This window comes from Arthrobacter sp. sptzw32, from assembly GCF_059089735.1.
The window spans coordinates 282152-395856 of record NZ_JBNHEZ010000002.1 but is presented as its reverse complement, the minus strand read 5'-3'; the positions used below and the strand labels follow the sequence as shown (position 1 = coordinate 395856).

At 65.1% G+C, this 113705-nt stretch carries 108 protein-coding genes (1 of these 108 cut by a window edge); 62 read left to right on the top strand and 46 right to left on the bottom strand.

Annotated elements, in window-relative coordinates; translation table 11 throughout:
* The first annotated feature begins 59 nt into the window (after nucleotides 1-59).
* From AC5RVN_RS05375 to AC5RVN_RS05360, 4 genes are all read left to right on the top strand, one after another.
* On the top strand, nucleotides 60-371 hold the full coding sequence (locus AC5RVN_RS05375; RefSeq protein ID WP_494137282.1) for a hypothetical protein: 312 nt from the start codon (nucleotides 60-62) through the stop codon (nucleotides 369-371).
* On the top strand, nucleotides 361-978 hold the full coding sequence (locus AC5RVN_RS05370; RefSeq protein WP_494137281.1) for a hypothetical protein: 618 nt from the start codon (nucleotides 361-363) through the stop codon (nucleotides 976-978). The genes AC5RVN_RS05375 and AC5RVN_RS05370 overlap by 11 nt, the downstream gene beginning before the upstream one ends.
* Nucleotides 979-1003: 25 nt before the next feature.
* Complete coding sequence (gene hrpB / locus AC5RVN_RS05365; RefSeq protein ID WP_494137280.1) at nucleotides 1004-3652, top strand: ATP-dependent helicase HrpB; 2649 nt, start codon at nucleotides 1004-1006, stop codon at nucleotides 3650-3652.
* Between the two features lie 151 nt (nucleotides 3653-3803).
* A complete protein-coding gene (locus AC5RVN_RS05360; RefSeq protein ID WP_494137279.1) occupies nucleotides 3804-3956 on the top strand; it encodes a hypothetical protein in 153 nt (50 codons plus the stop codon).
* Nucleotides 3957-3988: 32 nt separating this feature from the next.
* On the opposite strand, the gene AC5RVN_RS05355 is transcribed toward AC5RVN_RS05360, so the two are convergent.
* Nucleotides 3989-4666, bottom strand: a complete 678-nt coding sequence (locus AC5RVN_RS05355) for an alpha/beta hydrolase family protein (RefSeq protein ID WP_494137278.1) — start codon at nucleotides 4664-4666, stop codon at nucleotides 3989-3991.
* 69 nt (nucleotides 4667-4735) lie between these two features.
* On the opposite strand from AC5RVN_RS05355, the gene ligD reads away from it, so the two are divergent.
* Nucleotides 4736-5758, top strand: a complete 1023-nt coding sequence (gene ligD, locus AC5RVN_RS05350) for a non-homologous end-joining DNA ligase (protein WP_494137277.1) — start codon at nucleotides 4736-4738, stop codon at nucleotides 5756-5758.
* 49 nt (nucleotides 5759-5807) lie between these two features.
* Here ligD and AC5RVN_RS05345 read toward each other — a convergent pair whose 3' ends face one another.
* Nucleotides 5808-6428 (bottom strand): L-threonylcarbamoyladenylate synthase, encoded by a 621-nt coding sequence (locus tag AC5RVN_RS05345; RefSeq protein WP_494104747.1) that lies wholly within the window; start codon nucleotides 6426-6428, stop codon nucleotides 5808-5810.
* Nucleotides 6429-6591: 163 nt separating this feature from the next.
* On the opposite strand from AC5RVN_RS05345, the gene AC5RVN_RS05340 reads away from it, so the two are divergent.
* From AC5RVN_RS05340 to AC5RVN_RS05315, 6 genes are all read left to right on the top strand, one after another.
* A complete protein-coding gene (locus tag AC5RVN_RS05340; protein WP_494039589.1) occupies nucleotides 6592-7017 on the top strand; it encodes a VOC family protein in 426 nt (141 codons plus the stop codon).
* A gap of 92 nt (nucleotides 7018-7109) precedes the next feature.
* On the top strand, nucleotides 7110-7793 hold the full coding sequence (locus AC5RVN_RS05335; RefSeq protein WP_494137276.1) for a hypothetical protein: 684 nt from the start codon (nucleotides 7110-7112) through the stop codon (nucleotides 7791-7793).
* Nucleotides 7794-7809: 16 nt separating this feature from the next.
* A complete protein-coding gene (locus AC5RVN_RS05330) occupies nucleotides 7810-8319 on the top strand; it encodes an HAD domain-containing protein (RefSeq protein ID WP_494137275.1) in 510 nt (169 codons plus the stop codon).
* 152 nt (nucleotides 8320-8471) lie between these two features.
* Nucleotides 8472-9791 carry an inorganic phosphate transporter gene (locus AC5RVN_RS05325; RefSeq protein ID WP_494137431.1) on the top strand — a complete coding sequence of 440 codons (1320 nt, stop codon included), beginning with the start codon at nucleotides 8472-8474 and terminating at the stop codon, nucleotides 9789-9791.
* Nucleotides 9788-10009, top strand: coding sequence for a hypothetical protein (locus AC5RVN_RS05320; protein ID WP_494039592.1), 222 nt, complete (start codon nucleotides 9788-9790; stop codon nucleotides 10007-10009). The genes AC5RVN_RS05325 and AC5RVN_RS05320 overlap by 4 nt, the downstream gene beginning before the upstream one ends.
* A gap of 85 nt (nucleotides 10010-10094) precedes the next feature.
* Nucleotides 10095-10661, top strand: coding sequence for a dihydrofolate reductase family protein (locus AC5RVN_RS05315; protein WP_494137274.1), 567 nt, complete (start codon nucleotides 10095-10097; stop codon nucleotides 10659-10661).
* Nucleotides 10662-10803: 142 nt separating this feature from the next.
* Here AC5RVN_RS05315 and AC5RVN_RS05310 read toward each other — a convergent pair whose 3' ends face one another.
* The gene (locus AC5RVN_RS05310) at nucleotides 10804-12366 is read right to left on the bottom strand and encodes an HNH endonuclease signature motif containing protein (protein WP_494137273.1); all 1563 of its coding nucleotides are present in this window, start codon (nucleotides 12364-12366) and stop codon (nucleotides 10804-10806) included.
* Between the two features lie 56 nt (nucleotides 12367-12422).
* A complete protein-coding gene (locus AC5RVN_RS05305; protein ID WP_494137272.1) occupies nucleotides 12423-12899 on the bottom strand; it encodes a hotdog fold thioesterase in 477 nt (158 codons plus the stop codon).
* A 205-nt stretch (nucleotides 12900-13104) separates the two neighbouring features.
* Here AC5RVN_RS05305 and polA point away from each other — a divergent pair, with 205 nt between their 5' ends.
* The 3 genes from polA (at nucleotide 13105) to rpsA (ending at nucleotide 18829) form a co-directional block, all read left to right on the top strand.
* Complete coding sequence (gene polA / locus AC5RVN_RS05300) at nucleotides 13105-15747, top strand: DNA polymerase I (RefSeq protein ID WP_494137430.1); 2643 nt, start codon at nucleotides 13105-13107, stop codon at nucleotides 15745-15747.
* Nucleotides 15748-15845: 98 nt separating this feature from the next.
* Nucleotides 15846-17135: a GNAT family N-acetyltransferase gene (locus AC5RVN_RS05295; RefSeq protein WP_494137429.1), complete on the top strand. Its 1290-nt coding sequence runs from the start codon at nucleotides 15846-15848 to the stop codon at nucleotides 17133-17135.
* Between the two features lie 215 nt (nucleotides 17136-17350).
* Entirely contained in the window at nucleotides 17351-18829 is a 1479-nt protein-coding gene (rpsA, locus tag AC5RVN_RS05290) for a 30S ribosomal protein S1 (RefSeq protein ID WP_139029088.1), read from the top strand.
* Nucleotides 18830-18941: 112 nt separating this feature from the next.
* Here the strand turns inward: rpsA and AC5RVN_RS05285 are convergent, their stop codons facing one another.
* Both AC5RVN_RS05285 and AC5RVN_RS05280 read right to left on the bottom strand, forming a co-directional pair.
* Nucleotides 18942-19508: a GNAT family N-acetyltransferase gene (locus AC5RVN_RS05285; protein WP_494137271.1), complete on the bottom strand. Its 567-nt coding sequence runs from the start codon at nucleotides 19506-19508 to the stop codon at nucleotides 18942-18944.
* The gene (locus AC5RVN_RS05280) at nucleotides 19492-20181 is read right to left on the bottom strand and encodes an IMPACT family protein (protein ID WP_494137270.1); all 690 of its coding nucleotides are present in this window, start codon (nucleotides 20179-20181) and stop codon (nucleotides 19492-19494) included. Before AC5RVN_RS05280 ends, AC5RVN_RS05285 begins: the two co-directional genes overlap by 17 nt.
* 262 nt (nucleotides 20182-20443) lie before the next feature.
* On the opposite strand from AC5RVN_RS05280, the gene coaE reads away from it, so the two are divergent.
* The 4 genes from coaE to AC5RVN_RS05260 all read left to right on the top strand — a co-directional run bounded on the left by coaE (nucleotide 20444) and on the right by AC5RVN_RS05260 (nucleotide 26552).
* Entirely contained in the window at nucleotides 20444-21664 is a 1221-nt protein-coding gene (coaE, locus tag AC5RVN_RS05275; RefSeq protein ID WP_494137269.1) for a dephospho-CoA kinase, read from the top strand.
* Nucleotides 21665-21768: 104 nt separating this feature from the next.
* On the top strand, nucleotides 21769-23865 hold the full coding sequence (gene uvrB / locus AC5RVN_RS05270) for an excinuclease ABC subunit UvrB (protein ID WP_494039599.1): 2097 nt from the start codon (nucleotides 21769-21771) through the stop codon (nucleotides 23863-23865).
* A gap of 202 nt (nucleotides 23866-24067) precedes the next feature.
* Nucleotides 24068-25096, top strand: coding sequence for a TerC family protein (locus AC5RVN_RS05265; protein ID WP_494039600.1), 1029 nt, complete (start codon nucleotides 24068-24070; stop codon nucleotides 25094-25096).
* A 106-nt stretch (nucleotides 25097-25202) separates the two neighbouring features.
* Entirely contained in the window at nucleotides 25203-26552 is a 1350-nt protein-coding gene (locus AC5RVN_RS05260; protein ID WP_494137268.1) for an MFS transporter, read from the top strand.
* A 15-nt stretch (nucleotides 26553-26567) separates the two neighbouring features.
* On the opposite strand, the gene AC5RVN_RS05255 is transcribed toward AC5RVN_RS05260, so the two are convergent.
* The 3 genes from AC5RVN_RS05255 to AC5RVN_RS05245 all read right to left on the bottom strand — a co-directional run bounded on the left by AC5RVN_RS05255 (nucleotide 26568) and on the right by AC5RVN_RS05245 (nucleotide 31042).
* Nucleotides 26568-27905 carry an alpha/beta fold hydrolase gene (locus AC5RVN_RS05255; protein WP_494137267.1) on the bottom strand — a complete coding sequence of 446 codons (1338 nt, stop codon included), beginning with the start codon at nucleotides 27903-27905 and terminating at the stop codon, nucleotides 26568-26570.
* A complete protein-coding gene (locus AC5RVN_RS05250) occupies nucleotides 27898-28398 on the bottom strand; it encodes a GNAT family N-acetyltransferase (RefSeq protein WP_494039603.1) in 501 nt (166 codons plus the stop codon). The genes AC5RVN_RS05255 and AC5RVN_RS05250 overlap by 8 nt, the downstream gene beginning before the upstream one ends.
* Before the next feature lie 97 nt (nucleotides 28399-28495).
* Nucleotides 28496-31042 (bottom strand): DEAD/DEAH box helicase, encoded by a 2547-nt coding sequence (locus tag AC5RVN_RS05245; RefSeq protein ID WP_494137266.1) that lies wholly within the window; start codon nucleotides 31040-31042, stop codon nucleotides 28496-28498.
* 94 nt (nucleotides 31043-31136) lie between these two features.
* Here AC5RVN_RS05245 and AC5RVN_RS05240 point away from each other — a divergent pair, with 94 nt between their 5' ends.
* From AC5RVN_RS05240 to AC5RVN_RS05160, 17 genes are all read left to right on the top strand, one after another.
* Nucleotides 31137-31916 (top strand): trans-aconitate 2-methyltransferase, encoded by a 780-nt coding sequence (locus tag AC5RVN_RS05240; RefSeq protein WP_494137265.1) that lies wholly within the window; start codon nucleotides 31137-31139, stop codon nucleotides 31914-31916.
* Between the two features lie 161 nt (nucleotides 31917-32077).
* On the top strand, nucleotides 32078-33841 hold the full coding sequence (locus AC5RVN_RS05235) for an ABC transporter ATP-binding protein (protein ID WP_494137428.1): 1764 nt from the start codon (nucleotides 32078-32080) through the stop codon (nucleotides 33839-33841).
* The gene (locus tag AC5RVN_RS05230; RefSeq protein WP_494137264.1) at nucleotides 33838-35652 is read left to right on the top strand and encodes an ABC transporter ATP-binding protein; all 1815 of its coding nucleotides are present in this window, start codon (nucleotides 33838-33840) and stop codon (nucleotides 35650-35652) included. Before AC5RVN_RS05235 ends, AC5RVN_RS05230 begins: the two co-directional genes overlap by 4 nt.
* Entirely contained in the window at nucleotides 35649-36029 is a 381-nt protein-coding gene (locus tag AC5RVN_RS05225; protein WP_494104756.1) for a GntR family transcriptional regulator, read from the top strand. The genes AC5RVN_RS05230 and AC5RVN_RS05225 overlap by 4 nt, the downstream gene beginning before the upstream one ends.
* Nucleotides 36030-36077: 48 nt before the next feature.
* Nucleotides 36078-39002, top strand: coding sequence for an excinuclease ABC subunit UvrA (gene uvrA, locus AC5RVN_RS05220; RefSeq protein WP_494039608.1), 2925 nt, complete (start codon nucleotides 36078-36080; stop codon nucleotides 39000-39002).
* 78 nt (nucleotides 39003-39080) lie between these two features.
* Nucleotides 39081-39794 carry an HAD hydrolase-like protein gene (locus AC5RVN_RS05215; protein ID WP_494104757.1) on the top strand — a complete coding sequence of 238 codons (714 nt, stop codon included), beginning with the start codon at nucleotides 39081-39083 and terminating at the stop codon, nucleotides 39792-39794.
* A complete protein-coding gene (locus tag AC5RVN_RS05210; RefSeq protein ID WP_494137263.1) occupies nucleotides 39781-40449 on the top strand; it encodes a lysophospholipid acyltransferase family protein in 669 nt (222 codons plus the stop codon). Before AC5RVN_RS05215 ends, AC5RVN_RS05210 begins: the two co-directional genes overlap by 14 nt.
* Nucleotides 40450-40490: 41 nt before the next feature.
* On the top strand, nucleotides 40491-42521 hold the full coding sequence (uvrC, locus tag AC5RVN_RS05205) for an excinuclease ABC subunit UvrC (RefSeq protein WP_494137262.1): 2031 nt from the start codon (nucleotides 40491-40493) through the stop codon (nucleotides 42519-42521).
* Nucleotides 42522-42632: 111 nt separating this feature from the next.
* Nucleotides 42633-43556: an RNase adapter RapZ gene (rapZ, locus tag AC5RVN_RS05200; protein ID WP_494039612.1), complete on the top strand. Its 924-nt coding sequence runs from the start codon at nucleotides 42633-42635 to the stop codon at nucleotides 43554-43556.
* Complete coding sequence (locus AC5RVN_RS05195) at nucleotides 43556-44572, top strand: gluconeogenesis factor YvcK family protein (protein ID WP_494137261.1); 1017 nt, start codon at nucleotides 43556-43558, stop codon at nucleotides 44570-44572. Before rapZ ends, AC5RVN_RS05195 begins: the two co-directional genes overlap by 1 nt.
* Nucleotides 44573-44581: 9 nt before the next feature.
* Complete coding sequence (gene whiA / locus AC5RVN_RS05190) at nucleotides 44582-45562, top strand: DNA-binding protein WhiA (protein ID WP_015937022.1); 981 nt, start codon at nucleotides 44582-44584, stop codon at nucleotides 45560-45562.
* A gap of 99 nt (nucleotides 45563-45661) precedes the next feature.
* Entirely contained in the window at nucleotides 45662-46288 is a 627-nt protein-coding gene (locus AC5RVN_RS05185; protein ID WP_163163531.1) for a superoxide dismutase, read from the top strand.
* 260 nt (nucleotides 46289-46548) lie between these two features.
* On the top strand, nucleotides 46549-47559 hold the full coding sequence (gene gap / locus AC5RVN_RS05180; RefSeq protein WP_494039614.1) for a type I glyceraldehyde-3-phosphate dehydrogenase: 1011 nt from the start codon (nucleotides 46549-46551) through the stop codon (nucleotides 47557-47559).
* A 10-nt stretch (nucleotides 47560-47569) separates the two neighbouring features.
* Entirely contained in the window at nucleotides 47570-48796 is a 1227-nt protein-coding gene (locus AC5RVN_RS05175; RefSeq protein ID WP_494137260.1) for a phosphoglycerate kinase, read from the top strand.
* 113 nt (nucleotides 48797-48909) lie between these two features.
* Nucleotides 48910-49725 carry a triose-phosphate isomerase gene (gene tpiA, locus AC5RVN_RS05170; protein ID WP_494039616.1) on the top strand — a complete coding sequence of 272 codons (816 nt, stop codon included), beginning with the start codon at nucleotides 48910-48912 and terminating at the stop codon, nucleotides 49723-49725.
* Between the two features lie 49 nt (nucleotides 49726-49774).
* Complete coding sequence (gene secG / locus AC5RVN_RS05165) at nucleotides 49775-50032, top strand: preprotein translocase subunit SecG (protein ID WP_494039617.1); 258 nt, start codon at nucleotides 49775-49777, stop codon at nucleotides 50030-50032.
* A gap of 111 nt (nucleotides 50033-50143) precedes the next feature.
* Nucleotides 50144-50536 carry an RNA polymerase-binding protein RbpA gene (locus AC5RVN_RS05160; RefSeq protein WP_494039618.1) on the top strand — a complete coding sequence of 131 codons (393 nt, stop codon included), beginning with the start codon at nucleotides 50144-50146 and terminating at the stop codon, nucleotides 50534-50536.
* Here the strand turns inward: AC5RVN_RS05160 and pgl are convergent.
* Genes pgl through tkt form a run of 6 tightly spaced genes read right to left on the bottom strand, consistent with a single transcriptional unit; the run spans nucleotide 50489 to nucleotide 58721 of the window.
* Entirely contained in the window at nucleotides 50489-51259 is a 771-nt protein-coding gene (gene pgl, locus AC5RVN_RS05155) for a 6-phosphogluconolactonase (protein ID WP_494040129.1), read from the bottom strand. The two genes, AC5RVN_RS05160 and pgl, sit on opposite strands and share 48 nt — an antisense overlap.
* 37 nt (nucleotides 51260-51296) lie before the next feature.
* Nucleotides 51297-52238 (bottom strand): glucose-6-phosphate dehydrogenase assembly protein OpcA, encoded by a 942-nt coding sequence (locus AC5RVN_RS05150; RefSeq protein WP_494104764.1) that lies wholly within the window; start codon nucleotides 52236-52238, stop codon nucleotides 51297-51299.
* Nucleotides 52235-53806, bottom strand: a complete 1572-nt coding sequence (gene zwf, locus AC5RVN_RS05145) for a glucose-6-phosphate dehydrogenase (protein WP_494104765.1) — start codon at nucleotides 53804-53806, stop codon at nucleotides 52235-52237. The genes AC5RVN_RS05150 and zwf overlap by 4 nt, the downstream gene beginning before the upstream one ends.
* 14 nt (nucleotides 53807-53820) lie before the next feature.
* Nucleotides 53821-55455 (bottom strand): phosphoglucose isomerase-related protein, encoded by a 1635-nt coding sequence (locus AC5RVN_RS05140; protein ID WP_494137259.1) that lies wholly within the window; start codon nucleotides 55453-55455, stop codon nucleotides 53821-53823.
* 6 nt (nucleotides 55456-55461) lie between these two features.
* Nucleotides 55462-56577, bottom strand: a complete 1116-nt coding sequence (gene tal / locus AC5RVN_RS05135; protein ID WP_494137258.1) for a transaldolase — start codon at nucleotides 56575-56577, stop codon at nucleotides 55462-55464.
* 26 nt (nucleotides 56578-56603) lie between these two features.
* Nucleotides 56604-58721 carry a transketolase gene (gene tkt / locus AC5RVN_RS05130; RefSeq protein ID WP_494137427.1) on the bottom strand — a complete coding sequence of 706 codons (2118 nt, stop codon included), beginning with the start codon at nucleotides 58719-58721 and terminating at the stop codon, nucleotides 56604-56606.
* 513 nt (nucleotides 58722-59234) lie between these two features.
* Between tkt and AC5RVN_RS05125 the strand changes: the two genes are divergently transcribed.
* Entirely contained in the window at nucleotides 59235-60194 is a 960-nt protein-coding gene (locus AC5RVN_RS05125) for a heme o synthase (RefSeq protein ID WP_494104900.1), read from the top strand.
* A 417-nt stretch (nucleotides 60195-60611) separates the two neighbouring features.
* Here AC5RVN_RS05125 and AC5RVN_RS05120 read toward each other — a convergent pair whose 3' ends face one another.
* The 3 genes from AC5RVN_RS05120 to AC5RVN_RS05110 form a co-directional block, all read right to left on the bottom strand.
* Nucleotides 60612-61556, bottom strand: coding sequence for a COX15/CtaA family protein (locus tag AC5RVN_RS05120; RefSeq protein ID WP_494039623.1), 945 nt, complete (start codon nucleotides 61554-61556; stop codon nucleotides 60612-60614).
* 7 nt (nucleotides 61557-61563) lie between these two features.
* Nucleotides 61564-62307, bottom strand: a complete 744-nt coding sequence (locus AC5RVN_RS05115) for an ABC transporter permease (RefSeq protein ID WP_494039624.1) — start codon at nucleotides 62305-62307, stop codon at nucleotides 61564-61566.
* A gap of 65 nt (nucleotides 62308-62372) precedes the next feature.
* Entirely contained in the window at nucleotides 62373-63341 is a 969-nt protein-coding gene (locus AC5RVN_RS05110; RefSeq protein WP_494039625.1) for an ABC transporter ATP-binding protein, read from the bottom strand.
* A 114-nt stretch (nucleotides 63342-63455) separates the two neighbouring features.
* On the opposite strand from AC5RVN_RS05110, the gene AC5RVN_RS05105 reads away from it, so the two are divergent.
* From AC5RVN_RS05105 to AC5RVN_RS05080, 6 genes are all read left to right on the top strand, one after another.
* Nucleotides 63456-64289 carry a helix-turn-helix transcriptional regulator gene (locus AC5RVN_RS05105; RefSeq protein WP_494104767.1) on the top strand — a complete coding sequence of 278 codons (834 nt, stop codon included), beginning with the start codon at nucleotides 63456-63458 and terminating at the stop codon, nucleotides 64287-64289.
* Nucleotides 64289-65752: a Fe-S cluster assembly protein SufB gene (gene sufB / locus AC5RVN_RS05100; RefSeq protein ID WP_050055331.1), complete on the top strand. Its 1464-nt coding sequence runs from the start codon at nucleotides 64289-64291 to the stop codon at nucleotides 65750-65752. The genes AC5RVN_RS05105 and sufB overlap by 1 nt, the downstream gene beginning before the upstream one ends.
* A gap of 2 nt (nucleotides 65753-65754) precedes the next feature.
* Complete coding sequence (sufD, locus tag AC5RVN_RS05095; RefSeq protein WP_494137257.1) at nucleotides 65755-67038, top strand: Fe-S cluster assembly protein SufD; 1284 nt, start codon at nucleotides 65755-65757, stop codon at nucleotides 67036-67038.
* Nucleotides 67039-67060: 22 nt separating this feature from the next.
* A complete protein-coding gene (locus AC5RVN_RS05090) occupies nucleotides 67061-67420 on the top strand; it encodes a non-heme iron oxygenase ferredoxin subunit (protein ID WP_494039628.1) in 360 nt (119 codons plus the stop codon).
* Between the two features lie 80 nt (nucleotides 67421-67500).
* Nucleotides 67501-68292, top strand: a complete 792-nt coding sequence (sufC, locus tag AC5RVN_RS05085) for a Fe-S cluster assembly ATPase SufC (protein ID WP_494039629.1) — start codon at nucleotides 67501-67503, stop codon at nucleotides 68290-68292.
* A 9-nt stretch (nucleotides 68293-68301) separates the two neighbouring features.
* The gene (locus AC5RVN_RS05080) at nucleotides 68302-68634 is read left to right on the top strand and encodes a metal-sulfur cluster assembly factor (RefSeq protein WP_458778629.1); all 333 of its coding nucleotides are present in this window, start codon (nucleotides 68302-68304) and stop codon (nucleotides 68632-68634) included.
* Nucleotides 68635-68715: 81 nt separating this feature from the next.
* Here the strand turns inward: AC5RVN_RS05080 and ypfJ are convergent, their stop codons facing one another.
* The gene (ypfJ, locus tag AC5RVN_RS05075) at nucleotides 68716-69594 is read right to left on the bottom strand and encodes a KPN_02809 family neutral zinc metallopeptidase (protein WP_494039630.1); all 879 of its coding nucleotides are present in this window, start codon (nucleotides 69592-69594) and stop codon (nucleotides 68716-68718) included.
* 59 nt (nucleotides 69595-69653) lie between these two features.
* Between ypfJ and AC5RVN_RS05070 the strand changes: the two genes are divergently transcribed.
* Nucleotides 69654-71060: a class I adenylate-forming enzyme family protein gene (locus tag AC5RVN_RS05070; protein WP_494137256.1), complete on the top strand. Its 1407-nt coding sequence runs from the start codon at nucleotides 69654-69656 to the stop codon at nucleotides 71058-71060.
* On the top strand, nucleotides 71050-72228 hold the full coding sequence (locus tag AC5RVN_RS05065) for a thiolase family protein (protein WP_494137255.1): 1179 nt from the start codon (nucleotides 71050-71052) through the stop codon (nucleotides 72226-72228). Before AC5RVN_RS05070 ends, AC5RVN_RS05065 begins: the two co-directional genes overlap by 11 nt.
* An 11-nt stretch (nucleotides 72229-72239) precedes the next feature.
* On the opposite strand, the gene AC5RVN_RS05060 is transcribed toward AC5RVN_RS05065, so the two are convergent.
* The 4 genes from AC5RVN_RS05060 to AC5RVN_RS05045 all read right to left on the bottom strand — a co-directional run bounded on the left by AC5RVN_RS05060 (nucleotide 72240) and on the right by AC5RVN_RS05045 (nucleotide 75414).
* The gene (locus AC5RVN_RS05060; protein ID WP_494137254.1) at nucleotides 72240-72863 is read right to left on the bottom strand and encodes an energy-coupling factor transporter transmembrane component T family protein; all 624 of its coding nucleotides are present in this window, start codon (nucleotides 72861-72863) and stop codon (nucleotides 72240-72242) included.
* On the bottom strand, nucleotides 72860-73591 hold the full coding sequence (locus AC5RVN_RS05055; RefSeq protein ID WP_494137253.1) for an energy-coupling factor ABC transporter ATP-binding protein: 732 nt from the start codon (nucleotides 73589-73591) through the stop codon (nucleotides 72860-72862). The genes AC5RVN_RS05060 and AC5RVN_RS05055 overlap by 4 nt, the downstream gene beginning before the upstream one ends.
* Nucleotides 73592-73602: 11 nt before the next feature.
* Entirely contained in the window at nucleotides 73603-74247 is a 645-nt protein-coding gene (locus AC5RVN_RS05050; RefSeq protein ID WP_494137252.1) for a biotin transporter BioY, read from the bottom strand.
* Between the two features lie 141 nt (nucleotides 74248-74388).
* Nucleotides 74389-75414, bottom strand: a complete 1026-nt coding sequence (locus AC5RVN_RS05045) for a DUF808 domain-containing protein (protein WP_494039636.1) — start codon at nucleotides 75412-75414, stop codon at nucleotides 74389-74391.
* A gap of 144 nt (nucleotides 75415-75558) precedes the next feature.
* Here AC5RVN_RS05045 and AC5RVN_RS05040 point away from each other — a divergent pair, with 144 nt between their 5' ends.
* Nucleotides 75559-76494, top strand: coding sequence for a lipid kinase (locus AC5RVN_RS05040; protein ID WP_494137251.1), 936 nt, complete (start codon nucleotides 75559-75561; stop codon nucleotides 76492-76494).
* Between the two features lie 20 nt (nucleotides 76495-76514).
* A complete protein-coding gene (locus AC5RVN_RS05035) occupies nucleotides 76515-77216 on the top strand; it encodes an LmeA family phospholipid-binding protein (protein WP_494137250.1) in 702 nt (233 codons plus the stop codon).
* A gap of 48 nt (nucleotides 77217-77264) precedes the next feature.
* On the opposite strand, the gene AC5RVN_RS05030 is transcribed toward AC5RVN_RS05035, so the two are convergent.
* From AC5RVN_RS05030 to AC5RVN_RS04990, 9 genes are all read right to left on the bottom strand, one after another.
* Nucleotides 77265-77501, bottom strand: a complete 237-nt coding sequence (locus tag AC5RVN_RS05030; protein ID WP_494039639.1) for a helix-turn-helix domain-containing protein — start codon at nucleotides 77499-77501, stop codon at nucleotides 77265-77267.
* The gene (locus AC5RVN_RS05025) at nucleotides 77501-77947 is read right to left on the bottom strand and encodes a DUF2975 domain-containing protein (RefSeq protein WP_494137249.1); all 447 of its coding nucleotides are present in this window, start codon (nucleotides 77945-77947) and stop codon (nucleotides 77501-77503) included. The genes AC5RVN_RS05030 and AC5RVN_RS05025 overlap by 1 nt, the downstream gene beginning before the upstream one ends.
* Nucleotides 77948-78172: 225 nt before the next feature.
* On the bottom strand, nucleotides 78173-78709 hold the full coding sequence (locus AC5RVN_RS05020; protein ID WP_494137248.1) for a hypothetical protein: 537 nt from the start codon (nucleotides 78707-78709) through the stop codon (nucleotides 78173-78175).
* Between the two features lie 218 nt (nucleotides 78710-78927).
* On the bottom strand, nucleotides 78928-79734 hold the full coding sequence (locus AC5RVN_RS05015; RefSeq protein WP_494137247.1) for a hypothetical protein: 807 nt from the start codon (nucleotides 79732-79734) through the stop codon (nucleotides 78928-78930).
* A gap of 55 nt (nucleotides 79735-79789) precedes the next feature.
* Entirely contained in the window at nucleotides 79790-80854 is a 1065-nt protein-coding gene (locus AC5RVN_RS05010; RefSeq protein ID WP_494137246.1) for a spore photoproduct lyase family protein, read from the bottom strand.
* A 55-nt stretch (nucleotides 80855-80909) separates the two neighbouring features.
* Nucleotides 80910-82844 (bottom strand): bifunctional copper resistance protein CopD/cytochrome c oxidase assembly protein, encoded by a 1935-nt coding sequence (locus tag AC5RVN_RS05005; RefSeq protein ID WP_494104772.1) that lies wholly within the window; start codon nucleotides 82842-82844, stop codon nucleotides 80910-80912.
* Between the two features lie 138 nt (nucleotides 82845-82982).
* The gene (locus AC5RVN_RS05000) at nucleotides 82983-83264 is read right to left on the bottom strand and encodes a hypothetical protein (protein WP_494104773.1); all 282 of its coding nucleotides are present in this window, start codon (nucleotides 83262-83264) and stop codon (nucleotides 82983-82985) included.
* A gap of 252 nt (nucleotides 83265-83516) precedes the next feature.
* Entirely contained in the window at nucleotides 83517-84206 is a 690-nt protein-coding gene (locus tag AC5RVN_RS04995; protein ID WP_494137245.1) for a GAP family protein, read from the bottom strand.
* Nucleotides 84179-84688, bottom strand: coding sequence for a TetR/AcrR family transcriptional regulator (locus AC5RVN_RS04990; protein WP_494137244.1), 510 nt, complete (start codon nucleotides 84686-84688; stop codon nucleotides 84179-84181). Before AC5RVN_RS04990 ends, AC5RVN_RS04995 begins: the two co-directional genes overlap by 28 nt.
* A 314-nt stretch (nucleotides 84689-85002) precedes the next feature.
* Between AC5RVN_RS04990 and AC5RVN_RS04985 the strand changes: the two genes are divergently transcribed.
* The 4 genes from AC5RVN_RS04985 (at nucleotide 85003) to AC5RVN_RS04970 (ending at nucleotide 88186) form a co-directional block, all read left to right on the top strand.
* Entirely contained in the window at nucleotides 85003-85260 is a 258-nt protein-coding gene (locus AC5RVN_RS04985; protein ID WP_494137243.1) for a hypothetical protein, read from the top strand.
* 107 nt (nucleotides 85261-85367) lie between these two features.
* Nucleotides 85368-85796, top strand: coding sequence for an NAD(+)--rifampin ADP-ribosyltransferase (gene arr, locus AC5RVN_RS04980; protein WP_494039649.1), 429 nt, complete (start codon nucleotides 85368-85370; stop codon nucleotides 85794-85796).
* Between the two features lie 503 nt (nucleotides 85797-86299).
* Nucleotides 86300-87493: a phosphotransferase gene (locus AC5RVN_RS04975; protein WP_494137242.1), complete on the top strand. Its 1194-nt coding sequence runs from the start codon at nucleotides 86300-86302 to the stop codon at nucleotides 87491-87493.
* 123 nt (nucleotides 87494-87616) lie between these two features.
* A complete protein-coding gene (locus AC5RVN_RS04970; RefSeq protein WP_494137241.1) occupies nucleotides 87617-88186 on the top strand; it encodes a dihydrofolate reductase family protein in 570 nt (189 codons plus the stop codon).
* Nucleotides 88187-88376: 190 nt separating this feature from the next.
* Here the strand turns inward: AC5RVN_RS04970 and AC5RVN_RS04965 are convergent, their stop codons facing one another.
* The 4 genes from AC5RVN_RS04965 to AC5RVN_RS04950 all read right to left on the bottom strand — a co-directional run bounded on the left by AC5RVN_RS04965 (nucleotide 88377) and on the right by AC5RVN_RS04950 (nucleotide 91177).
* A complete protein-coding gene (locus tag AC5RVN_RS04965; protein ID WP_494137240.1) occupies nucleotides 88377-89036 on the bottom strand; it encodes a hypothetical protein in 660 nt (219 codons plus the stop codon).
* 49 nt (nucleotides 89037-89085) lie between these two features.
* Nucleotides 89086-89793 carry a class F sortase gene (locus tag AC5RVN_RS04960; RefSeq protein WP_494039653.1) on the bottom strand — a complete coding sequence of 236 codons (708 nt, stop codon included), beginning with the start codon at nucleotides 89791-89793 and terminating at the stop codon, nucleotides 89086-89088.
* A gap of 21 nt (nucleotides 89794-89814) precedes the next feature.
* Nucleotides 89815-90591 carry a hypothetical protein gene (locus tag AC5RVN_RS04955; protein WP_494137239.1) on the bottom strand — a complete coding sequence of 259 codons (777 nt, stop codon included), beginning with the start codon at nucleotides 90589-90591 and terminating at the stop codon, nucleotides 89815-89817.
* Between the two features lie 244 nt (nucleotides 90592-90835).
* On the bottom strand, nucleotides 90836-91177 hold the full coding sequence (locus AC5RVN_RS04950) for an SRPBCC family protein (protein WP_494039655.1): 342 nt from the start codon (nucleotides 91175-91177) through the stop codon (nucleotides 90836-90838).
* A gap of 214 nt (nucleotides 91178-91391) precedes the next feature.
* Between AC5RVN_RS04950 and AC5RVN_RS04945 the strand changes: the two genes are divergently transcribed.
* Nucleotides 91392-92990, top strand: coding sequence for an ABC-F family ATP-binding cassette domain-containing protein (locus AC5RVN_RS04945; protein WP_494039656.1), 1599 nt, complete (start codon nucleotides 91392-91394; stop codon nucleotides 92988-92990).
* Nucleotides 92991-93001: 11 nt separating this feature from the next.
* On the opposite strand, the gene AC5RVN_RS04940 is transcribed toward AC5RVN_RS04945, so the two are convergent.
* Genes AC5RVN_RS04940 through AC5RVN_RS04930 form a run of 3 tightly spaced genes read right to left on the bottom strand, consistent with a single transcriptional unit; the run spans nucleotide 93002 to nucleotide 94578 of the window.
* A complete protein-coding gene (locus tag AC5RVN_RS04940; RefSeq protein ID WP_494137238.1) occupies nucleotides 93002-93877 on the bottom strand; it encodes an SURF1 family cytochrome oxidase biogenesis protein in 876 nt (291 codons plus the stop codon).
* On the bottom strand, nucleotides 93878-94144 hold the full coding sequence (locus AC5RVN_RS04935) for a hypothetical protein (RefSeq protein WP_494039658.1): 267 nt from the start codon (nucleotides 94142-94144) through the stop codon (nucleotides 93878-93880).
* Complete coding sequence (locus AC5RVN_RS04930) at nucleotides 94141-94578, bottom strand: DUF3099 domain-containing protein (protein WP_494137426.1); 438 nt, start codon at nucleotides 94576-94578, stop codon at nucleotides 94141-94143. The genes AC5RVN_RS04935 and AC5RVN_RS04930 overlap by 4 nt, the downstream gene beginning before the upstream one ends.
* 151 nt (nucleotides 94579-94729) lie before the next feature.
* On the opposite strand from AC5RVN_RS04930, the gene AC5RVN_RS04925 reads away from it, so the two are divergent.
* The gene (locus AC5RVN_RS04925; RefSeq protein ID WP_494104782.1) at nucleotides 94730-95455 is read left to right on the top strand and encodes a beta-ketoacyl-ACP reductase; all 726 of its coding nucleotides are present in this window, start codon (nucleotides 94730-94732) and stop codon (nucleotides 95453-95455) included.
* Nucleotides 95456-95579: 124 nt separating this feature from the next.
* Nucleotides 95580-96344 (top strand): SDR family oxidoreductase, encoded by a 765-nt coding sequence (locus tag AC5RVN_RS04920; RefSeq protein WP_494137237.1) that lies wholly within the window; start codon nucleotides 95580-95582, stop codon nucleotides 96342-96344.
* Nucleotides 96345-96436: 92 nt separating this feature from the next.
* Here AC5RVN_RS04920 and serB read toward each other — a convergent pair whose 3' ends face one another.
* On the bottom strand, nucleotides 96437-97330 hold the full coding sequence (serB, locus tag AC5RVN_RS04915; RefSeq protein ID WP_494137236.1) for a phosphoserine phosphatase SerB: 894 nt from the start codon (nucleotides 97328-97330) through the stop codon (nucleotides 96437-96439).
* Nucleotides 97331-97477: 147 nt separating this feature from the next.
* Here serB and AC5RVN_RS04910 point away from each other — a divergent pair, with 147 nt between their 5' ends.
* The 5 genes from AC5RVN_RS04910 (at nucleotide 97478) to lplAB (ending at nucleotide 101485) form a co-directional block, all read left to right on the top strand.
* Nucleotides 97478-98263 carry an ABC transporter ATP-binding protein gene (locus tag AC5RVN_RS04910; RefSeq protein WP_494137235.1) on the top strand — a complete coding sequence of 262 codons (786 nt, stop codon included), beginning with the start codon at nucleotides 97478-97480 and terminating at the stop codon, nucleotides 98261-98263.
* Between the two features lie 16 nt (nucleotides 98264-98279).
* Nucleotides 98280-99065: a sulfite exporter TauE/SafE family protein gene (locus AC5RVN_RS04905; RefSeq protein WP_494039663.1), complete on the top strand. Its 786-nt coding sequence runs from the start codon at nucleotides 98280-98282 to the stop codon at nucleotides 99063-99065.
* A 7-nt stretch (nucleotides 99066-99072) separates the two neighbouring features.
* Complete coding sequence (locus AC5RVN_RS04900) at nucleotides 99073-99882, top strand: TrmH family RNA methyltransferase (RefSeq protein ID WP_494039664.1); 810 nt, start codon at nucleotides 99073-99075, stop codon at nucleotides 99880-99882.
* Nucleotides 99883-100021: 139 nt separating this feature from the next.
* Nucleotides 100022-100279, top strand: coding sequence for a type B 50S ribosomal protein L31 (locus tag AC5RVN_RS04895; protein WP_387552515.1), 258 nt, complete (start codon nucleotides 100022-100024; stop codon nucleotides 100277-100279).
* 114 nt (nucleotides 100280-100393) lie between these two features.
* Nucleotides 100394-101485: a lipoate-protein ligase LplAB gene (gene lplAB / locus AC5RVN_RS04890; protein WP_494137234.1), complete on the top strand. Its 1092-nt coding sequence runs from the start codon at nucleotides 100394-100396 to the stop codon at nucleotides 101483-101485.
* A gap of 33 nt (nucleotides 101486-101518) precedes the next feature.
* On the opposite strand, the gene pepN is transcribed toward lplAB, so the two are convergent.
* Both pepN and AC5RVN_RS04880 read right to left on the bottom strand, forming a co-directional pair.
* Nucleotides 101519-104170 carry an aminopeptidase N gene (gene pepN, locus AC5RVN_RS04885; RefSeq protein WP_494137233.1) on the bottom strand — a complete coding sequence of 884 codons (2652 nt, stop codon included), beginning with the start codon at nucleotides 104168-104170 and terminating at the stop codon, nucleotides 101519-101521.
* 31 nt (nucleotides 104171-104201) lie between these two features.
* Nucleotides 104202-105257: a YeiH family protein gene (locus tag AC5RVN_RS04880; protein WP_494137232.1), complete on the bottom strand. Its 1056-nt coding sequence runs from the start codon at nucleotides 105255-105257 to the stop codon at nucleotides 104202-104204.
* Between the two features lie 113 nt (nucleotides 105258-105370).
* Between AC5RVN_RS04880 and AC5RVN_RS04875 the strand changes: the two genes are divergently transcribed.
* From AC5RVN_RS04875 to AC5RVN_RS04865, 3 genes are read left to right on the top strand one after another with little or no spacing between them, the layout of a single operon-like run.
* Entirely contained in the window at nucleotides 105371-106927 is a 1557-nt protein-coding gene (locus tag AC5RVN_RS04875) for a circularly permuted type 2 ATP-grasp protein (RefSeq protein WP_494039668.1), read from the top strand.
* Nucleotides 106928-106987: 60 nt separating this feature from the next.
* Entirely contained in the window at nucleotides 106988-107914 is a 927-nt protein-coding gene (locus tag AC5RVN_RS04870; RefSeq protein WP_102975536.1) for an alpha-E domain-containing protein, read from the top strand.
* On the top strand, nucleotides 107911-108762 hold the full coding sequence (locus AC5RVN_RS04865; protein ID WP_494104789.1) for a transglutaminase family protein: 852 nt from the start codon (nucleotides 107911-107913) through the stop codon (nucleotides 108760-108762). Before AC5RVN_RS04870 ends, AC5RVN_RS04865 begins: the two co-directional genes overlap by 4 nt.
* A 64-nt stretch (nucleotides 108763-108826) precedes the next feature.
* On the opposite strand, the gene AC5RVN_RS04860 is transcribed toward AC5RVN_RS04865, so the two are convergent.
* The 3 genes from AC5RVN_RS04860 to glgC form a co-directional block, all read right to left on the bottom strand.
* The gene (locus tag AC5RVN_RS04860) at nucleotides 108827-109294 is read right to left on the bottom strand and encodes a pyridoxamine 5'-phosphate oxidase family protein (RefSeq protein WP_494137231.1); all 468 of its coding nucleotides are present in this window, start codon (nucleotides 109292-109294) and stop codon (nucleotides 108827-108829) included.
* Between the two features lie 16 nt (nucleotides 109295-109310).
* The gene (locus tag AC5RVN_RS04855) at nucleotides 109311-110762 is read right to left on the bottom strand and encodes an SDR family NAD(P)-dependent oxidoreductase (protein ID WP_494104790.1); all 1452 of its coding nucleotides are present in this window, start codon (nucleotides 110760-110762) and stop codon (nucleotides 109311-109313) included.
* A 109-nt stretch (nucleotides 110763-110871) separates the two neighbouring features.
* Nucleotides 110872-112281: a glucose-1-phosphate adenylyltransferase gene (gene glgC, locus AC5RVN_RS04850; RefSeq protein ID WP_494104791.1), complete on the bottom strand. Its 1410-nt coding sequence runs from the start codon at nucleotides 112279-112281 to the stop codon at nucleotides 110872-110874.
* Nucleotides 112282-112384: 103 nt separating this feature from the next.
* Between glgC and glgA the strand changes: the two genes are divergently transcribed.
* Nucleotides 112385-113590 (top strand): glycogen synthase, encoded by a 1206-nt coding sequence (glgA, locus tag AC5RVN_RS04845; protein ID WP_494137230.1) that lies wholly within the window; start codon nucleotides 112385-112387, stop codon nucleotides 113588-113590.
* 85 nt (nucleotides 113591-113675) lie between these two features.
* On the opposite strand, the gene AC5RVN_RS04840 is transcribed toward glgA, so the two are convergent.
* Nucleotides 113676-113705 carry the final stretch of an acyl-CoA dehydrogenase family protein gene (locus tag AC5RVN_RS04840; protein WP_494137229.1) on the bottom strand. 2079 nt of this gene lie beyond the right edge of the window, so 30 of the gene's 2109 nt are visible here — the last part of the coding sequence; its start codon lies beyond the right edge, outside the window; its stop codon occupies nucleotides 113676-113678.

The window sequence follows — 113705 nt, the reverse complement described above, 5'->3', positions numbered from 1 at the left end:
GTAAGCTTGCTGATCAATACTAGTAAGCCTGCTGATTAATTGAGGACAGGAGAAGCGCCATGGGCACAGTTATTGCTGCCGCCTCGGCTCTGGCCATTACCGTCGCCGGAGCAGCCGCGGCTCTCAGTGCCCCCTTTGGCGCTGCCGGGAACGGGGGCCAGTATCTCGCCGGCCATGTGCTGCTCGGGCTGGGCCTCGGCCACACCTTCGCCATCCTGCTGCGGATCGCCACCAGGCGTTTTGTAGCCGGACGTTCGGGCGGCAAGGGAACAGCGGGTGCCGTGCCAACTCCGGCACATATGGCCACGGTCACCGCATTGCCAGCCAGGCCCGCGGCGATGGTACCGCTGCGGGGCAGGCATGCCGCCTGAAACGCAGCCGCGGCATAACGGCAAAGACGGTATGCCGCGCCTGAAGCCTCTCCGCTCCTGGCGGGCAGCCGCGGCGCTGGCGGCAGCAGCAGGTCTTGCAGTGGCACTGTTCACTGCCACTCCGATCCTGCGGCCCGTTGATTCGGATCAGGGCACGCTCCGCGGGCTGCAGGTACGAGTCCTGACCATCAGCCAGGCTGCAGCGGAAAACCGGCTGGACGGGGCACTTGCCGCGCTGGACGCGCTCGAAAAAGACCTGAACGACGCCGCATCCCAGGGCCAGATTTCGTTATCCCGGTACCGCGGAATTGAGGCAGCCGTGGAGTCGGTCCGTACGGATATCACCACCCAGCTTGTGGCGGCGTCCGCTGCCGTGGCCCCTGCGGGAGGCATCGCGGAGACCACCTCCGCCACTCCCGGACCGGCGGAGGCCCAGCCGGCGGTCCAGGCTGAAGCCCAGCCGCCCGTCATGGTTCCGCCCCCCGTTCCTGCGCCGGCTCCCGCTCCTGCTCCCGCTCCGGCTGCCGCTCCTGCCCAGGAAGAACCTGTCCTGCCGGCACCGGCGAAGGAAGCCAAGGAAAAGGGCAAGGGGCCGGGAAAGCCCTAAGCCAACGACCGGGCACAATGGACTGATGACTTCCCGGGCCCGTCAGCAGCAGCCAACCGCCGGCGCACCCTTCGACATCGGGGCCATTGGCGCCGGCCTGGCGTTCGCCATCTCGGCGCGGCCACTGACGCACGCCCTCGCCGGCAGCGGCAGCGGCGAACCTCCACGCGCAGCCGTAGTGCAGGCACCGCCTGGAACCGGTAAGACCACACTCGTTCCGCCGCTGCTGGCAAACCTGCCCGGGCTGGCCGCCGGACGCGTCGTGGTTACCCAGCCGCGCCGGGTCGCTGCCCGTGCCGCCGCCCGCCGGCTCTCGGTTCTGGACCGCAGCCGCCTGGGCAGCCGGGTCGGATACACGGTGCGCGGAGAGCGGCAGGCCGGTCCGGAGACGCTCATCGAGTTCGTAACGCCCGGAATCCTGCTGCGCCGCCTGTTGTCCGATCCAGGGCTGGACGGGGTGGCAGCGGTGGTACTGGACGAGGTTCACGAACGGGGTCTGGAGACCGATCTGCTCATCGGCATGCTCGCGGAGGTGCGGGAATTGCGCGGTGACCTTACCGTCGTCGCCATGTCCGCAACGCTGGACGCGCCCCGGTTCGCCGCGCTGCTCGCCAACAACGAGGACGGAACTCTGGCCCCCGTTGTGGAGTGTCCCTCGGTGCTTCACCCGCTGCAGACGCAGTGGCGCCCTGCCGGCGGACCGCGCCTGGACGGCAGGGGAGTCACGCCCGCCTACCTCGAGTACCTTTCGGCGACAGCCGCGGCGGAGGTCACCAATGCCCTCCGTGAAGACAGCTCGGCAGATACCCTGGTTTTCGTTCCCGGAGCAAGGGAAGTATCCCGGGTGGCAGCGGGACTTCGCAGCCGGCTCGGCTCCGGCGTGGAGATCCTCGAGCTTCACGGCCAGGTGGGCCCGGCCGAACAGGACCGCGCAGTTTCGGGCCGCGCTGCCGGTGGCAGCGCCAGGGTCATCGTGTCCACCGATCTCGCCGAGTCCTCCCTCACCATTCCCGGTGTCCGGCTGGTGATCGATTCCGGCCTCACCCGGGAACCGCGGCGCGACGCCGGAAGGGGCATGAGCGGACTGGTCACCGTTTCCTGCTCCCGTGCCTCAGCCGATCAACGTGCCGGGCGGGCCGCCCGCCAGGGTCCGGGGCGTGTGGTCCGCTGCTATGACCAGCAAGCCTTTGGGGCTGCCCCGGCCCACGTGACCCCGGAGATAAGGGTGGCCGACTTGACCGGGGCCGCCCTGATCCTGTCATCCTGGGGCTCCCCGCGGGGAGCCGGACTCGCACTGCCCGACCAGCCACCCCGGCAGGCCATGGACGATGCGATGGAGGTCCTGCGTGAACTTGGCGCAGTGTCAGGCGATGGCCACATCACCGCCATGGGAAAACTGTTGGCCACCATTCCGGCTGATCCCCGCCTGGCCAGGGCCCTGCTTCACGGCGCAGCGTTTGCCGGACACCTGCCCGCCGCCGAAGCCGTGGCGCTGGTAACGGGGGATCTCCGGGCACCGGGCGCGGACCTCACCCGCCTGCTGTCCGGGTTGCGGAGCGAAACAGGGCCGGAAGCGCGCCGCTGGGCGGAGGAATCCCGCCGCCTGGCTGCCTTGGCAAAGCAGGCAGCGTTGCCTGCTTCCCCGACGCCGCCGGCGCACGCGGCGAGCGCCGCGGGCGCGGCGGTGGTGGGAGCCGTCGTCGCGCTTGCCTTCCCTGACCGGGTGGCACGCAGGGTGGATGGCGATACCCCAAACCGCTACCTCCTGTCCTCGGGGACCCGCGCAGGGCTGCCCGCCGGCAGCCCCCTTTCCGGCCAGGAATGGCTTGCGGTAGCCGAAGTAACCCGGGCGGACGGGCGGGACTCGGCCGGCACCGGAGCGGTGATCCGGTCCGCGGCACCCCTCTCTCCCGACCTGGCCGAGGCTGCCGCATCACACCTCCTGGCGGACACCGTCGAGGCGCAATTCACGGCCGGCCGCCTCTCTGCCCGCAGGGTGCGCCGCCTTGGGGCGATCGTTCTGGCATCGACGCCGGTCCGGCCCTCACCGGCTGAAGGGCGCGCGGCAGTAGCGCAAGCACTGCAGACTGAAGGCCTTGGCGTCCTTGACTGGTCGACGGCGGCCGATGCTTTGCGCCGCCGTCTGGCCTTCCTGTACCGCGGACTGGGCGTGCCGTGGCCGGACGTCTCGAACCAGGCGCTGCTGCTCCGATTGGAGGACTGGCTCGGACCGGAGCTGGAAGCACTCGCCGGCGGAGCGGCAGCGCGCGCCATTGACCTTGCCCATCCGTTGCGCCGGCTGCTGCCCTGGCCTGAAGCCGCCCGGCTCGATGACCTCGCCCCGGAGTGGCTCGAAGTTCCGAGCGGATCGCGGATCCGGATCGAGTACCCCGTCGTGTCAGACGACACCGCCCGGCCGGTGGTAGCCGTCAAGCTGCAGGAGTGCTTCGGATGGGCAGAAACGCCCCGGCTGCTGGACGGCCGGGTGCCGGTCCTCTTCCACCTGCTGTCGCCGGCGCGGCGCCCCCTGGCGGTAACGGACGATCTCACATCCTTCTGGTCCGGCCCCTATGCGCAGGTCCGGGCCGAAATGCGCGGCCGCTACCCCAAACATCCCTGGCCCGAGGACCCGTGGAGCGCCCCGGCAACCGCACACGTCAAACGCCGGAAATAGCGCTACGCGTTTGGCTCAGCTCCGGCGGGAAGGCGGCGTGAGATCTCCGATACACAGTTGAAACCCGGCGTCGATGCACTGAAACATCAGGTGGCTAGGCTCGTTCCCACCTGGACGCCGTTGTCCACACCTCAACCCGAAGGACGTGCAGATGTTTCTTATCACCAGCCTCAACCTCTTGCTCGACGGCCAGCGCAAAGACGACAACCGATCCGCCAGCGGTAGTGATGGAACGTCGGATTCCTCCCAGGGCCAGTTGCGCTCCGCCGCATGGGAAGGCTGGTGGCAGGACGACGCCGCCTAGCCGCTGTGCCCGCCAACTGGCGGACTGTTGAATCAGGGACGGCCGCGGATGAAGTCAGCCACCGGCGCGGCGAGGGAAGCACCCACCTCATCCGCAGTACGTTTCCGGCCGGCGACACCGAATGAGTGGTCGCCGCCCTCTACCCACTGCAGGAGGGCGTTGGGCCCGATCCGCGACACCACGCCCGCCAGGATCTCAGGTGTGGCGAAGGTGTCCCGGGTGCCCTGCAGAAACAACATGGGCGTCGTGAGCCCGTAGAGGTGCTCGTCCCGCAGCTTGTCCGGCTTGCCCGGCGGATGCAGGGGATAGCCCAGGTACACAAGCCCGGCGGCTTCCATTCCTTCGGCCACCGCCATGGAGGCCATCCGCCCGCCAAAGGACTTACCTGCCGCCCAGATAGGGCCGGCGTCGTTATTGGCCGCTGCCTGCTCCGCCGCCATGGCAAAGGCCGCATGCCATGCGGCGATGGCCACGGGCGGCCGGTCCGGGAATTTGCGGCCTGCTTCCCGGTAGGGAAAGTTGAACCGCAGCGTTGCTGTTCCCAGCGCATTCAGGGCTGCGGTGAACCCGCGGAGAAACGGGTGCTCCATGCCGGCCCCGGCACCGTGGGCCACCACAACGGTCGCGGACGTATTATCCGGGCGGGAGTAGGCAGCAGTGACACTAAGGCCTCCGACGGCGAGGGTCAGGGGCGTTTCTGAGACGGACATGCCTCCATCATGCCGGACCCGGGAGCCCAAATTCGTCCGCCGTCCGCGGCCGGGGTGTACGTTGTCCCCATGGCGAGCGAACAGACCACCATCACGGTTCAAGGCCCCCACGGCGAACGGGAGATGCGCATCTCCAGTCCCGGGAGGGTCCTCTGGCCAGACCTCGGAATCACGAAACTGGACCTCGCCCGCTACTTCGCGGACATCGGTGAGGCCTTTATCGCAGCGAACGGTGACAGACCGGTGGCGCTGCAGAGGTACAAGGACAACGTTGACGGCGACATGTTTTTCTCGAAAAACCCGCCCAAGGGAACGCCGGAGTTCATCCGGACCATGAAGGTGGTCTTTCCGAGCGCGCGTTCCCATCCCATGCTGGTGCTGGACGAACCCGCGGCGCCCATCTGGGCAGTACAAATGAACACCATCGTTTTCCACCCCTGGCCCTCCCGTACCGCCAACACCGACAACCCGGACCAGCTGCGCATCGACCTGGATCCCCAACCGGGCACTGATTTTGACGATGCCGTCCCGGCTGCGCTGGTCCTGAAGGAGGTCCTGGCTGAGGCAGGGCTCACCTGCTTCGTCAAGACCTCCGGCAACAGGGGACTGCACGTGTACGCGCCCATCGAGCCCACCTGCGAGTTCCTTGATGTCCGCCATGCCGTCATTGCCGCCGCCCGGGAAGTGGAACGCCGGATGCCGGAGAAGGTCACTACTGCATGGTGGAAGGAAGAACGGGGCCAAAAAATTTTCCTCGACTTCAACCAGGCCAACCGCGACCGCACCATTGCCGGCGCCTACAGCCCGCGGGCGCTGCCACACGCCTCGGTGTCATGCCCCATCACCTGGGCAGAGCTGGAGACGGCGGATCCGAAGAACTTCACCATCCTCACCGTTCCGGACCGGCTGAAAACCGTGGGTGACCCCTGGGCAGACATGCACAGCAACCCGGGAACCATCGACACGCTGCTGGAGTGGTGGGACCGCGACCTCAGGAACGGTCTCGGGGAAATGCCGTTTCCTCCGGACTACCCGAAGATGCCGGGGGAGCCGCCGCGGGTGCAGCCCAGCCGTGCCCGGAAGCAGGATTAGCAGGCGCGCCTGTCAGCAGGACGGGGAACGCGGCAGCAGGACCTAAGGCTTATTCGAAACGGGACGGGTCACCCATCCCGCGGCGGACCACCTCGGCCACGCCGCCGGAAAAGTCCACTACGGTGGTGGGCTCGGAACCGCAGTCGCCGGCGTCGATCACGGCATCCACTTGGTGGTCCAGCCGCTCCTTGATTTCCCAGCCCTGGGTCATCGGGTCCTCATCGTCCGGCATCAGCAGGGTGCTTGAAAGCAGCGGCTCGCCGAGTTCGGCGAGCAGCGCCTGCACCACCCGGTTGTCCGGGATCCTGACGCCGACGGTTTTCTTCTTGGGGTGCAGCAGGCGCCGGGGGACCTCCTTGGTGGCAGGCAGGATAAAGGTGTAGCTGCCGGGAGTTACGGATTTGATGCTGCGGAAAACGTCGTTGCTGATGTTCACGAATTGGCCCAGTTGGGCGAAATCCCTGCACACCAACGTGAAGTGGTGCTTGTCGTCCAGGCTGCGGATGGCCCTGATGCGGTCCAGGGCGTCTTTATTACCCAGCTGCGCGCCCAGCGCATAGCAGGAGTCCGTGGGGTAGGCGATCAGCCCGCCGTCGAGCACCATGCGTACTGCCTGCGTGATGGCACGTGGCTGGGGATCCTGCGGATGAACGTCAAAGTATCTGGCCATGCACCCGAGCCTACGTTTCCTGCCCTGACGCCGCACGCTTTGGCCGCCCGGGGCGTCCCCAACGCATTCAATAGGGGCAGCTGCCCCTACCCCGGGGGAGCCCCTTGGGGCAGGATGTTGTCTGGTTCCACCCTCTTTCGGTACAACTCAAGGAGATCCAGCCATGCCCACCACCCTTAATCCGTACCTCGGCTTCCGCGACAACGCCCGCGAGGCCATGAACTTCTACCAGTCGGTTTTTGGCGGGGAGCTGACACTCAGCACCTTCGGTGAGTTCCAGGCCAGCGAGGATCCGGCAGAGGCGGAGAAAATCATGCATGCCATGCTGACAACCACCCAGGGCCTGGTGCTGATGGGAGCGGACACGCCAAACGGCATGGAGTTCAGCGGAGGGTCGTCCATCTCCATTTCACTCAGCGGGGATGATGAAGCGGAACTGCGTGGCTACTTCGAAAAGCTGAGCGGCAACGGCGGTACGGTAACAGTGCCCATGGAGCAGGCGCCGTGGGGAGATGTCTTCGGCATGTGCACGGACCGTTATGGCGTGGCCTGGCTTGTCAACGTCAACAACCCGCAGGCAGCCGGCTGACCAACCTGCCCGGGCAGGGCAGCTGGAGAGCCGGCTGACCGGTCCGGCAGTGCTTCCTTGAGGAGGGCGCCACGCAGTGGGACGATGTACGCGTGGAGTCCCTCTTCGAGATCCTTGACGATAAATGGTGGCTCGTTTTCCCCACCTTGGCCTTTGCCGGCCACTGGGCGAATTCGTGGCGCAAAGCCAGCGACCGCAGGCACCAGCGGAAGGTGGAGCTGTACAAGCTCAAGAACCAGGCCCATGAGGCTGAGAAAGTCTCGGCCGCGGAGGTTGAGTCACTGCTGGCAGCCCATGATGCCACCAGCAGGCGCTGGCTGGATTATGAACTTGACGTGGGCAAGCTGATTGAATTCCCGCTTATGACAGACGTCCGGGAACCCCTCACGGTGGCCTTCCTTCGGGCCAAACGTGAGGCCGACGGACTCCGGCCGGGATCAGCGGCAGAGGTGACGTCGCCCTCCCGCCTCCAGGCGTACCGCAGGGCGGTGGATGGATTCAACGTGGCGCTGGAGGTGGCCGAGCGCGAAGCCAGGCGCATCAGGGACAGCAAGTTCACCGGGCCCGAACGGGAACGGCTTGCCACCGCGCGGCAGTTGCTGAGGATCGCGGAAAACCATGCAGCCACTCCGGCAGAACGCCAGGCAGCCTACAAGCGGGCCCGGCGCGAGTTGGACGGCCTTATCGTCCTGCCGGACGCGGCAATGGCGGCCCTCGAGGAGAAAATCGCACCCATGCTGGACGGGGGCGCGCGGCCCTCCGATTCCCGCCGCTGATTATCCGGGAGACACTGTGGCTGTCCGCACGCTCTACCTGGACGTTGACGGTGTCATCTGTCCGTTCGGACCCGACGGGCGCACCGGCTGGGGAACGCCGTGGCGGCGCGCTGCCGCGGGATTGTTGCCGGTGGCATTCGCCGCTGAGTTGGTGAAGGGACTTAACAGCCTTGCTGCAACGTCGGAGTTGCGGTGCGTCTGGCTGACCAGTTGGGAGGAACTGGCACCGCAGTACCTTTGCCCGGCCATCGGCCTGGAGGGCAGCCGGTGGCCCTTTCTAACGGCTTTCGGTTCCGGAAGCGGGCCGGATTGGTGGAAGCTCCGGGCCATTCAGGCCGATGTTGAGGAGACCGGACCCGTGGCTGTGGCCTGGGCAGATGACCAGCTCGCCTTCGAGGCCGAGGCGCAGGCCTGGGCGGCGGTCATGGGCCGGCGTTTGCTGGCACTGTCGCCGAACCCCAGGTGCGGGATTTCACCTGCCGAGCTGGACGCCGTCGCAGCCTTCCTCAAGGCGCCGATGTTTTGACCTCCTGCCGGGGGCGCGTACGATCGATAGGGTTTCACGCCGGTTGTGTTAACAGCGCAAGTCAATCCAAGCGAACAGCTGGTGAATTATGCTGTGCAAGGCAGCCGGGGGAAAGAAACTGCTTGACGTCGACTCTGCAGATTGGGCAACAGGTGGATATCACCTTCATGGTGGCGCTGGTCATCGCACTGGCACTATTTTTCGACTTCACGAACGGCTTCCACGACACAGCGAATGCCATGGCCACGCCCATCGCAACCGGTGCCATCAAGCCGAAGACTGCGGTCACCCTCGCAGCCATCCTTAACCTGGTGGGCGCCTTCCTGTCCACGGAAGTGGCTAAAACGGTCTCCGGCGGCATCATCCGTGAAGGGTCCGACGGTGTACAGATCACGCCGGAAATCATCTTCGCCGGCCTCATGGGAGCAATCCTGTGGAACATGATCACGTGGTTGAAGGGCCTGCCGTCGAGTTCCTCCCACGCCCTGTTTGGCGGGCTGATCGGTGCCGCCATCGCCGGCATCGGATTCAACTCCATCAATCTTGAGGGCCTGCTTCAGAAGGTCATCCTGCCCGCGATCTTTGCGCCGCTCATCGCCGGCATCGTGGCCTACATCTGCACGCGCCTGGCCTATGCCCTGACCTCCCGGCACGATCCCGAGACCGGCAGCAAGCTCACCCAGAAACGCGGCGGATTCCGTACCGGGCAGATCTTCACTTCCAGCCTGGTGGCACTGGCCCACGGCACCAACGACGCCCAAAAGACCATGGGCATCATCACGCTCGTGCTGATTGCCGCCGGCACCCAGACCCCGGGCTCCGGCCCGCAGTTCTGGGTGATCGCCGCCTGCGCCTTCGCCATTGCCATCGGTACCTACGCCGGCGGGTGGCGCATCATCCGCACCATGGGCGCCGGGCTCACAGAAGTAAAGCCCGCCCAGGGCTTCGCTGCCGAAACCAGCACCGCGTCGGCCATCCTTGCCTCGTCCCACCTCGGTTTTGCACTATCCACCACTCAGGTGGCTTCCGGTTCTGTTATCGGCTCCGGAATGGGCCGACGGGGAACCAGTGTCCGCTGGAGCATGGTGGGCAAGATCGCGCTGGGTTGGCTCTTCACCCTTCCCGCAGCCGGCATTGTGGGAGCGCTGACTGCACTGCTGGTCAAGACCGGCGTAATAGGCGTGCTGATCGCGGCCGTCGCCGGCACCGCCGCGGTGCTGTTCATGTTCTTCTATTCACGTAAGTCCGCCGTCGGCCACCACAACGCCATCGAAGTTGAAGAGGCAGGCCAGACAGTGCGTTTCGCAAAGAAGAAGGCAATGGCCCGTGCCCGTGCCAAGGCGAAGTCGCACGCGAAGGCTGACGCTGACGCCAAATCCGTTGCCGGAACCAGCACCAGCGTCCAAGCCAACACCAATACTGATGCCGAGACCGAAGCCGAAGCCGTTACAACGAAGGATGCCCAGCGATGAAGTGGTTGGAACTGCTGACCGTGGCCGGTGCCACCCTGGCGGCCGCAGTGACCGTAGTGGTTCTCTACTCGCTGGGAGTTCGGCTGACCGCCATTGCAGGTGACGCACGCCAAGCCTCGCCCGGCGTGAAGCGGTCCCTTGCGTATGTTTGCTTCGGGCTGTGCGGACTCGCCGTCCTCTTTGGCCTGTACCTGATCATCCCTTACTTCTCCGGCTAAATCCCCTCGCCAGGCCCCGAATGGGGCTGCTGACAGGGTAGCCATCGCCGTTGGACAGACCGAGTCCGATCACTAGGCTGGACCCATGTCACGGATCCAGTACTTTGTAGCCGCGTCCCTCGATGGTTTCATTGCTACGCCTACAGATGACCTCGGCTGGCTCCTGCAGTTCGACGGTTTCGAGGGCGGCAAGGAAAGCTACGAGACGTTCATGGCGGGTGTCGGCTGCATCGTGATGGGCGGCGGGACGTACGCCTGGCTGATGGAGCACGAGCCAGGGACATGGCCGTACCCCGAGACTCCCTGCTACGTCTTCACCCGGCATGAGTACCAGGCGCCTCCCGGGGCGGACCTCACCTTCGTTCGCGGCAGCGTCTCGGAATTCGTTGCAGACTTCAAGGCGGACGCGGGAGGAAAGAACGTCTGGGTGGTGGGCGGCGGGGACCTCGCCGCGCAGTTCGCTGACGCCGGGCTGCTGGATGAGCTGATCCTCTCCGTCATCCCCGTGGTCCTCGGCGACGGCAAGCGGCTTCTTCCATTGACGGGCCCGACGCCGCCACTTGAGTTGACTGCCTCGCGCGCCCTGGGCAGGGGCATAGTTGAGCTCCGGTACTCGCTGAACGGCGATTCAGGTTCAGGTTCTGGGGGCTAACCCTGCGTGGGCTGCGGGGTCCCCTCACTGACCTTGCGAAGTTGGGGAGCAAGACTCGGCAGTCCGGGTGACCCGGTGGTTTAGCCGCGCCAACACCCATCGCAGGGCTGAGCCCGCTTCTATGCCGCACCGGCTGAGCTCATCAGCCGCGGGCGTGGAGGAACCGTTCGATGCCGTCTTCTCCAAGGGAGTAGCCGGTGCGGACAAGGTCCACGTGGCCGGGCGGAAAACCGCCGGGCTCCTGCTGAGGCCAGCACCTGCTCGATGTGTGGCTCGGCTTAGTTTGCGCTGCCAGCTCCTGGGGCCAGTGTGGTGGTTCCGAGTGGTGGTGTTCGGGTTTGTAGTGCCTGCCGGTGGGGGAGGTCCAGCCGGGTGGTTCGGTTTTGGTGGCCGGGGTGGGTTTCCAGGCGGTGGCGTGTTTGAGTCGGTGGTGCTTGGGGCAGAGCTGGCCGAGGTTGCTGATTCCGGTGGTGCCGCCGTGGTGCCAGGCGGTGAGGTGGTCAGCTTCGTTGTCCAGGGAGTTGTTGCTGCACCCGGGGAAGGTGCATTTGCCGTCCCTGAGTTGCAGGGCTTTCTTCATGGCCGCCGTGATCCGGTAGCTGGTCCGGCCGATTTCCAGTGGTGCGCCGTCGCGGGGGTCAACGAGGACCCGGTGAAACGAGTTGGCGCCGTCCGCGACGAGTTTGCGTGCCATCGACGCCGGGATCGGGCCGTAGCCGTCCAGCATCCCAGGTTCCTCGGTCAGTCCCATCAACGCGAACACCGGGACGGTGACGAGCACGTCCGCCTTCGGGGCCGGAACCTTTCCCATGCCCGCAACGTAAGCAGTTTCACCGTCCCCCTTCCCGCCCCCGCTTGCAGCGCCCCCATCCCCACGGTCCGCGGTACCTGCGCCCGGGGCTGTGAGCAGCAGGCCGGCGGCGGTGTCGACCCGCAACTGTGTGAGGGTGCGGGGCTCGTCCGGGCCCTGGAGTCCACGGGCGAGGGCCGTGGTGCGGTTCCAGATCGCGCCTGCCTGGTCAGCGGGCAGGTAGGCCGAGAGCCATGCCATCCCGTCCTGGTCCGGACGGTATTCCACCCGCCGGTCGGCCACACCCCTGGCGTGCCGCTGTTCGATGGACCCGGCGTGGTGGCGTTCCAGCCACACCCGGGCTTTAGCTTTGAACCGGTACGCCGGAACGTCCCCGATCGGCGCGGCCGTGGATGGTATGGGTGTATCCGGGCCCAGGAAGTGGGCTTCGAGGGCGGCGGCGCCGGCAGAGTCCAGGGTGGCCGTTTCCTCCACCATGACCTGGGCGTGCCGCCACGAAACCGTCCCCGCGCGCAGGGCCGAGAGGGTCAGCGGCAGCGTGGCCACCAGGGCGTGGGAGGTGGCCAGGAAGGAACCCGCGGCCCGGCCGCCAAGGGCCAGGAGGGTACCGATTTCCGCCGCGACCGCCATCTCTCGCGCCTGCACCGGGGTTCCCGGCGCCGCGACAGTATGAACGGTGTCCGCGTACGTCACCGCCGCCCGGGCCTTCAGCCCCGCGACCCTGGCCTCCACGGCGGCCGCGCCGGAGAGGATGTCCAGGCAACCATCAGCCAGGGCAGCCAACGGATCAGCACCATCAACCGCCCCGGAACCCGTTCCATCCGCTTCGGCATAAAGCACGGCAAGGGCGGCATTGATGTCCTCAAACGCCCTCACCACCGCCGCTTTACCCATGAACCCATCATGGCAAGGGGGTCAGACAATTAAGGGAAGTGCCAGGGGAGGGGTCCCTACCCCTGCTGCGGAGCGGCGTTATCCCGGATCATGTTGGTGATGCGTGCTGTAGACAGCCTGCGCCCCTGCTCGTCCGTCATGACGATCTCGTGCGTCGCCAGGGTCCGGCCTAGGTGGATGGCGGAGCAGGTACCCGTCACCGTGCCCGCTGCGATGGACCGGTGATGCGTGGCGCTGACCTCGATACCCACGGCATGCCTGCCAGGCCCTGCGTGCATTCCTGATGCGAACGATCCGAGCGTTTCAGCCAGGACAACATGGGCGCCGCCGTGAAGGATTCCGGCTACCTGGGTGTTTCCTTCCACCGGCATGGTGGCTACGGTCCGTTCCGGGCTCATCTCCAGAAAACGTATCCCCATCTTCACTACCAGGGCCCCGATCCCGAACTGACCCAGCCAGGCATGCAGATGCTCCGGGACGCCGGCCGCAGTGAGCTCAGGGGAGAAGGGGCCGGGCGTGAAATTGTCCATCATGGCAACTAGGCTGGCACCTGTGAGTGAAACAACCAAACCGGCCCCTTTCCCGTCCAATGTCCTGGAGGAGGACAACGCTCCGCAAGGTGCAACTGCCCTTGCTGAGGCTGCTGTTAAGGACACGGCTGGATCGGTTTCGGCGACTGCCGCGCCCGTTGTTCCCCTGACGGGCCAGCCGCGGCTGCTGGTGCTGGACGGCCACTCGATGGCGTTCCGCGCCTTTTTCGCCCTCCCGGCAGACAAGTTCTCCACGGCAAACGGGCAGCATACCAACGCCATCCACGGTTTCACCTCCATGCTGATCAACCTCATCAAGGAACAGCAGCCCACCCACATCGCGGTGGCTTTCGACGTGTCGGACGAGTCCACCCACCGAAAGACCGAGTACAGCGAATACAAGGGGGGCCGCAACGAAACGCCCCGCGAAATGAACAACCAGATCGACCTCATCGGCCAGGTGATGGATGCCTGGGGGATCAAGACCATCAAAATGCCCGGCTACGAGGCGGATGACATTCTTGCCACTCTTGCATCCATGGGTGAGAAGGCCGGCTTCGAAGTCCTGCTGGTCTCCGGTGACCGTGACGCGTTCCAGCTGATCACGGACAACGTTTTCGTGCTCTACCCAAAGAAGGGCGTCAGCGATATCCCGCGGATGGATGCCGCCGCCATCGAGGCCAAGTATTTCGTGAGCCCCGCACGGTATTCAGACCTCGCCGCCTTGGTGGGGGAGACGGCCGATAACCTTCCGGGAGTTCCCGGCGTCGGCCCTAAAACGGCGGCCAAATGGATCAATCAGTACGGCGGTCTTGAGGGCGTCCTCGAACACCTGGATGCCATTGGCGGCAAGGTAGGGGACGCGCTTCGGGAGAACGTCGAAGCCGTCAAGCGTAACCGCCGCTTGAACCAGCTCCACACGGACCTGGAATTGCCCGTCACGCTCGATGACCTGTATGAGCCACGTCCTGACCAGGCAGCCCTTGAGGACCTGTTCGACCAGCTCGAATTCAAGGCCATCCGCGGCCGGCTTTTCGCGCTGTACGGCGACGACGACGCCCCCGCCCCTGAGCGTGCCAGCATCGAAACGCCTGACTTCATCGCGCCGTCGGGGGCTGCAGAGCTCGCAGGCTTCCTCAAGGCAGGTGCCGGCCAGCGCTCCGCCGTCGCGGTGGACCTGGTGCCGGGGCGGATCGGCGAGGATGCTGCCGGGCTGGCGATCGTCCGTGACGGCGCCGCGGCCTACGTCGATCTCTCCGGCCAGGACGCCGAGGCCGAAAACGTCCTGGCTGCGTGGTTGCGCGATCCCGCAGCGCCGAAGGTGATGCACGGGTTCAAGGCCGCGCTGAAAGCCCTGACCTCCCGGGGCCTGGAGCTTGATGGCGTGGTGGACGATACCTCGATTTCCGGGTACCTCATCCAGCCGGACCGGCGCACCTACGAACTCGCCGAACTTGCCCAGCACCACCTCAACGTGGGGATCCCGGCTGCCACCGCCAAGGCCGGCCAGCTGGAGCTTTCCTTTGACGGGGACGACGAAGCAGCCGCGGGCGCGCTGGTGCAGGCGGCCGCCGTCGTCCTTGAACTGAGCCGTTTCTTCGAGGCGGAACTGAAGGAGCGCCGCGCGGAGGAACTGCTGTCCAGCCTCGAGCTTCCGGTCAGCCGTGTCCTGGCCGACATGGAACTCGCCGGCATCGGGATCGACATGGCCCGCATGGACGAGCAGCTCGCCGACCTCGCCAGGGTCATCGACAACGCCCAGGAGCAGGCCTTCGCCGCGATCGGCCACGAGGTCAACCTTGGGTCGCCCAAACAGCTGCAGACAGTGCTGTTTGAGGAGCTTCAGCTGCCCAAGACCAAAAAGATCAAGTCCGGCTACACCACTGATGCCGCGTCCCTGAAGAACCTGCTGGACAAAACCGGCCACGAGTTCCTGGTGCAGCTCATGGCGCACCGGGAAGCTGCCAAGCTGCGGCAGATGCTCGAATCGCTGAAGAAGTCCGTTGCCGAAGACGGCCGGATCCACACCACCTACGCCCAGAACGTGGCGGCGACCGGCCGGATTTCCTCAAACAATCCCAACCTGCAGAACATCCCCATCCGCAGCGAGGAAGGCCGCCGCGTCCGCGGAATTTTCGTGGTCAGCGACGGCTACGAGTGCCTGCTGTCCGCGGACTACTCCCAGATCGAGATGCGGATCATGGCACACCTGTCCGGCGATGCCGGCCTGATCCAGGCGTATAAGGACGGCGAGGACCTGCACCGGTTTGTCGGCTCCAACATTTTCCATGTGCCCACCGAGGAAGTCACCAGTGCCATGCGCTCCAAGGTGAAGGCCATGTCCTACGGGCTGGCCTATGGACTCACTTCCTTCGGACTGTCCAAGCAGTTGGAGATTTCCGTGGACGAGGCCCGTACCCTCATGAAGGACTACTTCGACCGGTTCGGCGCTGTCCGCGACTACCTCCGCGGCGTGGTGGACCAGGCCCGGGTGGACGGCTACACGGCAACCATCGAAGGCCGCCGCCGTTACCTGCCCGACCTGACGAGCACCGACCGGCAGCTCCGGGAGAACGCGGAGCGCATCGCCCTGAACAGCCCCATTCAGGGGTCGGCCGCAGACATCATCAAGCGCGCCATGCTGGGCGTCCATGCAGAGCTCAAGTCACAGGGCCTGAAGTCACGGATGCTCCTGCAGGTCCACGACGAACTTGTCCTCGAGGTCGCGGCGGGGGAGCGGGACGCCGTGGAGAAGCTCGTCACCGAACAGATGGGAGCCGCGGCGGACCTCACCGTTCCGCTGGAGGTCCAGATCGGTGTTGGTCCCAGCTGGTACGACGCCGGGCACTAGGAGCAGACGGGGTACCAGGGTCCGGGCGCTTCCAGCAGAAGCGCGTTGTGCCTGGCCAGGCTCCGGAGTTATTGGCTAGGCTCAGGAGGGTGGCTGACCTGAACGGGAACTATGAGATCCGGCGCTTTGGCGCGGTGTCCAGGAACAGTGACGGCTATGCGGAGGCCGAGACCTGGGCCAGGGCCGTGGCGTTCGGGTTCCACGAATCAACGCGCACCCCGGAGCACGTGGCAAAGTCGCTTGCCACCTACGAAACGGATGGCCGGGTCCTGACCGGCGTGTACCAAACGGGCGGGGTGGCCCCGGGATCCCTTCCGGCGGAGGTGCCGGTGGCCACGTTCGCCACGTTCCGCAAGGGTCTCAACATCGGTTTTGGCCGCTCCCTTGAAAGCCAGCTGGTCACGTCTGTGACGGTGCGGACATCGCACCGCCGCCGCGGGCTGCTGCGCCGGATGATGAGCGAGGACCTGCACCTGGCCAAGGAGGACGGCATTGCCATGGCCGCCCTCACCGCTTCGGAGGGAACCATCTACGGGCGCTTCGGTTACGGCGTCGCAAGCTTCGAACGCTCCGTAAAGGTGGACACCACGTCGCGGTTCATTCTGGCGCACCAGCCCACGGGCAGCGTGGAAATCGCCGATCCCAAGATCCTGCTGCAGCTGGCACCGGAGGTCTTCGATCGCGTCCATCGCCTCACCCCCGGGTCCCTCGGGCGGCAGGACATGTACCGGCAGTTCGCTTCAGGGACCCTCGGCCGCGACGGCAAGGAGGATCCCGCCATCAAGGTGGCGCTCCACTACTCGGCGGACGGGGCCGTGGACGGCTACGTCTCGTACAAGTTCCTCGGCTGGGACACGGAACCCTACACCGTGGAGGTGGTGGATCTGGTGGCCGCCGGCAATGACGCCTACCTGGAACTTTGGCAGTTCCTCGGTGCCATCGACCTGGTGGAGCGCGTGTCCTGGGACGAAGCGCCGTTGGACGATCCCTTGACCTGGGCGCTGACGGACCCCCGCTGCATTGACTCGTCGGACAGCCGGGACATGCTGTGGCTCCGCGTCCTGGACGCCGCCAAGGCACTGGAGGCGAGGCACTACCCCGTGGACGGGCGGCTGGTTCTCGAAGTTCATGACCCCCTGGGCCTCACGCCCGGAACCTTCGCACTGCAGGTCGACGGCGGCGGGGCCGCCGTCGAACGCCTGCCGGAAACCGCGGAAGCGGACCTGGTGCTGGATGTCTCTGCCCTGTCCTCGATCTACCTGGGCGCAGTGTCCCCTGTGACCCTGGCTGCAGCCGGCAGGATCCGGGAAAACACGGCGGGTGCGGCCCTGAAGGCCAGGCAAATGTTCGCCGTGGAGCGGTCAACGCACTGCCTCACGCACTTCTAGGCGCACACCTTCACGCTTCACAGGCCGCTTTGACCCGTGTTGCGGGCAGCGACTAGACTAAACGGGCGTGTACCACGTGCACGATTTCTGAAATCCACAAATCAGGATGACCCGGAGGATCCGTTCGGATTCGCCGCACATCGCGCCTGCGTTCCATAACGCGGGCGCGCCGGTTTGCCTGACCGACTAACTATCCACAACGGAGCCCCTACTACATGACCATCACCTCCACCGAGAAGCCCGGTACCCCCGTAGTCGCCATTAACGACATCGGTACCGCTGAGGACTTCCTCGCAGCAGTCGACGCGACCATCAAGTACTTCAACGACGGAGATCTCGTCGAAGGTACCGTCGTCAAGGTCGACCGCGATGAAGTCCTGCTCGACATCGGTTACAAGACCGAAGGTGTCATCCCCTCCCGCGAGCTGTCCATCAAGCACGATGTTGATCCCGGAGACGTCGTCTCCGTTGGCGATCAGGTCGAAGCCCTGGTGCTCACCAAGGAAGACAAAGAAGGCCGTCTGATCCTCTCCAAGAAGCGCGCTCAGTACGAGCGTGCCTGGGGCGACATCGAGAAGGTCAAGGAAGAAGACGGTGTTGTCACCGGTACCGTCATCGAGGTTGTCAAGGGTGGTCTTATCCTCGACATCGGCCTGCGCGGCTTCCTGCCCGCATCCCTCGTCGAGATGCGCCGTGTGCGCGACCTTGCTCCGTACATCGGTCAGCAGATCGAAGCCAAAATCATCGAGCTGGACAAGAACCGCAACAACGTTGTGCTGTCCCGCCGTGCATGGCTCGAGCAGACCCAGTCCGAGGTCCGCTCCACGTTCCTCAACAAGCTGGAAAAGGGCCAGGTCCGTCCCGGCGTCGTTTCCTCCATCGTCAACTTCGGTGCATTCGTGGACCTGGGCGGCGTAGACGGCCTGGTTCACGTTTCCGAGCTGTCCTGGAAGCACATCGACCACCCGTCCGAGGTTGTCGAGGTTGGCCAGGAAGTCACTGTCGAGGTTCTCGAGGTGGACCTGGACCGCGAGCGCGTTTCCCTGTCGCTCAAGGCTACGCAGGAAGATCCGTGGCAGACCTTCGCCCGCACCCACGCCCTCGGCCAGGTTGTTCCGGGTAAGGTCACCAAGCTCGTTCCGTTCGGTGCGTTTGTTCGCGTCGAAGACGGCATCGAAGGCCTGGTCCACATCTCCGAGCTGGCCGTGCGCCACGTGGAGCTGGCAGAGCAGGTTGTCTCCGTTGGCGACGAGCTGTTCGTCAAGGTCATCGACATCGACCTCGAGCGCCGCCGCATCTCCCTCTCCCTCAAGCAGGCCAACGAGGGCGTCGACGCCGACAGCACCGAATTCGATCCGGCTCTGTACGGCATGGCCGCAGAGTACGACGAAGAGGGCAACTACAAGTACCCCGAGGGCTTCGATCCCGAGTCCAACGAGTGGCTTGAAGGCTACGAGAACCAGCGCGCCGCCTGGGAGCAGCAGTACGCTGACGCCCAGACCCGCTGGGAAGCCCACAAGAAGCAGGTTGCCCAGCACGCTGCCGACGACGCTGCAGCTGCAACGTCCGGTGAGAGCGATTCCGGCACCACCAGCTACTCCTCGGAGCCGGCTGCTGAGTCCAACGCCGGTGCAGGCACGCTTGCATCCGACGAAGCCCTCGCCGCACTGCGCGAGAAGCTCACCGGCAACTAATTGCCCCCGGTCCGGAAATTTTCCGGGCCGACACAACAGGCCCCCTGCCCGAGGCAGGGGGCCTGTTGCTTTAACGCTTTAATGGGCCTTCGCGCTGACGGCAAGGAGGCACTTAGAGCACGACGACGGCGCTGACCGTCCCGTCGTCGTCGGGCGTGAGTACCGCGCCCGCGGAGGCGAGGATACGCTGGGCGCCAAGGTTGCCGGTGAGGGTGCGGGCCGTCACCAGGGTGATGCCGGCCTTGCGGGCCTCGACGAGGACCAGGCGAAGTGCGGCGGTCCCGATGCCGCGGGACCGATAGCTCCTGCCCAGCCAGATGCCCGTCTCGGCAACAGCTGCATCATTGCCCGATTCAGCACACCCCGACTTCGCACTCCCTGGCCCGGCACTGCCGGCTTCCGCAGCCGAGGGCTCGACGATGCGGAGGCGGATGGAACCGGCGAGGCTGCCGTCCGCGACTATGCCCCACGCCTTCTCCCCGGCGTCCCCGGCGAGGCCCTGGGCAGCGGCGCGGTGGTAACTGAAGAACCACGCGGTGCGTTCCAGGTTCCAGCCCGGACCGCCGAGCGGGGGAGCCACCTCGTCCGGTGAGGCGTCGCGCTTGGCCAGTGCCAGGAGCTGGTCCACCACTGCTTCGTCCACGTCCACCAGGGACACCACCTCAGGGGAACGGGACATCCACCCACTCCGTTCCTTCGGGGATGAGGGCAGCGGCGCCCGAAGTCAACGACTGCAGGCGGTCCGCAGCATCCGCAATATCCTGCGCGTCGTCCGGTACCGCCACGCGCAGAACCGTATGCTGCGCCGCATAGCTTGTTTCTGCCATCACGAAGCCCGCTGCCCGCAGATCGTTCTCCAGCCTGCCGGCAGCAGCGTGCGGCACTTCCGCTGAGCAGATCCGCAACCGGCTCCGGCGCACCAACGGCACCAGGGAGAGCGCCGAAGACACGGACTCAGAGTACGCCCGCACGAGCCCGCACGCCCCCAGCAGGATGCCGCCAAAATAGCGGACGACGACGGCAGTGACATCGCTGAGGTCAGCCACACCAGGTGCCGTTTCCCTTTTGCTCAAGGCCTCGAGCATGGGGACGCCTGCGGTTCCTGAGGGCTCGCCGTCGTCGCTGGAGCGCTGGATGTCCCGGTCAGGACCGAGGATGAAAGCGGAGCAGTGGTGCCGGGCGTCGTGGAATTCGCGGCGAAGGCCTGCCACCAGGTCCCGCGCCGCTTCTTCGCTGTCAGCCCGGCGCAACACCGTGATGAACCTGGAGCGCTTGATCTCCAGCTCGTGGCGGAAGTCCGGCCCTGCCGCCAGCGTGGTGTAGCTGGTGGCCCGGCTCGCTTGCTCTTGCATCCGCCCCAGTCTAGTTGGGCCCACGCCGTGAGGGTTCCCCGGGCGAGCGAAGCGAGGTCAGGGTAGCGGTGGATGGGCCCACGCCGTGAGGGTTCCCCGGGCGAGCGAAGCGAGGTCAGGGTAGCGGCGGGTGGGCCCACGCCGTGAGGGTTCCCCGGGCGAGCGGAGCGAGGTCAGGGTAGCGGCGGGTGGGCCCACGCCGTGAGGGTTCCCCGGGCGAGCGGAGCGAGGTCAGGGTAGCGGCGGGGATTATTGTAGGGGAGTGCTGAAGATTGGTTTGACGGGCGGTATCGCTTCGGGAAAGTCAGTAGTTGCCTTGCGGCTGAAGGAACGCGGAGCAGTCCTGGTGGACGCTGACGTGCTGGCGCGGGAGGTGGTGGAACCCGGCACCGAAGGCCTGCAACGCGTCGTGGCCGAGTTCGGGGGTGGTGTCCTGGCTGCTGATGGCCGCCTGGACCGGCCGAAGCTCGGCGCGCTGGTGTTCGGAGATCCCGCGCGCCTCGCCGCACTGAACGACATTGTGCACCCGCTGGTCCGGTCCCGCGCTGCTGCCATGGTCGAAGCGGCTGCCCGGGACGCCGTGGTGGTGCAGGACATCCCGCTGCTGGTGGAGACGGGCCAAGGCAGCAATTTCCACCTGGTCCTGGTGGTGGACGCCCCGGACGGGGTGAGGCTGCAGCGCATGCTGGAGCACCGGGGTATGACTGCTGAGGCCGCCCGCTCCCGGATGGCAGCGCAGGCCACACGTGAGGAACGCCTTGCCCAGGCTGACGCTGTCCTCGATAACTCCGGCACCTTGGAGCAGCTGGTGGCGGAAGTGGATCACCTCTGGGATGACCGGCTGGCGCCGTTTGCCCGAAACCTCTCGACAGGAGACAGAGCCGCCAGGACCGGAGGACCGGTCCTGGTTCCGGCGAGGGCCGAGTGGGCGGACGACGCCCGGCGCTTGATGAACAGAATTGTCGAAGCTGTTCCTGCCGCGCAGCAGGACACGGTGGCAGTCGACCACGTCGGGTCCACCTCAGTCCCCGGCCTGGACGCCAAGGACGTCATCGACCTGCAGCTGACTGTCCCTGACCTCGGCGTTGCCGACGCCCTTGCACCGGCCCTTGCCGCCGCCGGGTTTCCGGCGGTCCCCGGTATTACCGCCGACACCCCCAAGCCCAGCCACCCCAGTCCGGATGATTGGGCCAAGCGCATCCACGCCAACGCCGATCCGGGCCGCCCCGTTAATCTGCACATCCGTGCCGCCGGCTCACCCGGCTGGCGCTTTGCCTTCTGCTTCCGTGACTGGCTGCGGGCCGAACCGGCAGCGGCGGCTGAGTACCTGGCCCTTAAGCGCAGACTCGCTGCCGCCCACGCCGGGGACACGTCCACCACGGCCTACGCGGAAGCCAAAGAAGACTGGTTCACAGCCGTTGAGGAACCCCTTGAACGGTGGGCCGCACATTCGGGCTGGCAGCCGCCGTCGTCCGGGTCTTGAGCGGTCCTGGCCCGGCAGCTCCGTGGTTCTGCCGGTACCGGCGGGGGTGTTCGCCCACAACGGACTCGCCCCGTGGTGTCGGTGCTCCACGGTAAGTTGGAACCATGAGCCTTGCGCAGGATATCAACCGTGTTGTAGCGCCCTTCGAGGTCATCAGCGAGTTCAAGCCCGCCGGCGACCAGCCCGCGGCCATCGCAGAGCTGACGGAGCGCATCAAGAACGGCGAAAAGGACGTGGTGCTGCTTGGTGCCACCGGCACGGGCAAAAGCGCCACCACGGCGTGGCTGATCGAGCAGGTCCAGCGGCCAACCCTGGTGATGGTCCAGAACAAGACCCTCGCGGCGCAGCTGGCCAATGAATTCCGTGAACTGCTGCCCAACAACGCGGTGGAGTACTTCGTCTCCTACTACGACTACTACCAGCCCGAAGCCTACGTCGCGCAGACGGACACCTTCATCGAGAAGGACTCCTCCATCAACGAGGAAGTGGAGAGGCTTCGCCACTCCGCCACCAACGCGCTGCTGACCCGCCGCGACGTCATTGTGGTGGCCACGGTGTCCTGCATCTATGGCCTGGGCACCCCTGAGGAATACATCGCCGGCATGGTGACCCTCCGCAAGGGGGCGGAAATGAACCGCGACCACCTGCTGCGGAAGTTCGTCTCCATGCAGTACACGCGCAATGACATGGACTTCCACCGCGGCACCTTCCGGGTCCGCGGCGACACCGTCGAGATCATACCCATGTACGAGGAACTGGCCATCCGGATCGAGTTTTTCGGCGACGAGATTGAAAACATCCACACGCTGCATCCGCTGACCGGCGAAGTGATCCGGGACGAAGAGGAGATGTACGTCTTCCCGGCCTCGCACTACGTAGCCGGGCCTGAGCGGATGGCCAGGGCCATCAAGCGGATCGAAGACGAACTCGCGGACCGCCTGAAGGTCCTGGAAAGCCAGAACAAACTCGTCGAGGCGCAGCGGCTGCGGATGCGCACCACGTACGATCTCGAGATGATGCAGCAGATGGGTTTCTGCAACGGCATCGAGAACTACTCCTCGCACATTGACGGCCGTGCCCCGGGGACCGCGCCGCACTGCCTCCTTGACTACTTTCCCGATGACTTCCTGCTGGTGGTGGACGAGTCCCATGTGACCATTCCCCAAATCGGTGCCATGTATGAAGGCGACATGTCCCGCAAACGGAACCTGGTGGACTTCGGCTTCCGGCTGCCGTCCGCCATGGACAACCGCCCCCTCAAGTGGGACGAATTCCTCGAACGCGTCGGCCAGACCGTCTACCTTTCCGCGACCCCCGGCAAATACGAACTCGGCAAGGCGGACGGCACGGTCCAGCAGATCATCCGGCCCACCGGCCTGATCGACCCCGAGGTGGTGGTCAAGCCCACCAAGGGCCAGATCGATGACCTGCTGGGCGAAATCAGGACGCGCACGGAGAAGAACGAGCGGGTCCTGGTCACCACGCTCACCAAGCGCATGGCGGAGGACCTGACCGATTACTTGATGGGCCACGGCGTGAAGGTGGAGTACCTGCACTCCGACGTGGACACCCTCCGGCGCGTGGAACTGCTCCGCGAGCTCCGGATGGGCACCTTCGACGTGCTGGTGGGCATCAACCTGCTTCGGGAAGGCCTGGACCTGCCCGAAGTCTCTCTCGTGAGCATCCTGGACGCTGACAAGGAAGGCTTCCTCCGGTCCGCCACGTCGCTCATCCAGACCATCGGCCGCGCCGCCCGCAACGTCTCCGGGCAGGTGCACATGTACGCTGACCGCATTACGGATTCGATGGCCCATGCCATCGACGAAACCAACCGTCGGCGCGCCATCCAGGTGGCGTACAACAAGGAAAAGGGCATCGATCCCCAGCCGCTGCGGAAGAAAATCGCCGACATCACCGACCAGCTGGCCAAGGAAGACGCCGACACCCAGGAGCTGCTCAACAACAACCGGCTCGCCAAGGGCGGCAAGCGCAAGGCCGCGGCCAAGGGTGCCGCCCAGGTCCGCTCCGACGGCCTCGCCGCGGCGCCGGCGGAGGACCTGGTGGGCTTGATCGAACAGCTGACGGAACAGATGCACGGGGCCGCCGCCGAGCTGCAGTTCGAGGTGGCAGCGCGGATCAGGGACGAGGTCAGCGAGCTGAAGAAGGAACTGCGCCAGATGCAGGCGGCAGGGCACGCCTGACGCAATCCTCAACGCTGGAAAGCCCGGGAACCGGCCTGGGGTACAGTTAATGGCACGTAGGGGAGTATCCCAAGCGCTACGATCGTCAACACGCAGGGCATGGTTGCCCCGCCGGGCGTAGCGGGCCGCCACATCAGCACCAAGTGCACAGGCAGGCCGGAGAGACTTACACTGCATCTCTGTACCTGCGAAAGGCTGCCCTGTGCTCGAATTACCCGTGTGGTTTGAGGTTGGCTCGTTTGTCGTCCTCGGCCTGATCCTCCTGATCGACCTTCTCCTGGTGGTCCGCCGCCCCCACGAACCCTCCATGAAGGAGGCAGGCCTGTGGGTGGCGTTCTACGTCAGCCTCGCCCTGGTGTTCGCCGGCGCCATGTTCGCCTTCACCGGTCCTGAATATGGCGGCCAGTTTGTCGCCGGCTGGGTAACTGAATACAGCCTTAGCATCGACAACCTGTTTGTCTTCATCATCATCATGGCCAGGTTCTCCGTGCCCCGGAAGTACCAGCAGGAAGTGCTGATGGTGGGCATCATCATCGCCCTGATCCTGCGCGGCATCTTCATCCTGCTCGGTGCCATCGTGATCGAGCAGTTCAGCTGGGTGTTCTACATCTTCGGCGCTTTCCTGCTGTGGACCGCCTGGAAGCAGGCCCAGGATGAGGGCGAAGACGAAGAAGACCGCGAGAACCCGCTGATCGCTAAGATCCGCAAGGTCATCCCTATGTCGGAGAAGTTCGACGGCGGCAAGCTCCGCACCACGGTGAACGGCAAGAAGGTCTTCACCCCCATGCTGATCGTGTTCATCACCATCGGCCTCACCGACCTGCTCTTCGCCGTCGACTCCATCCCCGCCATCTTCGGCCTGACCCAGAGCCCGTTCATCGTTTTCACGGCCAACCTGTTCGCCCTGATGGGCCTGCGGCAGCTGTACTTCCTGCTGGGCGGCCTCATGAACCGCCTGATCTACCTGAAGCACGCGCTGTCCTTCATCCTGGCGTTCATTGGTGTCAAGCTCGTGCTGCACGCCATGCACGTCAACGAACTGCCGTTCATCAATGGCGGCCAGCACATCGAATGGGCTCCCGAGATCCCCACGTTTGTGTCCCTGGCGGTCATCGTCGGCACCATCATCATCGCGGTGATTGCAAGCCTCCTCAGCTCCAAAGCCAAGGAAGCCCACCTGGATCCGCGCCTTGAGGAAGATGTCAAGAAGAGCCACAGCGACGTCGAGTAGCTCCTTCCCCTCCTGACAAACCTGCAATCCCGGCCGCCCTGCGGCCGGGATTGCCGGCTTTAACGCGGACCTTCAGGACCTGCACGCCAAGGACTATGCTCTGATCATGGCCGGCACTTTGATGACGGAAAGCGAAGTGCGCCAAGTCCAGCGGCGCACCGTGATGCTGCTCAGTGCAGCCCAGGTGTTCGGGGGAATCGGAACCGGCGCCACGGTTTCCATAGGTTCCATCCTCGCCGTCGAACTCTCCGGATCAAGCGCCTGGGCGGGCGCGGTGGCCACGGTGATGACGCTGGGCGCCGCGCTGGCTGCCCTGCCCCTCGCCGCCCTTGCCGACCACAGGGGGCGCCGCATTGGCCAGGTCGCAGGGCTGAGTGCTGCGCTGCTCGGCACGCTGCTGATGGTGCTTTCGGTGGTCTGGGGCCTTTTTGTGCTGCTCGTGCTTGGTGCGGCCGGTATCGGGGTTGGTACCGCTGCGAGCCTGCAGGCGCGCTTCGCCGCCGTCGACCTTGCTGATGCCGAACACCGGGGAAGGGCCCTGTCGGCCGTCGTCTGGGCAGTGACCGTCGGTGCCGTGGCCGGACCCAACCTGATTCAGCCCGGCACCGTGGTGGGTGAGGCGCTTGCCCTGCCGCCCGTCGCCGGTCCGTTCGTGATCTCCGGGGCGGGACTCCTCGTGGCCACGGTGCTGCTTTTCGTCGGCCTACGGCCCGACCCCCTGCTGCTCGCGCGCAGCCTCGCGTCCACGGCACACCCTGCGGCCCAGGCACCGGTGCCGGCGCCGACGGCGGCCGCCCCCTCGGTGCGGCAGGGCTCCCTGTCCCGAGGAATCCGTGCCATCCGCAGTTCGCCCATGGCACTGCTCTCCGTGTCCGCAGTGGTCGGTGCCCATGCCGTGATGGTTGGCGTGATGTCCATGACGCCCCTGCACCTGCAGCATCTTGTGGAAGGTCCTGCCGCCTCCCATGCCGGCCACACGGCGTCGGGAGATGTCCTGGTGATCATCGGGTTCACGATCTCCCTGCACATCGCGGGCATGTTCGCGCTGTCGCCGGTCATGGGCTGGTTGACGGACAAGGCGGGCAGGACCGAAACCATCATGATCGGTTTTGGCGTACTGATCTGCGCCGTCGCCGTTGCCGGGTTCGGGCAGGAGTCCACCGTTGCCGTCGCGGTGGGGCTGGTCCTGCTAGGGATGGGCTGGTCCGCTTCCACCATCTCTGGTTCCACGCTCCTGGCTGAGAGCGTCGGCCAGGATTCCCGGGTAGTGGTTCAGGGCGTCTCGGACATGCTGATGGGGGCCGCAGGCGCGGTGGGCGGGGCGATGTCCGGCCTGGTCCTGAGCCAGGCTGGGTACCTGGGATTGAACATGGCAGGCGCGCTGGTGGGGGCGGTGGTCCTCGCCGCTGCTGCGGTCACAGTGCTGGCACGGCGGCGGGGGACAGTGGCACGGTAGAGCGGCCACCGCACCTCAGCTTTCGGCGCGTGCCATTCCCAGCAGGCGGGTAAAGATCCCCTCGCCGTCATCGGCGATCCCGTCGTGATGGAAGTCCGGTGTCTCCCAGACCTGCAGCCCGCGGACAGCTGCGGCCGTCTTCAGGGACAGGTCCCGGTCCACGTAAATGTCGTCGGAGTAGACGGCGGCGGCTACAGGCACAGTGTTGACACCAAGCCGGGAAACGTCGTACAGGGGCTTCCAGTCGTCCTTGGCCGCAAGCAGGCCTGCCACTTCACGCAAGGGCTGCAGGGCGGGGTCCTGGTCGAAGTACCACGGGTAGACCATTTCGCCGGTGAGCAGCAGCGGGTCAGCGTCCGGCCCGAACTCCGGATACTCGCGCAGAACGCGCCAGGCGGACCAGCCAGTGGCTTCACCCTGGCCGTAAATGGACTCGTGCATCAGGGCGTACAGGGGGTTGGAACGGCGGGACACAATGCCGTGCATCTGTTCGAGGAAAGGATCCGAAAGCCTGGCACCGAGGGCGGTTTCCGTGAAGGCGTCCTCCAGCAGGTAGTGCAGGCTGTCCACCCGGATGTTGCCGCCCAGGAAGGCGCCGGCCATCTGGAAACGCTCCACGGTGAGCGGGCTGCCGTCGGGCAGGGACTCTGTGGTTCTCCGGAGGTGCCGCGCAATCCGGTCCACCGTTGCCCGGTCCTCCGGGTACCAGCCAAAGTACTCAGTGTTCCGCGCGGCCACGCGCTGGAAGGTGGCCCGGTACACCTCGTCAGCCGGCCCTGTCAGCGGGGCCAGGCCGCCGGTGATAAGCGCCTCGCGCAGGCCCTCCGGTGCAAACGAAAGGTAGGTGAGCGCACAGAAACCGCCATAGCTCTGTCCGTAAATGCTCCAGGGCGGTGCCCCCAGAGCCTCCCTGATCAGTTCCGCGTCGGCCACTATTGAATCAGCCCGGAAGTGCTCCAGGTACGACGCCTGCCCGTCCGCTGTCCCTTGCAGGGGAAGGGTATGACGGTCCAGGGGAGTGGAAAGGCCGGTGCCGCGCTGGTCCAGCATCAGGATCCGGAATTCCTTGGCAGCAGCCTTGTTCCAGCCGCCCAGCGCACCGAACCGGTTGCCCCGCCCGCCAGGACCACCCTGCAGGAACAGCAGCCAGGGCAGCCTGGCGGCCTCTTCCTCGCTGTGTGAAGCCGAAACATATTCGCGTGCGAAGACAGTGATGGTTTCCGGGTTGGCGGAGAAGTGGTCCAACGGAACCGAAAAGTAGTGTTCAACGGTGCGCATGCCGCGCAACTCGTGCCGCGCCCTGACCTCGTGCCGGGCTTGGCTGCGTGCGGCGGCTGTCTTCACGTCAGCCATTGGCGGCGGCCGGCACGGCGGAGCCGAACTGCTCGAGGGCGTCACCCGTGAGTCGAAAAGTGGACCACCCGTCCATGGGCCTGGCGCCCAGGCGGCGGTAGAAGTTGATGGACGGCTCGTTCCAGTCCAGCACGCTCCACTCCACCCTGGCGTAGCCCTTCTCGACCGCGATTCCGGCCAGGTGCTGGAGCAGCGCCTTGCCGTGCCCCTCGCCCCGCGCTTCCGGGCTGACGTAGAGGTCCTCGAGATAGATCCCGTGGACGCCTTCCCACGTTGAGTAGTTCAGGAACCACAGGGCGAAGCCGCGGACGTCGCCGTTAGTGTTCTCGGCCATGGCGGCGAAGACCCGCGGATTGCTGCCAAAGAGAACCTGCTCCAGCAGTTCCGGGGTGTTCCGGACTGCATCGGGTTCCTTCTCGTACTGCGCCAGTTCATGGATCATGCGGAGGATCGCGGGGACGTCGTGAGGGGTTGCCGGGCGGATTACACTCATTGTTCGAGCTTACCGCCGGGACCCCGCCGCTGCAGTCAGCCCGCCCCCTAAAGCGCCCCCAAAAGAGCGGCGCCCCACAGCGCGGGCACGCAGGAGATCAGAGCCGGTTCACGTCCGTCACCCGCAGCACTGCTGTTCCGGTTTCATCCGAGGCTTCCAGGTCCACCTCGGCGGAGATGCCCCAGTCGTGGTTCCGGGCAGGGTCGTCAAAAATCTGCCGGACCTTCCACCCGCCGGGCTCCTCGGTGATGATGAGCAGGCCCGGCCCGCGGGCGTCAGGGCCGGTACCAATGTCATTGTGCTCGTCGAAGTAGTCGTCCAGCACGTCTTCCCAGCGGTCGGCGTCCCAGCCTGCACTGCCGTCCAGTTCGCCGAGCGCTGCTGCGTCCTCGTCCGCAAACAGTTCCACCCGCCGGAACATCTCGTTGCGCACCATCACGCGGAAGGCCCGGGTGTTGGACGTCAGCGACGGCGGCGGAGGCGGCGGAGCATCGTGCGGCGTGGGTGCTCCGCCGGACGCCAACTCCTCCCACTCATCGAGCAGGCTGGAGTCGACCTGGCGGACCAGCTCACCCAGCCAGGCGGTCAGATCCTCCAGGTCTTCGCGCAACATGTCCTGCGGCACTGTCTGCCGCAGCGCCTTGAAGGCGTCCGCCAGGTACCGCAGAACGATGCCTTCCGAGCGGGCCAGGCCATAAAACTGCACAAACTCGCCGAAATTCATCGCGCGCTCGTACATGTCCCGCACCACGGACTTGGGTGCCAGTTCGAAATCCCCCACCCATGGGGCGGCCTTGCGGTACACCTCAAACGCTTCGCCCAGGATTTCTGCCAAGGGCTGCGGGTACGTCACTGCCTCCAGCATTGCCATCCGCTGGTCGTACTCGATGCCGTCGGCCTTCATGGCAGCTATCGCTTCGCCGCGGGCTTTTTTCTGCTGGGCAGAGAGGATCTGGCGCGGCTTTTCCAGCGTCGCCTCGATCACGGACACCACGTCGAGGGCGTACGACGGCGACTCCGGGTCAAGGAGCTCCAGCGCAGCGAGCGCGAAGGGGGACAGCGGCTGGTTGAGTGCGAAGTTTGGCTGCAGGTGCACGGTGAGGCGGACGGTGCGGCCGTCCCGGCCCTGCTGCTCGGGCGGAATCCGTTCCACCACCTCGGCGGCCAGCAGTTCCCGGTAAATGCCCAGCGCCTTCTTCATCAGCTGCAGCTGCGAGGACCGGGTCTCATGGTTTTCGGTGAGGAGGCGGCGGGCAGCAGCAAAGGGATCGCCCGGCCGTTCCATCAGGTTCATCAGCATCGCATGCGTCACCGTGAAGCTCGAACTGAGCGGCTCCGGCACCGATTCAACCAGGCGCTTGAAGGTGGGCTCGCCCCAGGACACAAAACCCTCCGGCGGCTTTTTCTTCACCACCTGGCGCAGTTTCTTCGGGTCGTCCCCGAACTTGGCGGTGGCTTTGGCCATGGCCTTCACGTTCTCGGTGACGTGCTCGGGTGCCTGGACCACCACGGTCCCGGCAGTGTCGTAGCCTGCACGTCCGGCCCGGCCGGCAATCTGGTGGAACTCTCGGGAGTTAAGCTGCCGGGTGCGTACGCCGTCGTACTTGCTCAGAGCGGTCAGGAGCACAGTGCGGATGGGCACATTGATGCCCACCCCCAGTGTGTCGGTGCCGCAGATGACCTTCAGCAGCCCCGCCTGTGCCAGTTGCTCCACCAGCCGGCGGTACTTGGGGAGCATGCCGGCGTGGTGCACCCCGATTCCGTGGCGGACCAGGCGGTTGAGGGTCTTGCCGAACCCGGCGGCGAAGCGGAAGTTGGCAATCAGCTCCGCGATCCTGTCCTTTTCCTCGCGGGTGCAGACATTGATGCTCATCAGCGTCTGCGCGCGGTCGATCGCCTCGATTTGGCTGAAATGAACTACATACACCGGCACCTGTTTGGTGGAGAGTAGTTCTTCCAGCGTCTCGTGCACCGGGGTCTCGTGATAGTAGTAATGCAGCGGGATGGGCCGCTCCGCGGAGCTCACCGTGGTGGTGGCGCGTCCGGTCAGCCCGGTCAGGCCCTCTTCGAACCTGCTGACGTCGCCGAGCGTGGCGGACATCAGGAGGAACTGCGCCTGCGGGAGCTCCAGCAGCGGCACCTGCCAGGCCCAGCCGCGCTGCGGGTCCGAGTAGAAGTGGAACTCGTCCATGATCACCGAGCCCAGCTCGGCGGCCGCCCCTTCCCGGAGCGCGGTGTTGGCCAGGATTTCCGCAGTGCAGCAGATGATGGGCGCGTCCTGGTTGACTCCGGAATCGCCGGTAATCATCCCCACGTTTTCCGCGCCGAAAATGTCGCAGAGGGCAAAGAACTTTTCCGACACCAGTGCTTTGATGGGCGCGGTGTAGTAGCTGCGCCTGCCCTGCGCCATAGCCTGGAAATGTGCTGCGATGGCCACCAGGGATTTCCCGGAACCGGTGGGCGTGGCCAGGATGACATTGGCCCCGGTTGCCAGCTCCATGATCGCTTCGTCCTGGGCAGGGTACAGCTCCAACCCGCGGCTTTCCGTCCATTCAACGAACCGGGTGTAAAGGGCATCGGCATCGACGGCAGCAGCGGGCAGGTCCCCGGCGGACAGAAGGGGCAGTTGGTCAACGAGTTTCATTGATTTCCAGCTTAGTGCCCTGACGCTCCGCGGGATTCCGCCGCCATCGGGTTAGGCTTCGCCATACCTGCAGAACCAGAACGTGGAGGCAGATATGAAATGGGATCCGGTTAAGTACGTCCAGTTCGGCGATTACCGGGACCGGCCGTTTTTCGATCTGACGGGCAGGGTCCATGCGGAGTCGCCAGTTCAGGTGGTGGATCTGGGCTGCGGTCCGGGAAGCCTCACCGCAACCCTCGCCGAGCGATGGCCCGGGGCCGACGTCGTGGGGGTGGATTCCTCAGCCGAGATGCTCAGCAAAGCCCGCAACGCCACCCCGGGCACTCCTTCCCTGCGGTTTGAGCTCACGGACATCGCGGAGTGGATGCCTGCCGCGGAAACCGGCGTGGTGGTGAGCAATGCGGCCCTGCAATGGGTGCCCGGCCACCAGGACATGATGAGGGCCTGGCTGGCAGCGCTGCGTCCCGGATCCTGGTTTGCGATGCAGGTCCCGGGCAACTTCAATGCCCCGTCCCACGCGCTGATGCGTCAACTTGCAGCCTCCTCCCGGTGGGCGCCCAAACTGCAGGGGGTGTTGCGGGGCGGAGAGTCGGTGGGCGAACCGGCGGACTACCTCCGGATACTGTTGGACGCCGGGTTCACCGCAGACGCGTGGGAGACCACCTACCAGCAGGTGTTGCCCGGCCCCGACCCGGTACTGGAGTGGGTGCGCGGTACCGCCTTGCGGCCCGTGCTGGCGGCGCTTTCCCCGGCGGAGGGCGCTGAGTTCGAGGCTGGCTACGCAGCCGCGCTGAGGGAAGCCTATCCATCCGGCGTGCACGGCACCGTTTTTCCCTTCCGCAGGATCTTCGCAGTGGGGCGCAAGGACGGATGACTAAAGTCCATTCGTTGGAGGACCTCCACAGGCCGGTCATGCGATATGACTGCAAACGCCAGTGACGTAGCTTACAATTGCGGAGTTGGCCGATGGGGGAGGCCACTACCGCCGTTGGCGGCTTCCCTGAGCGCAGTGGAGGTATGGTGCTGATCGCATTGATGAGGCGGCTGCTGGCGGACCACAAACCTGCCGTGGCTGCCGTCGTCCTCCTGCAGCTTGTTCAGGCGGCGGCGAACCTTCTGTTGCCTACGGTCAATGCGGCGATTATCGACGACGGCATCGTGGCGGGTGAGACCGCCGTGATCACCCGCCTGGGCGCAGTCATGGCCGTCATTGCCGTTCTGCAGGCTGCGGCCGCCATCGCAGCCGGATACCTGGGTGCCGTTGTTGCAATGAAGATCGGGCAGCAGCTGCGAAGCGAGATCTTTGCCAAGATCCAGTCCCTGTCCTCCCAGGACGTTGGATCCTTCGGAACACAGAGCCTGACCACCCGGGCCACCAATGACACCCAGCAGGTCCAGGCTTTCGCTGTACTCGTGTTCACCCTGCTGGTGGCAGGACCGGCCATGGGGGTTGGCGGAGTAATCCTGGCCCTGCAGCAGGACGCAGCACTGTCTGCGGTGGTAATTGTCATCGTTCCGCTGCTCCTGCTGATCATGTACCTCCTTGTCCGCAGGATGATCCCGATGTACCGGGAAGGGCAGGACCTGCTGGACCGCGAAGGCGGGATCCTCCGTGAGCAGATCATCGGCGCCGGCGTCATCCGCGCCTTTGTCCGCCAGGACCATGAAGTCCTCCGCTTCGCACGGGTCAACGGCAGCCTGACTGCCAACAACCTTCAATCCGCGTTGCTCGTCGCCGGGATGCTCCCCCTGGTCATGCTGGTCGTGAACCTTTCCTCGGTGGTTGTGGTCTGGTTCGGCGGAGACCGAATCCAGGCAGGACTGATGAACCTGGGAGCCCTGACAGCATTCATTGCCTACATCATGCAGATCCTGCTGGCCATCATGATGTCAATGTATGTGCTCATGACAGCACCCCGGGCAGCGGTCTGCGCGGAGCGGATCAGCGCGGTCCTGGACACAAAGCCCTCGGTACGGGAACCGCAGCACCCGAAAGGGCTGGACCAGGAGCCCCGCCGTCCCGCCACGGCCGGCCTGCAGTTCCCCTCCGTGCCGTCGAAGACTTTGGAGTTTCGGGGAGTGGGCTTTTCCTACCCCGGCGCCGAGGAGCCCGTTCTAACGGGGGTCTCTTTCACCGCCCGCCCGGGCACTACGACGGCAATCATTGGCTCTACCGGCAGCGGAAAGTCGACCCTCCTCAACCTGATCCCTCGTTTCCTCGATGCCACGGCGGGGACCATCAGCCTCGGGGGAGTGGACATCAAGGACGTTTCCCTCGACAGCCTTCGCGCCGCGATGGCAGTAGTTCCGCAGCATTCCCACCTTTTCACCGGCACCATCGCCAGCAACCTGCGCATGGCTGCGCCGGAGGCCACGGATGAGGAACTGTGGGAAGCCCTTGAAACAGCCCAGACCATGCGCTTTGTGCGCGACCTTCCGCTGGGGCTGGCCACGCCCCTGGGCCAGGGCGGCGCCAACCTCTCGGGCGGCCAGCGACAGCGGTTGTGCATTGCCCGCGCCCTGCTCCGCAAAACGTCCCTGTATCTGTTCGACGACAGCTTCTCAGCGTTGGACTACGACACCGACACCCGGTTGCGGCAGGCACTGCAGACCACGCTCGCTGCAGCAACAGTAGTAATGGTCGCGGAGCGTATCTCCGCGGTGGAAGATGCGGGGCTGATCCTGGTGCTCGACGGCGGCCGCCTCGTCGCGCAGGGAACGCACCAGGAACTGCTGGAGACATCCGGCACCTACCGCGAAATAGCCGACTCCCAGCTGGCATTGGACGGGCCCGCATGAGTGATGCAACCGTCGTCGATGCGGCCCCGGCAAGGTTCTGGCCCACCGCACGCCGGCTCCTTGCCCTGCTGGGGCCCTTTCGACTCCGCATGCTCGGTGCCGTTGCTGCCACCTGCGCCTTCGCCGGGCTGAACGTTGCAGCGCCCAAGTTCCTCGGCGACGCCACCGACGTTGTGGTGGACGGGGTCATGCGCCGTTCCCTGAACCAGGAAGGACTCGGGATCCTTCTGGCAGCAGTGGCGCTGATGTACGTGTGCGCTTCCCTGTTCAACTGGATCCAGGGGGCGCTGACCGCCCACTCGGTGCAGGGCTTGATGTACGGCCTCCGGGAGTCGGTGGAGGGCAAGCTGCACCGGCTGCCCGTGAATTACTTCCGGGAGCGCTCAAGGGGAGACATCCTCAGCCGTGCCACCAACGACATCGACAACATCACGCAGGCGCTGAACCAGCTCCTGACACAGCTGATCATGTCCGTCCTGATGTTATGCGGTTCGCTGGCCATGATGCTGTGGATCTCGCCGCTGCTGGCTGGGATCGCCATTGCCACCGTTCCCCTTTCCACCCTTCTTACCGTGCTGGTGGCCAGGAAGTCGCAAACCCAGTTCGCCGCCCAATGGACCGAGACCGGCCAGTTGAACGCGCACGTCGAGGAGTTTGTCACAGGCCATGAGGTCATCAAGGCGTTCGGGCAGCAGTCGCAGGCCGCGGACGTCTTCGCCCGGAGCAATGAGCGGCATGCCCGTGCTGCCGCCCGCGCGCAGTATTCCGCCGGAATCGTGCAGCCGCTGATGGTCCTGATGTCCAACCTCAACTACATCGCCGTGGCAGTGGTGGGCGCCCTTCAGGTTCTCGCCGGGGCGATGACGATCGGCGGCATCCAGGCCTTCATCCAGTTCAGCAGGCTCTTCACCCAGCCGGTCGGGCAAATCGGAGGCATGCTCAACCTCATGCAGTCCTGCATGGCTTCTGCAGCCCGCGTCTTTGCGCTGCTTGACGCAGAAGAAGAGCCCGGCGACCCGCCGGCAGCGGCTGCGCCCGGGCCGCTGCATGGACGCATCGTCTTTGAGAATGTGACGTTTGGTTATGCGAAGGCAGCGCCGGCGGTCCGCGACCTTGCCTTTGCCGTGGAGCCTGGCCGGACGGTGGCAATCGTCGGTCATACGGGCGCCGGCAAAAGCACCGTCATCAACCTCCTGCTGCGCTTCTGCGAACCGGATTCGGGCCGCATCACCATCGATGGGACGGACATCGCGGCGCTCCCACGCGACGTCCTTCGGGCCCAATTCGGCGTGGTGCTCCAGGACGCATGGCTTTTTGCGGGCACCATCCGCGAAAACATCGCCTATGGACATCCGGACCCCGCAGAAGCCGACATCCTGGCGGCAGCGGAGGCCAGCTACGTGGACCGCTTTGTCAGGTCCCTGCCGCAGGGGTACGACACAGTGCTGGAGAACGGCGGTGACGGTTTGAGCCAGGGCCAGCGGCAGCTTATTACCATCGCCAGGGCCCAGCTGGCGGGCCGGGCGGTGCTGATCCTTGATGAAGCCACCAGTTCAGTGGACTCAAGGACAGAGCTGCTGATCCGCAAGGCCATGCAGCGGCTGCGCCGCGGCAGGACCAGCTTTGTTATCGCGCACCGTTTGTCCACCGTGCGCGACGCTGATCTAATCGTGGTCATGGATCACGGACGCATCGTCGAGCAGGGCACCCACCAGAACCTCCTGGCCGCGAACAGCTACTACACCCGGCTGTACAACGCGCAGTTCTCCCGGCAGGCGGGGCGGACCGGCGTGCTTGAGGCCGGCATTTGAACCCGGCAGCTGACTTCCCGGGTTCGTGGAAGCCGAACGCGGCCAGCTCGGTGCCGCTCTTCGAGCAGCTGCGGCTCCGGGTTATCCATCTTGCCGACGGCGGGAAGCTGCCGCCGGGCACGCGGCTTCCCGCTGTCAGGGCGCTGGCCGCGCGGTTGGATGTTGCCCCGCATACGGTGGCCAGGGCGTATAAGGAGCTCGAGGCTGCCGGCGTGGTGGCTACCCGCGGGAGGAACGGCACGGTGGTGTGCGCACGTGATGAACGCCTCGGCGGACTTTCAGAGGCCGCCGCAGCCTACGCAGGCGCCGCCAAAGCCCAGGGCGCGTCGTTCGCCGAGGCGGTCCAGCTGCTCGCGGCAGCCTACGACCGCGGCTGACGGCCCGAGGCGTCAGTGTTCGAAAAAGTTTTCGATTAGCATTAGTAGGTGCCTAAAGCCGTAGCTGAAGAATCTGCCATCGAATCCGTTGAAGTCACAGTAGTGCCCTCCACGCCGCCGAAGCGCCCCGACCTTTCCCGCCTCGTCGTCAAGGGCGCCCGTGAGCATAACCTGCGCAATGTGGACCTGGACCTGCCGCGGGACGCCATGATCGTCTTTACGGGGCTGTCCGGCTCCGGCAAGTCCTCCCTCGCCTTCGACACCATTTTCGCCGAGGGGCAGCGCCGCTACGTCGAATCGCTCTCCGCCTACGCCAGGCAGTTCCTCGGCCAGGTGGACAAGCCCGACGTCGACTTCATCGAGGGGCTTTCACCGGCCGTCTCCATCGACCAGAAGTCCACGAGCAAGAACCCGCGCTCCACCGTGGGAACCATCACCGAGATTTACGACTACATGCGTCTGCTGTGGGCGCGTGTGGGCCGCCCGCACTGCCCCGTGTGCGGCGAGCCCGTGGCCAAGCAGACACCGCAGCAAATTGTTGACCAGTTGTTGGAGCTGGATGAGGGCACACGCTTCCAGGTCCTCGCTCCGGTGGTCCGCGGCCGGAAGGGGGAGTTTGTTGACCTCTTCAAGGAGCTCACAGCCAAGGGCTACTCCCGCGCCCGCGTGGACGGCAACCTTGTCCAGCTGAGCGATCCGCCGAAGCTGGGCAAGCAGTTCAAGCACACCATCGAAGTCGTGGTGGACCGGCTGGTAGTCAAGGAAGGCATCAGCCAGCGGCTTACAGACTCCATTGAAACCGCCCTTGGCCTTGCCGAGGGCCGGGTCCTCGCCGAATTCGTTGACCTGGACGCAGATGATCCGCACCGGCTCCGGGCATTCTCCGAGAACCTTGCCTGCCCGAATGAACACCCGCTGGCCATTGACGAAATCGAGCCGCGGTCGTTTTCCTTCAACAACCCCTTCGGCGCCTGCGCTGCCTGCAGTGGCATTGGCACCAAGCTCGAGGTGGACGAGGAACTCATCGTTCCCAACCCGGAGCTCTCACTGTCCGAAGGGGCCATCGCGCCGTGGTCCCTGGGAACTGCCACCACCGAATACTGGAACAGGCTCCTGGAAGGTTTGGCGAAGGAACTGGGCTTTTCCATGGACACCCCGTGGGAAAAGCTGGGCAAGGACGTGCGCCAGACGGTCCTGCACGGCAAGGACCACAAAGTGGTGGTGCAGTACCGTAACCGCTTCGGCCGGGAACGCAAATACAGCACCGGCTTTGAAGGCGCCATCCAGTACGTCCACCGCAAGCACGGCGAGACCGACTCCGACTGGGCACGGGACCGCTACGAAGAATACATGCGGCAGATTCCCTGCCCCGCCTGCAACGGTGCGCGCCTGAACCCCGCGTCCCTCTCGGTGCTGATCAACGGCAAGTCCATCGCCGACGTCGCCGCCCTCCCCATGCGCGACTGCGCCGATTTCCTGAACAACCTCGTGCTCACCGGCCGTGAGGCCCAGATCGCGCACCAGGTGCTCAAGGAAATCCAGGCCCGGCTGACCTTCCTGCTGGACGTCGGGCTGGAATACCTGAACCTCGAGCGGGCCTCAGCCACGCTCTCCGGCGGTGAGGCCCAGCGCATCCGCCTTGCTACCCAGATCGGCTCCGGCCTCGTGGGCGTTCTCTATGTCCTCGACGAGCCCTCCATCGGACTGCACCAGCGCGACAACCGGCGCTTGATCGACACCCTTACCCGGCTCCGGGACATGGGCAACACGCTTATCGTCGTGGAGCATGACGAGGACACCATCCACGTGGCCGACTGGGTGGTGGATATCGGACCCGGCGCCGGCGAGCACGGCGGCCAAGTGGTCCACTCCGGCTCCTACAAGGAGCTGCTGGAAAACACCTCGTCCCTGACGGGCGACTACCTGTCCGGGCGCAAGAAGATCGAGGTCCCCCAAAAGCGCCGGAAGTACGACAAGAAGCGTGAACTGAAGGTGGTGGGCGCGAGGGAAAACAACCTCCTCAACGTCGACGCCGCCTTCCCGCTGGGACTGTTCACTGCCGTAACCGGCGTCAGCGGTTCGGGCAAGTCCACCCTGGTGAACGAGATTCTGTACAAGGTGCTGGCCAACAAGCTCAACGGCGCCAAGCAAGTAGCCGGCCGGCACAAAACCGTGCAGGGCCTGGAACACCTGGACAAGGTGGTGCACGTGGACCAGAGCCCCATCGGCCGCACCCCGCGCTCCAACCCGGCCACCTACACGGGTGTTTTTGACAACATCCGCAAGCTCTTCGCCGAGACCACCGAGGCGAAGGTCCGCGGCTACCTCCCCGGCCGGTTCTCCTTCAACGTCAAGGGCGGGCGCTGCGAAGCCTGCTCCGGTGACGGCACGCTGAAGATTGAAATGAACTTCCTGCCGGACGTCTATGTTCCGTGCGAGGTGTGCCACGGTGCGCGGTACAACCGGGAAACCCTGGAAGTGCACTACAAGGGCAAGACCATCGCGGACGTACTCAACATGCCAATTGAGGAGGGCGCGGAGTTCTTCGCCGCATTCTCCCCAATTGCGCGGCACCTGAACACCCTGGTGGATGTAGGCCTTGGCTACGTCCGTCTCGGACAGCCCGCCACCACACTGTCCGGAGGCGAAGCCCAGCGCGTCAAGCTGGCGGCGGAACTTCAGAAACGGTCAAACGGCCGCAGCGTGTACGTCCTGGACGAACCCACCACGGGCCTCCACTTTGAGGACATCCGGAAGCTGCTGATGGTCCTGCAGGGATTGGTGGACAAAGGCAACACGGTGATCACCATCGAACACAACCTTGATGTCATCAAGAGTGCCGACTGGATTGTTGACCTCGGTCCTGACGGGGGCTCGGGCGGTGGCCAGGTGGTTGCTGCCGGAACCCCCGAACAGCTTGCCAAGTCCACGACCAGCCACACGGCCGCGTTCCTCGCCGAAATCCTGCCGTAGGACCGAAGTTTTTCCAGAAGTATTCCGCTGCGCGTATGCGAGTTTCAGGCACCCCTGCTGTCGTGAGAAACTAACCCGGTGACTCAAACAACAGTGCCCGTGATCTTTGACCTGGACGGCACTCTTGTCGACCCCGCCGGTGGGATAACAGATGGAATAGCTTCGGCCCTTCGCGGGGTGGGGCTTCCGGTTCCCGGCGAGGACCTGCTTGAAGCGATGATCGGCCCCAAGCTGAGCGACTCACTGCTCAACGTGGCCCAGGTTCCTGCCGGGCTGCTTGACGAAGTCATCCGCCGCTACCGGGAGTACTACGTGGCTACCGGCATCGGCCAGGGCCGGATCTACCCTGGGGTCGGCGAGCTCCTGGAGTCCTTTGTCGCCGCCGGGCGCCCCCTTGCCGTGGCCACCCAGAAACCCCAGGGGCTGGCCCGCACGGTGCTGGAGCACCATGGCATCGACGGCCTGTTCCACGGAATCCACGGATCGTCAGATGACGAATCCGCCGTGGCCGGCGTCCCGCTGGGAAAAACGGAGATCATCTCCGCCGCCCTGAAAGACCTGGGCACCCACCACGCCCTCATGGTCGGCGACAGGGCCCAGGACGTGTCAGGCGCGATCGCCAACGGACTGGATTGCATCGGTGTGGCATGGGGCTTCGCACCTGACGGGGAACTTGAAGCGGCGGGAGCCGTGGCCGTGGTGGAAACCGCAGGGGAACTGGCTGCCACGATCGAACGGCTGCAGGCCATCCACGCCTCCGCGATGACCGAGGTGAACGATGGCACTGTTTGAGGCTGTCCGCTGGACCACCCGCAGCCTGATCTCGGGCTCATGCCGGCCCACCGTCGTCGGACTGGAAAACGTCCCCGCCGAGGGTCCGTTCATCGTGGCACCCAACCACCTGTCCTTCTTTGACAGCGTCATTGTCCAGGCACTGATGCCCCGCCCGGTGGCCTTCTTCGCAAAGGCCGAATACTTCACCACCGGCGGCGTCAAAGGCAAAGCAATGAAAGCGTTTTTTGAATCCGTCGGATCCATCCCCGTGGAACGCGGGGAACAGGCCGCCAGCGTCCAGGCGCTAAAGACCCTTCTGGACATCCTTGAGTCGGGCAAAGGAATCGGGATCTACCCCGAAGGCACCCGTTCCCGTGACGGCATCCTCTACCGGGGGCGGACCGGCGTGGGCTGGCTGGCGCTGACCACCGGCGCGCCTGTCATCCCGGTGGGCCTGATCGGGACGGAAAATCTTCAGCGCGCAGGCGAAAAGGGCGTCCGGCCCCAGCCCTTCATCATGAAGGTGGGGGAACCGCTGTACTTCGACAAGACGGGCCCTGACCACTCGCTCCCGGCGCGCAGGGAAGTTACGGACCGCATCATGGACGCCATCGCTGAACTCAGCGGCCAGAAACGCTCCACCAGCTACAACCAAAGCAAGGTCATCGAGTAGGCATGTCAGAGGCACCCGGCATGCCTCAGTAGAATGGATAGGTGGCAAATCCAGCAAGTTACCGGCCCCAAACGGGGGAGATTCCCACCAACCCTGGGGTGTACCGGTTCCGTGACCCCAACGGCCGGGTCATCTACGTGGGTAAGGCCAAAAGCCTCCGGTCCCGGCTGAATTCGTACTTCGCCAATCCCGCCGGGCTCCTGCCGAAAACCTACGCGATGGTCCACGCGGCCAGCAGTGTGGAATGGACCGTGGTGGGCAGCGAGCTGGAATCGCTGCAGCTGGAATACACCTGGATCAAGGAATTCAAGCCCCGGTTCAACGTCGTCTTCCGCGATGACAAGACCTACCCCTACCTCGCCGTCACCCTGGGAGAAAAATACCCGCGCGTGCAGGTGATGCGCGGTGACAGGAGGAAGGGAACGCGCTACTTCGGGCCGTACACCGCGGGTGCCATCCGGGAGACCATGGACACCCTGCTCCGCGTCTTCCCGGTGCGCAGCTGCAGTGCCGGTGTCTTCAAGCGCGCCGAGGCCAGCGGCAGGCCCTGCCTGCTGGGCTACATCGACAAGTGCTCGGCGCCCTGCGTGGGCCGGATCTCCCCGGAAGACCACCGGGCCCTGGCCGACGATTTCTGCTCCTTCATGGGCGGAGAGGCCAAACGCTTCATTGCCAAGCTCGAGAAGCAGATGGCGGAAGCGGTGGCGGAACTCAATTACGAGCGGGCAGCCCGGCTGCGCGACGACATCACCGCCTTGCGGAAAGTCTTCGAGCGGAATGCCGTGGTGCTGGCCGAAGACACGGACGCCGACGTCTTTGCCCTGCACGAGGACGAACTGGAAGCCGCGGTGCAGGTGTTCCACGTCCGCGGCGGCCGGGTCCGCGGACAGCGCGGCTGGGTGGTGGAAAAGGTGGAGGATTCCACTACACCCGACCTGGTGGAGCACCTCCTGCAGCAGGTCTACGGCGAAGAGGCGCAGAGCCACGGCAGGCTGCCCCGTGAAGTTCTGGTGCCGGTGGCGCCCAGCAACGCTGCTGAACTGGCCGAATGGCTGGGGGGACTGCGCGGTGCAAAGGTTGACATCCGGGTGCCCCAGCGGGGGGACAAGGCTGCGCTGATGTCCACTGTTCGGGAGAACGCCGAGCACGCGCTGAAGCTGCACAAGACCCGCCGCGCCGGTGACCTCACCGTCAGGTCCCAGGCGCTGCAGGAACTCCAGGAGGCGCTGGACCTTCCGGTGCCGCTGCTGCGCATCGAGTGCTATGACGTTTCCCATGTCCAGGGCACCAACGTGGTGGCGTCGATGGTGGTGGTGGAAGACGGCCTGCCCAAAAAGTCCGATTACCGCAAGTTCTCCATTACCGGTGCCGCGGCCTCCGACGACACTGCTGCCATGCACGACGTCCTGACCAGGCGGTTCCGCTATTACCTGGAGGACAAGTCAGGGCAGGTGGACGAGGCTGTCCTGAACGCCGGTGAAGATGAACCTGGCCGGCCGGAACAGGCGCCGCAGGAAACGGTTGGGGACGATGCCCTGCTGGACACAACAACACCGGCACCCCGGGCCAGGTTCGCCTACCCGCCCAACCTCGTGGTGGTGGACGGCGGCAAGCCCCAGGTCAACGCCGCGGCGCGGGCACTGGCGGATCTCGGCATCGATGATGTGTACGTGGTGGGCCTGGCCAAACGCCTGGAGGAAGTGTGGCTGCCGGACAGCGACTTCCCCGTGATCCTGCCGCGGACGTCCCAGGGGCTGTACCTGCTCCAGCGGATCCGCGACGAAGCCCACCGGTTTGCCATCTCATTCCACCGCCAGAAGCGCGGAAAGGCCATGACCGTCTCCGCTTTGGACGGCGTGCCGGGCCTGGGCGCCTCCAAGCGGAAGGCCCTCCTGGCGCACTTCGGATCCGTGAAGAGCGTCAAGGCGGCTTCGGTGGCGGAACTCTCCGAAGCCAAGGGGATCGGACCTGCCCTCGCCAGTGCCATCGTCAACCACTTCTCGGCCACGGGGCCTGAGGCGGTAACCGTACCAGCCATCAACATGACCACCGGCGAAGTCATCGAAACCTAACGGACAGCGCCGAAACTTGGCGGGGATCAAAGAATCTTAGCTAGGGTTGAGGGCGGGGTATCAGCCGGTGCGGCCACCCCGGAAAACAACAGCAGAAACGGGGCGGACCTCATGGCAGACACAACAGCGGAATCCGGAGCAGGGCAGGACGGGATGCTGCCCGTCAAGCCGCTCGAAGCGGAACTGCTGGTAGTCACCGGGATGTCCGGGGCAGGGCGCAGCACGGCGGCGGACGCCTTGGAGGACCACGGCTGGTACGTGGTGGAGAACCTGCCGCCGCAGATGCTGGGCACCCTGGCCGAGCTCGTCTCCCACGCGCCCCAGTCCATCCCACGGCTTGCCGTAGTGGTGGATGTCCGCAGCAAGGGCCTGTTCGCGGACATCCGCGCGGCCCTCGGGGCGCTTGCTGCCAGCGGCGTCACCTTCCGCGTCCTTTTCCTCGATGCCAGCGACGACGTCCTGGTCCGCCGCTTTGAACAGGGACGCCGGCCGCACCCGCTGCAGGGCGGCGGCCGCATCCTCGACGGCATCGCCGCCGAACGCGACCTGCTGCAGGAACTGCGCGACAGCTCCGACGTCGTCCTGGACACCTCGGGCTACAACGTCCACGGCCTCGCCACCGCCATCACCGAACTCTTCAGCGAAACCGGCCCGGTGGCCCTGCGCCTGAACGTGATGAGCTTCGGTTTCAAGTACGGCCTGCCCGTGGACTCAAACTACGTAGCCGACGTTCGGTTTATCCCCAACCCGCACTGGGTCCCGCAGCTGCGTCCGCACACGGGGCTGGACAAGGATGTCAGCGACTACGTGCTCGAAGCCGAGGGCGTCAAGAACTTCGTGGACCGCTACGTCATGGCACTCGAACCGGTCCTGGACGGCTACCGCCGCGAGAACAAGCACTATGCCACCATCGCCGTGGGCTGCACCGGCGGCAAGCACCGCTCGGTGGCGGTCGCCGTCGAACTCTCCAAGAAGCTGGCGCAATACCCCCGCGTTACGGTGACCACCACCCACCGGGACCTGGGCCGCGAGTAATGTCGCTGTTTACCGGGGCATTGCCGCTGGTTCCGCCTGCCGGTACGGCGGCCACCCAGCAGGACAAGGGCCCGAATGTTGTTGCATTGGGCGGCGGCCACGGCCTCTCCGCGTCGCTCTCGGCACTGCGCCTGCTCACCTCGGAACTCACCGCCATCGTCACAGTAGCGGACGACGGCGGCTCTTCCGGGCGTCTGCGGGACGAGTACGGCGTCCTCCCGCCGGGAGACCTACGGATGGCGCTGTCCGCCCTGTGCGACGACACGGACTGGGGACGCACATGGCGTGACGTGATGCAGCACCGCTTCCGCCCGGGGAAGGGGCCCGGCGGCTCACTGGACGATCACGCAACGGGCAACCTGCTGATCGTCACGCTGTGGGAGCTGCTGGGCGACGCCGTCGCAGGACTTCGGTGGGCCGGGGCGCTGCTCGGCGCACGCGGCCAGGTCCTGCCCATGGCCACCGAGCCGCTGACTATCGAAGGCGACGTCCGGGTCACCGCTCCTGACGGCACCTCCCAACTGCAGACCATCTACGGGCAGGCGCGTTGCGCCGTCGCCGGTTCCCTGGAGCAGGTCCGCCTCCTGCCGGAAGCCACGCCGGCCTGCGCCGAAGCGCTGACAGCCATCGAGCTGGCGGACTGGGTGGTCCTGGGCCCGGGCTCCTGGTACACATCCGTGCTGCCGCACCTGCTGCTCCCCGAGATGCGGCAGGCACTGTGCCACACCCCGGCCAAGCGCTGCCTCACCATGAACCTGGCCACAGACACCAAGGAAACGTCCGGGATGACCGCTGCCGACCATCTGCACGTCCTGCGGCGCTACGCCCCTGAGTTCAGTGTTGATGTTGTCCTCGCCGATCCCGCCTCTGTTCCCGACCGGAAGGAGTTCGAGAAGGCAGCCGCGATGATCGGCGCCGAGGTGGTCTTGGGTAAAGTAGGGGCGTCGGGCCGCCGACCCGTCCACGACCCCCTGCGTCTGGCCACGGCGTACAACGACATTTTCGGGAACAGTTAGGAAGGTGCCATGGCACTGACAGCATCAGTCAAGGAAGAACTGTCCCGTCTGGACATCAAGAAGTCATCAGTCCGGAAGGCCGAAGTTTCCGCCATGCTCCGCTTTGCCGGCGGGCTCCACATCATCTCCGGCCGCATCGTCATTGAAGCTGAAGTGGATCTTGCCTCCACTGCCCGCCGCCTCCGGGCAGCCATCGCGGAAGTCTACGGCCACCAGAGCGAAATCATCGTGGTCTCCGCCGGGGGACTGCGGCGCGCCAGCCGGTACGTCGTCCGCGTAGTACGCGACGGCGAGGCACTGGCCCGCCAGACAGGCCTCCTCGACGGCCGTGGCCGCCCCGTGCGGGGGCTGCCCTCCGCCGTCGTCAACGGTTCCGCCGCAGATGCCGAAGCGGTGTGGCGCGGCGCGTTCCTGGCGCACGGCTCGCTCACCGAGCCGGGACGATCCTCCTCGCTGGAGGTGACCTGCCCGGGCCCGGAATCGGCGCTGGCACTGGTGGGCGCTGCGCGCCGGCTGGACATCCAGGCGAAGGCGCGCGAAGTCCGGGGAGTGGACCGGGTAGTCATCCGCGACGGCGACACCATCGCCGCACTCCTCACCCGCATGGGCGCGCATGACGCGCTGATGGTCTGGGAAGAACGCCGCATGCGCAAGGAAGTCCGGGCCACCGCCAACCGGCTCGCGAACTTCGACGACGCCAACCTGCGCCGCTCGGCACAGGCGGCGGTGGCAGCGGGGGCCCGGGTGGACCGCGCCCTGGAAATACTCGGCGACGACGTCCCGGACCACCTGAAGTACGCCGGCGAGCTGCGCGTGGCGCACAAGCAGGCCAGCCTGGACGAACTGGGCCGCCTTGCCGATCCGGTCATGACCAAGGACGCCATCGCCGGAAGGATCCGCCGTCTGCTGGCCATGGCGGACAAACGGGCACTGGATTTGGGGATCCCGGGGACGGATGCCAATGTGACGCCGGAAATGCTGGACGAGTAAGAGCCCCATAGAATCAAAAAGATTCCGGGTGCCACACGCCCGGATGCACAATCCGAGAGTTAGCAACCGGACCGAGTGTCCACGATATTGGAGGATTTTGTGACAGAGTACGTACTGCCCGAACTCAGCTACGACTACGCCGCCCTGGAGCCGCACATCTCTGCGCGCATCATGGAGCTGCACCACAGCAAGCACCATGCAACGTACGTTGCCGGTGCAAACAACGCCCTGGCCCAGCTGGCCGAGGCGCGCGAAAAGGGCGACTTCGCCAACATCAACCGGCTCTCCAAGGACCTCGCGTTCCACACCGGCGGACACGTCAACCACTCCGTGTTCTGGAACAACCTCTCCCCGGACGGCGGCGACAAGCCGGAAGGTGAGCTGGCAGCGGCCATCGACGACGCCTTCGGTTCCTTCGATGCCTTCCGTGCCCAGTTCTCCGCGGCCGCACTCGGCCTGCAGGGTTCGGGCTGGGGCTTCCTGGCCTACGAGCCCATCGGTGGGAACCTTGTCATCGAGCAGCTGTACGACCAGCAGGGCAACACCGCGCTGGGCACCACTCCGCTGCTGATGCTGGACATGTGGGAGCACGCCTTCTACCTGGACTACGTCAATGTCAAGGCCGACTACGTCAAGGCATTCTGGAACATCGTGAACTGGGCCGACGTCGCCAAGCGCTTTGAGGCTGCCCGCACCAACGCCACCGGCCTCATCACCCTCCGGTAGTGACCCGCGCTTAACGCGCCTGTAACAAAGCTCACATTCGCGGCGCAAACCCGCCGGAATGTGGACCGTCCGCCCCCGCACTTGCGGGGGCGGACCCAGTTAAACGTAAGATAGGTCACGGAAGGCGGTTAGCCTTCAGCAATGAGGCTGGTCGCCCTCCGTCTGTAAACATCTCTGCCCAATGGCGTGCGGGATCTGTTAGTTGGCTTGATAGCCCGCTCAACTAGTTGTGCTTCCAAAGCACCAAGGAGACTGAAAAAGTGACGACCCGTATTGGTATCAACGGCTTTGGCCGTATCGGCCGCAACTACTTCCGCGCAGCACTCGCACAGGGCGCGGACCTGGAGATCGTTGCAGTCAACGACCTCACCAGCCCGGAGGCCCTGGCCCACCTGTTCAAGTACGACTCCGTCGGCGGCCGCCTGAAGGAAACCATCGAGGTCAAGGACGGCAACATCGTCGTCAACGGCAACGTCGTCAAGGTCCTTGCTGAGCGCGATCCTTCCAACCTCCCGTGGGGCGAGCTGGGTGTGGACATCGTCATCGAATCCACCGGCTTCTTCACCAAGGCAGCCGATGCACAGAAGCACATCGACGCCGGCGCCAAGAAGGTCCTGATTTCCGCCCCTGCCTCGGACGAGGACATCACCATCGTGATGGGCGTCAACCACAACCTTTACGACAACGCCACGCACCACATCATCTCCAACGCATCCTGCACCACCAACTGCCTGGGCCCGCTGGCCAAGGTGGTCAACGACGAGTTCGGCATCGAGCGCGGCCTGATGACCACGGTCCACGCCTACACCGCGGACCAGAACCTGCAGGACGGCCCGCACAAGGACCTGCGCCGTGCCCGCGCTGCTGCCGTGAACATGGTGCCCACATCCACCGGTGCAGCCAAGGCTATCGGCCTGGTTTTGCCGGAGCTCAAGGGCAAGCTGGACGGGTACGCCATCCGTGTTCCCGTCCCCACCGGCTCCGCCACCGACCTCACCGTCACCGTCTCCCGCGAGACCACCGTGGAGGAAGTCAACGCCGCCCTCAAGCGTGCCGCAGAGTCCGAAGACCTGCAGGGCTTCCTGACCTACACGGATGAGCCGATCGTCTCCTCGGACATTGTCGGCGATCCCGCATCCTCGATCTTTGACTCCGGCCTCACCAAGGTGATCGGCAACCAGGTCAAGGTTGTTTCCTGGTATGACAACGAATGGGGCTACTCAAACCGCCTCGTTGACCTCACGGAGCTTGTGGCAGCCAAGCTGGGCTAGGGTAAGACACATGACTTCTCACACCCTCAACGAACTGATCGCTGAAGGTGTCCGCGGGCGGTACATTCTGGTTAGAAGTGACCTGAATGTGCCGCTCGACGGCTCTACAGTGACTGACGACGGCCGCATCAAGGCCTCACTGCCAGTCCTGGGAAAGCTCACGGACGCCGGTGCCCGCGTGCTGGTAACAGCCCACCTCGGACGCCCCAAGGGCGCCCCCGAGGACAAGTACTCCCTTCGCCCCGCCGTCAACCGCCTGGCTGAACTGGCGGACTTCAAGGTCACCCTGGCCGGGGACACGGTCGGCAGCTCCGCAAAGGAAGCTGCAGCCTCCCTCCAGGACGGCGAAGTGCTCGTCCTGGAAAACGTCCGCTTTGATGCCCGCGAAACCAGCAAGGACGACGCCGAGCGCGGCGCCTTCGCTGACGAGCTGGTGGCACTGACCGGCGGCAACGGCGCGTATGTGGACGACGCCTTCGGTGCCGTCCACCGCAAGCACGCCAGCGTCTACGACGTCGCCACCCGGCTCCCGTCCTACCTGGGCGATCTCGTGCACACCGAGGTGGAGGTGCTCCGCAAGCTCACCGCGGACACGCAGCGCCCTTACGTAGTGGTGCTCGGCGGCTCCAAAGTCTCGGACAAGCTCGCAGTCATCGACAACCTGCTGGGCAAGGCTGACACGATCCTGGTGGGCGGCGGCATGCTGTTCACCTTCCTCGCCGCAGCCGGCCATAAGGTCGCCTCCAGCCTGCTTGAAGAGGACCAGATCCCCGTGGTCCAGGACTACCTGAAGCGCGCCGCCGACGCAGGCACCGAATTTGTGGTGCCCACCGACGTCGTAGTGGCGGAGAAGTTCGCTGCCGACGCTGCCCATGAAATCGTTGCGGCAGACGCCATTGAAAGCAGCCGGTTCGGCGCCCAGGGCATTGGTCTGGACATTGGACCGGACTCTGCAGCTGCCTTCGCTGACCGGATCAAAGGCGCCAAGACCGTTTTCTGGAACGGTCCCATGGGGGTCTTCGAATTCGAAGCTTTCGCTGCGGGCACCCGAGCCATCGCACAGGCACTGACCGAAACCGGGGCGTTCACAGTGGTGGGAGGCGGCGACTCTGCCGCTGCCGTCCGTACACTCGGTTTCTCTGATGACCAGTTCGGCCACATTTCCACCGGCGGCGGTGCCAGCCTGGAATACCTCGAAGGCAAGGACCTCCCGGGGCTCAGCGTCCTGGAGCGCTAGCTTCAGCCACTGTCAGCTCCGGCAGCAGGTCCTGGCCCTTCCACCCTCCGGCCGGCAGGTTGCCCCGCGGCAGCCTGCCGGCCGAACACTTATCGAGACTTTTTGGAGAATACGTGACAACGTCAACGAACGGCGCCTTCGACCGCAAGCCCTTTATCGCGGGCAACTGGAAAATGAACATGGACCACGTGCAGGGCATCACCCTCCTGCAAAAACTGGCCTGGACCCTTTCCGACGCCAAGCATGACTACAACAGGGTTGAGGTGGCAGTGTTCCCGCCGTTCACGGACCTCCGCGGCGTGCAAACCCTGGTGCAGGGTGACAATCTGGACATTGCCTACGGCGGCCAGGACCTCTCGCAGTTCGATTCCGGCGCCTACACCGGCGACATTTCCGGACAGTTCCTGAACAAGCTCGGCTGCAGGTACGTCCTGGTGGGCCACAGCGAACGCCGGACCATCCACAACGAGACGGACGACGTCCTCAACGCCAAAGTGAAGGCCGCGTTCAAGCACAACGTGGTTCCCGTGCTTTGCGTCGGTGAGGGCCTGGAGATCCGACAGGCCGGCACGCACGTGGACCACACCCTGGCCCAGTTGCGCGCCGGGGTCTCGGGCCTTACACCGGAGCAGGCGGGCGAACTTGTGGTGGCCTACGAGCCCGTCTGGGCCATCGGCACCGGTGAAGTAGCAGGACCAGAAGATGCACAGGAAATGTGCGCGGCCATCCGCGCCGAGCTCGGGTCCCTGTTCGGAGCCGAGGTAGCATCCAAGATCCGGCTGCTGTACGGCGGTTCCGTCAAAGCCAACAATGCCGCCGCGATCCTGAAGGAACGCGACGTTGACGGTCTGCTGGTGGGTGGCGCAAGCCTTGATCCGGCCGAGTTTGCTAATATTGTCAGGTTCGAGAGTCACCTGGTGACGGACTAGTCCGTCCCGCCGCCAGACTCCGGCAATCCCATCTTTCCGAAAGGCCGTCGTGGACGTTCTTCATGTCATTCTGCAGATCCTCCTGGGCATCACCAGCCTCCTGCTGACGTTGCTCATCCTCCTCCACAAGGGACGGGGCGGCGGACTGTCCGACATGTTCGGTGGCGGCATGAGTTCAGGCCTGAGTTCCTCGGGCGTGGCTGAGCGCAACCTCAACAGGTTCACCGTTATCCTCGGAGTCACCTGGGGCATTGTGATCATCGCCCTCGGGCTGATCATGCGCTTCACCGGAGGCGGCGACTCCTGACGCACTGCTGAAGGATTCGTGCGGGGCACTGCCGCCGCAACGATCCGCGAACTAAACTGTGGCTGTCGGTTGTCCGGCAGCCACAGTTCTGTTTAAGAGGCAGGAGTCCCGATGCTGCATCCAACGTCAGGTTTCCGGGGCACCCGGGCGGGTGTGACGGCAGGAACAAGGCCGAGCCTCCAGGCCGACGAGGACCAGGGCAAGGCCCCTCCGCGCGTCCGGGTGTCCTACTGGTGTGCCAAGGGGCACGAAACCCAGCTGGTCTTCCTCAAGCTGCCGGAGGATCAGCTGCCGGTGGTGTGGGACTGCCGGCGGTGCGGCTGCCCGGCCTCGAAGGACGGCCTGGAGCGGGCCGAGGCGGACACAGAGGAAGGCTACAAAAGCCACCTGGAATACGTTAAGGAGCGGCGCTCCAGCCAGGACGCCGAGGACCTCCTGGCTGGAGCGGTGGAACGGCTACGCGCCCGCGGCGTCCTTCCGGACGAGCTGCTGCGGGACGCGTGACGCTGCGTTCTCATCGATGAGCCAGAGGGTACGGGACGTTCCCCGCGGACCCGCGGCGGGCACCTGCACGGGATTGGCACCCGCGAGTGCCAGGCCCACCGCGCCGGCTTTGTCCTCGCCCGCAACAACCATCCACACTTCGGCGGCCGTATTGATAGTGGGCAGCGTCAGGGAAACGCGCAGCGGGGGCGGCTTGGGCGAATTCCTTACCCCTACCACGGTCCGCTCCTTCTCGCGGATGCCGGCCTGCTCGGGAAAGAGCGACGCCACGTGTGCGTCCGGTCCGACGCCAAGCAGGACAACGTCCAGGCGTGGGACAGCGGCGGGCTGATCCGGCCGGTCGTCGGACATGTCGGCGGCGTGCTCGGTGGCGGCCGCTTCCCGAAGCTGGCGGGCGTAATCCTCTGCCGCCTCTTCGGGAGTATCGAACTGATCCGAGGATCCGGGTTCGTGGATTCGGTCCGGGTCCACCCGAATATGCGACAGCAAAGCGTTGAACGCCTGCTTGGTGTTCCGGTCGGCGTCGTCGGAGGCGACGAACCGCTCATCGCCCCACCAGAAGTTGACCTTGGACCAGTCAACAGCGGGAGCCGCCGGGGAGTCAGCAACAGCCTTCAGGGTGCCGATGCCCACCGTGCCGCCGGTCAGGACGACGGTGGCCTCACCGTATTTGTCCTGGACATCAACAAGCTTGGTGATCAGGCGGGCCGCGATGGCCGCCATCAGCACGGACGAATCAGGATGAATGCTTACTCTAGGCTCAACGCTCACTGGGTCGGACACTCCTTAGATTGGTACGCGGCAGTCCCATAGTAATCACTTCCCCGAACACTTCGTCCGGGTCCAGGCGGCGCAACTCCTCGGCAAGGCAGTCGCGGAGGCTGCGGCGCGGAAGTGAAATGCGCTGCGCGGGCTGGCCCGGCTGGGTCAGTTCGGCAACGGAGAGTCCCGGGCGGAAGAGCTGCACATCACCGCCGGGCCGGGTCAACCGGACACGGCGGATACCGGTCCCGGCGGGATCGGCCACAATGGTCACAGGTGCGTCCAACGTGAGGGTGAGCCAGGCTGCGAGGAGGATGGTGCTGGGGGAGTCCGAGGCACCTTCAACCGCGACGGCGGTCACCGGCGAGGAATCCACCTGGTCCAGGACCGCGGCGAGCTGGATCCGCCAGTTGGTCAAGCGGGTCCAGGCCAGGTCCGTGTCCCCGGCCCGGTAGGTCTTGTGGATGTTTTCCAGCGCCACCTGCGGGTCCGGCTCGTTTGCCGAATCTGTGATGCGCCGGTGCGCGATCCGGCCGATGGACGTTTCGCACGCGCTTTCCGGGGCCCCGTGCGGCCACCAGGCCACGATCGGGGCGTCCGGCAGCAGCAGCGCAGCCACGAGCGATTCGCTCTCATGCGCAAGCTGGCCGTAGCCCCGGAGCACGATCACCTCAGACGCACCGGCATCACCGCCCACGCGGATCTGCGCATCCAGTTTGTCTACGGCGTCGGCCCCGGCGTCAGCCAGGACGATGATCCGGCACGGGTGTTCCCGGCTGGCATCGTTGGCTGCCTCAATGGCCTCTTCCTCAAGCCCTGATTTGGTAACCACCACGAGGGTGAGCACCCGGCCCAGGGCGATCACGCCGCCCTGCTCGCGCAGGGCCATGAGTTTCTTGGAAACCTTCGAGGTGGTGGTGTCCGGCAGGTCTACAATCATGGCCTTCTCCAGGTTCGTCCGTCACGGGCCAGCAGCTCATCGGCAGAGGCCGGGCCCCAGCTTCCCGGGGCGTAGGGTTCGGGCTGTTCGTTCAGCTGCGCCCAGTACTCCTCGAACGGGTCAAGGATCTTCCAGGACAGCTCCACTTCCTCGTGCCGCGGGAACAGCGGCGGCTCGCCGAGGAGCACATCCAGGATCAGCCGCTCATACGCCTCCGGGCTCGATTCGGTGAAGGAGTGCCCGTACCCGAAGTCCATGGTCACATCACGGACTTCCATCTGTGTGCCCGGGACCTTCGAGCCGAACCGGATGGTGACGCCCTCGTCGGGCTGCACCCGGATCACCACCGCGTTCTGGCCGAAGTCATCCTCGCCGTGGTCGCGGAACAGCAGGTTGGGTGCGCGCTTGAACACCACGGCGATCTCGGTCACCCGCCGGCCCAGGCGCTTGCCGGCGCGCAGGTAGAACGGGACACCGGACCAGCGGCGGGTGTGGATGTCCACCCGGACCGCGGCAAAGGTTTCGGTGGTGGAATCGGCCGGGATGCCCTCTTCCTCCAAATAGCCCTGGACCTGTTCGCCGCCCTGCCATCCGCCGGTGAACTGTCCGCGCGCTGAATGCGTGGACAGGTCATCGGGGAGCTTGACCGCTGCCAGGACCTTTTCCTTCTCCGCGCGCAGGTCATCGGCGTTGAAGGAGATAGGCTCTTCCATCGCGGTCAGCGCCAGCAGCTGGAGCAGGTGGTTCTGGATGACGTCACGGGCCGCGCCCACGCCGTCGTAATACCCTGCCCGGCCGCCGGTGCCGATGTCCTCGGCCATGGTGATCTGGACGTGGTCCACGTAGTTGGCGTTCCACAACGGTTCGAACAGCTGGTTCGCGAAACGCAGCGCCAGAATGTTCTGGACCGTCTCCTTGCCCAGGTAGTGGTCGATCCTGAATACGGCGTCCGCCGGGAATACCGATTCAACGATGTCGTTCAGCTGCCGGGCGGACTCAAGGTCGTGTCCAAACGGCTTCTCAATCACCACGCGGCGCCACTTGTCGCCTTCGGACTGGGCCAGGCCGTGCTTGGACAGCTGCCGGCAGACCTGTTCGAAGGCCTTGGGCGGAATCGAGAGGTAGAACGCGTGGTTTCCCCGGGTGCCGCGGACGTCGTCGAGTTCCTTGATGGTGTCACCGAGCCGCTCGAAGGCGCCGTCGTCGTCGAACTCGCCCTGGACAAAACGGACGCCCTCGGAGAGCTGGTTCCACACTGCCTCGTCAAAAGCCGTACGTGCATAAGCCTGCACGGACGCCTTCACCTCGGCGGCGAAGTCCTCGTCCGTCCACGGCCGGCGGCCGAACCCCACCAGCGCGAAGCTGGGGGGCAGCAGCCCACGGTTGGCGAGGTCGTACACGGCCGGCATGAGTTTCTTGCGGGCAAGGTCACCGGTCACTCCAAAGAGCACCAGCGACGACGGACCGGCGATCCGGCTCAGGCGGCGGTCCCGTGGGTCCCGGAGCGGATTGCGCGCCGGTTTCCCGGGACGCGTGCCGGACGTCCTGCCGTATTCAGTTTCTGGCATGTTGCTTCTGGGCCTTAGCTTTCGGTTACGGAGGCTGACCTGGCGGACAGCGCAGCAATAATGTCCTGCAACTGTGCCACACCGGCTGCCCGGTCGGTCAGGTGCAGGCGAAGCACTGGACGTCCGTGCTCACTCAGGACCTGGGCGTCACCTGCGGCCTGCGCCGAGATCAGCTTCCCAAACGTGAAGGGACGGTCCGGGATAGCGAGATCTTCTGCTGCATCGGCAGTTATCTGCAGGAATACCCCGATGGCGGGGCCGCCCTTGTGGAACTGGCCCGTGGAGTGCAGGAACCGCGGCCCCCAGCCAAACGTGACGGGACGGCCGGAAATGGCTGCCAGTTCATCGCGGATGCCCTCGAGCTGAGCGAATGCGAGGCGGTCGAAGTACGCCTGGACGCTGAGGTAGCTGTCCGGCTGGAGCGTTTCCAGCAACGCGCGCACCGACCCTTCAGCGGTGGACGCACCAGCGAGCCAGTCCCCGCCACGCACCTCGATGGCGCCGTCAACAAATGCTGCGGGCGTCGGCTCAGGCTGGGCGTCCAGCAAACCGCGGGCGGCCACCTTGGCAGCCTCGACATCGGGCTGGTCGAACGGGTTGATGCCGAGCAGGCGCCCGGCCACAGCAGTGGCGAACTCCCAGACCATCATCTGGGTTGCCAGGCCACCGGCGATGGCAACTTCGTTCTCACCCAGTTCCACGTCGGCGTCTGCTGCTACCAGCCGGACCACCAGGACATCGTCCGCGTTGGACGTCACCTCCGGCGAGTTCGGGCCGGCAACTACGGGCAGGACGCCTGTTCCGAGCTTGCCCGTGGACTCGGCGATGAGCTGCTCGGCCCAGTCGGCGAAGCCTACGATGCCCGAACCGTCCTCCGGGATGACAATCTTGTTGCGCAGAGGACTGGTACCGCCCAGCGCCGTACCGAGGGACAGTCCGATGTTCTCGGGAGCGTCCTCGTTAAGGATCTCGGCTGCTTCCTCGGCTTCGTCGAGGAACGCCTGGATGTCGACCCCGGCCAGGCCCGAGGGCACCAGGCCGAACGCGGTGAGGGCAGAAAAGCGTCCGCCGACGTTGGGGTCGGCGTTGAAGACCGCACGGTAGCCGGCATCGCGGGAGGCCTTGTCCAGCGGGGAACCGGGATCAGTGACGATGATGATCCGGCTGCCGGCATTGATGCCGGCGTCGTTGAACGCCTTCTCAAAGACCCGTCGCTGGGAATCCGTCTCAACGGTGGAACCGGACTTGGAGGAAACCACGATGGCGGTCTCCGCCAGCCGGTCCGCCAGGGCAGCACGGACCTGGTCCGGGTCCGTGCTGTCCAGCACAGTCAGCTCGACGCCAGCCGTGCCGGCAATGACCTCCGGAGCCAGCGATGATCCGCCCATGCCGCACAGCACGATGCGGGTAACGCCTTCGGCGCGCAGTGCTTCGCGGAGTTCGACGATCTCCTTCACCAAGGGCTGTGAGACGGTGGCCGCCTCCACCCAGCCGAGCCGGATGGCGGACTCGGCTTCGGCGTCGGGACCCCACAGAGTGTGGTCCTTGGCGAAGATCCGGGTGGCGATGCGGTCCTCCACCAAAGCGGGGAGGTGCTGTTCCAGTGCCTGCTGCGCGGCACCTGTGGCTTCGTAGCTGAGTGTGCTCATTGTTGGTTAGGAGGCCTTCCGTGCTGAGGCGAGGGCGCCCTCGACATCGCCGAGGAGTTCCTTCCAGCTGGCCACGAACTTGTCCAGGCCTTCGGATTCGAGGAGTGCAACGACCTCGTTGTAGGAGATGCCGAGCTTTTCGAGCGCGTCCAGGGTGTTGTTCGCTTCGGCGTAGGTGCCTGTTACGGTGTCTCCCGTGACCACGCCGTGGTCGAAGGTGGCGTCGAGCGTCTTTTCGGGCATGGTGTTGACGACGCCGGGGGCGACGAGCTCCGTGACGTACAGGGTGTCCGGGTAGGCCGGGTCCTTTACGCCGGTGGAAGCCCACAGGGGACGCTGGGGGAGTGCGCCGGCGTCGGCCAGCAGGGCCCAGCGTTCGGTGGCGAAGAGCTCCTCGTAGACCTGGTAGGCGAGGCGGGCGTTGGCCAGGCCGGCCTTGCCCTTGAGTGCCTTGGCTTCCTCGGTGCCCAGGGCGTCCAGGCGCTTGTCGATTTCGGAGTCCACGCGGGAGACGAAGAAGGACGCGACGGAGTGGATCTTCGAGAGATCGTGGCCGTTTTCCTTTGCCTGCTCCAGGCCTGACTGGAAAGCGTTGATGACGGCACGGTACCGCTCTAGGGAGAAGATCAGGGTCACGTTGACGCTGATGCCCTCGGCCAGGGTGGCGGTGATGGCTTCGAGGCCCTCGAGCGTGGCCGGGATCTTGATCAGGACGTTGTCCTTGTTGACCCGCTTGTACAGGTGCTTGGCTTCCGCGATGGTGCCGGCGGTGTCCCAGGCAAGCCGGGGGTCAACCTCGATGGACACGCGCCCGTCAACGCCGTTGGTGGCTGATGCCACGGGTGCGAACAGGTCGCAGGCGTCGGCAACGTCGGTGGTGGTGATCTCGAAGATGGTGTCTTCGACGGACGCGCCGGCTGCGGCCTGCTTGGCGATCGTGGCGTCGTAGTCGGTGCCTGCCGTGATGGCGGCGTGGAAGATGGACGGGTTGGTGGTCACGCCAACCACGTTCTTCTCTTCAATGAGCTTGGCCAGGGTGCCGGTGTCCAGGCGTCCGCGGGAAAGGTCATCGAGCCAGATGGAAACTCCGGCGTCCGAGAGCTGCTGGGTGGGAGTAGTCATGGTGTTTATCTCCTGGAAATCGGTTGTTAGGCCTGGAGGCCTGCGAGGGAGTCCTTGGCGGCCGCGGCAACTGCTTCTGCGGTGATGCCGAACTCCTGGAAGAGGCGCTTGTAGTCGGCGGAAGCGCCGTAGTGCTCAAGGCTGATGGAACGGCCGGCGTCGCCGACAAATTCCTTCCAGCCCAGGGACAGTCCTGCTTCGACCGAGACGCGGGCCTTCACGGCGGCAGGCAGCACGGACTCGCGGTAAGCGGCGTCCTGTTTGTTGAACCACTCAACGCAGGGCATGGAGACGACACGGGCGGCAATGCCTTCGGCCTGAAGGGCTTCCCGGGCCTGGACGGCCAGCTGGACCTCGGAACCGGTGCCGATGAGGATGACGTCGGCGGGGACGGTGGCGCCGTCCTTGGATGCCTCGGCCAGGACGTAGCCGCCCTTGGCGACGCCGGCGACCGAACCGAACGTGTCGCCGTCGGCTGCTCCCTCACCGCGCTCCCAGGTGGGGATGTTCTGGCGGGTCAGCACGATGCCGGCCGGGTTGGAATGGTTCTCCAGCATGGTCTTCCAGGCAACGGCCACTTCGTTGGCGTCACCGGGGCGGACAACGTCCAAGCCCACGATGGCGCGCAGCGAGGCGAGCTGTTCCACTGGCTGGTGGGTGGGGCCGTCCTCACCCAGGCCGATGGAGTCGTGCGTCCAGACGTACAGGGACGGCACACCCATCAGCGCGCCGAGGCGGATGGCCGGGCGCTGGTAGTCGCTGAAGATCAGGAAGGTGCCGGAGAACGCACGGGTGCGGCCGTGCAGGCTGATGCCGTTCACGATCGAGGCAGCGGCGTGCTCGCGGATACCGAAGTGCAGGACCCGGCCGTAGGGGTTGCCCTTCCACGCCTCGGTCTGCTTGGAAGCAGGCACGAACGACGGCGAGCCCTCAATGGTGGTGTTGTTCGATTCGGCGAGGTCTGCCGAGCCGCCCCACAGTTCGGGCAGCACCGGACCGAGCGCGTTCAGAACCTTGCCGGACGCGGCACGGGTGGAGACGTCCTTGCCGGCGGGAAAGACCGGGAGGGCGGCGTCAATGTCGTTGGGCAGCTCCTTGGCCTCGATGCGCTGCAGCAGGGCTGCACCTTCAGGATTGGCAGCCTGCCAGGCGTTGAACGATTCTTCCCATTCCTTGCGGGCAGCAGCACCGCGGTCCACCACGGCGCGGGCGTGGGCCAGGACGTCCTGGTCCACATCAAAGGACTTGGCCGGGTCAAAGCCCAGGACTTCCTTTAGCGCTGCGACTTCCTCGGCGCCGAGTGCGGAACCGTGGATCTTGCCGGTGTTCTGCTTCTTGGGCGCCGGGTAGCCGATGATGGTCCGCAGCGACACGATGGAGGGCTTGGACGTCTCAGCCTTCGCAGCCAGGAGGGCCGAGTAGAGCTCCTGGACGTCTTCCTTGTATTCGCCGGTCTTGGTCCAGTCGACCCGCTGGACGTGCCAGCCGTAGGCTTCGTAGCGCTTCAGGACATCCTCGGTAAAGGCAATGTCGGTGTCATCCTCGATGGAGATGTGGTTCTCATCGTAAACAACAACGAGGTTGCCCAGTTCCTGGTGACCGGCCAGGGAGGAAGCCTCGGCCGTGACACCTTCCTGAAGGTCACCATCGGAGGCGATTACCCAGATGGTGTGGTCAAAGGGCGACTCGGCGGCGGGAGCATCGGCGTCGAACAGGCCGCGCATCCGGCGCTGAGAGTAAGCGAAGCCAACCGAGGACGCAAGACCCTGGCCCAGGGGGCCGGTGGTGATCTCCACCCCGGCAGTGTGCTTGTACTCAGGGTGGCCGGGCGTCAGTGAACCCCAGGTGCGCAGCGCCTCCAGGTCCTTCAGTTCCAGGCCGTAGCCCGAAAGGAAAAGCTGGATGTAAAGGGTCAGTGAGGTGTGGCCCGGGGAAAGGACGAAACGGTCACGGCCCAGCCAGTCAGGGTTTCGGGGATCGTGGCGCATCAGCTTCTGGAACAGAAGATACGCCGCCGGCGCCAGGCTCATGGCGGTTCCGGGGTGGCCGTTGCCCACCTTCTCCACTGCGTCGGCAGCCAGGACGCGGATGGTATCCACCGCACGCTGGTCCAGTTCGGTCCAGGACAGTTGTTGCTCTTCCAAATGTGGCACGAAAACCGGGCCCCTCTCTGTGCTGATGGCAGGCGGCACACCGGGTCCGCGTAAATGGCACGCCTTATGGCGTCCGCTGCGGTGTGTACCAGCCGTTCACCATCGAAACGTTGATCTTTTTATTCAGCCACGCGTCAACTCGGAATGCGTTTTCCGCCGCTTTCGTGCTGCGTGCTGATCTGGTGACAGCTTAGCTCCATTCCACTTCCCGGGCGGCCGAAATCTCACGTTGTGGACGCAATTTCGGCTTATGTGAATGCGTCTGAAGTGAGGCTGAGTTAATCTGCTCGAATCACTGCACACGCAATCACCAGCGCCAAATAGCGGGCCGTTGGGAGGAGACCGGCGCGGTATGATATTCGGAGGCCAAAGCCGGGCGGTGGACGTATTCCAGCTTCCAAAACCCCAGGCTGTGGCGCGGATCACCATTCCGTTCCGCCGGCGCCCCTATGGGCGGGCCGCATGACACAGCTGGACAGCCAGACAGAACTGCCAACAGAACGGGTGACTGCCACCGTGAGCACAACAGATACGCCGCTGAAAGCATCCCGGGCATCAAAAGCCGGGATTGCCCGTAAGGCCAAGGCGTATCTCGCCCTCACCAAGCCACGCGTCATCGAACTGCTCCTGGTAAGCACCCTGCCCACCATGATCTATGCGGAGCGCGGCTTCCCTTCGATCGGGCTCATCCTGGCCACCCTGGTTGGCGGTGCATTCGCCGCCGGCAGTGCAGGGGCTTTCAACTGCTACATTGACCGCGACATCGACAAACTGATGCACCGCACCGAAAACCGCCCGCTGGTAACGGGTGAAGTCACGCCGCGTGAAGCACTGATTTTCTCCTGGCTGTTGGGCGCCGCCGCGATCGCCATCCTCTGGTTCGGCGCCAACCCGCTGTCCGCCTGGCTGGGGCTGGGCGCCATCTTCTTCTACGTGGTGATTTACACCATCATCCTCAAGCGCCGGACTGCGCAGAACATCGTCTGGGGCGGCGCAGCAGGCTGCTTCCCGGTGCTGATTGCCTGGGCTGCCGTGACGAACTCGGTGGAATGGCCCGCCGTCATTCTCTTTATGGTGATTTTCCTCTGGACCCCGCCCCACTACTGGCCGCTGTCCATGCGCTACGGCGAGGACTACCGCAATGCCAACGTCCCCATGCTCGGGGCCATCGCCGGGGCCAAGGTGGTTTCCGTCCAGGTGGTCCTGTATGCATGGGCGATGGTGGCCTGCTCGCTGCTGATGGTTCCCGCCGGCGGAGCGGGTTGGGTCTACACGGTCACCGCAGTCCTTGCCGGGACCTGGTTCTTGTACGAATCGCATTCCCTCTACAGCCGGGCCCAGCGCGAGGACATCACAGACAAGCGGGCCATGAAGGTCTTCCACGGCTCCATCAGCTACCTCACCCTGCTCTTTATTGCCCTGGCAGTCGATCCGTTCATCGGGCCGGCGGTCATGGCCGGCTAACAACCGCGACGCTCTCTCACTTATTACGGGTTTCCACCGGACGCTCTCTCCCTTATTACGCGTTCCAGGCGGACGCTCTCTCGCTTATTACGCGTTCCAGGCGGACGCTCTCTCGCTTACGACAGGTTTCACCCGACGCTCTCTCTTCTTCCGGGCTACTGCACCCTGCCTCACGCTGATCGTGGAAGGTTTGTTGCACCCCTAGGTGAAAGAGCGTCCAGGGAAACGCTGCGCTAGGTGAGAGAGCGTCCAGGGAAACGCTGCAGCAGGTGAGAGAGCGTCCAGGGAAACGCTGCAGCAGGTGAGAGAGCGTCCAGGGAAACGCTGCAGCAAATGAGAGAGCGTCGTTAAGGACAGAAGCGCCCCGGTTCATAGGAACCGGGGCGCTTGGCGTTGAGTGACGCAGCCGGGCGAGGACTACTCCACGGGGCTGGACCGGGCGATGTCCCAGGCATTCGTTGCCGCCACCATCAGCAGGGCTGCCCCGAGCATGTGGGCTGCCACCAGCAGTGCCGGGATGCCGTTGTAATACTGGGTGAAGCCGATGGCGGCCTGAAGGAGCGTCACGCCGAGCAGTCCCAGGACGCCCGCGCGGAAGGGCCCCTTGATCCGGCGCAGGAACACCAGCGCGAGTGCCACCACCGTGCCGGCGGTCACCAGGTAGGCCGGAACGGCGTGGATGTGGGAGAACAGGTCCCAGTCCAGCCCGTTGCGCGGCGCATCGGCGTCGCCGGCATGCGGTCCGGCTCCGGTCACCACCACGCCGAGCATCACGGCCAGGGTGGAGAAGAGCGCGACGGCGGCCGTCACCGGGCGCATAACGCCCGGCAGGGCCGGGTGGGACATCGTCCGGAACCGGCCGGTCCGGCCGAAGGCGCGGTTCACCAGCAGTGTGGCAAACACCACCAGCGCCATGGAGACCAGGAAGTGCAGGCCCACCACCCAAGGGTTGAGGTTCGTCAGTACGGTGATGCCGCCGATGACTGCCTGCGCCGGAATGCTGGCCAGAAGGCCCAGCGCCAGCAGGAAGAGGTCCCGGCGCTCCTTGCGGAGGTTCCACAGGTACACCAGCATCAGGGCTGCGACGGCGGCCAGGGCGAAGGTGAGGAGCCTGTTGCCGAACTCGATGAAACCGTGGATGCCCATCTCCGGGGTGTTCACCAATGAGGTATCCGTACAGCGCGGCCAGGTGGGGCAGCCAAGGCCGGAGGCGGTAAGTCTCACCGCACCACCGGTGACCACCAGGAGGGTCTGGCCGATCAGGGAGGCAACTGCCAGGCGGCGCACCCGGACGTCCACGGCCCGGGGCAGCCGTGACGACAGGCGGTTAACGAACTGGGGGAGGCGTGCGGCCGTGCTCACGGATATCTCAATTCCACTTGAACCAACGGATGGCTGCTGCCCCGGCAATGAGAGTCCAAAGGAGCAGGATGAGGGTGGCGCCGCCGTTCAGCGTGCCGGTCAGGAAAGCCTCGCGCAGGGATTCCCCGAGCGCCCCTGAGGGCAGGAACTGCACTGCGTCCCGGGCGGCGGCAGGCAGGCGGCCGGCCGGCAGTACGATTCCGCCGAGGGCGCCCAGCAGGATCCATAGCAGGTTGGTGATGGCGAGGGTGGCTTCGGGCCGGACGGTGCCGGCCACCAGCAGTCCCAGCGCGGTAAAGGCGGCTGCGCCCAGCGCCAGAAGGAACAGGCCGGGGATCCAGCCGCCTGCCTGGGGGCGCCATCCCAGGGACAGGGCTACGGCACTGACGGCGGCCACCTGCAGGCAGAGGACGGCCAGGACCGACAGTGCCTTGCCGGCGATCAGCCCGCCGCGGCCCAGGGGAGTGGTGGAAAGGAAGCGGAGCACGCCATACCGCCGGTCGAAGCCGGTGGCGATGCCCTGGCCGGTGAACGCCGTGGACATGGCGCAGAGGGCCAGGATCCCGGGGACGGCAACGTCGATGCGGCTCCCGCCCAGCCCGTCAAGGAACGGTGTCACGGTTAGGCCGACGAGCGCCAGGAGGGGCAGGACTATTGCCAGGATCAGCTGCTCGCCGTTACGGAGCATGGCCGTGGCCTCGTATTTGCCCTGCAGCAGGACACGCCGCAGCAGCGGGGCCGGCTCTTGCATGCCGGAAACCCCGCCGAGCGGCAGAAGTCTGCCGTTTCCTCGGGCTGGGCCGGGCGCAGTCCCGTTCATCGGATGTCCTTTCCCGAGATATCCAGAAAGACGTCTTCAAGGCTACGCGCCTGCAGGTTCATTGAAGCAGGCATGATGTCATTCGCTTCCCACCAGCGGGCGAGTGCCGCCAGATGGGCCGGGGTCAGGTTGCCCGTCAGGCAGTAGCTTCCGGCGCGGGCCTCGGCAACACGAATGCTGTCAGGCAGGACGCCGGAGAGGTCCAGCCCAGGAGCAGCCTCGAACTCGAGCGTCCGGATGTGGTCCGCCCCCGCCTCCACGACTGGGCTGCGCTGCAGCAGTTCCTGGACGGTTCCCTCGGCGACGTTCCGGCCGCCGTCGATGATGTAGACGTAGTCAGCCAGCCGCTGCGCGTCATCCATCAGGTGCGTGGTGAGGATGATGCCCATCCCGGCGTCGCGCAGTTCGGAGATGAGACCGAACACCAGTTGGCGGGACTGTGGGTCGAGGCCCGCGCTGGGCTCGTCCAGGAATAGGACTTCGGGCCGGCCGATCAGGGCGGCGGCCAGGGCAAGGCGTTGTTTCTGTCCGCCGGAGAGCCGCCTGACGGTGGTGCGGCTGAACGCGCCGATACCCAGCCGCTCAATCAGGTCATCCACCGGCCAGGGGCGGGCGTAAAGGCCGGCAATATGGCGCAGCAGGGGAGTAGGCCTGGACGACGGCGGCAGCCCGCCGTCCTGAAGCATTACACCTACGCGGGAGCGCAGGGCAGCCCCTGCCGTTGCCGGGTCCTCGCCCAGCAGGGAGATGGTGCCGCCGCTGCGCTTTTGGAGGCCCTGTGCACATTCGAGTGTGGTGGTTTTCCCGGCGCCGTTGGCACCCAACAGGGCCGTGACCTGTCCGCGTTCGGCGACAAGCGATACCCCGCTCACAACCCGGAGCATCTTTCCGTCCAGGCTTGCAAGCGGGCCAACATCCTTAACTAGCCCGCTGATGGACAGAACCGGGGATTGGGGGGATCGCACCCCAGTATTCTACGGGATGTAGTATTTTTCGCCGGCCTTGGCAGTGCTGCGAAGGCCAGCCTGCCCTTACTGGAGCGGGGGAGTAAATTACGACATTATTGTGTTGTGTATTCCATGAGCAATGCTACTGCTGTGCCTTTCACCGGGCACGGAGCCTCCCAGGCTCCCGCAGACCGGGGGCCGGTGGCCGCCGGTCCGGTGGCTGACGCTGATGAGCGCACGCGGGACCGCGTCCTCTCTGCCGTTTTGGAACATGGTCCCGTCAGTGCCGCTGAACTGGGCGACCTGCTGGGCTTCACGCCGGCGGCCGTGCGGCGCCACTTGGACCATTTATCCCGTGCAGGCGTTATTGAAGTCAAGCGCGTGGCCAAGTCCGGTGCCGGGGCGGGGCGGCCCGCACGGCGCTATGTCCTCAGTTCCCAGGGGCAGTCGAGTCTCGGCAATGATTACCTGGGCATTGCCGCCCTGGCGCTCCAGGAGCTGCAGAAAGTCGCGGGCCCCGACGCGGTGCGGGCATTCGCCGTCGAACGCTTCTCGGAGATGGAACGCCGGTACGCGCCGGAGATTGACCAGGCGGGTCCGGACATCGCAGACCGCGCCAAAGCCCTGGCCGATGCTTTGAGCCGCGACAACTTCGTGGCCTCCGCCGCTTCCATCGCCGCCAAGCCGCCGCTTCCGGCGGCCCTGTCCAGCGTCCAGCTTTGCCAGGGGCACTGCCCCATCCAGCAGCTTGCGGCCCGGTTCCCCGTGTTTTGCGACGTGGAAACCGAAGTGTTTTCCAGGCTGGTAGGCGTGGATGTCCGCCGGCTCTCCACCCTGGCGCGCGGCGGGCACGTCTGCACCACCCACATTCCTACAGGCAGGCTGTCTGCCCAGGCACCCACGCGGTTCCCGGCAGCCCCCGCCAGCCTGAATGAAGTAAACAACCATCAGCAAGAAAGGCCGTGATGACGGACCAACTATCAGAGAAAGCAGTCGCCGAAAACACTGTGATCTCGGAGATTCTGGAAAAGAATCCCGAGCTCCACGGCATCGGCACCTACGAGTACGGCTGGGCTGACAAGAACGACGCCGGCGCCAACGCACGCCGTGGGCTCAACGAAGAGGTAGTCCGGGACATTTCGGCGAAGAAGAGCGAGCCGGAATGGATGCTTGACCTGCGCCTCAAGGGCCTGAAGTACTTTGACCGCAAGCCCATGCCCACTTGGGGCGCGGACCTGTCGGGCATCGACTTCGACAACATCAAGTACTTTGTGCGGTCCACCGAGAAGCAGGCTGCCACCTGGGAAGACCTGCCCGAGGACATCAAGAACACGTACGACAAGCTGGGCATCCCCGAGGCCGAAAAGCAGCGCCTCGTCTCCGGTGTCGCTGCCCAGTACGAGTCCGAGGTTGTTTACCACCAGCTGCGGGAGGACCTTGAGCGGCAGGGTGTCATCTTCCTGGACACCGACACCGCCCTGAAGGAACACCCGGAGATCTTCCAGGAGTACTTCGGCACCGTTATCCCGGTAGGCGACAACAAGTTCGCATCGCTGAACACCTCCGTGTGGTCCGGCGGTTCTTTTGTCTACGTCCCCAAGGGCGTCCACGTGGACATCCCGCTGCAGGCGTACTTCCGCATCAACACCGAGAACATGGGCCAGTTCGAGCGGACCCTGATCATCGCCGACGAGGACTCCTACGTCCACTACATCGAAGGCTGCACTGCTCCGATCTACACCTCGGATTCCCTGCACTCCGCCGTGGTGGAGATCATCGTCAAGAAGGGCGCCCGCGTCCGGTACACCACCATCCAGAACTGGTCCAACAACGTGTACAACCTTGTGACCAAGCGCGCCATCTGCGAAGAGGGCGCCACCATGGAGTGGGTTGACGGCAACATCGGCTCGAAGGTCACCATGAAGTACCCGGCCGTCTACCTTGTTGGCGAGCACGCCAAGGGCGAGACCCTGTCCATCGCTTTCGCCGGCGAAGGCCAGCACCAGGACACAGGCTCCAAGATGGTGCACATCGCGCCGAACACCAAGAGCTCCATCATCTCCAAGTCGGTGGCCCGCGGTGGCGGGCGCGCTGCGTACCGCGGCCTGGTGCAGGTCCGGGAAGGCGCCAAGCACTCGGCCAACACCGTGCGCTGCGACGCGCTGCTGGTGGACACCATCAGCCGCTCGGACACCTACCCGTACATCGACATCCGCGAGGATGACGTTGTTATGGGCCACGAGGCAACTGTTTCCCGCGTCAGCGAAGAACAGCTCTTCTACCTGATGTCCCGCGGCATGCGCGAAGACGAAGCCATGGCGATGATCGTCCGCGGCTTCATCGAGCCCATCGCCCGCGAGCTCCCCATGGAGTACGCACTTGAGCTGAACCGCCTGATTGAACTGCAGATGGAAGGGTCCGTCGGATAACGATGACTGAAATCACTACTGAAAAGGCGCGCATCGGCGCGCCCTCAGCCCAGCCGTTCATCGACGGCTTCACCGAAGAAGGCGAAAGCCTCTCGCCCATCAATGCCGGCTCGAAGGCCCCGCTCGCGGGGGCACCGGCCAAAAGCCACTCCCACGGGGGCGGCGAAGGTGTTCCGGACAGCTCCCGTGCGGGCCGCCTGACGTCCTACAGGCTCGCCGACTTCAAGCCCCTCACCGGCATGGAGGAAGACTGGCGCTTCACCCCGCTCAAGCGCCTTCGCGGCCTGCACTCCGAGGTCCTGTCCGGCGCGGCTCCCACCGTGGTGGTTAACGGTCCCGAGCAGGTCACCGTGGAAAGCGTCACCCGTGATGACCAGCGGATTGGTACCGCCGGCGTCCCGGAGGACCGCGTGTCCGCCAACGCCTGGGAAAACTTCGCGGGGGCCACCGTGGTGACCATCCCCGCCGAGTTCGAAGCCCTGTCGGAGATCTCCGTGGACATCGAAGGCACCTCCCTTGAGGCTGCCGCCCAGCACCTGGTGATCGTGGCGGAGAAGTTCTCCAAGGCAGTTGTGGTCCTCAATCACAGGGGTTCCGCCGTCGTATCGGAGAATGTCGAGATCATCGTGGAGGATGGCGCCAGCCTCACCGTTATCTCGCTTCAGGAATGGAACGACGACGCCGTCCACGCCTCCTCCCAGCAGGCCAGGATCGGCCGTGACGCCAAGCTCAAGCACGTCATGGTGAGCCTGGGCGGCGACCTCGTCCGCGTTACGCCGTCGGCCCGCTTCACCGCCCCCGGCGGCGAGGCCGAGCTCTTCGGCCTGTACTTCGCAGATGCGGGCCAGCACCTCGAGCAGCGCCTTTTCGTGGACCACGCGGTGCCCAACTGCAAGTCCAACGTCCTCTACAAGGGTGCGCTGCAGGGCCGCAATGCCCACGCCGTCTGGGTTGGCGACGTCCTGATCCGCAAGGAAGCAGAAGGCACCGACACCTACGAAGCCAACCGCAACCTGCTGCTGACTGACGGCGCCCGCGCCGATTCCGTGCCCAACCTCGAAATCGAGACCGGGCTGATCGAGGGTGCCGGCCACGCCAGCGCCACCGGCCGGATGGATGACGAGCACCTGTTCTACCTGATGGCCCGCGGCATCCCGGAGGATGTTGCACGCCGCCTGGTGGTCCGCGGCTTCCTGAACGAGATCATCCAGCAGATCAAGGTCCCCTCCATCGAGGAGCGGCTGACCGACGCTGTTGAGCGCGAACTCGCACTGACGGATAACTAGAAGGTACGGGCACGGATTACTGATGACTGAACAGCCAAAGGGCGAGCTCGTCTGCAAGGTGGATGAAATTCAGGTGAAGCAGGCGCTGCGGATCCTGATTGACGACTACCCTGTGGCAATCGTTAAGGACTCCATGGGGGAGATCCACGCAATCGGCGACACCTGCTCGCATGCGGACATCTCACTGTCCGAAGGGGATGTGGAGGGCTGCGCCATCGAGTGCTGGGGCCACGGCTCCCAGTTCGACCTCCGCACCGGTGAACCGCTGCAGCTGCCGGCCTACGATCCCGTTCCGGTGTTCGCCGTCGAGATCCAGGGGGACGAGGTCTACGTGGACTTCACCAACATCCTCAACGGCGCCCAAGCCCCCAACTTCAGCTAGCACCATCGAATAACGAACCAACTTCCAGACAGAAAACCGCCCCGCGGCCGCCAGGCACGGGGCAGAGGAGAACACGACACATGTCTACCCTTGAGATCAAGGACCTGCACGTCAGCATTGAGACTGAGCAGGGCACCAAGGAAATCCTGAAGGGCGTCAGCCTGACCATCCGGACCGGCGAAACCCACGCCATCATGGGCCCCAACGGCTCCGGCAAGTCCACGTTGGCCTCCACCATCGCAGGCCACCCGCGCTACAACGTCACCAGCGGCTCCATCACCCTCGACGGCGAAGATGTCCTGGAGATGAGCGTTGACGAGCGTGCCCGCGCCGGCGTCTTCCTGGCCATGCAGTACCCGGTGGAGGTACCCGGCGTCAGCATGACCAACTTCCTGCGGACCGCCAAGACCGCCATTGACGGCGAAGCCCCCAAGCTCCGCACCTGGACCAAGGACGTCAAGGCTGCCATGGAGCAGCTGCGCATCGACGCCGACTTCGCCCAGCGCAACGTCAACGAAGGCTTCTCCGGCGGCGAGAAGAAGCGCGTGGAAATCCTCCAGCTGGAACTCTTCAAGCCCAAGTTCGCCGTCCTGGACGAGACCGACTCCGGCCTGGACGTTGACGCGCTGAAGGTTGTCTCCGAGGGCGTCAACCGCGCCCACGCCGACGGCAACATGGGCACCCTGCTGATCACGCACTACACCCGCATCCTGCGCTACATCAAGCCGGACTTCGTACACGTGTTCGTGGACGGCCAGGTTGTTGAGGAAGGCGGCCCCGAGCTGGCCGACCGCCTGGAAGAAGAAGGCTACGACCGTTACGCCAAGGGCGCCGGCGCTGCCGCTGCACCCGCCGTGGCGCAGGCCCAGTAAGGACTTTCCATGACCGAAATCAACGCGTCCCGCACGAGTCTCGAGGACGTCGAAGAGGCGCTGAAGGATGTCATCGACCCTGAGCTCGGCGTCAACATTGTGGACCTCGGACTGCTGTACGGCCTGAAGTACTCCGATGACGACGGCGCGCTGCTGATCGACATGACCCTGACCACTGCTGCGTGCCCGCTCACCGATGTCCTCGAGGAGCAGGTGGGCCAGGCCCTGGACGGCGTTGTGGACGACTGGCGCCTCAACTGGGTCTGGATGCCGCCATGGGGTCCGGAGCGGATCACCGACGACGGCAAGGACCAGATGCGGGCCCTCGGCTTCAACATCTAAGAGTCCCAGGAGTACGAGGACGGCAGGTCACCTTCCCAGTGGAAGGTGACCTGCCGTCCTCGTTCCTGCAGAAAAGCGAGGCTAAAGACTCGGTGCGGAGAAGGTGTCGCACTGGTTGATGTCGCCGGTGTTAAACCCCTTGTAGAACCACCGCTGGCGCTGCTCGCTGGAGCCGTGGGTCCAGGCTTCGGGGGAAACGCGTCCGGTGGCTGCCTCCTGGATCCGGTCATCGCCCACCGCGGAAGCCGCGGACAGGGCGTCGTTCAGGTCCTGCTGCGTGAGCGCTTCCAGGAACGGCTGGCCTGCCGGCCCTGGCTGGGTGGATGCGTGCTTCGCCCACAGTCCGGCGTAGCAGTCTGCCTGGAGTTCAACGCGTACGGCACCGGACTCAGGGCCCTGCGGATCCTGCTGGGCACGGTCCAGGTTTCCCAGCACGTTTTGGATGTGGTGTCCGAACTCGTGCGCCACGACGTACTCCTGGGCCAGCGGGCCGCCGGAGGAACCGAAGCGGTCCACAAGCTCCTGGAAGAATCCGGGGTCGAAGTACGCGGTGGTGTCGGCCGGGCAGTAGAAGGGACCGACGGCGCTGGAAGCGGCGCCGCAGCCGGTGTTAACGCCCTGCTCGAAGATCACCGTCTTCGGCCGGGGGTATTGCACGTTGTACTGCTGCAGGTAGGCCGGCCAAAACGCGTTCAGGCTGTTGACGGTGCCGGTGATGCGGCAGTCCACGCGGGCGTCGGCATCGGCGCCGGTCTCGCAGGCCGGCGCTGTTCCTTGGCTTTGGGGTGCCTGCCCCGCCCCGGCCAGGCCCTCCAGGAGCTGGGGGTTGACGCCCAGGAGCGAGGCGATGAGCAGGATGAGCCCGCCGCCGATGCCGCCGCCTACTTTAACTCCGCGGCCCATGCCGCGCCTGTCCTGGACCTGCGAGGGATCCAGCTGCACATTGTCGTTGAAACTCATAAGGTCACAATACCCACGGACCGGAAGCTCAATCCGTGCCTGCCGGTAAAGTTGATTTGATGCCTTTCCTCAACAGAATCCAGCGCTGGGCGGAAGAACGGCCGCACGACACCGCTGTCGTGGTCGCCGGTCGCCGCCTCACCTGGGCCCAGCTCCGGAACTCTGCTGCTGCCCTGGTCCCGGAAACCAAAGCCGTCACTTCCCTGTGTGAGGCAAACTCGGTGGACTTCGCCGTGGGATTTTCAGCCGCTGTAGCAGGCGGGCGTCAGTGCGCGGTCCTTGATCCCGCCTGGCCTGCACCGCTGCGGGAGGACATTCTCCGGCGCGTGGAGGCAACTGCCCAGCCCGCGCCGGTGTCGCCGGATGATGACCTGGCCGACGGTCCGCCGGAGGCCACCCTCCTCATTGGACTGACCTCCGGCACCACCTCGGTCCCCAAGGCCTTCTCCAGGTCCCGGCGGTCCTGGCAACAATCCTTTGACGCCTCCATCGAGTTCTTCGGGCTCCGCCAGGACGACGTGACGCTTGCGCCGGGGCCGCTGGCAGCAAGCCTGAACCTTTACGCGCTGGCCGAGTGCCTCTACGCGGGTTCGGAATTCCAGACCCTGGAAACGTTCGATGTCGGCGGCGTGCACGCGGCCATCACGCATGACGGCGTCACCCGCCTGGTGCTGGTGCCCACCATGCTGCGGATGCTGAGCGAGCGCGGCATGACGGGGTGTGTTGACGCCTCCGGGGTGCGCACCATCATTTGCGCCGGCTCAAAGCTGGACGCCCGCACCCTCGAAGCTGCCCGGCGCTGGGCCCCGAACGCCACTATCTACGAGTACTACGGCGCCTCGGAACTGAGCTTTGTTTCCGGAGCGGGCCTGGCCCCCGGTGAACCTGCAGCGCCGGGCGGAACAGGCATCGGTCGGCCTTTCCCCGGCGTGGACGTGCGGATCCTGGACCATTCGGGAGAAAGGCTTCCTGACGGGGCCGCCGGCAACATTTGCGTGCGCAGCGCGATGGTCAGCAACGGCTACCTATGGGGTGACGACGGCCAGGCCCTGAGGTCCTTTGGCGGCTGGTTCACCGTGGGGGACCAGGGCTACCTCGAGGCGGGAGAGCTTCACATCCTGGGACGCCGCGCGGACATGATCCTTACTGCCGGCAAGAACGTCTATCCGCACGAGGTGGAACTGGCCCTGGCTGCCGTGCCCGGTGTCGCCGCGGCCGTCGCTGCCGGCATGCCGGACGACCTCCGGGGCCAGAGGGTAGTGGCAGGTGTGGTCCCGTCCGCCGGGGCAGTGACCGCAACCCAGTTGAAATCAGGACTGGAAAACATCCTGGCGCGGGACAAGTGGCCGCTCCAGTACTTCGCCATCACGGAACTGCCCACGACGGACCGCGGCAAAGTCAGCCGGAACCTGCTGCTGGACTGGATCACCTCTGGAGACCACAGGATCCGGAAACTTGGCGCCTGAACTCCTTCCGCCGAACCGCCAGCCCGTCATCATCGCGGCCCGCCGCACTCCCGTCTGCCGGACCAACGGCTCATTGCGGAAGCTCCGCGCCCACGAGGTTCTGGCACCCGTGCTCCGGGACCTCGCCGCGGGCCCGGGAATGGAGCCGGCTGCTGTTACCGATGTGGTGATCGGCAATGCCGTGGGCGGGGGCGGAAACGTCGCGCGGCTTGCACTGCTGGAAGCCGGGCTTCCGGTCAACGTTCCCGGCCTCACCGTTGACCGCCAGTGCGGTTCGGGCCTGGACGCTATCGTCCTCGCTTCCGGACTGGTTGCCGCCGGCGGTAATCCCCTGTACCTGGCCGGGGGAGTGGAAAGCACCAGCACCGCGCCCCTCCGTGCGCACCGGGACGACGACGGCGGACTGGAGTTTTACGCCCGCGCACAGTTTGTGCCCGGCAGGTTCGGCGACCCGGACATGGGAGTGGCCGCTGAAACCGTGGCGCGGAACTTCGCTGTGGGCAGGGACCGGCAGGACGCTTTTGCCCTCCGCAGCCACCGACTGGCTCTTGCCGCCGCAGAGGAAGGGCGTTTCGACGGCGAACTGGTCCCCTTGGTGACCGGTGCCGGGACAGTCGATGCGGACGACGGGCCGCGGCCGGGCCTGACTGCCGCCGTCATGGCACGGTTCCCCGCTGCCTTCGTGGACGGGGGAACTGTCACCGCCGGAAACTCCTGCTTCGACGCGGACGCAGCCTCCGCCGTCGTCATCACTTCCGTGCAGCGGGCCCGCGACCTTGGGGCGCAGGACGGTTTGCTGGTGCTGGGCACCGGTACGGCGGGGGTGGCCCCCGAGGTGTTGGGCATTGGTGCTGCTGCCGCAGCCCGGAACGTGCTGCGTTCCGCGGGCGTGGCAGCCGGCGAACTCGACCTGGTGGAATTCAACGAGGCGTTTGCGTCGCAGACCCTTGCCTGCCTTGACGAGCTGGGCATCAACCCGGAGCAGGTGAACCTCGACGGCGGGGCGCTGGCTCTTGGCCACGCGTACGGCGCCTCGGGGGCCGTGCTGGTGACCCGGCTGCTGGCCCAGGCTTGGAAAACCGGAACGCCGGGAAGCCTGGCGTTGGCCATGATCAGCATCGCCGGGGGAATGGGGACCGCCGCTTTGCTCCAGTACGAGCAGCTTTAGGACCCGGAACGTCAGTCCTCCGCCTCACCCAAGCCGCGGGCGGCGAGTGCCTCGCCTGTTTGCCGGGCGAAGGCCACGGAAGTGATGAACACCGGCAGGATCAGTGCGCGCGGATTCCGCTCCAGGCCCCGGGCCCTCGCGGAGTCCCGGACATCGGCGAACGTGCCCGCTATGTACGGGATGCTCCGGAGCATGATGCCGATAGTCAGGGCGAACCGCTCCGGGTCAGCGCCGAACCGCTTTAACGGGCCCGCCGCTTTGACTACTCCGTCCAGGAGCCGCTGCACAGAGGTGGTGGCGGTTAGCAGCGATGCCGCCACCACGCAGACGAGGATGTTCAGTACGATCCGGGCGGCGGTGGGTGCACCCAGATGCCACCACTGGAAGAGTCCGATGACCAGCAGGACGGCGGCAAGCGGGCGCAGGGCGGACCAGAGCCGTTTCACGCCGGCGCCGCTTAGCAGGAAGAAGCAGACGAGCCCTGCGAGCACTGCGGCGGAAATGACCCAGTCCTGGATGAGAAAGGAGGCCAGGCCGCAACCGAAGACGAGGAGGAACTTCAGCGCCAGGGGTGACCGATGGATGGGGGAGTTTCCGGGTACGTAGTTGGCCAGGAGGAAGCCGTGGCCCCTCATGGGGCGCCCGGCCCTGAAGCGTGCAAGCTGCCCAGGCACAGGTCGCGGTACGCGGCAACAGCCTCAGCCGGGCCGCCGTCGTAGGCAACTTCGCCTTTTTCAATGACCAGCACCCGGTCCATTTCCAGGGCAAGGTCAAGGTCGTGGGTGGACATGATGATCTGCTGGTCCAGCCCGGAAACGGTCCTGCGGAGGAGTTCGCGGTTGCGCAGGTCCAGGAGGGTGGACGGCTCGTCCAGCACCAGAACTGCGGGGTCCACTGCGAGCACGGCGGCGAGCGCCATAAGCTGCCGCTCACCGCCGGACAGTTCGTAGATACTCTGGTCGGCCAGCGGCAGCAGCCCCAGCCGGTCCAGTGCGGCTTCGGCCGCGGCGCGCCGCTCGGTGCCGTTCCTGATGGAGCGGCGGAGTGACAGTTCCACGTCCTCCCGGCCCGTGGGCATCACCAGTTGGGACTGCGGATCGGTGAAAACGAAGCCGACGTTCCGGCGGACTTTCCGGGCGGCACTGACTGTATCGTCGCCGTCGACCGTCACACTGCCCGCGGTGGGCTGCACGAGGCCGTTGACCAGGCGCAGCAGGGTGGACTTACCGGAGCCGTTGGCGCCGATAACGCCGACGCGGCGTTCATGAAATTCAAGGTTCACAGCGTCGAGGAGGACCTTCGGCTCCGGGCTGTGGTCCGTTTCTACTGCGACCGTAACGTGGTCGAAGGTGACGACGGGCATGGCGGGAGGTCCTAGGCCTTCACGGGCCGGGAGGCGTTCCGCCGTACACGGCGCACCAGGATGTCCGGGAAGGCGCGGTGCAGGGCGACAGCGATGACTGCAGCCAGGATGTTCTTGACCACATCACCCGGGTAGAAGACGACGTCGCTGAGGAACGCCTGTTCGAGGGTGGCTTTGGTGTTCAGGACGATGCCGGCGACGCCCAGTGAGTGCACGAACACCACACTGGTGACGGTTGCGGCCAGGAACAGCCACAAAGCGCGCGCTTTGGTTGTGCGGCGGATCACCACGGTGGCCAGCCACCCGACGACGCCTGCGGCGATGGGGAAGGCGATGATGTAGCCGGCTGAGGGGCCCGCGAGGATGCCCAGGCCGCTGCGGCCCTGGCTGAAAATCGGCAGGCCTGCGAGGCCGAGGAGGACGTAGAGCCCGACGGCGGCGAGTCCCCTTCCAGGGCCCAGCACCAGGCCGGTGAGCATCACGGCGAGGGTCTGGAAGGTGATGGGGACCCCGAAGCCGTTCAGTGCCAGCCCGGGGACCAGGGCCGCGCCGGCAACGAGGGCGGCGAAGACGGCGATCAAACCGAGATCAGTAGCATTCCAGCGGCTGCGCCCGGGGCTCAGGCGGTTTTCGGCTGTGGTGTGGGTGTTCGTCATGGCGGTCCTGTCGGTGTTGTACAAAGGCAATCTGCTGTACTGCCGACGTTACTGGCGCTGAACGCCCGGTATTTTGTAGGTGCCCTACCAAAGCCTGGTTCCGGCGCTGAAGGCTGAGAACAAAAAGCAGGCGGCACCCGGCTAAGAGGCGGAGTCCCCGTGACGTTTGGCCGGCGGATGGCCTGCGGCTGCGGCACGGACGTCACCTTCCTCGTGACCGCCCTTTTTCTTGCCGAACGGCAGCACTTTTAGCAGCGGGCCCACAATGGCCATGATGACGAGGCCCCACACGAGTCCGATGACGGCCGAGCACAGGGTGTTCACGAGCCACGCCAGGAAGGAGCCCACAACGGCGATACCGGCGAAAGGTTTCTCGAGGACGTGGACCAGATCGTACGGCGCATGCCAGCCGAGGTCGTGGGCGCCCTGCAGCATAATGTGGCCACCAACCCAAAGCATGGCGATCGTCCCGATAAAGGTGATGGCGGCCAGCACTTTGGGCATTCCCCTGACGAGCAGCTCGCCGACGCGCTGGGTACCTGCCGAGTCCTTGGCGGCCAGGTGCAGTCCGATGTCGTCCATCTTGACGATCAGTGCCACGGCACCGTAGACAGCAACCGTGATCACCAGCGCCACGACCACCAGGATGAGCGCACGGGCCCACAGGTTCTCAGCGGCCACCTCGTTCATCGCAATGACCATGATCTCGCAGGACAGAATGAAGTCGGTGGTAATGGCGCCCTTAATGACCTTGGTTTCCGCCTCCGGGCCCCGCTCCACTGCCGGCGCATCTTCGGCGGCCGTGTGGTGGCCGAAGAGCTTGTGCCAGACCTTCTCGGCGCCCTCGTAGCAAAGGTAGGTGCCGCCGAGCATCAGAATGAACGGGATGGCCCACGGAATGAAGGCGCTGACCAGCAGCAACGCCGGCAGGATAATCAGCAGTTTGTTCCGGAGCGAGCCCCAGAAAATCTTCTTGATCATCGGCAGCTCACGGGACGGGTCCGCCCCGGACACGTACTGGGGTGTAACAGCGGCGTCGTCGATCACCACGCCGGCGGCTTTGGCCCCCGCCTTTGCAGCCCCGGCAGCGACGTCATCCACCGATGCTGCCGCGATGCGGGCGAGGGCTGCGACGTCGTCGAGCAGGGCGACAAGACCCCCGCTCACAGGTCGCCCCCATGCTGCTTGGGCGAGGCCGGCTGGACGTTGTTGCTTCCGTGGAGGCGCTTGATTCGCATACTCGGAGTATATGGCAGGGCGGCAACGCGGTCCGCAGGCATTTCACAGGTTGCCCGATCTAGCATGTTGCACATGAAGTCTGTCCGAGAGGTCCGCTCTGTTGCTGTGGTGATAAATGCGGGATCACGCCGGGGGGCGGCGGCACACGAACTGGCAGTACAGAGGCTGCGCGATGCAGGTTTACCTGTCACTTCCGCGCACCGCGTGGAGCGGGGGGAGGAGCTGGCAGGGACCCTTGACCGGGTGCTTGCCGACGGGCACGACCTGGTGGTTGTCGGCGGTGGTGACGGGACGGTCAGCTGCGCTGCCGGCCGGGTTGCCGGGACCGATGTCATACTCGGCGTTCTTCCGCTGGGCACAGCCAACGACCTCGCCCGCACACTCGAGATCCCCAGTGACCTGGCAGGGGCCTGCGCTGCGGTGGCGGACGGCAAGGTGGTGGACATCGATCTTGGCCGCGCGAACGGCCGGCCCTTCCTCAATGTCGCTTCAGCCGGTCTGTCGGTGGGGGTTACCCAGGCTCTGAGTCCCCGCCTGAAGCGGCAAATCGGCCCGTTGGCGTACGGGGTGGCCACCTTGCGGGCCTATACCCGGCACGTGCCGTTCCAGGCCCGGCTCGAGTTCCCGGATGGGGACCACGGGTCGATGAAGCTTGAGGACCTGCTTCAAGTGGCTGTCGGCAACGGCCGGCACTATGGCGGTGGCAATACAGTCTCACCGATGGCAGGGATCGACGATCATCTTCTTGACATCTACGCAATCCTGAAAGCGCCGCTGCGGGAGCATGTGAAGATCGCACGGTTGCTCAGGGACGGAAGCTTTATTGAGCATGACCGGGTGTACCACCTGACCAGCCGGCGTGTCCGGCTGGTCACCGACCCGCCGCTGTCGGTGAACCTGGACGGCGAAATCGCAACGGGGACGCCCGCCGACTTCAGTGTCCAGCGCAACGCCGTGCACGTTGTGGTACCGCAAAGCAGCAACAGCGCATTATTTGACGGACCGTAGGTTTCGAAGAGACTGTCCTCATGGAATCGACGCGTGTGAAGGACTGGCTGATTGGTGCCGCGGGGATGGTCCTCCTCACCGCCGTCGCCGTTGTGGTCCTGTGGTGGGCGCTAAGCGGCCCCGCCGGCAGGGAAGGCACAGCGCCTGTGCCGACATCGTCAGCTGCTCCGGAGCACCCGCCTGGCGGAGGGCCTCCGTCCGGCCTGAACGGGGAGGATGTGTGGCTGGCGGACGTGGTGCTGGATGCCGGAACAGTGGTGGGAGCAGGTTCTACTCTTTCCGATGTCCGGGCTGTGGGGTCGGAGGTGGTGACGGGGCCGGGCGGACTGGTGGCTAAACGGCTTACCGTAGACGCTACGGTGCCGTTCGATGTGGTCGCCAACGAGCTGGGTGGTGGGACGGTGGTCCGCGCCGGCGACGGCGGCCAGGTAGTGGTGATTCGCACCGTTGAAGCCCTGGGCCGCGAGTTGGCGGTGAACGCCACCGGTACGGTCGGGGTTGAGGCCGGCAAGGTTGTTGTCGAGCCACGCTCGATCGACTTCGGGGGGCCGGGCTTCCTTTCGGACGCTGCCGCTGCCGCCGTGCGCGGGCTGGTGACGATTGAGCACAATGTCGAGGGCTTGCCCGATGGTCTCGTGCTCCGGGACGTCGCTGTCCAGGGTGATGGCTTCCGTGTCAATCTCCGCGGTGAGGACGTCGAGCTCGCCCCGAAGGCGCCGTAAGGCGCGGGAACACGAAGGCCGGACTGTCAGGTTTGGCAACCAGCCACCTCACGACGTCTCCGTGCCGTCGCCGCCAGGGCCGTCGTCGACCCACTCGAGCAGATCGCCCGCCCGGCAATCCAGGACGCGGCACATCGCGTCAAGGGTGCTGAAGCGGATGGCCTTGGCCCGGCCGTTCTTCAGTACCGCGACGTTGGCGGGACTGATTCCGACCCGCTCCGCGAACTCCCCTACGCTCATCTTGCGCTTGGCCAGTTCCACGTCGATGCGTACCACTATCGCCATCAGATCACCCCTTCCATGTCAGCCTGAAGTGTCGTCGCCTGCCGGAGCAGATCCCGCATCACCACGATCAGCAGAACCAGCACGGCACCGATCAGCGTGATGCCGATCAGCACGGCAGGCGTCCCGGGGTCACGCAGTTCGGGGGTGAAGTAGATGTATGCGACGAGGGAACCGGCCATTGCCGCCAGCAGCAGCCAGGCCACGACGAACGCCCACATGATCACGTCCACCCACCGCAGGGAGGCAGTGGTGAAGATCCTGCCGCGCTGGACAAGGGTCAGCAACCGCCAGACGCACACGATCACCACCTGCAGGCACAGCGCTTCCAATTCCGAGAACAGCAGCATGGGCCATCGCCAGGGGTCGGCTCCAGGCCCCTCCTCTGTGGAGAAAAATTCGCCGGGGAATGACATGACCTGGGCAACCAGCAGCCCTAAAAACACCATTACTAGCAGAACCCTAAGCGGGAGGACCAATTGCCGCGCGATAAGCATTTATCAACTGTCGGTTGTTTTCTATCGGAAGTCAATCGATGATTTCCGGCGCCAACCCGCGAGGAGGGCGGGCACGAGAAGACGCTCCTGGCCGCAAAGGTCCAGGAGCGTCGGGCGGTTCATCGCAGGGCGCCAATCAGCGCTGAGCTACCGGATGGTTCAACTGGTTGTAGGACGTTACTTCGGGCAGCGCAGGGTCGGGTTGTAGGCTGCGAACATCCCGCTAGGATTGTCCCTCCATACCCATGCGTGGAGGGCGTAGGAGCCGGGGAAGGGCCCGTCCTCGAAAGTGACTCCGGCGATTGAAGGCCGGTGTGCCGCCGTCGATATGAACTCAACAGCTACCAGCTTGTAGCGCCCGTACTTGTTCGGCATGTACACAAGAACCTCAGGCTTACGGGCCTGGGTCTTGTCATCAATCAATTCCTGCTTCGCGTAGTGAAAGCCCATTGCTCCGACGCCAGGTTTCTCAACGCATTCAGTAATCTTCTTGTAGCCCTCCGCCTCCGCGTTCTCCAGCCAGCGGTAGTGGTCAGTAACGTGGCGCAGCACCCTGACCAGGCGGCGCTGGTCGTCATTGTTCCGCCAGTCGTCGCTGTGGTCCGGGCCTCCGTGCCCGTTTCCTCCATGCGCAACTGCAGTAGCGGGAGCAAGTCCCATGGCAAGCACGGCAGCGGTGGCCATGGAGAGTAGCCCCGTCTTGGTGCGGTTCATCGCTGATCTTCTGCCCCTCTGAGACCGATATTGTCTGTATTAGGGATACGAAGCGTCGGAAGGAGCCTCCCCACCTTCGCCAGGATGCCGGCAGAACTCCCCGGGAACTGCCGGTGAATGGGCCGCTGGGACGCATGAATGTCCACCGACTTGAGCGGCGTATCCAGTATGATCCTGCCAAAGACGCCGCGCTACGCTACGGGCGGGTAGTAGGGGTTTCAGCTCCCGGCCAGCGGAAGAACCAGCAGGTAGCCGGTGGGGAGCTCGCTGCTCCACCGCCGTGGCTCACGGATCACGAACTGCGTCGCCAGCTGCTCTGGAGTGAGCAGGCTGTTGGGCGCGGGCGACGGCCCCCACTGCCCGCTGCCGTGAGGGTACAGGGGATCCTGGACGTGAACGCCGGTGACGGAAAATTCGGGGAACTGCCTTGGATCTCCAATCGACTCGAACCCGCTCATGACCCACGCGTGGCGGCCGCTCCACATCACGAGCCCTACCGGCCTGCCCGTCTCGGCGATGGCCCGCGCTGCGGTACGGAGGGCGTCCTGGTAGTCGGCAATGCTCACCACCGAATACGGCCCCATCCCGGCCTCGGTTAGCGTCTGCGCCCATCCCAGGGGGTTGGCTCCGTTGAAGGAATTGGACGACCGGGCCCGGGCCATTTCCCACAGTTCGCCCTGCTGGACAGAATCCGTCCAAGTACCGCCACCGGTGTCATCGATGAGGTTGTGCGCGATCTGGATGCTCGCCGCAACGCACCAGTCGAACGTGTACTGCGGCACGAAGTCACCCTCCCGGTAAAGGTTGAGGGCGAACGGTTGGGGCGCAGGGGGAGGCGTGTAGACCGGCGCGGGGGCGGGTGTCTCCTGGGGAGCAACCGTAACGGCGCTCGCGGCCGGCGGGGCAGAGGTTGCCTCAGTTGGACGGTCGGTGCCGGTATCGAGGCCCGTCGCGGGCACGCAGCCGGCGAGGAAAGCCGCCAAGGCAACGAGCCACGCCAGAAGCCGGGTACGGGCACCGATCATGGTCGCAAGTTTAGCGCGCTGGGAGGGCCCCTGGCAGGGCCAGCTTCCCAGCAGGTCAGAAGGCGTAGCGGACGCGGCAGTAGGGCGCGAATTCCTCAATGAGCGCGGTCAGTTGCCGTACGTACCGCCCCTTTGTTCCGGAACGGTAGCGGACGTTGCTGAAGCCGTTCGACGAGACCTTCGACTCCTGCAGGTCCGGGCGCCACAGCACGTTCTCAGCCTGCGGGTGCCAGCCAAGATTGACCTCGTGAAGCCGTTCGTTGTGGGTGAGGAAAATGACTTCTGCCGCGAGCTGGGCCTTGGCGGCAGGCGTAAGGGTGGCATCGAGTTCGCGGAGCAGCGCCTCCCAGTCGCTGAGCCAGGTGTCAGTGATGATGACAGGGGAGAAGTTCACGTGCACCTCGTACCCGGCGTCAACGAAGTCATTGATTGCAGCCATCCGTTCTGCCACCGGTGAGGTGCGAACGTCAATGGACTTCGCCAGATCCGCCGGCATAAGCGAGAAGCGGACCCGCGTATGGCCGCCGTGGTCCCAGTCCAGCATTGCAGGGTTCACGTACTTGGTGGCGAAGGACAGCTTGGCAGTAGGCAAGTCCCGGAAGAGCGTGACGAGATCCTCCACATTGTCGCTGATTAGCGCGTCCACGGAACAGTCGCTGTTTTCACCGATGTCATAGACCCACAATTCCGGGTCGCACTGGTTGGGCTCCAGCTTCATGCCCTGGCGTGTGACGTGCCGATCAAGTGTCCTGGCAATCTGGTCGATGTTTGCAAATACCGTTACGGGGTTGCTGTACCCCTTGTGCCTGGGCACGTAGCAGTAGGCGCAGGCCATCGCGCAGCCGTTTGCGGTTGACGGCGCAATGAAGTCCGCGGACCGGCCGTTTGGCTTCACGGTCAGGGCTTTCTTGACCCCGAGAATCAGTGATTCCGTTTTGATCCGTGACCAGCGCGGAACGTTCGTCTCATCGCCATGCACCTCGGGGATGTTCCAGTGGTTGTCCACAAGCACGACGTCGGCGTCCGGCCAGCGGGCCACGATCTCCTTGCCCCTGGGAAGTTCCAGGGCAGCAGACTGCGCGTAGATGCGCCGGATCTGCAAAAGCCGGTTGAATTCCATCAGCTAATTCTCCCAAAAGGGGGATGGTTCCGGGGGCAGTTAAGCCCACGGCGTCCTAGCCTGGCTGGCCCGCGACAGCCACCGCGTCGGAGACCGCCGCGCTCCGGTTGGGGGTGGTGTGGTCGCTGTGGCGCTGACCTGGGCCACGGCGGCTGATGATCATCGCGGCGGTAATGGCGAGCGATGCGGCTGCTATAGACCACATGATGATGCCGCCGGTTTCAGGAGCAGCGGCCGTTGACAGTCCCCAGGGGTGGCCGAAGGAGGTGAACCAGGGCAGTTCCAGTGCTCGCGCCTGCTCGGTGAGTTTCCACCCGCCGAAGGCGTAGATACCGGCCAACCCCGTGAGGACAAGCAGCCGCCTGCCGGAGTTGCTGCGGGCAGGGTCAGGAAGCCCTGCGAGCGCAGCCACGGCAAGGCAGCCGGTTAGCAGAGCGAGCAGGGTCATGGTGCTGTAGCCGATCTGGCCCACCGCTGCCCACTCGAGGAGGGGGCTGTAGTAGATGGCGAAAAGGGATACAGCGAGAAGGGAAATGACCAGGAACGGGTCCCGGCGCAGTGCCGCGAGGACAGGTTGTGTGGATCCTTCGAGGAGCTCTTTGACACCGGTACTGCCGTCCGTCCTGGGCCTGACTGCCAGTGCGGCCAAGGTCAGGGGCGAGGCCGGGACGAGGAGTAACGGCACGACCGCGGTGAGCATCATCTGAGTCAATACGTGGGCGTTGAACAGGTAGCCCTGGTAGAGGTGTACGCCTCCGTTAGTGACTATGAACAGCACTGCTATTCCCGTCAGCCAGGCCGCAGTGTGGTGGACTGGCCAGGGCCGGCCATCTGCCCGGAGCCGCCACACCCCGGCTAGGTACGCAAAGACCGCGAAGCCACACACCAGGCTCCATAAGGGGTCAGGGGCCCATCCTGACAGGTACTCCCAAAAGCCGGGCTCGGGAAGAACGACGACGGGATCCCCAGCGGCTACATCGGCGGCCGTAACGTCTCTGGGCGCTGCTGCTTGCGGCGGTTTGGTCCGGGCAAGGGCCGCGGCCATACCGGAAGCTACTCCCATGACTGCCAGTTCGGCGGCTGCGAGAGCGGCAAAGTGCCTGCCACCACTGGCCGGGTTCTTTTCAATCCGGCTCACCGACCAGCGCCTGTGCAGCGCCCCGAACAGCCCGAGCACAATGAAGACTCCGCCCTTGGCCAGGATGATGATTCCATAGGGGCTCAGCAGGGCCTCGAGCGTGCCAATTCTCGTCAAAGCGCCCAGGAAGCCTGAGACTGCGAGGGCGATAAAGCTGATCAACGCCAACGTCGAGTACCGCCGGACCGTGACGGCCAGCTGGCTGTCCCGCAGCACCGGCCGCAGTGCCACCAGGGCCAGCAGGCCACCGAGCCACACTGCCGCCGTGGCCGCATGAACGAACAGTGCGGTGGTGCTGTCGGCGTGGTCCGTACCGCCGGCGGCATGGGATTTCATGACCAGCGGCAACAGCGCGGCGAACGCTGCAACCACGGTGATGGCAAGAGTACGCGGGCCCCGACGCCTGAAGCACAGCAATGCCACGGCGCCGGCCAGCAGCGTGCTCAGGGCCCCGGCACGGCCGGCGTCTATCTTGGTCAGATACGTCAGAAAGGCCTCATCCAATCCAACCGTCGGCGCCCTGTTGGCCAGGAGCAGGAAGCTGGCGTAAGTGTGTGCCGCTCCCGCCCCCGCCCACGCCACCGCCGAGCAGCCAGCAAGTCTATGTGCCCGTTCATCTGCGGGCCCACCACGGGGGAGTGCGAAGACCACCAGCATCAGCGCCCCGATGGTGCCGGCACCGGCCAGATTGAACACCAACTTTGCAGCCGCCAGGCCCCAGGTCACAGCCGGTCCTGCCTTGTCCAACAATCCCGCGTCAGCTCCGCCGCCGTAGGTGTAGGCCCACATCAGCGACAGGATCCCGGCCGCCAACAGCGCCACGCATCCCACTACCCGTGTCCTGAGCGACATCGTGCCCCTTCCGCCGCCTGCCGGCCCTGATCACGTTGTCTCTGCGTGGGGCCCTGATGTCAGGCCAGCTTGACCTGCGCCACTTGGGAAATTCTTGGCACTGCACTTATCCGCCACGAGGTTCTTCCATGGGAGCGGTTAGGGTGCGGTATCCGAAATGGTTGTTTCGATCGCGGTCCAGGTCGTAGCGGTTCCTGCCGGAATAGACCCCAAGGGTTCCGTCAGTACTTCACGTTCACCGATCAGCAGACCTGTCCTGGGGTCGATGATAATGTCCCGACGGCGATTGGACGCTGTCTCCACGCGCCCGATGGCGATGCCCTTTCTTCCATCGAGGGTGGCTTGCTCGTCGGTGATTGTCACGCCTGGAATGAGTGCTGCAGTCTTATACAGTGCGGCGCGGAGATCGGAAGGGACCATACCCGTCCTAAGCAGGTCAGCGATGAACACCAGCGCCTCGCCATCCTTGGACTGGGCGCCTTCCGCCAGACCTCAAGTCGGGCTCAAATTAGGGCGGGGGATCTTTGAGGGCGAAAACCCGCACGCATCTCTAGGCAGCTTCATTTAGCGGAGTTTCGCATCGTGCGCCTGGTCAGTTAGCGAGGCAGTGGATTCTCTGAAGCCCATGGGACGGGCGAGAAGATGGCTAGGGTTATTTCTTTCGCGTTGGAGTCATTGCCAGAGGGCGATGGTGAGGACTGCGGCGGCGAGGACGAACAGGGCGGTCCCTGCCGGGATGGAGCGTTTGACGGTTCCGGTGGAGAACCGGTCCAGGATTCTCCGTAGTAGTGTCCTGACTTTGTCGCGGTGTGTCATGCCGAGGGCGAGCAGGATAAGGCATGGGATGCAGTACACGAGGGCGTACCCGGCGAGTACGAACAGGCCGACGGGGGCATCGACGTCCGCGGCTATCATCCGTTCGATAGCGATGAAGTACGGAAACGCGTTCGGCAGGTCGGCTCCGGTGGTGAGAACGCCGAGCGGGAAAGCGGTCCACAGCCCAAACCAGGACGGCAGGTCGATACTTTTTCTTTCCCGGTCCCTGAACCGGCGGAAGCCGGCGACTGTAAGAGTGACGGCTGCGATGAGGAACACGCCTCGGCGCAGCCAGGTGAGGCCCTCGCTGACGGCGTCGGCGGCCGCATTGGCGCCGAGGAAAATGATCATGCCGAGCGCGAAGACGGTGCTCATCGCGCCCAAGACGAACGCCAAGGCAGAACCGACAGGCCGGTGGGGGACAGCGAGCAGGATCAAAGTGATGACGACGATCGTCGCGGGGTTAAGCGAATCAGCCAGAGCCAGGCCGGCGATGCCGGCGAGAAGGGCACCACCAATCACTTCGCAGACCTGCCGTGCAGCCAAGTCAGGATTTCATCAATTCCGGGCGAAGCGCCGTCGTCGGTGATGCTGTTGAGAAGTATCCCGTCACCCAGGAGGCGGATGACTGACGCTGCCGCCGGGTCACCCGTTTCAGCGGCGAAGAGTTGCTCCCACCGCCGCGTTGCCTCAGACGCCTGCTGCAGAAGCGCGTCGGTCGTCGAGGACTGATCGGTGAGCAGGATCGACATCGCCCGGTAGAGGGCGGCCTCTTCACGGGAGAATGACAGGCGGAGCCACGTTTCGACCACGTCACCGCGTTCGGCGGCCGCGGTCAGCGCTTGGTCCATATCCTGTATCGCCTGCACCGCAATGGCCTCGACCAGGGCAGCGCGAGAACTGAAATGGTGCATCAACCCACCCTTGGATACCCCGGCTTGCTCAGCGATGGCATTCATGGACGGAACCGACCCGGTCTCGATCGCCAGACGCCGTACGGTTCGCAGAATGTGTTCCCTATTGCCCATAAAAGCGACCATACCACGAGGACAGACCGACCGGTCGGGTTGGTTTTGCTAACCCTTGACCTGGCGCCCCTCCTGCGTCTTCTTTCAGACCTGGGCGACGACAAAGTCTGGATCAGCCCCGCTATGCGATCACCCAGCCGACTACGGGCCGAACTATCACGTGTTGCCCGGTCGTCTTGTATTTCACCAAAGGATCCTCTGAGTTGCGACATAGTTGGCTCGAGCCCTTGACCAGGCTGTCCGGTTGCTGCGACACTCTTGCCCCGGGTGGCTGCGCTGACGCTTCCGGATTGGAACGGCATTGGGGAGTTACTATGAGTGAACAGATGAACGCTAACGCACCTGGGGCCCGGCCGGACTTGTTCCTGCTGGGGCACGAGCCCAATGAAGTTACCGTTCCTGAGTGCGATGCCGAGCGCCGGAATCGCCAGGCCCTTCACGCCCTAGAAGTGGACTGGGGTCGGGGAGTGTTTGACTACGGAAAGATTCGGGCATTGCTCACCGACCGGAGCATCGAAACGTGTCAGGGCGGGCATCGGGCCGTCGAAGAGCTGCCCACCAGCGCCGCCTGATCGCACGTTGGGGACCGGCTTACAGGCGTTTATGTCACCGCACGAGCGTTGTTGGTGCAAGGAGTCGGCCGGGTCTAGGATTTCGAATCCAACTTGTAGGGGTATGTATGACGCACGAGCCCAAACCATTCGAAGTCCACGAGTCGGGTGCCCTGTTTCATGGAACGAAAGCGGATCTGGCCGTGGGGGACCTGTTGATACCTGGCCGCGGCTCGAACTATGAAGAAGGAAGGACATCGAACCACGTCTACGTGACGGCAACCTTGGATGCCGCAGCGTGGGGGGCTGAACTGGCCGCAGGGGAAGGCCGTGGACGTATCTACATCGTCAAACCGACGGGCACCCTTGAAGACGACCCCAACGTGACGGATAAGAGGTTCCCCGGTAATCCGACACGGTCTTACCGCACCCGAGAGCCCGTGGAGGTCGTCGGTGAACTGGAGGATTGGATTGGACACTCACCCGCTCAGCTGCAGGCCATGCGCGACGGCCTCGCCGACCTGAAACGCCGCGGCCAAGCTGTCATTTACGACTAACAGCGTTCCGGGGCCTCTCGGCTGAATTTACACCCTAAGGGATCGGCTCATGGCGCGAGGAGTGACACACAACGTTGCGAAAGTAGTGCCACTTACCGTTGCGATTCACAGACAGGGCTTCAAAGATACTTCACTGAGACAGCGAACTGCTGGCCTGAGGTTGCTCAACGAAGGTTCGCCATAGCGGTTCGCTGTTTTCGCGGCCGACAGCTCCAGGCCGGTGGTCCCTCGTCCGACCGTGCACTATGTGAATCACGCCCAGCCAAAGGCAGGCAATAAGAAGAACAAGCGCAAGGTACCAAAGCGCACTCTCCGCAGTGTCCCACCGGCAACACCCGCCGGGGGCCAGGACGCACTGCCGTGGACAGGAACAGGCTTAGGTAAGTCTCGCTGACCGCTCAGACCCCTTTGTGCTGGGCGCTTAAGAACGCTGTGCTTATTGTCCGGCAGGGCTGCCTGATGTCTAATTACATCCGGGTGGAGAGGCTCTTGGGAGCGTAGTCATGCAACCTAAACAGTGGCCGGAGCTCGAGACTTTGGGGCCAGCTGCCCCTGACGCTGGGTTTTTAAGCCGCGTCGCTGCTTTGGCATTGAACGAACCCGGCGTGGAAGTTCTTTCTGTTGGCGTATCCAGCATTGGTCCTCCTGTTCTGAACATGACCACCGGCGGATTGTGGCAAGTCTATGGTTTGGCCCGTCCAACAGGTTCTCCCTCATCGACCCTGAAGTTCAGTGTTGTGGTCAAGCTCCTGCAATCGCCATTGTTGTGGTCCGGTATTGATCGGGTACCGGTGGAGTTCCGGCCGGGCTTGGTGGCGAATTATCCGTGGCGGACGGAGGCTGAGGTTTACGCCTCAGAGTTGTCCGTAGCGATGCCGCTGAACAGCCGCCTGCCCGACACCTTTGGCGTCGTGGAACTGGGGACGGATCGGGCAGCTGTCTGGATGGAGGATGTTGCCTGGAGTGCTCAAGCCGAATGGTCAGATAAGCAATTCATAGACGCAGCCCAGATGCTTGGCTTCCTGGCGGGGAGTGACGCAGTCAGGCATTGCACCGAGGTAATTGAAAACATCAGGCGCCCGGACCGGTTGAAGTACTTCCTGGCTGGAGTGGGGGAAGCCGTGTTGATACCGGCCATCAAAGGCGACCAGCTATGGGCTCATCCTGCTGTAGCGGCCCATTCGGATACTGTCCTTATCTCGGAGCTGCGCTCCTTCGTGGATCAATCCGGTTCACTGGTGGAGGAAATGATGAATTTGCCGGTGTTGCCGGCGCACGGCGATGCGTGTCCGCAGAACCTCTTGATCGAGGGGAAGGACCCCCTCACAGGTTCTACGAGATTTGTTGTAGTCGACTGGGGGATGTTCGGGCAGGTCTGTGCAGGGTATGACCTGGCACAGTTGCTCGCCGGTCGGGTCAACGAGGGAACAATGCCAGGGGCTGCGTTGGAACACCTCGAACCGCTTTGTGTCGGCGCTTACTGCGACGGCTTGGCCGAAGCGGGGACCACTGTCCCGCGGAACCAGGTCCGCCGGGGTCTGGCTGTATCAATCGCCGTTTTCTCCGGTCTCACTGCTGTCGTGAGTGACCGGTTAACGGACGAGGACACAGTTGAGGTCCGGTCCCTCATAGCGGGCCGACTCGATATGGTGCGTTTCGTGCTGAACCTACTCGCGGCAACGGCCCCATGGTCGTAACCGGAATCCGGCACAAACCACGACGGTGTTGGAGTAGGTGCGATCGGGGCTTCAATAAAAAACGGCGCCGGCAGTAAGTACAGCCTGGTAAACACTGGACGCACGTAGAGGGAGAGCAGCGGTATGAGACCACTTCGATACTCGATCAACGTCACGCTTGACGGCTGCTGTCATCACGAGGCAGGACTTCCCCCGGACGAAGAGTCGATGCGCTTCTGGACTGCTGAGGTGGAGCGAGCCGATGCCTTGTTATTCGGCCGAGTGACCTACGAAATGATGGAGTCGGCGTGGCGAAAGCCTGCCATCGGCACCTGGCCTGACTGGATGGAGGAGTGGCAGATCCCGTTCGCCGAGACCATAGACCGGGCGAAAAAGTACGTCGTGTCGAGCACGCTGAGCGGGGTTGATTGGAATGCGGAGTTGGTGCGAAATGACGTGAGGCATGCGGTTCAGCGGCTCAAGCAGGAGTCAGGAGAGGGCCTGTGGGTGGGTGGTGTGATGCTCCCTCTGGGGTTGGCAGATCTTGGATTGATCGACGAGTACAAGTTCCTTGTGCAACCGGTCCTTGCCGGAGGTGGGCCGACGTTGCTCGCCGGTCTGCGCGATCCAATCCAGCTCGAGTTCGTGGACCGCTATGAGTTACGGTCAGGGGCTGTCGCGCTGAAATACCGGCCTAAGCGAGTTACAGCTTGAGGTGATTGGTCCATGGTGGGTGCTGGCCTGATCCCTGCAACAACGCCCTGGGTGCCATCGGCCGCCGCAGGAGAAGGACGTCCTAGTGGCGGCCGCGCCGGCAGGCAGACTGCAGCTAGAGATGTGGATTCAGGAAAGGATCCTTCAATGCGATGGTTGTAGGCGACTGGTGAGCGTTCCTGAGGCGGGGTTAGGGGTGTTCGATCCAGCAGGCGAGGATGGTGGTGGAGAGCTGGTAAGCCAGCGCATTCCGGGTAATGCTGTCCGGGCCCAGGGTCGAGGGAAGGTCGGTGGCGTCTACCTGGAGTACGAAGCTGTCCTTTTGAAAAGCTGCTGACCCAGCCGCGGCTTCGTAGGCGGGGAATCCCAGGTTTGCGAGGCCTTCGATGGGGGTCGCGTCTTTCGCCAGGGCCTCCATCGCATCAAAGTATTTCAGGGCAGTGGCCCGGTCTTTTGCTTCCCTGACCGAGATGACCAGGTCCCCTTCGGCCAGGTGGTAGGTGCAGGTGAAGGTGCTGTCGGCCCAGTCGTTGATAGTGTGTGGCTCGGTGTCCAGGTCAAGGATGGACGTGAGGCGATCCTTTGGCTGGTCCCCGCAGACCATGAGGGCCGCATCACTGGGCCCGTCAGCCTTACTCGCGCGAGGTGACGAGGACCCGTCCCCGTGGTGCCCGTCCCCATGGTGCCCGCCGCCGTTACTGCCGGTGGGTCCGGCCTCGGGTGAAGTATCCGACGCTGCAGAGACAGCAGACGGCGCAGTAGCGGATCCGGTTGCTGTTGCTGTTGCGCAACCGGAGAGCAGCAGGCCAGCCAGGGCAAGCAGGGCCAGTAAAGGTGTGTGCTGTTTCATGCTCTTTCCGTCCTTGCCGTCACGGGCGATGCCGGTGCGCGGTGCGTGGTCAGGCTTTGAGGGTGGCGTATATGACGTAGTTGTCATCAAACTCGCCGGTGGCGGCATCGTAGCCGTCGCAGGTGATGAGCCGGAGCTCGGCGGCGTCGGTGTTGCCATAGACCTCGAGGGTGGGGAACTGGTTCTTGGGGTAGAGGGCTCCGCGGTCCACGGTGAACACTGCGGTGCTGCCGTCGGCCCGGGAGACGTTAATTTCAGCGCCGGGGGTGAGTTTTCTCAGGTCGGCGAAGACGCCTTTGTTCCCGCCCAGGGCGTTGACGTGGCCCAGGATGACTGAAGGGCCGCGTTCCCCGGGAGTGGGGGAGCCGTCGTACCAGCTGGCAGGTGTTCCGCTCCCGGTATCTTCTGGTACTTCCAGGGAGCCGTTGTCCTCCAGGCCCAAGTGGAGAAGGTCTGATCGGACCCCGATGGATGGGATGGTCAGGGTGACCGGGGCCGAAGCGGCCAGGACCGGGGGAAGTTGCCGTGCGGGCGGGGCCGCCACGGGGCCAGCAGGTGCCGGGGTTGTCGCAGTTGTGGACGGAACGGCAGGAGTAATGGGCGCCGCGGGGGATGAGGCGGAGGTTGCAGGGGCCGGGCCGGCGCCGGGGGCGTCAATGGGTCCGCCCGCGCAACCGGCGAGGGTCAGGGCGAGCAGAACCCCGCCCGCCGCGGAGGCCCCTAGACCTCCACGGCGGCCGGGCTTCAACTTTGTCACTGTAGTGATCCGATCAGCTCGTTAGGCTGCTGCGCCGGCGGTCCGGCGGCGAACAACGTAGGCTCCACCGGCGATGGCCATGAGGGCCAGGCCGGAACCGATAGCGAGGGCGCCGGTGTCGGTACCGGTTTCGGTGGCTATGCCGGTTGCTGCTCCGCCTGCAGGCATCTTCATCTGTCCGGCGGTTAACGTCCCGCACAGGGCGGGGGAGGTCGCTGCCAGGGGAAGTTCGGGGACAAGGTCGGACTTGGCTGCCGCGCCGGCCGGGCTGAGGGTGGCGGGGTCAAGACCGTGAACAACGACGACGGCGGTGCCGGCTTCTAGGGCTGCCTTGGTCTCGGGGTTCAGTTCGAACGTGCGGTCAACGGTGTAGGCAGCGCCCTGGCCGGCGACTTTGAGGTCAAGGCCTGCTGCGGGGCTGGTGTCCCCGCTGGTGGAGAGGGTGGTAACGATGCCGCCGTAGGACGCTGCGCCTTCTGTGGTGGAGATGACCTGGTCACCATCCTTATCAGCCGCGGGGGCAGGGCAGACGCCCTGGGCTCCGCCGTGGATGTGCTGGACGTGCGGGTATGGGGCGTCCATGAAAGTCGCGGGCATACCCGAAACGTTCAGGACCACGTGGGCCTGGTTTCCCGTGACGTCAACAGTGATGGTGCCTGAGCCGGCGCTGCCGTTGAGCTGGGACAGGGTCGACTGGTAATGATCAGCCCCGTCATGGGCAACGGCTGCGGTGCCGGAGAGGGCAAGTGCGCCCAAAGCAAGGGTAGGTACTGCCATGAAGCGGAGTGTCTTGTTCATTCGAAAAATCTCCTCGTACACGCGCGTGTGATGTTGGCGCCCCAAGGGAAAGGGGTCACAGGTACTTCGAGGCAGACCAACGCCGGGATGGGTACGAATATGTCTCGGAGCACATTGCTCCTGGTGAAATGCGGATGATGCCAAAACCGAAGCCCAACTACTGCAGTAATGCTTCTCCGTCTTCATCCCCTATGGCGCACGATTGCCAGGAGGTGCCGGCCGCTTTGTCTTGGAAGTGGATGCGTTAATGACTAGCTCTAGCTGTTCCCGCTGACCTGGCGGCGTCATCAGTGAACTCGTGCTCGTGCCGAAAGCGCCGGAAGGGACCCTTGATCTGCTCATCAGCAAAGTAATCGGGGGGATTGAACTCCGTGATCCGGGTCGTCATCCGGAGCGGAAGGCCGAAGTGCCACCCCCGCCACGTCACTTCCTCGCCCATGCCGATGTGGCCGGTTGTCACGCCGGCAACGGCCTTCTCGCGGGACCTGGCCATCGATTCCTTGTGTACGTCGATGCTCCGCGCAAGATCAAACAATTCCCGCCGGCCCAGCGTGCTCCGCGTGATGCATTCGAAGTAGACAGCCATTGGGCCAGCGTATTCCAGTTATGCGTTCCCGCATCGCAGGGCTGGCGCTGATCGTCTGGCTAACCCGGGACAGAGCACTTCCGGCAGTACCCGGTACTGCGGGGAAGGCGCGGGCGGTAGACTTGAGTAGGCCGTTCTCCGGCCATTGCCGCCCATGCCCACCACAGACGCTCTGGGCTGCGGCTTATCCCTGCTGTGAAAGGCTTTACCTGCTGTGATTACTGTCCAGGATCTTGAACTGCGCGCCGGCGCCCGGCTCCTGATGGACCAGGTGAGCTTCCGCATTGACAAGGGAGACAAGATCGGCCTGGTGGGCCGCAATGGTGCCGGGAAGACGACGCTGACACGGGTCTTGGCGGGGGAGGGGCTGCCTGCCGCCGGCAAAGTCACGCGCACCGGCGAGATCGGCTACCTGCCCCAGGATCCCCGCACCCCGGACATGGAGCAGCTCGCACGCGACCGCATCCTGTCCGTGCGCGGCCTGGACATCGCCGTCGGCAAGCTCCGCCTGGCGCACGAAGAGATGGCCAGCGAGGACGCCGCGGTCCAGCGCAAGGCGATGAACCGGTATGACCGGCTCGAGTCCGAGTTCCTGGCAGCCGGCGGGTACGCCGCCGAAGCCGAAGCCGCGGCCATCTGCTCCAACCTGGCTCTGCCTGACCGCCTGCTGAACCAGCCTCTGAAAACCCTCTCCGGTGGCCAGCGGCGCCGTGTGGAGCTGGCCCGGATCCTCTACTCGGACGCCGAGACCATGCTCCTTGACGAGCCCACCAACCACCTCGATGCCGATTCCATCGCCTGGCTCCGGGACTTCCTGAAAAACCACCAGGGCGGGCTGATCGTGATCAGCCACGACACCGAGCTGCTCGAAGCCACCGTCAACAAGGTTTTCCTGCTGGATGCCAACCGCGCGCAGATCGACTTCTACAACATGGACTGGAAGCGTTACCTCACGCAGCGCGAAACGGACGAACGCGCCCGCAAGCGTGAGCGGGCCAACGCTGAGAAGAAAGCCCAGGTCCTGTTTGACCAGGCCAACAAGATGCGCGCCAAGGCTACCAAGGCCGTCGCGGCGCAAAACATGGCCAAGCGCGCGGAGCGCCTGCTCAGTGGCCTGGAGGCCGTCCGCGAGCAGGACCGCGTGGCAGCACTGCGCTTCCCGGATCCCTCGCCCTGCGGCCGGACTCCGCTCACGGCTGAGGGCCTTAGCAAGTCCTATGGTTCGCTGGAAATCTTTACGGATGTGGACCTCGCCATCGACCGCGGATCCAAGGTGGTCATCCTTGGCCTCAACGGCGCCGGCAAGACCACCCTTTTGCGGATGCTGGCGGGCGTGGACCAGCCTGACACCGGTGACGTGATTGCCGGGCACGGCCTGAAGGTGGGCTACTACGCCCAGGAACACGAGACGCTGGACGTGAACCGTACCGTCCTGGAGAACATGCGTTCCGCCGCTCCCGACATGAAGGACGCAGAGGTGCGCGGCATCCTGGGCTCCTTCCTGTTCTCGGGCGACGACGTCGACAAGCCCGCCGGCGTCCTGTCCGGCGGTGAGAAGACCCGCCTCGCCCTGGCCACCATCGTCGCTTCCAGCGCCAACGTCCTGCTCCTGGACGAGCCGACCAACAACCTCGACCCCGCCAGCCGCGCCGAAATCCTGGGCGCCCTGAGGAACTACAGCGGCGCCGTCGTCCTGGTCAGCCATGACGAGGGAGCGGTTGAAGCGCTCAATCCCGAGCGCGTTGTCCTGCTGCCTGACGGCATCGAGGACCACTGGAACGAAGACTACCTGGACCTGATAACCCTGGCTTAGGCCCGGATAGCTCAGTACCCCTGCGCGTCCAGCAGGGCGTCTTCCTCTTCTTCCGCCGTCGCCTTCTTCCGCTTCCGCGGGGCAGGCTGACGACGGCGGGCTGACGCGGCCGCCGAGTGGAGTGCACCCCCTGATGACTCGTCGTCGTCCTCTGCATCAATTGCGGCGTTGCGGGCCTGCTGGCGGGCAGCGTAGCCGAAACCCACAAACATCAGCACGCCAAACGCAAACCATTGGAGCGAGTAGGACAGGTGCGTGCCCTCCTCGGTCGACGGCTTCGGGAACGGAAGGGGCATTTCCGCAGCGGGGGGCGTCTCGGAAGCGAGCTGGCCGTACGCCCCGGTGAGCAGGGGATACCCGAGCTGCGCGGAGTAGGCGGCGAGGTCGATGGAGGCCAGCTGGCCCTCCGGCGCACCCCGCTGCAGTTCAGGCTCAGGATGCTTCAAGCGGACGACGGCGGTGACCTCGCCTGCCGGAGGTTCAGGCACCGAGTCAGGGCTGCCGGGATTCCTGTTGCCGATGGGAAGCCACCCCCGGTCAATCACAACTGTTTCTCCCGTGGCGAGGCGGAACGGGACCACAACTTCGTATCCCGGCTGCCCATTCAGCGGGCGGTTCCGCACCACGCGCTGCTCGTCGGCGAGGTACGAGCCTTTCAGCTCCACCTGGGTCCACTCCATCGCGGGGTCCAGCCGGTTGAACTGTTCACGGGCATCAGCAAAGGAAATGGGCGTTGCCGAGTAGTTGGTGACAACACGGTTGATCTCGGCCAGGGTCTCTGCCCGGCGGTCCATCTGCCAGCGGCCCAGGAAGACGCAGGCGGAGGCGAAGATGGCGGCCAGCAAAAGATAACCCAGCCACTTGCTGGAGAACAGGAAGCGGTACATTCAGTTGTCCTGCTCCAGGGAGTCGAGAGGGGAAACAGCCTCGAAAATGACCGTTTCCTTCCACAGCCCCCGGGTCTGCAGGTAGTCCTCCAGCCACTCCCGGTGCTCTCCGCAGGCCAGCCAAATCTTGCGGCGCTCGGGGGAGTGGATCTTGGGGTTGTTCCATAAAAGTTGCCAGGAGGCCTGGGAACGGCATGCTTTCCGGGAGCAGACGGCGGTTTCCATTGCTGTGGGACCTGATTCTGCAGCGAAGTCAAAAATACTCATGATGCCCTCCGCTCCTGTCCGGATGTTTCTTCGTCGTCGTCGTCGGTTATCAGCTCACCCTGCAGGACCTCGCTGCCGGGCTCACCGTTGTCGAACGGGGCGGGCGGGCTTTCGATCTCTGCCAATGGCGCTGAATCCAACAGCAAATCACTGTGGGCCTCGGCTTTGTCATCACCGTTGGCTATAACAACCGCAATCCACGGCAGGAACACTGCCCCGGCCACCGCGATGATTTTAAACCAGCCGTCCACAACAAAGATCATGACAAGGCACACCATGCGAATTCCCATGGCCAGCGCGTACTTGATCATGCGCTGGCGCATCTCCGCAGAATGGGCCGCACCGGCATCCGTGATGCTGTGGACCTCCGCGTCACCGGAAAACTTCTCCGGTTCTCCGGGCACGGTTTGTCCCGCATGGTTTTCAAGGGTCACGGCGAATATCACGCTCCAAAGGCTTGGCATTAATTCTCTCACCAACAGCAGTGGCACCCAAACCACACCCTGGCCGAAGGCTAAGATCGAAGGCAGCCAAATCACCCCTTCCACCGCGGCGCAGCACGCCGCAGAAACCTGGAGCTTATACATGACTGAAGCAGCCACCTCCCCCCGCAGCGTCCTCATCACCGGCGGCAACCGCGGCATCGGCCTGGCCATTGCCGAAGCGTTCCTGGCCAACGGGGACAAAGTGGCCGTGACGTACCGCAGCGAGTCGAAGCTGCCGGAGGGGATTCTGGGCGTCAAGGCCGACGTCACAGACGAAGCCTCGGTGGACGCAGCCTTCAAGGAAGTCGAGGCTGCGCACGGGCCCGTGGAAGTCCTGGTGGCCAACGCCGGCATCACCAAGGACACCCTGCTGCTGCGCATGAGCGAAGACGATTTCACCTCGGTCATCGACACCAACCTCACCGGCGCGTTCCGCGTCATCAAGCGCGCCTCCAAAGGCATGATCCGCCTCCGCAAGGGCCGCGTGGTCTTGATTTCGTCCGTGTCCGGCCTGTACGGCGCTCCCGGCCAGATCAACTACTCCGCTTCCAAGGCCGGCCTCGTGGGCATCGCGCGTTCGCTGACCCGCGAGCTGGGTTCCCGTGGCATCACCGCGAACGTGGTGGCCCCCGGGTTCATCAACACGGATATGACCGCTGAGCTGCCCGAAGCCACGCAGAAGGACTACCTGTCCAGCATTCCGGCAGGGCGTTTTGCCGAGGCAACGGAGGTTGCCAACGTGGTGCGCTGGATCTCCAGCGAGGAAGCAGCCTACATCTCAGGCGCCGTAATCCCAGTTGACGGCGGACTGGGCATGGGCCACTGACGTCCCGCACACTAGGCGCCCGGTGCTTCTTTGTGGAACCCGGACAAGGGAATCCGCGTTGCCCGCTGGCATGATGGACTCCAGACCATCAGGAATTTAGACGTTTTGAACAAAGGGAACTCGTATGGGACTGCTGGACAACAAAACCGCCGTCGTCACCGGATCATCGCGCGGCATTGGCGCTGAGGTAGCCAAGATCCTCGCCGGCCAGGGTGCCGCCGTCGTGGTGAACTACCGCCAGAAGGCTCCGCGGGCCAACAAGGTGGTGCAGGGTATTGAAGCTGCCGGTGGCCGCGCCGTCGCCGTGGGCGCGGACCTCACCACGCAGGAAGGCGTCCAGGCGCTTGCCTCCGCCGCCATGGAAAACTTTGGAACGCTGGACATCCTGGTGCTGAACGCCTCCGGTGGAATGGAAACCGGCATGGGCGAGGACTACGCGCTCAAACTGAACCGCGACGCCCAGGTCAACATGCTCAACGCGGCCGTGCCCCTGATGAAGGAAGGCTCCCGCGTGGTTTTCGTTACCAGCCACCAGGCCCACTTCATCAACACTGTACCCACCATGGAGGCTTACGAGCCCGTGGCCCGCAGCAAGCGTGCCGGGGAGGATGCGCTGCGCGAGCTTATCCCCAGCCTTGCTGAGAAGGGCGTCACCCTGGTGGTGGTCTCCGGCGACATGATCGAGGGCACCGTCACTGCAACCCTGCTGGACCGCTCCACCCCCGGAGCCATCGAAGCGCGCCGCGCTGAAGCAGGCAAGCTGTACTCGGTCGAAGAGTTCGCGGAGGTGGTGGCCGGCATGGTCACCGCCGACGTCGAGTCCGGCCACACAGAATACGCCGGCGGCGCAGACTACTTCGGCGAGGGCGCGGACCAGCCGGCCAGTTAGGCTCCGCCTTCCTATCGAAATGACATGTCGCGGCAATGTTCCTGACGGACGCTGCCGCGACGTGTCATTTTCCGCTTAACCGGAAAGGGGCGTTAGACGTCTGCGACGTGGCGGACAGCGTCGAGGTACGGCATGTTGACGGCGGCGTCGGCAACGGCCCGCACCGCCGGCTTGGCATTAAACGCGACGCCTATCCCCGCCGCGCCGAGCATGTCCAGGTCGTTGGCGCCGTCGCCCACCGCGAGCGTGTGTTCCAGGGCGATGCCTTCGGCAGCGGCCCATTCGCGCAGGTACTTTTCCTTTGCGGCGCGGTCTACCACTGCGCCGAGCACCTTACCGGTCAGGACGCCGCCGACAATTTCCAGCTCATTTGCCTGCCAGTAGTCCAGTCCCAGCTCGCCGGCAATCGGCTCCAGGATCTGGTTGAACCCGCCGGACACCACCGCCACCACGTGGCCGGCAGCCTTGAAAGCTGCCACGAGCTCAGCGGCACCCTCGCTGAGTTTCACCTCTTCACGGACGGAATGGACGACGTCGGCCGGCAGCCCGGCGAGTACTTGCACCCGGGCGTGAAGACTTTGGGTGAAGTCCAATTCCCCGCGCATGGCAGCTTCGGTAACGGCGGCCACCTCTTCCCGTCTCCCCGCATACGCGGCAAGGAGTTCGATGACCTCCTGCTGGATCAGGGTGGAATCCACGTCCATGATCAGGAGCTTGCGGCCGGCCGAGCGGAGGCCGGCGGGAACGAGCGCAGTGTCCAGGCCGCTGATGGACGCCTGCGCGACGGCGCGGCGGAGCGGGGCGAGACCTGCCTCGGTTGCATCTGGAAGCTGAAGCTCAGCCACGTGGACCTGGTACCGTGCGTCGCCATGTTGGTTTTCGGACAAGACGGCGACGCCGTGCGCGGTGAGGACGGAACGCAGCTGCTCCAGCGCAGTCGGGGTCACACTCAGGCCATAGCTGACGGCAGTCACGTTCGAAGTCATGCCTGCAATCTTAGTCAGCGGGCGCGGCGCCCATTGAATTCATTGCGCATGCTTCAGCACCGGCCGGATTGCTTTGGCTGATAGCGCGATTCTGCGGCCGTTCGCCAGTTATCAGTCAGCCTCTTTTTTGTCCTAGTGTCTACTCCTATGAGTGATGTTCTGGAATTGGCTTCCGTCAGCGTTGTCCGAGGTAAAAAGACCCTTCTGGACAAGGTGGACTGGGAAGTCAATGAAGGCGAACGCTGGGTAATCCTGGGTCCCAACGGCGCAGGCAAAACCACTCTTCTCCAGATCGCAGCCGCCCGGATGCACCCCAGCAGCGGCAAGGCCGGCATCCTCGACGAAATCCTCGGGCACGTGGACGTTTTCGAACTCCGCCCCCGCATCGGTCTCTCCTCCGCGGCCCTCGCCACCCAGATCCCGGAACACGAAAACGTCCTCAACGTCGTGGTCACCGCCGCCTACGGCATCACCGGCCGCTGGCGTGAAGGATACGAACGCGACGACGAGCGCCGCGCTTTCCGCCTGCTCAACGACTGGGGGATGGGCCCGCTCCTGAACAGGACCTTCGCCACCTTGTCCGAAGGGGAGCGCAAGCGGGTTCAGATTGCCCGGGCCCTCATGACCGACCCCGAGCTGCTGCTGCTGGATGAACCCGCAGCCGGCCTGGACCTCGGCGGCCGCGAAGAGCTGGTCCACAAGCTCGGCGAACTTGCACGCGACGAGACCGCACCGGCCATGGTCCTGGTCACCCACCACCTCGAGGAAGTCCCGCCCGGGTTCACCCATGCCATGCTGCTGCGCGACGGTGGCGTGGTCGCCGCAGGCCCCATCACGGAAGTGCTGACCGCCGAGCACCTGAGTGCGACCTTCGGTCTCGCCCTGGACGTGTCCGTCAACGAGGGCCGGTACACCGCCGTCGCCAGCCGCTAAGCGGCAGCGCAGCACCTTGGACCTTCTCAGCAGCATCTTTGTGTCCATCGCCGGCCTCTGGGCCGGCACCATCAACGCCGTCGTTGGCTCCGGGACACTGGTAACGTTCCCTGTGCTCATCGCCCTGGGCGTCACCCCGGTGGTGGCCTCCATGAGCAACGCCATGGGGCTCGTCTTCGGTACCGCAGCCGGCGCCTTCGGCTACCGGCGCGAACTGAAGGGCCGCGGCCGGCAGCTGATGCGGCTGCTCCCCGCCTCGCTCCTGGGCGGGATCTCCGGCGCCTGGCTGCTCCTGCACCTGCCCGAAAAGGTCTTCCACTACGTTGCGCCCGTCCTTCTGGTGCTGGCTCTCCTGATGGTGGTGTTCCAGCCCCGCATGCAGGCCTGGGTCCGCAACCGGGAGGAAAACCCTGAGCATGCCGTGCGGGATAAACGGCACGGTGTCCTCCTGGTGGTGCTGGTCTACCTGGCCGGCGTATACGGCGGGTACTTTGTCGCGGCACAGGGGATCCTGCTGGTGGGCATCCTGGGCGTCTTCCTCACCGGCACCATCCAGAACGCCAACGCCATGAAGAACATCCTGGTGCTGGGCGTTAACCTGGTGGCGGCTGTCTCCTACCTGCTCTTCGCGTTCGACCGCATCAACTGGCTGGTGGTGCTGCTCATCGCCGTCAGCTCGAGCATCGGCGGCATCCTGGGCTCCAAAGTGGGCCGGCGGCTGTCCCCGAAGGTGCTGCGCGCCGTGATCTTCATCCTGGGCCTCGTGGCGCTGGGATTCATGATCGCGAATCTGCTGAAATAATCACCCGGTGACAATTCACTATCTCGAATCGGCCGCGGACCCCCGGGTTTCCGACTATACCCAGCTCACGGACGTGCACCTGCGGAAGCTCCGCGAACCGGCTGAAGGCATGTACATCGCCGAGTCCTCCCGAGTGCTGCGCCGCGCCTTGGCGGCCGGGCATCAGCCCCGCTCCTTCTTCCTCGCGGAAAAGTGGCTTGGTGACCTGCAGGACGTCCTCAGTGCCTACCCGCAGGTTCCGGCCTTCATCGGCAGCGCCGCCCTGCTGGAGGAAATCACCGGCTTCCACCTTCACCGCGGCGCCATGGCGGCCATGCAGCGCCCCGTGCCGGTACCGCTGCCGGAGCTCCTGGCCGGCGCCCGCAGGGTGGCGGTGCTGGAGGACATCGTGGACCACACCAACGTCGGTGCCATCTTCCGGTCCGCCGCCGCCCTGGACATCGATGCCGTCCTGGTCTCGCCCCGCTGTGGTGACCCCCTGTACCGCCGGAGCGTCCGCGTCAGCATGGGCACCGTCTTCCAGGTTCCGTGGGCCCGGCTGACCAGTTGGCCGGAAGACCTCCATACGCTCAAGGAGCAGGGATTCACCGTTGCTGCCCTGGAACTGACGGATGATGCACAGGACGTGGACAAGGTCGCGGCGCAGAACCCCGGACGCCTCGCCCTGGTGCTCGGCACCGAAGGCGCCGGCATGAGCGCCGGAACGCTCGCCGCCGTCGACCTCGCCGTCAAGATTCCCATGCGCAACGGCGTGGATTCGCTGAATGTTGCCGCAGCCTCGGCCGTTGCTTTCTGGGAGCTGCGGCACCGCGACTAAGCCGTTCAGGTGGTTCGCGGAGACCCCGGGTTTCAGCTATTATTGATAGCTGGCTGTCCTGCGTCCTCCGGGCACATGCGGCCATCCCATTCATACCTGGCAGCTGGCAAAATCCAGTTGTGCGAACAAAGGTCCCATTATGAAGTCTGAAATCCACCCGAAGTACGAAGCTGTTGTTTTCAACGACCTGGCCTCCGGCACGAAGTTCCTGACCAAGTCCACCGTGTCTTCCAAGAAGACCATCGAGTGGGAAGACGGAAACACCTACCCGGTTATCGACGTCGAAATCTCCTCTGAGTCCCACCCGTTCTACACGGGCAAGCAGCGCATCATGGACTCCGCAGGCCGCGTCGAGCGCTTCAACGCTCGCTTCAAGGGCTTCGGCGGCAAGAAGTAATTTTCTGTCTTCCAAACTTCAAGTGAAAGCCCGCACCGGAAACGGTGCGGGCTTTCCGCGTTAACGACAGGCCTGTTTTCGGGCCCCGGCCCTTTCTGGGGCAGGATGGAACACATGATTGCTACGCCCGTTCCAGCTGCTGATTCCGCCTCCCGCCGGCATGGCGAGTACAAAGTGCCGGGCGGCAAACTCGTGGTGGTGGACCTCGACGTTGTGGACGGCCGGCTCGCCGATGTCTCCGTCAGCGGGGACTTCTTCCTGGAGCCCGACGAGGCGCTCCTGGACATCAACCGCGGGCTGACCGGCCTGCCGGACACGACGACGGCGTCCGAGCTTTCCGCGGAGGTCACGGCTTCGCTGCCGGAGGGAGCCGCCCTGTTCGGCTTCTCTGCCGACGCCGTGGCCATCGCCGTCAGGCGCGCCTTGGCGAAGGCGACGTCCTGGGCTGACCACCACTGGGATCTGATTCCGCCCACGGTCCTTCCTACCGAAATCAATGTCGCCCTCGACGAGGTCCTCACCGAGGAAGTAGGCGCCGGCCGCCGCAACCCCACCCTTCGGTTCTGGGACTGGCAGGAGCCGTCCACGGTGATCGGCAGCTTCCAGTCCTACCGCAACGAGGTGGACCCCGAGGGCGTGGCCAGGCACGGCATCATCGTGGTCCGGCGCATCAGCGGCGGGGGAGCGATGTTCATGGAGGCGGGCAACTGCATCACGTACTCCCTGTACCTGCCGCAGACACTGGTGGACGGGCTCAGCTTCGCCGACTCCTACCCCTTCCTGGACGCGTGGGTCATGGCCGCCCTGGAAAAGCTGGGCATCACCGCGTTCTACGTGCCGCTTAATGACATCGCGACTGACCAGGGCAAGATCGGCGGTGCTGCGCAGAAGCGCCTTGCCAACGGCGGCATGCTGCACCACGTCACCATGAGCTACGACATTGACGCGGACAAGATGGTGGAGGTGTTGCGGATCGGCAAAGAGAAACTCTCGGACAAGGGCACCCGCAGCGCGAAGAAGCGGGTGGACCCGCTGCGCCGCCAGACGGGCCTGGCGCGGACCGAGATCATTGCGGCCATGATGGAGGTCTTCAGCGAGCGGTACGGCGCTGCAGTCTCCGAACTCACTGAAACTGAACTCGCCGCTGCCAGCGAGCGCGTGGGCACGAAGTTCGGCACCCGGGAGTGGCTCCACCGGGTCCCCTGACCCTGACGACGGTTGGCCCGACAGGCGCCGCCGTTACGGAGCAGCCGAGGGGGTTTTGACTACTGCGGCCTGGGCTGTCAGAGCACGCAGCAGGTGGCTGCGCTGCTCGATGATGATCCGGCGCAGGGCGCGGGGAGCATCCGTGTTCCCGGCCAGCCACTGATCCGTCCGCAGGATAACCGGATGACCTGCAGGTTCAGCTCCCTCCGTGAGGTCCTGTGCCAGTGGGTACAGGCCCCGCACAATCCGGCTTGCGATCTCGATGCTCCTCCCGTCCCAAACCCCTCGTAGACACTCGAAGTACGGCTCCACGTACGGTTCAAGCAGGACTGGAGGGGCGGTCATGAAACCGCTGATTGTGGCGGTCAGCAGTTGGTTGGACAGTTCGTTTCCCTGCACCGCCGCGTGCCACGCTGCTGCCTTCACGTCCGGATCAGGCCGGGAGGCGAGCGCGGTGGCGTGCCCGGCGCGGCCGGAGGCGGTGGTGTCGCGGCCCAATTCGGCGTCCAGTTCCGCCACGGTCGCCTGGCCGTTCGCCGCCAGGGCGTGCCAGAGGTGCCAGCGCAGCTCGGCGTCCACTGCAAGGCCCTCCACCGGCGCCGTGCCGTGCAGCAGGCCTTTGAGCCGGGGCAGCATGGCTTCGTCGTGCCTGCTGAGGGTGGCAAGCGTCCTGGCCCACGCCAGCTGCTGGTCCGAGCCGGGCGTGGCGCGGTCCAGTTCCGCCGCGGCGGCGGCCAGGAACGAGGTCCGCGCCGCTTTCCGGGCAGCCGCCGGTGTGTAGCGTTCGACGGCGGTGCTTGCGTTGTCCAGGAGGTTCAGCAAAACGCCGATTACTGTTTCAGCAGGTGCGAACCCAGCCACGGCGTCAATGTAGCGGGCAGCCGGGCTTTCGCCGTCCCGTACCGAGTTCCAGAGCGCCGTCCAGCACAAGGCGCGGGCCATCGGGTCAACCATCCGGTCAAGGGAGGCCAGGACCGTGGCCTCGGACGCCGGATCAAGCCGGACTTTCGCGTAGGTCAGGTCATCGTCATTCACCAGCAGGAGCGCGGGCCGCGGCCGGCCCGTGAGCTGGGGGAGCTCTGTCCGTGCACCCGCCACGTCGGTTTCGATACTCCCGGTCCGCACCAGGGAGCCTTCGGCGTCAAAACCGTAAGAACCGATGCGCAGCCGGTGCGGACGCAGTTCCACCCGTCCGGTGACCGGGTCCACAGCCTCCTGGACGATGGTCACGGTGCCCGGGAGGCCGCCGTCGCCCGCATCCCCGGTGGCGTCCGCGGAAGGGAGCTCCAGCGACAGGGTGGAGATGCCGGAGGTCTGAAGCCACTGCTGCGCCCACCCCGCCAAGTCCCGCCCGGAGGACGCGCTGAGGGCCGCCAGGAGATCGGACAGGGACGTGTTCCCGTACGCATGCTGCCGGAAGTATTCGCGGGAGCCGGCGATGAACGCCTCGAATCCCACGTATGCCACGAGCTGCTTGAGCACTGAGGCGCCCTTGGCGTAGGTGATGCCGTCGAAGTTCTGCTTGGCCGCCTCGAGGTCCGGAATGTCCGCCACGATCGGATGGGTGGTGGGCAACTGGTCCTGTACGTAGGCCCAGGCCTTGCGCTTATTGGCGAAGTTCACCCAGGCGGTGTCCCATTCGGTGGCGCGGTCCACGCCCAGGGTGCCCATGTAATCGGCGAAGGACTCCTTCAGCCACAGGTCATCCCACCAGTGCATGGTCACCAGGTCCCCGAACCACATGTGCGCCATCTCGTGCATCAGGGTGTTGGCCCGGCCCTGGTACTGCGCGTCGGTGGTGCGCGAGGTGAAGACGTAGCTCTCGGTAAAGGTCACCAGGCCGGGATTCTCCATCGCACCAAGGTTGTATTCGGGCACAAAGGCCTGATCGTACTTGCCCCAGGGGTAGGGATAGTCGAAGAGCCGGTTGAAGAAGTCCAGGCCGTTCCTGGTGAGCTGGAACAGCTCGTGGGTGTCAAAGGATTCTGCCATGGATGCCCGGCAATACAGGGCGAGCGGCACGTCCAGGAACGTGCCGTCGTCGAGCGTTGCCTGCCACCGGTCCTCTGCCTTGAAGTAGGGCCCGGCCAGCACGGTGGTGATGTACGTGGACAAGGGTTTGGTGGGGGCGAAGTCCCAGCACGCCGCAGCCGGGTCCCCGGCAAGTGCGGTCCGGTTGACCTCCGTGCCGTTGGAGGCAACGTGCCACTGGGCGGGTGCGGTCACATGGAACGTGAAGGTGGCTTTGAGGTCGGGCTGTTCGAAATTGGCGAAGACCCGGCGGGCGTCGGCGGGCTCGTACTGCGTATAGAGGTAGCACTGGCCGTCGGCGGGGTCCACGAACCGGTGCATGCCCTCACCGGAACGGCTGTACAGCGCGGTAGCGCTGACAGTCACCTGGTTCTCGGCCTGCAGGTGGTCAAGCCTGATCCTGGCACCTTCCACCACATCCTCAACGCGGAGTTCCTCACCGTTAAGAAACACGCTGTGGACGTCGCCAATGAAATCCAGGAACGTGGAGGCCCCCGGCTCTGAAGCGGTGAACGAGATGATGCTGCGGCTTGGGTAACCGGCCACCTGCGGGTCCGCGGCCTGGCGAACGTCCAGCGAAACGTCGTAGCTGGTGGTGCTGATCAGGGCTGAACGTTCGGCGGCTTCGTTGCGCTGCAGATTCTCATTTGACACTCAGCTATCTAATCACGGGGCTGTTCTTCGTTCACCCGGCGATCAGCAGGGCAGCCGCGAGCCCCAGCAGGGCAATCAGGAGCCAGGACGCGAGGGCTGCCAGGAGCGCACGTCCGCCGGTGTGAAGGAGCAGGCGGATCCGCACAGCGGAGCCCAGGCCGAACAGCGCGGCGCCGAGCAGGATGTCCTGCAGCCCAGCCCCTGCCTCCAGCCAGCCCGCCGGGAGCCAGCCGGTGGACCGGAGGCCCACCATGGCCACGAAGCCGAGGACAAACAGGGGCACCACCGGCGGCAGTTTCACGTCCCCGCCGTCCGTGTCCGGACCGGGTCTGGCAGCGAGGCGCTGGTGCGCGCCGGCGATGGCGGCCACGGGGGCCAGCAGCAGCACCCGGGTGAGCTTGACGACGACGGCGATGCCCAGCGCGGCGGACCCGGCAGTTTGCGCCGTGGCCACGACCTGGCCCACGTCGTGCACAGAAGCCCCGGTCCAGGCGCCGAAAACCGGTGCGCTGAGCTGCAGTGGATGGACCAGGAGCGGCATGACCCCGATTGCCAGCGTGCCGCAGAGCGTCACGAGCGCCACCGGCAGGACGGTGTCCACGTGCCGGATCCGACGGACGGCAGCCATGGCACCGATGGCGGAAGCACCGCAGATCGAAAAGCCTGTGGCCACCAGGAGTGACGTCACCGGCGGAAGCCGGAACAGCCGGGAGATGAGGTAGGTTCCGCCGAAGCCCGCGGCCACCACTGCCGCTATCAGCACCAGCGCCAGCCAGCCCAGTCCCAGGACGTCCATGACGCTCACTTTCAGGCCCAGCAGGACGATGCCGCCGCGCATCAGGTGCTTTCCGGCGAAGTCCAGTCCCGGTCGGGCCCTTCCGGCAGTCCAGACGCCCGTTGCCGGGAGGTTGGCCGCCAGGACACCCAGGACCACGGCCAGGGTCATGGCCGGGAGTACGGGAACGAACCGGTGGACCAGGAAAGCTGCGGCGAGTGCAACAGCCGCCGTGGCAAGGCCGGGAAGCAACCGGTCGGCACCGCCGGAGACGCCCGGGCCGGGGCTGGGGAGGCTTCTGCGGACTGGCACTCACCTACTGTGCCGGAAAAGACGCAGGATGCACGAACCAGACCACCTCAGCCAACACGCCACAATGGATGGCAGTAATGAATTCGAAACAAAAAGATGGTTGGCTATTGGACATGTCAGACCTATTCCAGGATTACTCCGTGGCCGCCGGCCGGACCGGAGCCTACGACGAGATGTTCGCCCCCGGGCAACAGGCCCGGGGCTCCTATGGGCAGGTGGCGGACGCCCTTCGCAAGCTCTCCCTCGCCGATGTCAGCGCCCGTGCGGACTCGATGGCGCGTACCTTCCTGGACCGTGGCGTCACCTTCGACTTCGCAGGGGAGGAACGGCCCTTCCCGCTGGACATCGTTCCCAGGGTCATTCCCGCTGCCGAATGGGACGTGTTGGAACGCGGCGTCGCCCAGCGCGTGCACGCGCTCGAGGCGTTCCTCAACGACGTGTACGACAAGATGAACGTGGTGTCCGACGGCGTGATACCCCGGCAGCTGGTGACCACCAGCGCACACTTCCACCGCCAGGTCCACGGTTTCGAACCGGCCGGCGGCGTCCGCGTGCACGTTTCAGGCATCGACGTCGTACGTGATGCAGCCGGAACCTTCCGCGTGCTGGAGGACAACGTCCGCGTACCCTCCGGCGTGAGCTACGTCCTGGAGAACAGGCGCGCCATGGCCAAGGGCCTGCCCGAAGCGTTCGGCCAGCAGCTCATCCGCCCGGTGGAGGAATACCCCCGCCGGCTCCTCTCGGCCCTGCGCAAAACCGCGCCCGCCGGTGTGGACGATCCCACGGTCGTCGTCCTGACCCCCGGGGTGTTCAACAGCGCCTACTTCGAGCACACCCTGCTCGCGGGCCTGATGGGTGTGGAACTGGTGGAGGGCCGGGACCTCATCTGCCGCGGAAACCGCGTGTACATGCGCACCACCGCCGGGGAGCAGCGCGTGGATGTCATTTATAAACGGATCGACGACGACTTCCTGGACCCGCTGCAGTTCCGGGCCGATTCCATGCTCGGCTGCCCCGGGCTCGTCAACGCCGCCCGGGCCGGCGGGGTGACCATCGCCAACGCGGTGGGCAACGGCGTCGCGGATGACAAACTGGTCTACAGTTACGTCCCGGACCTCATCCGCTACTACCTCAACGAGGAACCCATCATCGCGAACGTGGACACCTTCCGCCTGGAGGAGAAGGAAGCCCGCGAGTACACCCTGGACAACCTGTCAGAGCTTGTGGTCAAGCCGGTGGACGGCTCGGGCGGCAAGGGCCTGGTCATAGGCCCGGACGCTTCCAAGGATGAACTCGACGCCCTCCGCCAGCGGGTCATTGCCGACCCCCGCGGCTGGATTGCCCAGCCGGTGCTGCAGCTCTCCACCGTCCCGACCCTGGGCGGCGACAAGTTCGGACCCCGCCACGTGGACCTGCGGCCTTTCGCGGTGAACGACGGCGACAACGTCTGGGTACTGCCCGGCGGCCTTACCCGCGTGGCGCTCAAAGAGGGGTCGCTGATTGTGAACTCCAGCCAGGGCGGCGGTTCCAAGGACACCTGGGTCCTTGCGGATTCGCCCCAGGTGCCGGTGGAAACTCTGCCGCGGCCCTCCATTTCAGTCCGCGAGCGTGTCTCCGTATGGCCGGTGGAGAGCAACTGGCGCGACCGCCAGTCGGAGCAGCAGCAGTGACCCGGGCCATGATCGAACCATTGTCTTTTCCAGTGTCGGGCCCGCAGGAGGTAGCCGCGAATGCTTAGCCGTATTGCCGAGTCCCTATTCTGGATCGGCCGTTATGTGGAGCGTGCCGATGGCACCGCGCGCATCCTCGATGTGCATCTGGAGCGGCTGAACCACCTGCCTATGGACGAACGCAAGAGCGTGGCGCAGGAACTCCTGGCCGTGATGGGCGCACGACCACAGAGCGAGGACTTCGGGCTGCCGGAACTGCTCCACGCCCTGGCATACGACAAAACCAGCGCCACCTCCATTGCAGGGTCCCTGGGAGCAGCACGGGAAAACGCCCGCCGCGCCCGCGAGACAGTGTCATCGGGACTGTGGGAGAGCCTCAACACCACCTACTACGGGTTAAGCCAGCACCGCAAGGACGTGGTGGGCACCTACCGGTTCTGCAACTGGACGCTGGAACGCACAGCCATGGTGAGCGGCCTGGCGGACACCACGGTGAGCCACGACGAAAGCTGGCTGTTCCTGGTGCTGGGCCGGTCCCTGGAGCGGGCTGACATGACCGCCCGCATGCTTTCCACCCGGGACGTCCTGTCAGCCGGGATGTCCTGGGTCAACATGCTCCGGTGCGCCGGTGCCTACGAGTCCTTCCTGCGCACCCGCAGGGCGGCGTTCGGCGACCAGCACGCCGCAGAGTTCCTGCTCCTGGACCGGCTGTTCCCGCGGTCCATTGTGTACGCGCTCCGGGACGCCGACGAGTGCCTCGCCAAACTTGATCCCTCCGCCCAGCGCGTGGGCTTCATCAACGACGCCCGCCGGATTGTGGGCCAGGCCCGCACGTTCCTGGAGTTCCACCGCACGGACGACCTCATGTCCGAACTGCCTGAACACATGGAACGCGTGCAGAAGGCAGTGTCCCAGGCCTCGGACGCCATTTCCCGTAAGTACTTCAATCAGGCGGACGAACTGGCCTGGGTGGGAGAAGTTTCATGACCCGGCTGAGCATCGTCCACAAGACGGCCTACAAGTACAACAAGCGCGTCACGCTGTCCTATAACGAGGCGAGGATGACGCCCCTGACCGATTCCCAGCAGGTGGTGCTGGAATCGGTGGTCAAGGTTTCGCCGTCGCAGGCTGCCGTGAGCACCTACCGCGACTACTGGGGGACCAGGGTCACTGCCTTTGACATGCAGATGCCGCACGAGCACCTCGAAGTGGTTTCCAACATCACGGTGGAAGTGCACCGTGCCGAGAAGATCCCTTCCGAGCAGGACATTGTGGGCTGGGACGTCCTCGCCTCACCCGAGACCCTCAATACGTTCAGCGACTGGCTTCCGCAGTCCAGGCTGAGCGGTCCCGGTGACGAGGTCCTGGGCATCGTCCCCGGGGTGGTGGCGGACAAAAACCCGCACGACGCCGCCATGGCCGTCTTCGAGTGGATGCGCGGTGAGATGACCTATATGTCCGGCTCCACTGCCGTCACCACCAACGCTGAAGAGGCTTGGAACCAACGGCAGGGTGTGTGCCAGGACCTGGCGCACCTCGCCATCGGTGCGCTGCGGAGCTGCGGCATCCCTGCCCGGTACGTTTCGGGATACCTGCACCCCCGGTCCAGTGCCGGCATCGGCGAAACGGTGGCCGGCCAGTCCCATGCGTGGCTGGAATTTTGGGACGGCGACTGGCGGAGCTGGGATCCGACCAACCATAAACCTGCCGGCGACTTCCATGTCACCGTGGCCCGGGGGAGGGACTACCGGGACGTGTCCCCGCTGAAAGGCATCCTGTCCGGCGGTGGCGGGTCTGCGCTGAACGTGAGTGTGGAGATCACCCAGCTGGCCTGATGCTGCCTGCCGTTCGACGGCACCGTTCCGCCTCAGGCGTCCGCGGATGCGGACGCCTGAGGCTTTACTCAGGGACCGTCCTGCCAACGCCGCTGAGCTGGGTCCACCAGGTGAGCGGTTCCGTCACCTTGAACCGCCGGCCGGTGAGACTGTCCGGGGTGATGCGGACGAACGCGTCCTTCTTGCCTGCCTGCCAGGGGAAGAGGTACAGCTCCGTGGTCCCCAAAACCTCGTCGGTTGCAGTGACGACGTCCGCAGTGCCCTTCGCCACGACGCTCCACGCCAGCCCCGTGTCCGGGTCCACGCCGTCCGCCTCCAGGGCCACCGGGGCGCTCCCTGACGCGCCGGCCAGCTTGGTCCCTTCGCCGGTCCTGAAGACGAGGGTACCGCCGTCCACCGTGTAGTTGATGGGGAAGATATCTGGACGCCCGTCAGCCAGGACCGCGAGCCTGCCCACGGACACCGTCCGCAGCATGGCCCGGCATTCGTGGCGTTCCAGGTTCTGTACGTCAGGAGGGGTCTCAGGGCTCATGCCGCTGAGCATAGGCCTACCAGGGGCTCGGCTTGTAGTCCTTCAGGAACACCCCGTACTGGTCCTCGCCGTGCTCGCCCATCACGATGGGGTCGTAGACCCGCGCCGCCCCGTCCACTAGGTCCAGGGGTGCGTGGAAGCCCTCCTCCATGAGCCGGACTTTGGTGAAGTGGGGCCGTTCGTCAGTGATCCAGCCGGTGTCGACGGCGGTCATCAGGATGCCGTCCGTGTCCAGCATTTCCTGCGCGCTGGTCCGGGTCATCATGTTCAGGGCCGCCTTGGCCATGTTGGTGTGCGGGTGCCCGGGGCCCTTGTAGGCGCGCGAGAACTGGCCCTCCATGGCGGAGACGTTGACGATGTACTTCCGGTTCGCGGTGGACCGTTTCATCGCGGGCCGGAGCCTGCTGACCAGCAGGAACGGGGCTGTGACGTTGCAGAGCTGGACCTCGAGCATTTCGAGCGGGTCCACCTCATCGACCACCTGCGTCCAACTGTTGATGGTGGCAAGGTCCGGAACCAGCCCGCCGGCGTCGATGGCCGTTCCTGAGGCGATGCGCTCCAGTGAAGCGGAACCGGTGGAGAGCGCCAGTGAGGTGATGGCGTCACCGGCGAGGACCGGATGCTCCGTGACGCTGCTGGCCAGAGCCAGGGGGTGCTTGTCATGCGCATGGCCGAAGGTCACGAGCTCGGGGCCGCCGTTGGCCTGCTCAAGGGCCGCGGGAAGCGGTTCGTCCTCCGCGTCCACCAGCGGCTTGTAGGCGTTACCGGACCGGCGCACTGTCTGGGCCGCGTTGTTGATGATGATGTCCAGCGGGCCGGCCTCGTTGAGCGAGTCGGTCAGGGCCATTACCTGGGCGGGGTCGCGCAGGTCGATGCCCACGATGCGGAGCCGGTGAAGCCACTCGCCGCTGTCCTCCATGGCAGCGAACCGGCGGGCCGCGTCCTTGGGGAACCGGGTGGTGATGGTGGTGTGGGCGCCGTCCCGGAGCAGCCGGAGCGCGATGTACATCCCGATCTTGGCCCGGCCGCCGGTGAGCAGGGCGCGGCGTCCGGTCAGGTCAGTGCGGGCGTCCCGCTTGCCGTGGTTAAACGCGGCACACTCCGGGCAGAGCTGATGGTAGAAGGCGTCAACCTGGGTGTAGTGCTGCTTGCAGATGTAGCAGGGGCGGGAGCGGATCAGGTGACCCGCCACCTTGCCGGTAGCCGAGGGGGCCAGCTTGTTTCCACGGGTTTCGTCGTCGATCCGGTCCGGGGCTGCGGTTGCCGTCTGGGCGATCACGGCCCGGTCAGCCTCGGAAATCAGGTCCCGCTTGGTGACGCGGCGGTGCCTCTTGACGGCCTTGAACATTTTGCCGGTGGCTCGGCGCACCGAGATATAGTCCGGATGCTCCTCGTCATAGGCGTGGATCGTGTTGAGGACCTTGAGGCAGGCCTGGATTTCCTCAGGCGTCAAATCGGGGGAGCTCATTGTACCGATTTTACAGCCTCCGGCTCCCCTGCTGCCCGCCCCGCAGTCAACGGGGCGGGCAGCAGGGGAGCGGTCCCTGGCAGAGGCGGGGAGCGCTTCTTCGAAGCGATCAGGAGATGCGGGCGCCGGAAGCTGTTTCTGCTGCTGCGGCAGCGTGCGTCTTGGCGACCTTGTCCACGGATTCCCGAAGATCCGGGTACTGCTCCGCTGCTGCCTTAATCGCGTTCGGCACAAGATGCAGGTTGGCGGCAGCAAGCTTGCGCTCTTCGTCTCCGGGCTCGGGAACTTCCTGGCCCTTGGCCAGGACGGTGATTCCGGAATCGGTGACCTTGAAGCCGCGGGCGCGGTCCAGGTCCGGGTCGAGTCCGATTGCGGCTCCCGCCGGCACCTTGACGTTTTTGTCGATGATGGCCCGGTTGATGACGGCGCCCTCACCGATCTGCACTTTGTCCATCAGGACCGAATCGATGATCCGGCTGCTGGTGGCCACGTAGACATCGTTGGAGAGGACCGAGCCTTCCACCACGCCGCCGGAGATCACCACGCCATTGGAGACAATCGAGTCCAGGGCGGCGCCCACAGTGTTGTTCTGGCCGCGGACGAACTTGGCCGGCGGGGAAATGCTCTGCCGGGTGTAGATGGGCCATTCGGAGTTGTACAGGTTGAAGACCGGCAGCGGGGAGATGAGGTCCATGTGGGCGTCGTAAAACGAATCGATGGTGCCGACGTCGCGCCAGTACGTACGGTCCCGCTCGGTTGAGCCGGGGATGTCGTTGAGGGTGAAGTCGTAGACACCGGCTTCGCCCTGGTTCACGAAGTAGGGGATGATGTCTCCGCCCATGTCGTGCTTGGTGTCCAGCCGCTCGGCGTCCACGTGCAGGGCTGCGACGAGTGCGTCGGCGTCGAACACATAGTTGCCCATTGAGGCCAGGAACTGGGAGGGGTCTGCGGCCAGTCCGGGGGTGGTGGCGGGCTTTTCCACGAAGGCCGCGATCTTCTGGGGATCGTTCTGGTCCACTTCGATCACGCCGAACTGGTCGGCCATGTGCAGCGGCTGCCGTACCGCGGCGACAGTCGCCTTGGCGCCGCTGTTGACGTGCTGCGCCACCATCTGGGCGAAATCCATCCGGTAGACGTGGTCAGCGCCTACTACCACCACGATGTCCGGGTTGGCATCGTGGATAAGGTTCAAGGACTGGTAGATGGCATTGGCGCTGCCGAGGAACCAGCTCTTGCCCACACGCTGCTGGGCCGGAACGGAGGCCACGTAGTTGCCCAGCTGCGTGGACATGCGCCAGGTCTCAGAGATGTGGCGGTCAAGGCTGTGGGACTTGTATTGGGTGAGAACGACGATCTGAAGGTAGCGGGAATTCACCAGGTTGGACAGGGCGAAGTCAATCAGGCGGTAGCTTCCCGCGAACGGTACCGCGGGCTTCGCACGGTCTGCCGTCAGTGGCATCAGTCTGTTTCCCTCGCCGCCTGCGAGGACAATGGCCAGGACTCTTTTGTTCAACGGCATATTTGGTCGCTCCTGTACGCCTTCGTAACTCCCCAAGACAGTCCGGCATGCCCGGACTCCTTCACACTAGAACAGTTAAGCGTGAAGGACTACCTTGGTGCTTGTGCGAATAGACATTGTGACTAAAGAGTTCCCGCCTGAGATCTATGGTGGCGCCGGGGTCCACGTGGCCGAATTGAGCAGGGTGCTTAGTAAGCACGTTGACCTGCAGGTTCGTGCTTTCGGGGCTCCCCGCGACGCTGACTACCACGGTGCCGGAGTGACCTCCTACGCGGTCCCGGAGGACCTGGGATCAGCTAACGCCGCTGTCCAGACCCTTGGGGTGGACCTGCGGATCGTCCCTGACATCGAGGGCGCGGACCTGGTCCATTCACACACCTGGTACGCCAACATGGCAGGGCACCTTGCGTCCCTGCTCCACGGGATTCCGCACGTTCTGAGCGCCCACAGCCTCGAACCGCTTCGTCCCTGGAAGGCGGAGCAGCTTGGCGGGGGCTACGCTTTGTCCTCCTGGGTGGAGAAGACAGCTTACGAGGCCGCTGCGGCCATCATCGCCGTATCGGAAGGCATGCGGCAGGACATCCTGCGCAGCTACCCCGACGTGGACCCGGCCAAGGTGCGGGTGGTCCACAACGGCATCGACGTGGGGCTGTGGAACCGCGATGAGAACACCGACGCGGTCCGCGCCCTGGGCATTGATCCGGACAAGCCGAGTGTCGTTTTTGTGGGGAGAAACACGCGCCAGAAGGGCGTTCCCTACCTTCTGCGAGCCGCCGCCAAGCTTCCGGCCGACGTCCAGCTGGTCCTCTGTTTGGGTGCTGCCGACACACCGGAACTGGCCGCGGAGACGGCCCGCCTGATCGAGGACCTTCAGCGGGAGCGGACCGGCGTTGTCCTGATTGAACGCATGCTGCCCCGCCATGAGCTCATCCAGGTGCTCAGCCATGCCACCGCCTTCGCCTGCCCCTCCATCTACGAACCGCTCGGCATCGTCAACCTCGAAGCCATGGCCTGCGGCGCCGCCGTTGTGGCCAGCGCCACCGGCGGTATTCCCGAGGTGGTGGACCACGGCCGCACCGGGCTCCTCGTGGATCTGGAACAGGTCACCGACGGCACCGGCACGCCCCTTGACCCGGAAAAGTTCGTCACCGAATTCGCCGCCGCCCTCACCGAAGTGGTCTCCGACCCCGACCGTGCCCGCGCCATGGGACAGGCCGGCCGGCTGCGCGCGGAACAGCACTTCTCCTGGGAATCGATCACCGAAACAACCCTTGAGGTGTACCGCTCGGTGCTGCCGGCACAGAGTTAGCAGCTCTTTCCAGCACAAACGACGACGGCGCCGCCCCCTCGCAAGGGGAGCGGCGCCGTCGTCGTTTTCCTGCGCCCGGGTGACGTCAGTTCCGCTTCCCCGCCACGGTGCGGGC

Coding starts and splice junctions, on each gene's coding strand:
- AC5RVN_RS05195 (WP_494137261.1), top strand. CDS start 43,556: ATGTCGCTGTTTACCGGGGCATTGCCGCTGGTTCCGCCTGCCGGTACG.
- AC5RVN_RS05035 (WP_494137250.1), top strand. CDS start 76,515: ATGGAATCGACGCGTGTGAAGGACTGGCTGATTGGTGCCGCGGGGATG.
- AC5RVN_RS05040 (WP_494137251.1), top strand. CDS start 75,559: ATGAAGTCTGTCCGAGAGGTCCGCTCTGTTGCTGTGGTGATAAATGCG.
- AC5RVN_RS04855 (WP_494104790.1), bottom strand. CDS start 110,762: ATGAGCTCCCCCGATTTGACGCCTGAGGAAATCCAGGCCTGCCTCAAG.
- tal (WP_494137258.1), bottom strand. CDS start 56,577: ATGACTACTCCCACCCAGCAGCTCTCGGACGCCGGAGTTTCCATCTGG.
- AC5RVN_RS04950 (WP_494039655.1), bottom strand. CDS start 91,177: ATGGCTGTCTACTTCGAATGCATCACGCGGAGCACGCTGGGCCGGCGG.
- AC5RVN_RS04865 (WP_494104789.1), top strand. CDS start 107,911: ATGACCCGGCTGAGCATCGTCCACAAGACGGCCTACAAGTACAACAAG.
- arr (WP_494039649.1), top strand. CDS start 85,368: ATGACGCACGAGCCCAAACCATTCGAAGTCCACGAGTCGGGTGCCCTG.
- AC5RVN_RS04985 (WP_494137243.1), top strand. CDS start 85,003: ATGAGTGAACAGATGAACGCTAACGCACCTGGGGCCCGGCCGGACTTG.
- lplAB (WP_494137234.1), top strand. CDS start 100,394: ATGATTGCTACGCCCGTTCCAGCTGCTGATTCCGCCTCCCGCCGGCAT.
- AC5RVN_RS05005 (WP_494104772.1), bottom strand. CDS start 82,844: ATGTCGCTCAGGACACGGGTAGTGGGATGCGTGGCGCTGTTGGCGGCC.
- AC5RVN_RS05175 (WP_494137260.1), top strand. CDS start 47,570: ATGACTTCTCACACCCTCAACGAACTGATCGCTGAAGGTGTCCGCGGG.
- hrpB (WP_494137280.1), top strand. CDS start 1,004: ATGACTTCCCGGGCCCGTCAGCAGCAGCCAACCGCCGGCGCACCCTTC.
- AC5RVN_RS04910 (WP_494137235.1), top strand. CDS start 97,478: ATGAGTGATGTTCTGGAATTGGCTTCCGTCAGCGTTGTCCGAGGTAAA.
- sufC (WP_494039629.1), top strand. CDS start 67,501: ATGTCTACCCTTGAGATCAAGGACCTGCACGTCAGCATTGAGACTGAG.
- AC5RVN_RS04970 (WP_494137241.1), top strand. CDS start 87,617: ATGAGACCACTTCGATACTCGATCAACGTCACGCTTGACGGCTGCTGT.
- AC5RVN_RS04925 (WP_494104782.1), top strand. CDS start 94,730: ATGACTGAAGCAGCCACCTCCCCCCGCAGCGTCCTCATCACCGGCGGC.
- AC5RVN_RS05015 (WP_494137247.1), bottom strand. CDS start 79,734: ATGATCGGTGCCCGTACCCGGCTTCTGGCGTGGCTCGTTGCCTTGGCG.
- AC5RVN_RS05115 (WP_494039624.1), bottom strand. CDS start 62,307: ATGCAAGAGCCGGCCCCGCTGCTGCGGCGTGTCCTGCTGCAGGGCAAA.
- AC5RVN_RS04920 (WP_494137237.1), top strand. CDS start 95,580: ATGGGACTGCTGGACAACAAAACCGCCGTCGTCACCGGATCATCGCGC.
- AC5RVN_RS05070 (WP_494137256.1), top strand. CDS start 69,654: ATGCCTTTCCTCAACAGAATCCAGCGCTGGGCGGAAGAACGGCCGCAC.
- AC5RVN_RS05105 (WP_494104767.1), top strand. CDS start 63,456: ATGAGCAATGCTACTGCTGTGCCTTTCACCGGGCACGGAGCCTCCCAG.
- AC5RVN_RS05000 (WP_494104773.1), bottom strand. CDS start 83,264: ATGGTCCCTTCCGATCTCCGCGCCGCACTGTATAAGACTGCAGCACTC.
- AC5RVN_RS05160 (WP_494039618.1), top strand. CDS start 50,144: ATGCTGCATCCAACGTCAGGTTTCCGGGGCACCCGGGCGGGTGTGACG.
- polA (WP_494137430.1), top strand. CDS start 13,105: ATGGCGTTCCGCGCCTTTTTCGCCCTCCCGGCAGACAAGTTCTCCACG.
- AC5RVN_RS04860 (WP_494137231.1), bottom strand. CDS start 109,294: ATGAGCCCTGAGACCCCTCCTGACGTACAGAACCTGGAACGCCACGAA.
- AC5RVN_RS04895 (WP_387552515.1), top strand. CDS start 100,022: ATGAAGTCTGAAATCCACCCGAAGTACGAAGCTGTTGTTTTCAACGAC.
- uvrB (WP_494039599.1), top strand. CDS start 21,769: ATGAGCCTTGCGCAGGATATCAACCGTGTTGTAGCGCCCTTCGAGGTC.
- AC5RVN_RS05255 (WP_494137267.1), bottom strand. CDS start 27,905: ATGGCTGACGTGAAGACAGCCGCCGCACGCAGCCAAGCCCGGCACGAG.
- AC5RVN_RS05340 (WP_494039589.1), top strand. CDS start 6,592: ATGCCCACCACCCTTAATCCGTACCTCGGCTTCCGCGACAACGCCCGC.
- AC5RVN_RS04935 (WP_494039658.1), bottom strand. CDS start 94,144: ATGAGTATTTTTGACTTCGCTGCAGAATCAGGTCCCACAGCAATGGAA.
- AC5RVN_RS04940 (WP_494137238.1), bottom strand. CDS start 93,877: ATGTACCGCTTCCTGTTCTCCAGCAAGTGGCTGGGTTATCTTTTGCTG.
- AC5RVN_RS05030 (WP_494039639.1), bottom strand. CDS start 77,501: ATGGCGATAGTGGTACGCATCGACGTGGAACTGGCCAAGCGCAAGATG.
- sufB (WP_050055331.1), top strand. CDS start 64,289: ATGACGGACCAACTATCAGAGAAAGCAGTCGCCGAAAACACTGTGATC.
- AC5RVN_RS05010 (WP_494137246.1), bottom strand. CDS start 80,854: ATGGAATTCAACCGGCTTTTGCAGATCCGGCGCATCTACGCGCAGTCT.
- AC5RVN_RS05320 (WP_494039592.1), top strand. CDS start 9,788: ATGAAGTGGTTGGAACTGCTGACCGTGGCCGGTGCCACCCTGGCGGCC.
- AC5RVN_RS05360 (WP_494137279.1), top strand. CDS start 3,804: ATGTTTCTTATCACCAGCCTCAACCTCTTGCTCGACGGCCAGCGCAAA.
- AC5RVN_RS04965 (WP_494137240.1), bottom strand. CDS start 89,036: ATGAAACAGCACACACCTTTACTGGCCCTGCTTGCCCTGGCTGGCCTG.
- AC5RVN_RS05355 (WP_494137278.1), bottom strand. CDS start 4,666: ATGTCCGTCTCAGAAACGCCCCTGACCCTCGCCGTCGGAGGCCTTAGT.
- rapZ (WP_494039612.1), top strand. CDS start 42,633: ATGGCAGACACAACAGCGGAATCCGGAGCAGGGCAGGACGGGATGCTG.
- AC5RVN_RS05310 (WP_494137273.1), bottom strand. CDS start 12,366: ATGGGTAAAGCGGCGGTGGTGAGGGCGTTTGAGGACATCAATGCCGCC.
- AC5RVN_RS05150 (WP_494104764.1), bottom strand. CDS start 52,238: ATGATTGTAGACCTGCCGGACACCACCACCTCGAAGGTTTCCAAGAAA.
- AC5RVN_RS04955 (WP_494137239.1), bottom strand. CDS start 90,591: ATGAACAAGACACTCCGCTTCATGGCAGTACCTACCCTTGCTTTGGGC.
- zwf (WP_494104765.1), bottom strand. CDS start 53,806: ATGCCAGAAACTGAATACGGCAGGACGTCCGGCACGCGTCCCGGGAAA.
- AC5RVN_RS04875 (WP_494039668.1), top strand. CDS start 105,371: ATGTCAGACCTATTCCAGGATTACTCCGTGGCCGCCGGCCGGACCGGA.
- AC5RVN_RS05090 (WP_494039628.1), top strand. CDS start 67,061: ATGACTGAACAGCCAAAGGGCGAGCTCGTCTGCAAGGTGGATGAAATT.
- AC5RVN_RS05315 (WP_494137274.1), top strand. CDS start 10,095: ATGTCACGGATCCAGTACTTTGTAGCCGCGTCCCTCGATGGTTTCATT.
- AC5RVN_RS05345 (WP_494104747.1), bottom strand. CDS start 6,428: ATGGCCAGATACTTTGACGTTCATCCGCAGGATCCCCAGCCACGTGCC.
- AC5RVN_RS05375 (WP_494137282.1), top strand. CDS start 60: ATGGGCACAGTTATTGCTGCCGCCTCGGCTCTGGCCATTACCGTCGCC.
- AC5RVN_RS05140 (WP_494137259.1), bottom strand. CDS start 55,455: ATGAGCACACTCAGCTACGAAGCCACAGGTGCCGCGCAGCAGGCACTG.
- AC5RVN_RS05210 (WP_494137263.1), top strand. CDS start 39,781: ATGGCACTGTTTGAGGCTGTCCGCTGGACCACCCGCAGCCTGATCTCG.
- pgl (WP_494040129.1), bottom strand. CDS start 51,259: ATGGCGGCCATCGCGGCCCGCCTGATCACCAAGCTTGTTGATGTCCAG.
- AC5RVN_RS05260 (WP_494137268.1), top strand. CDS start 25,203: ATGGCCGGCACTTTGATGACGGAAAGCGAAGTGCGCCAAGTCCAGCGG.
- AC5RVN_RS04975 (WP_494137242.1), top strand. CDS start 86,300: ATGCAACCTAAACAGTGGCCGGAGCTCGAGACTTTGGGGCCAGCTGCC.
- AC5RVN_RS04990 (WP_494137244.1), bottom strand. CDS start 84,688: ATGGGCAATAGGGAACACATTCTGCGAACCGTACGGCGTCTGGCGATC.
- AC5RVN_RS05280 (WP_494137270.1), bottom strand. CDS start 20,181: ATGCAAGAGCAAGCGAGCCGGGCCACCAGCTACACCACGCTGGCGGCA.
- AC5RVN_RS05060 (WP_494137254.1), bottom strand. CDS start 72,863: ATGAGGGGCCACGGCTTCCTCCTGGCCAACTACGTACCCGGAAACTCC.
- AC5RVN_RS05025 (WP_494137249.1), bottom strand. CDS start 77,947: ATGGTGTTTTTAGGGCTGCTGGTTGCCCAGGTCATGTCATTCCCCGGC.
- AC5RVN_RS05240 (WP_494137265.1), top strand. CDS start 31,137: ATGAAATGGGATCCGGTTAAGTACGTCCAGTTCGGCGATTACCGGGAC.
- ypfJ (WP_494039630.1), bottom strand. CDS start 69,594: ATGAGTTTCAACGACAATGTGCAGCTGGATCCCTCGCAGGTCCAGGAC.
- AC5RVN_RS05055 (WP_494137253.1), bottom strand. CDS start 73,591: ATGCCCGTCGTCACCTTCGACCACGTTACGGTCGCAGTAGAAACGGAC.
- AC5RVN_RS04870 (WP_102975536.1), top strand. CDS start 106,988: ATGCTTAGCCGTATTGCCGAGTCCCTATTCTGGATCGGCCGTTATGTG.
- whiA (WP_015937022.1), top strand. CDS start 44,582: ATGGCACTGACAGCATCAGTCAAGGAAGAACTGTCCCGTCTGGACATC.
- AC5RVN_RS05285 (WP_494137271.1), bottom strand. CDS start 19,508: ATGTCCCGTTCCCCTGAGGTGGTGTCCCTGGTGGACGTGGACGAAGCA.
- sufD (WP_494137257.1), top strand. CDS start 65,755: ATGACTGAAATCACTACTGAAAAGGCGCGCATCGGCGCGCCCTCAGCC.
- serB (WP_494137236.1), bottom strand. CDS start 97,330: ATGACTTCGAACGTGACTGCCGTCAGCTATGGCCTGAGTGTGACCCCG.
- AC5RVN_RS05245 (WP_494137266.1), bottom strand. CDS start 31,042: ATGAAACTCGTTGACCAACTGCCCCTTCTGTCCGCCGGGGACCTGCCC.
- AC5RVN_RS05235 (WP_494137428.1), top strand. CDS start 32,078: ATGAGGCGGCTGCTGGCGGACCACAAACCTGCCGTGGCTGCCGTCGTC.
- AC5RVN_RS05370 (WP_494137281.1), top strand. CDS start 361: ATGCCGCCTGAAACGCAGCCGCGGCATAACGGCAAAGACGGTATGCCG.
- glgC (WP_494104791.1), bottom strand. CDS start 112,281: ATGCCGTTGAACAAAAGAGTCCTGGCCATTGTCCTCGCAGGCGGCGAG.
- AC5RVN_RS05050 (WP_494137252.1), bottom strand. CDS start 74,247: ATGACGAACACCCACACCACAGCCGAAAACCGCCTGAGCCCCGGGCGC.
- AC5RVN_RS05080 (WP_458778629.1), top strand. CDS start 68,302: ATGACCGAAATCAACGCGTCCCGCACGAGTCTCGAGGACGTCGAAGAG.
- AC5RVN_RS05305 (WP_494137272.1), bottom strand. CDS start 12,899: ATGATGGACAATTTCACGCCCGGCCCCTTCTCCCCTGAGCTCACTGCG.
- ligD (WP_494137277.1), top strand. CDS start 4,736: ATGGCGAGCGAACAGACCACCATCACGGTTCAAGGCCCCCACGGCGAA.
- AC5RVN_RS05020 (WP_494137248.1), bottom strand. CDS start 78,709: ATGAACCGCACCAAGACGGGGCTACTCTCCATGGCCACCGCTGCCGTG.
- AC5RVN_RS05230 (WP_494137264.1), top strand. CDS start 33,838: ATGAGTGATGCAACCGTCGTCGATGCGGCCCCGGCAAGGTTCTGGCCC.
- AC5RVN_RS05250 (WP_494039603.1), bottom strand. CDS start 28,398: ATGAGTGTAATCCGCCCGGCAACCCCTCACGACGTCCCCGCGATCCTC.
- rpsA (WP_139029088.1), top strand. CDS start 17,351: ATGACCATCACCTCCACCGAGAAGCCCGGTACCCCCGTAGTCGCCATT.